Origin of the sequence: Vibrio sp. ABG19 (genome assembly GCF_029962385.1) — a bacterium.
Lineage (GTDB): Bacteria > Pseudomonadota > Gammaproteobacteria > Enterobacterales > Vibrionaceae > Vibrio > Vibrio ostreae.
Genome location: NZ_CP071708.1, coordinates 2,705,827 through 2,821,169, shown reverse-complemented (window position 1 = coordinate 2,821,169; position 115,343 = coordinate 2,705,827). Strand labels below are relative to the sequence as shown.

Sequence of the window (115,343 nt, the reverse complement as noted above, 5' to 3'; positions counted from 1 at the left end):
GCAATATCAACTGGCTCCCATTGCCAGGCGCCTGCCGGACTCTTAGTTAACTGCCACTCATGTTCAAGCAGCATTTTGAAGTAACCGTTGTCCCATTGCGTAGGATGTGTAGTCCATGCCCCTTCCAGGCCGCTGGTCACCGCGTTGCGGCCAATACCGCGTGATTTATGGTTAATCCAGCCAAGGCCCTGTTCTTCGACATCTGCACCTTCCGGATCCGGTCCCAGTTCAGCAGGATTACCATTACCGTGCGTTTTACCCACGGTATGTCCACCAGCGGTCAGTGCAACCGTCTCTTCATCATTCATCGCCATGCGGGCAAACGTGACGCGCATATCCTGGGCCGTTTTGAGCGGATCCGGGTTACCGTCCACCCCTTCCGGATTGACATAAATCAGCCCCATCATTACTGCTGCCAGCGGGTTTTCCAGATCACGTTCACCTGAGTATCGCGAACCTTCGCTACCACTCGGTGCCAGCCACTCTTTCTCCGATCCCCAGTAAGTATCTTTTTCCGGGTGCCAGATATCTTCGCGGCCAAAGCCAAAACCAAAGGTTTTAAAGCCCATTGACTCATAAGCCATGTTACCGGCCAGCAGAATCAAGTCGGCCCAGCTGATTTTGTTACCGTATTTTTTCTTCAGTGGCCACAGCAGGCGACGAGCTTTATCAAGGTTACCATTATCCGGCCATGAGTTAAGCGGAGCAAAACGCTGGTTACCAGTCGCGCCGCCGCCGCGGCCATCAGCAGTACGATAGCTGCCCGCTGCGTGCCAGGCCATCCGAATCATCAAACCGCCATAGTGTCCCCAGTCGGCCGGCCACCATTCCTGACTGTCGGTCATTAATGCTTTTAGGTCTTTCTTCAGCCCTTCAACGTCGAGTTTTTTTAGCTCATCACGGTAGTTGAAGTCGGCTCCAAGCGGATTGGTTTTGGTATCGTGCTGATGCAGAATATCCAGGTTGAGTGCGTTCGGCCACCAATCCATATTGGATTTCCCCGCAGAAGTCATCGCACCGTGCATTACCGGGCATTGACCTGCGGAGTGACTGTCATGATTTGCCATACATTGTCCCTTTGTCGTTCTAGTGATTTAACTTACTTCCGTCAGTTCTACGCGATGGTGCTTTGTAAGGTAACTGCCAGAAATATCGAAATATTTAAAGACTACGACAATCAGTCTAGACGCTAACCAGCCAATATTCATATTATTTCTGGCAATCAATTTGATAGATGAAAACTATTGATATTAATGAAACTATCCGGAAATTGCGTGGCAAACAAAAGGAACAGCAGCACTGATGCTGGCAACTTCGGCCTATGCTGGACTACCGGAAACCGCAATCACGCGTCACGTCGCCAGCATGTATGCCCGTCTATACAATGAGATCGTCAAGGGTAGCCAAACCGGTCATGCTACCTAGCACACGCGTGCTTTTGCATTTATGACTGGTTAAGTTTGCAGCCCTGACAGGTTAATGTTTGCAGCCTAGTTAAACCACTGCCTCTTCCTCTACATACTCGTCTTCAACCTGGGCTCCGATTTTCGGGATCCGAATACTGACCGTGAATTTAAGTGATTCCGGCAAAGAAAAGTCCAGCCCATACCCGTGCTGCTGACAAATATTATTAATGATGGAGAGCCCTAAGCCAAAACGTTCATTATTAGTGCGCGAGTCGTCAATCTGAAACAGTGGTTGCACCATTTTATCCAACTGCTCCTGAGAAATCGTATGATTGAGATGATTGGAGATACTGAGTTCGTAGTCACCATCCTGTTCATGCCAACATGCTTCTACTTTGGTTTGCGCGGGGCTGTAATAAAGGGCGTTATCAAGCAGATTGATTAAGATGGTTTCCAGGCTGAAACGATCCGTCAAAAACCATTCATCGGTCTCGCACTTCTGCTCCAACCGCTGCGCCACATCCGGGTACTTAAATTCAATATCATGCTTTACCTGAGCCAACACTGAGCGAATCGACAGTGCCTCTTTACGCAGATTCAGCGACGGTGACGCGGTGCGTTGCAGTAACAACAGTTTCTCGACAATCGATTTCATCCGCTTGGCGATGGCCAGAATATCATCCGGATAGGTTTTGCTGATCCGCTCATCATCCGGATAGCGAAGATACACTTCACTCAGTGTAATCATCTCTGCCAGCGGGGTTTTCAGTTCGTGGGCAATATCGCCGGTGATACGCTGCTCATTTTTAATCAGCTGCTGGTTACTGCGGATAAATCGGTTCAGCTCTTTACGAATCGGCTCAATTTCTTCCACTCGCTTGTCGGGCAGATCAAGTTCAGACACGGAATGCTGGTCAGTCAGACTGAGCGCTTTTAAGTCCTCATTGAGTTTATCCAGCGGCGCCAGGCCACGGCGGATAATGGTTTGGGTGACAAACCTCATCACCACAATCGCTATCAGGAAACTGCTGATGAGTAGTCCGTCCACCAGCCACAGCAGACTATCCAGGCCGCCGGCTGACTCATAAATCGTCATTGATACCGGTTCAATACTGCCGTCATCACTTTGCGGAACAAAATTCGACAACGTCGCTTTACCCAGTTCTCCGTTTGGCATCACCACATCAATAATGCGCTGTTCACCAATGGCAATATCCGGCGCAATCAGATCCACATTCGGATACGATGACAAGTTCGGCGAGCGGCCAATCGTTTTTCCATCATGCCAGATTTGGAAATAATGCGGATCTTGTTCGGAACTGTATTCAGGTAAAAAACGCAGGTCAGCGGTAAACTCCACTTTATCGTGATTAAAGCTGATTTCCGATTTAAGGTAATTGGCCTTATTCAACATCGCCTGATTAAACTGATCTTCGACCCAGTCATCAAGACCGATATCAACCGACAAAAATACGGCGAACAGAAAGAAACCAAACACCAGAGAGACAGAATTGATCAGTTTACGTTCTATCGAGGTCAAGCGCGCACTCTGACCCGAGGCCAACTGCTGATACACTGATTTTACTGACATCTTCAACCTCAACTAACTTTTTCCATCACATAACCAAAGCCGCGTTTGTTTTTAAGCGGCAGTGAACCCTGTGCACCACGCACTTTTTTACGAATCGATGAAATGTGCGCTTCAATGGTGTTCTTCGATAAATAATCGAAATTACCCACCACCGCTTCACTGATCTGCTCAACGCTGACGACCCGGTTGGGCGCACTGAACAGACAATGCAGAATTTTGTACTCGTTCGGAGTCAGTTCAATACACTGCTCCGCGTAATAGAAAGTTTTATCTTGCTGGTTGAGACGAAAATCATCCACCACCAAATTATGATCGACTTGATCCAACGAACCACGCCGCATCAGAGTCAGGATACGGGCATGTAACTCTTCAAACGAGAACGGTTTGGTCAGGTAATCATCCGCACCGAGCATCAGGCCCTCAACCCGCTCTTCTGTTTTGGTCTTAGCCGACAGAATCAGTACCCGGGTTTGCTTTTTTTGTTTCCGCAGGGCGCGCAAAATATCCAGGCCACTAACGTTTGGCAACATCAGGTCAAGAATTATCAGGTCATAATCGTGATGAGTCGCCAGGCTAAGTGCTTCCTGACCGTCTCCGGTTTCATCAATGGTAAAGCCAAGATGATTGAGACCCACGACCAGACTGCGGCGCAGCGTTTCTGAATCTTCGATGATAAGTAATTTCACGCAAGTATCCGTGGTTGTTGTTTATTTGGTTAACTTAAGACGTGTTCGGTTAACTGATGACGTATTAGCTTACTCGAAATCCGTCCCAATGTGGATCGCGTTGCCAGGCAAGAACGCCAGGGATATGTGAATCGGCCCAAAACAAAAAGCTCCCACCGGAGTGAGAGCTTAACGTATCATTCAGATTAACGGCTGATTAGCCGATCATGCGTTCGCAGTTGGCCACTTGCTCGTTAAACACCACGGTTTGCGCGCGTTTAAAAAAGTTAAAGTCGGTTGCGGTTGCACTGGTGTAGGCACCCATCATACGACCGATGATCAAATCACCGTTGTCCAGTTTAGGCAGCATGATGTTTTCTGCAATCACATCAATACTGTCGCAAGTCGGGCCGGCGAGCACACTTGGTGCACACTCGTCACCTTGTTTCAGAGTCACCAGCGGGTACTGGGCATCATCAAAGATCAGTCCGCTGAACGAACCATAAACACCGTCATCCAGGTAGTACCAGGTCTGACCATCGCGCTCTGCCTGACCCATCACTGAAGCCACGCTCATCATCGACTGCGCGACAATAAAACGACCCGGTTCTGCGATCACTTGTACGGTTTCTGGCAGCAGGCTCAGCGCTTCGTTGATCGGCACACAGAACTGATCAATCGGCATGACTTGTTTGGTGTAGTTCACCGGAAAACCACCGCCGATATCCAGCGTACTCAGTGCTGGCAGGCCACGTTCAACTGCCTGTTCCATCACCACTCGGCAAGTATTGATCGCTTCCACATATTTTTGCGGGTTCATGGTTTGAGAACCTACATGGAATGACAAACCTTTAATGTGGATATTCCACTCTTTCGCCGTTTCGATGATGGTCAGCGCCTGCTCAGGAGTACAACCGAATTTCTTCGACAGGTCAGCAAAGGCTTCAGAGTTACGGAAACTCAGACGCACCAGCAGTTCAACCTGATCATTGTAAGCTTTGAATTTTGCCAGCTCATTGAGGTTATCCACTACGAACACGTTACAGCCGTACGCCAGTGCGTCACGGATGTCGGCATCGCGTTTGATCGGGTGCGTGTGAATCGTGCGTTCTGCCGGTACGCCTTCCTGCGCCACCAACTCAACTTCGCCACTGGTTGCCAGGTCAAAACTCGCGCCTTCTTGCAGCAGTGTTCTGACCACCGCTGGGTGCGGCAGTGGTTTCAGTGCAAAGTGAAGAGTCACGTTTGGCAGCGCATTACTCAGGGCACGGTATTGCTGACGGATAATATCGCAATCCAGCATCAGTAATGGCGCACCAAACTGCTCAACAGACGTTTCGATCAGTTGAACGTCATCAGCAGACAGAGCCTGAGAAGTGAAAGATTGAAAATTAAGAACAGAACGAGAACTAGCCATGGCAAACCTCCAATGTGGTTATGACACTTTTCACCTGGTGTTAGCGTGATGATGAAAAGTGGAGCGTCAATAAAAGCGCGTAAATGCGCTGTCAAAGTCACTCTTGGATAGTTGCTCTATCGCCTTGCCACAAAACAGACTGTGATGTACTCGGATTGGCTATCATCAAGAAGCGAGGCGATAATAGGGTCATAAGAAACTCAGCGCAATAAAAAATGCGCCTTTGAAAGCAAAAGGTTTTTGTGGTTAAGATTCGATTTATTAATCGTTATTTGCCGCCTCAATTTCAGGGTTTTATGCACAAGAATTGAGGTTAAATTCGCGCCGCTGAGAACTCATCATATACATCGCACCAATAACCTGTTAAAACGCTGTTAGAGCTATCAATGATTTAACGTTTAACCGCCACAGCAGGCAGGCCGGTGTGGTGAGTAAGATAAAAATTCAGCGCCTTTTTAACCAGCAGTGAACTTAAATCCTCATGTCCGAGATCGTAACTACTTCGAATCCATCCCAGTCCGTTCCGGTAAATATCGGCTTTATTCTGCAGCCCCACTTTTCTCTGATGGCGTTTACCGCTGCGATGGATGCCTTGATTACGGCGAACCTGGTGCACGAACGTCCGCTGTACCAGATTCATACCTTTGGTATAGATTCGCGCAAGGTGCTGAGTGACATCGGCATCGACATCGCAACCGATGCAACGGTGGAATCACTGAACCTGCACAATCGCGGATCGATGGACTGGCTGTTCGTTTGCGGCGGCTATCGCTGTGATACGGCCTCAGCCGATGAACTGACTTACTGCCTCAAAGCGGCGTACAACCAGCAGATCAATCTCGGCAGTATCTGGAACGGCACCATTGCCCTCGCCCATGCGCAGGCCATCGATGAAGATGTGGTTTCAGCGGTGCATCCCAACAGTCACCACTACATTCGTACCACCTTTCCAAACCTGAAATTGGCCACTCACACCTACGAGGTAAGCGAGCACAGCGCGAGCTGCTCCGGTCCTAACAGCGCGATGGAAATGATGCTGAATATGATTGAAGGTCAATTTGACCGTCAGTTAGTGCGGGCAATTCGCGAAATCCTCAGCTGCGATCAGGCTTCGGAAGGTCGTCAGGCGATCCTGCATGGCTCCGCACCTGAGCCGGCCGCACCAGTACAATCTCGTCCAGCGGCTTTACAGGAAGCCATCTCACTGATGGAATCAAATATTGAAGAGCCGCTGACCCCGGAAGAACTGGCACGCTGTCTGGCGATGTCGCGCCGTCAGCTGGAACGTTTGTTCCAGACCCACCTCGATACTTCGCCATCGCGTTACTACCTCAAATTGCGCCTTGCGTTTGCCCATAAGCAGCTGGAAGAGAGCCGCGAATCGATTATTCAGGTGGGTCTCGGCTGCGGTTTCGTCAGCAGCAGCCACTTCAGTAACTGCTTTAAAGATCACTTTGGTTATTCACCCACTCAGCTCAGACAAGGCCTCAGCCGCAAGCACTAATACTTAGGTTACACTGCCACCAATACAAAAGCCCCCGCATCACTGCGGGGGCTTGCGTTAGCCGCTCCGGTCACATCAACTCTAGCCAAATCAACACTGGTCATTCACGCTAAGCGAATCGCGGCGGATTACTCCGTAGTCGCACTCTGATCCCGGCTGCTGGAGTAAATAAAATAGAGCGCGATGCCAAGGCACACCACCGCCGCCAGGCGATAAGGTGAAAACGCCATTTCACTATTGTTCATCCAGCCAAAATTATCAATCAGCAGGCTCATCAGCAGCTGACCAAAAATCACCGCAACCGTGGCAACCGCCACGCCGATGCGCTGCACCGCCAGCACCATAATCACAATATACGGCACGCCGCACATCGCTCCGAGCAGTTGCCATTTCGGTACATCCAGCAAGGTCACACTGTGTTTCGGCTCAAAGTAGAAGATCAGCAGCGCTGTGACTAAAGCACCGATAGAAAAAGTGAGAAACGCGCAGCGAAACACACCGACTTTGTTACCAAGCTGGCCATTAATCGCAGCCTGAATACTCAGTAACGCGCCGCCCAGCACCGCCATCACAATCATTAACAGGGTCATAGTGTCTCCTTAGCTTTTGGCAATCAGCAGCAGTGCCGCCACGATAAACAGAAGAGCAATCAAACGCTTGCGGTCAATTTTACGATGCGGCGTCCCCAGCAGACCGAAATGGTCAATGATCAGGCTTTTTGATACCTGACCGGCTAAGATGCCAATCATGGTCATCGCGATCCCAATCACCGGCGTGGTCATAGTCAGGATCACCACATAACCGGTCCCCAGAATACCACCCAGCAACTGCCACGAAGGCTGCTCAAAGAACGACGGACTGTTGCGCGGGCTAAAAAACAGCATCAACAAAAACGTCAGCGCCGCACCGACGCCAAAAATACTGAAAGTGGCCCACAGATGGCCGACCTGCTCCCCGAGCGGGCCGAGAATACCCGCCTCCACGGATAAACCCATCCCGCCGACAATCACGAGTAGGATTAACAATAACTGCATATAACAAGGCTCCTAATAAGTCAGGCGCGCATGATATAGTGGTGAATTAAAAAGAAAAACGACATAATATGGTAATCACCTTTGCAGAAGTTGCACAAATGAACCGAACCAATAACATTGATATCCGCGCATTACGGTTTTTTGTCAGCGTGTTTGATGCCCAGAACTTCTCTGTGGTCGCGCGGCGCGAAGATGTTTCTGCGTCCATGATCTCGCGCACGATTCATAATCTGGAAGATGCTCTCGGCCAGCAGTTGTTCTACCGCAATACCCGAGCGGTGGTACCAACCGAAGCCGGTAAACTGTTTTTTAGTTATGCCAAAACCGTGATTGAACAGCTTGATGAAGCGCAGGAACAGCTGCAGGATCGCGCAGCAGAGCCGTCCGGCTTAGTCCGGCTCAATGCGCCGGTATTTTTTGGTGAGCGTCATATCGCGCCCTGGTTGCAGCAGTTATCTGAACGCTACCCCAATTTGGCGATAGACTTGACCCTGACCGATGAATATATCGATCCGCTTAAAGACGGTACCGACATCATTTTTCGTATCGGTACGCTGACCGACTCGTCGTTTCACGCCCGCATTCTCGGCAATCAGCGCTACCATCTGGCGGCGTCTCCCGCCTATATCGCTAAATACGGCATGCCGGATAGCGGTCACGCTCTGCAGCAGCATCGCTGCCTGGTATACAAAGGTTTTGAAGGGGCCAACCGCTGGTACCTGCGCCAAACAGATGCTGACTGGGTGCACTACCCAATTACACCATCTCTGAGTTCCAACAATGCCCAAAGCCTGCTGACTGCCGCACTGGATGGCATGGGAATCGTCTTGTTCCCAGACTGGCTGATTGGACAGGAATTGCAGCAAGGCAAACTGATCAAAATCATGCCCGACTATGACGCTGCTATTAATACTCAGCCCCAGCATATAGCGGCTATCTATCCGCATGTCCGTCATCCACCGCTTAATATTCGCGCGGTAATTGATTATTTTACCCAGATATACGGCAATCCCTTATACTGGCAGCCATAATTAACAACTGGGTAGCGCACTATTTGCATGTCTTTTGTTACCCTGAACTAAAGCGAGGCTCGTTATGTTAATCACTTTCCGATGTAAAGCGTACGCCAACGTCACCATGTTTGGCTCCGTAGGGCTGCAAATGATCAAAATGATGGGTCATAGTGGCACGGTGCCGGGTGCCATTGGAGCTGACGATATCCCCCATGCCCTTGATTTGCTCAAATTGGCCATTACGGCAGAGAAAAAACGGGAAGATCAGAATGATTCAGAGCAGGATGATGACGATAAACGTGACGATCCGCCGGTCAGTATCTCCCATCGCGCCCTGCCGCTGGTCGATATGCTCAATGCTGCCATCAGTGCAGAATGTGGCATCATGTGGGATAGCGAGTAATCAAGGTTTGACCAATAAGTGACAACGTCACTAAAATTACGCCTATTGGGCGTTTATAATGCGACTTAGCGTTGAAAAATCAACATGCTGCCTTTACCCACTGCCTTTATTTGCGCGGCGTGAGCCAGTAGAATACTAAAGATATACAGCAAACCGAGAACAACATGGCAAAACTGACACTCCAAGAGCAAATGCTGAAAGCAGGCTTGGTTAATGAAAAGAAGCTGAAAAAAGCAAAGAAAGGCTCAAAAAAATCACGTGTTCAGGCACGTGAAGTAAAAGAAGCGGTTGAAGAGAACAAGCGCCAGCAGCTTGAGCGCGATAAAGCACTCAGCGCACAGCAAAATGAACAGCGCCAGAACAAAGAGATTCAGGCGCAGATCAAACAGCTGATCGCGATGAACAAGCTTGATCTGGGTAATGGTGACATCAAGTATAACTTCACCGACGGCACGTTGGTGAAATCACTCTACGTTGAGTCACTGGTGCGTGAACAGCTAAGCAAAGGCATCCTGGCGATTGCCCGCTTTGAAGAAGGTTACGCCGTGATCCCAAGCGTGGTAGCCAACAAAATCGCCCAGCGCGATGAGCAAGCTATCATCGATCAGAAAGAGCCGGAATCGGACGCGATCGACGAAGACGATCCGTACGCCGACTTCGTGGTGCCGGATGACCTGATGTGGTAATCCGTCCGCGGCTTGCCTGAACTGACGATGGTTCATCTCCGCAAGTCGCCCCGCTCCCATGCCCCGGCGTGGGAGCGACTATCTTCCCCCTATCCATCATCAACGAGCAATCACCAGTGGCAAAACGTACTCCAGTAATTGAAATAACGTCCTTCGGGATTTACTCCCATTGGGACGCGAAAGCCAAAGAGCTGCCGAGAATCAAAGAGTTCACTCAGGTCGTCACTGCCGAGGAAGATGTCGAATTTGGTTTTATCGTCAATATCAAAAAGGCCAAAGGCGAGCTGCTGCAGTTTTGCATCCATCATCCCGGCATCATCAATAAAAAAGGCCAGGTATTGGCCCCGTTTGACGGTGAAGTGTACGTTCGCAGCAATGACTGGGATTTCTACCTGGGCGATACCATCCAATTGCTGTGCCCGGTGAACGGCCTGGAAAGCAATCTCGGTGAATGGCGCATGACGCTGGAAATGCAAGGCAGAACCATCGCCGAGAAGACGTTCAAAGTAGTAGGACGTGATGAGGGGCAGTTCTGGAAGTCGAGAGGGTTTTAGTACCCTTCATCCGGGCGAACTTATAAATGTTCCAATCAAAGTGTGTAGTCAGTAAGTGCCAAACGGATATGCGCCGATCTCCACGGCTCTTTGGCCTGAATATCGGAACCAGAGACTATGAGTCATATCAGCCGATTCGATTTCAGCAGGCAGATTGAGCCTCAATTGTTCCTCCTGAGATAACGACCTTGGCCATAATGAATCATCATTCCCACAAAACTTAAACACAACAACCGAATCGATTACTGCTCAATGAGGATGGCAACGCCACTCGTTAGTCTTTAACCCTGACACGTTTGTTATACCGTGCTCCGATGCTCCTTGCAGGAAGTTCTTTATCAATTGCGATAGTCCCGTATAATCGCGGCCAAATTACACCACACCAATCATCAGTGAGTTGCACATGTCCAAACTATTTTTCAAAGGTCGAATCGATGCTAGGCAGAACCACGTCATTTCAGGCTACAACGTAAAACGTGATGTAAAAGCAGGCACTGAAGAAGCTCCAATCAATATTGTCGTCCCAACTGAAGCTCGTAAGGCAGAGATCGAAGCATTAGTTTCTGAGCACGCTATTGTGGCCCATATTGCCGTAGACTCAGAGCAACCAGAGAACACCGTTGAGCTTGATACACTATTAAGCAAGCCTCAAACGATTACCTATGAAAAAACACCGAACCGTAATGAAGCGTGCATTTGCGGAAGCGGGAAAAAGTACAAAAAGTGCTGTGCCTAAGCGCTCGCTAGTGACACCAAAAACCGTCTTCTGACGGTTTTTTTGTGCCTAGGCTAAACTGATAGAACAAATGGCAAGGATTCCCTTCTACTACCGAGGAACTGTTACTCGCTCTAACTTACTGACCCAAAAGGCACCGCAGTCGTACGAAGTCATCAGGATCACGGTGTTGCGAATTAGATTTAAAGCGCTTGTTATGCGTGCGCAACCTACCGGGCACACACTATTCACTTCCACTGGGCATCGTATCAAATTGCGGCAGGCCATCGTTTATGAAACCCACGTCCCAGCTTGCACGAGAACTGACATAGACATGAGCAGAAACCTTTGTATCTACAGGCTCTGACAGCAACCCCGCAGGAACCCAATACGACTTACCATCTGAACTGATATTGGGTACTGGACTACCGCATCGACAACAAAACTCAGATTTAAAACCAGAACTCGTAGAGAATGACCTAATTTGATGTTTGCCGGAGATCCATTTAAAACTAGATGAGTTAACTATCAACGCTGAATTTGATGAAGAGCCTGATACTTTGCGACACCTCATCACAAATTTTGACTGAGTTGTCCCGCCACGTTCAGCAACTGCGTCTTGGTGTGCTCAATATCCTCAATGTGATGATGTACCGTAATGGAGTTGAGTGTCATGTACGGCACCGTGATCACCGCCATCACCTCCCCTAGCACGCCGAAAATCGGTACGCTAATGTTGGTTACCCCGGAGATCTGCGGACTTTCGCCGATGTAAAAACCTTGTTCGACGGTCTTGTCGATGTGGCTCAGCGCGTGTGCCACTTCATCGGCTGTGGCGCGGGCTTTTTTGAGGATCTCTTTTCGCTGCTTTTCTTCACTGAAACTGAGTAGCACAATCCCCGATCCCGACGAGCAAACATCAATTTTCGAGCCCAAACGCAGGCTGAACCCCATTTTGTACGGGCTCTCTTCGCGGGCAATCACCAGCAGCTCACCATTTTTGTAGCTACACAAATGGCACGATTGATTGACCTTGTGACACAAGGCTTCCATCAGCGGGTTGGCGCGTTTGAGCATCTGCGCAAGCGGCGGGTGTTGGTTGGAGAGCGCGAACATCTTCAGTGTCAGCGAATAGCACGAAGTTTCGCTATCGTACTCAATGTATTGCCGCTCCATCAGAACCGACAACATACGAAAGATTTCATTAATACTGCGGTTCAGCTTTTCTGCGATCTGCTTTTTCGACAGTGGTTCCGACTGCTCAGCCAGCAGTTCGAGGATCTCAAGCCCCTTCTCTAACGCTGGCGCACGATATTCTGTTTTCTTATTGCTTTCCATAGGGATTCTTACTCAACACGACCACCTAAGAGTACTACATGCCGCCCGCGGCCGCTATTCGTGCGCCGCGCTTATCCGAAAGCAAGCACCCACAAAATGAGTGCTTGCTCCCGCGTTTATTTAATCAACCCCATCATTTCTGGTAGCGTCATGGAAATGGCCGGAATGTACGTAACCAAACCCAATACAAACACAATCACCAGGAAGAACGGCAGCAACGTTTTGATGACGTGGTCGATGCTGATCCCGCTGACTTTACAGCCGGTAAACAAAATCGGCCCAACCGGCGGGGTGATAGTGCCCAGCGACAGGTTAAACACCACCAAAATACCAAACTGCACAGGATCCATCCCCAAGCTGACACAAATCGGCAGGAAGATTGGCGTGAAAATCAGCACCGCTGGCGTTGGGTCCATAAACGTGCCGACAAACAGCAGCACCAGGTTGATGATCAGCAAAATGATGATCGGGTTGTCGGTCAGTGACATCAGCACATCGGCAATCATGCCCGGAATCTGCGTAAACGCCATTACCCACGACATAATCGAAGACGTTGCCAGCATGAAGATAACAATCGCCGACATCTTCGCAGTATTGAGGAAGATTTCTGGCAGCTTGCGTAACTCCAGCGCGCGATAGCAAAGGCTGAGAAACAGTGAGTAGACCACCGCAATCGCCGAGGCTTCCGTCGCGGTAAAGATACCGCCGAGAATCCCGCCAATCACCACGATGATGAGCGACAGACTCGGAATCGCATCCAAGGTCACTTTCATGCAGTCTTTCATCGTCATGGTGTTTTGGGCGATGTAACCGCGGCGTTTGGCCATAATGCCCGCCACAATCATCACGCCCAAGCCCCACAAAATGCCCGGTACATAACCGCCCATAAACAACGCCGAAACCGACACACTTCCCGCCACGGTCGCGTACACAATCAAAGTGTTGCTGGGTGGAATCAACATGCCCGTCGGAGCTGAGGCAATGTTCACCGCAGTGCTGAATGCCGTGTCGTAACCTTCTTTTTTTTGAATCGGAGACATGATGCCGCCGACCGCTGCGGCCGACGCCACGCCCGAGCCACTGATCGAGCCAAATAGCATGTTCGATACCACGTTGGTTTGTGCCAATGATCCTGGAAAGAAGCCGCTGATAATTTTGGAGAAGTTAATCAACCGTATAGCGATACCGCCGTTGTTCATAATGTTACCAGCGAGAATAAAGAACGGAATCGCCAGCAGGGCAAACGAATCCAAGCCGACAAACATCCGCTGCGCCGATGCCACCATCGCGCCCTGTCCCGGTAAAATCACCAGCATGGCCGCGAACGAGGAAATTCCGACGCTGATCGCAATTGGCGCGCCAATCACCAAAAAGAATATCACGCCACAAAACATAATCAGCGACGCTGTGAGAGCTAAATCCATCCTAGGCTCCTACGAGTTGGTCTGAATGAGTTGTTTGAGTCGAATCGACAGGTGCATTTCGTTGTAGAGGAAATAAAACACCATCAACGCGCCACTGATGGGAATCGCCGTATAAATCACGCCCATGGGAATTTGCAGCGCCGAGTCCATTTGCCACATTTGACGCACTGAACTGTTGTAACCGCCGATGATCATGATTGAAATCGCAAACACCACCGTAACCATCTCGATCAACATCTCCAGTACGATCTGGGTTTTCTCGGCAAATTTTTGTTTCACAAAACTGATGGCCATGTGCTCTTTGAGGCCAAACACATACGCTGATCCAAACAGAACCAACCAGATAAACAGGTAGCGCGACAGCACTTCACTCATCGCGCTCGGACTGTTAAACAGGTAGCGAACCACCACCTGATACGTCACCAAGAGCGTCATTGAGACCACGATAGTGATGCAGATCCACGACAGCAGTTTATCTACCCATTGTTTTAAGGTGTCGACTTTCTCAATCAAGTCGTGCTTTTGCTGTTCTGACATATTTTTTTACCCTGACAGGGCCGAAGCACACTCCGGCCCTCAAACGTTCAAACGGCTTATTGCATCGCGGCAATCTTCTCTAGCAGCGTTTTTTGTGCGGCAGTTTCCGCCAGATCGCTTTGCAGTTGCTGACAGCTTTGCTGGAATGGCGTAATGTCGACTTCCGTGAAGGTCGCCCCTTTAGAAGACGCTAATGCTTTCGCTTGTTCGATTTGCGCATTCCACAGTTTGAATTCGTTTGGTGTGCTCTCTTTGGCAAGTCGGCGCAGCGTCGCTTGGTCTTCTTTCGGCATGCTATTGATGAAGTGGCTGCTGATCACTACCAAATCCGGCACCATCAGGTGCCGCGTCGCGGTAAAGTAAGGCGCAACTTCGTACTGTTTCAGGTCGGCATAGGTGATTTCGTTGTTTTCCGCGCCATCCAACACTCCCTGCTGCACCGCGGTATACACTTCGCCTTGGCTCATCGGTACCCCCGTTCCACCCATGCAAGACAGCATTTTGATCATAGTATCGGACTGCATCACGCGGATTTTCTTACCTTTCATTTCGGCGATGGTTTCAGTCGGTGCGCCTTTGGTGTACATACTGCGCGCTCCTGCTGTGTACGCAGTCAGCACTTCAAAGCCATAACGCAGCGTCGAAGCAAACAGGTCGTCCAGTACGCCAGAGGTAAATACTTTTTCCTGATGCTCCGGGCCAGTGTAGACATACGGCATGCCGATCATGCGGAACGTTTTGTCGTAGTTTTCCACCAGCGGGTTCGCGACAACGGCCATTTGAATCGCACCGTTTTGCACCAGTTCTAGCGCCGCACGTTGATCGCCCAGCAGTTCGTTCGGATAAATCGTCAACTTGTAGCGGCCATCGGTTTCTTGGGTCAGTTTCTGACCGAACTCTTGCAGCGCCTGATATTGAGGGTGTTTGTCAGATTGGTTAAACGCCGCTTTGATTTCCGTTGCCGCAGACGCGAAACTAGAAAACCCTAAAGCAGATCCTACCACGGCAGCGAGTGTGGCAATTTTCAGTGATTTGTTCATCAGCATGTTGATTACTCCATGTAAGGTACAGTTATTGTTCTATATCTTGGTGTTGTTATGGGTGGTTAGCGGATGGTGTTCATATCCACAAAATCCATATCATCGAACGTCTGGTTTTCGCCCAGCATGCCCCACACAAAGCTGTAGTTTTGCGTGCCGCAACCGGAGTGAATCGACCAACTGGGTGACAGTACCAACTGCTTGTCGCGAACAACGATATGACGGGTTTCCTGTGGCTCTCCCATGAAATGGAAAACCACTTGCTGCGGTGCAACATTGAAATAGAGATAAGCTTCCATTCGGCGCTCATGTGTGTGCGCGGGCATGGTGTTCCACACGCTGCCCGGTTTGAGATGCGTTACGCCCAAGCACAACTGGCAGGTTGGCAGTACGTCGGGATGCAAGTATTGCGTGATGGTACGCGCGTTGGCGTTTTCGCTGTTACCCAGCTCCACATGGCGGGCTTGCCCACGCAAAATGGTGCGCGACGGGTACGTGTGATGCGCTGGCGCGCTCAGGCAATAAAGCGCTGCGGGCTCTGCGGGCTCAAGCGACATAAATTCCACATCTTGCTCGCCCATCCCCAAATAGAGAGCATCGAGGTGATTGAGCGTGTATTCCTGCGTCGCCGTTTTCACCGTCGCCGCACCACCAAAATTCACCACGCCCAACTCGCGGCGCTGCAAGAAGAACTCTACGCCAAAGGCTTTTGTATCGACAAAATCATTCAGTTTTAACGTGCGCTCAATCGGGCTGACGCCCATCGCCACCACGCGGTCAATGTGGCTATAAACCAATGTAATTTCGTCGTTTTTAAATAAATCTTCCGTCAGAAACTCCGCACGCAAGCGGTCGGTATCGTACGTTTTCGCATCCAAAGGATTGCTGTTGTAATTGGTGTGCATGGAAACCTCCTGGTGTTGGAATTAGCCTAACACTCATTCATATTTGATCAATACCGTTTAAATATGACAAGATATCATTTGTGATCGAATCGAACATAATTATTGAAACGGCGTTTATTTTTTTGAGGTGTAACAAAAAATGACCACTTGGTTAAGAAAACACCAACAGTTAAACCGGAACGACAGACACAAAAAAGGCCATCAATGGATGGCCTTTGGGGGGATGGTTTCAGGGCTAGGCACAATGCCTAAATTGCGGATATTGGGAATTATCCTTGGATGCTTGTTATACGAATTCTACCGCCAGTTCCTTTAAATCTATGTATTCAAGCAGCTCTGGTAATTCTTGGAACTGTTTCCAAAGCAAAAATGACTTGAATACTACACTACCCCCCCCAACCCGCTGCGGGCGAAGCAGGAAAACCCAAAAAAGTGTAAGCGCGTCATAAACCCCGCATTCTAATCGCCAAGCACGAATATTAAGATTCAATCTCCAATCATGAGGAGATTTGAAATGGCTAAACGACGCACTAACCAAGAGTGGCGAACCCTATTCGAACAATATGAATCCAGCCAACTATCACAATGATTATTCTGTGAACGTAACGACCTGAGCCTTTCCACTTTTTATGCTAAGCGCCAACAATTAAAGCACATTGAAAAACCGTGCGCTGTCATGAAACGTATGCTCAGCGCCCCAGAGATTTATTTATATCGTGAAAGTGTCGATTTTAGAAAATCCATCAACGGCCTTGCCGCGATTATCGAAAGTGTTGTATTGGGATAAAACAGGCTTTGCTCTTTGGTACAAGCGCCTTGAAAAAGCCAAGTATAAGTGGCCTACAAAAGAGAAAAGTGAAGTGTTTACTCTGACTCAATTTGAGCTTGACAGGCTGCTTTCTGGCTTTACGATTATCGGCCATAAACCCGTTAGAATAAACGATTTTACAATGACTTAATCGATAATAAAGCCTTATCCACCAAGCGTTCATTGCAGCATTTTAGTATAATGAACGCCATGAAAAAGACGCCAAATATTAACCCCGAAAGCCAAGATGTTGCCGAGCTACAAGCGATGGTGAAAGCCCTAATGACCTAGCAAGAGCAAAAGGAATCACAATGGCAACAAGAGCGTCAATCGCTGCTTGAACAACTCAAGCTTGCCTTCGACCGTCAGTTTGCTAAACGCTCGGAGGCGTTAAAGCCTTACGATGAATCCCAAGGTGACCTCTTCAACGAAGTGGAATGCGAAGCCGCGAAAGAAGAGGTGGAAATTACAACCAATAAAAAACGTGGTAAGCGTCAGCCCACTGCCAAAAAACTTGCCTCGTGAGACTATCAAACTCGATTTAGACAACGATGAAAAGCCGTGTTCTTGCTGCAAACACAGCCTGCATAAAATCGGTGAAGACCGCAGCGAAATTAGAGTTCACACCTTACTTAGCAGGAACTTACGCAAATCTCTCTCAACACGCATGACAAACAGAATAAATACTTTATCACCGTCTTGTTTATAGAAAACACGACATGGATTAACGACAACTTCTCGATAACTTAAATGTTCTAGTTCGGGCGGAATCCGACCCGATTCAGGGAAAGTTTCTAAACGTTCAACTTTAGCGAAGATCGTTTGAACCAATTGCTTTGCAGCTACAAATTTTTCAAGTGCGATGTATTCAGCGATATCATCTAGGTCAGATAACGCTGGCTCAGTCCAGATTATTTTAGCCATTTTGACATTTTGTCTTTGGCTTCTTCATGACTCACCATTTTACCATCAGTTAGTGCACGTTCGCCTCGCGCAATCCCCTCAAGAATTGATAAACGGTTTTGCATAAACTCGTAATCATCAACATCTACCAAATATGCAGACGGTTTACCATGCTCGGTAATTAATACTGGTTCTTTGGTATCGTGAAGATCGGCAAGGATCTTAGTGGCTTGGCGCTTAAGTGATGTTACTAATTCTACTTTCATGAGAGCTGCTCCAAATAATACTAGAGTGATACTATTCTATCACTTTTAGTATAGCAAGCTCCATGACGGCTAACGAATGGCATGGATTCCCCTCCCGAGGATCTGCCACACTTACGTGGTACTTATTAGCACTGAAGGCACCATGTCTGATTATTCTTATTTTGGCGGTATCGATTTAGCTAAAAACCACTTCAGTATTCATGTCGTTGACTCGAAAGGGAAAGATGGAGATAGGTTAAGACCACTAGCGGAGAGCCTGTTAATGCGGCGGACACATATGATGTCATCTAACGAATAAGGCACCGCAGTCGCGCAAAGTCATCAGGGTCACGATGTTGCGAACCATCGATTATAAAGACCGAATGTAGAGCGGCAGTCCAAAACCCCTCACTTGAAGTTTAGCGGATGTTTGACAACCGGGGGAATCCATGTAGCCGCATTAAGGTGTGAGCGGCGCTTGGCTATACTTGGAGGGCGTTCAGAATTCTGTGTCAGCTAATTTTGGCTAAATATCTAAGACGTCATCCAAGCGACCTTCAAAATGAATCGCCAGTTGAGACAATGTCATATTCCAATTCTGTATTGGCATTGTCCATTTCTTAGAAGCATTCAATATCCCAGCATACAGTAGCTTGAGCAAGCTATTTTCATTTGGGAACCCTCCCTTAGTTTTGGTCAGTTTGCGGAATTGGCGATGTACGGCTTCAATAGCATTTGTCGTGTAAATAGCCTTTCGGACGTATTCTGGATATTTGAAGTAAACCGATAAATTTGCCCATTTGTTCCGCCAGGAACGAATCACTATTGGGTATTGCTGTCCCCATTTGGCTTCCAAACTATCCAACTCCATCTCGGCCGCTTCTTTACTCACAGCCCGATAGACTGGCTTCAAGTCGGCCATAAACGCCTTCTGATGCTTAGAGGCAACATATTTCATAGAGTTACGGATTTGGTGAATGATGCATTGCTGAACTTCTGTATCAGGATAGATGGTTGCTATCGCTTCTGGGAAGCCTGTTAGCCCATCTACGCAGGCGATCAAGATATCTTCAACGCCACGGTTATACAAATCTGTCAGCACTGATAGCCAATAGTTTGCCCCTTCTGACTCTGATAGGTACAGCCCAAGAAGTTCCTTTTTACCTTCAATGTTTAACCCTAGGATTGTGTATATCGCTTTACTGACATAGCGTCCGTCTTCTTTAATTTTGTAGTGGATTGCATCGAGCCAGACAAACGGATAGAGCGCATCGAGCGGACGTTGCTGCCACTCCTTCAGTTCAGGTATCAAACGGTCGGTAACACCTGTGATGGTGGCCTCAGAGACCTCAATGCCATACATATCTTCGACGTGACCACGGATATCACGGTAGCTCATACCGAGCGAGAACATGGATAGGATCTTACGGTCGATCTCATCGGTCAATTTAGTCTGGTTCTTCTTAACTAACTGGGGTTCAAATGTTCCAGAGCGGTCGCGTGGGGTATCCAGTTCAAACGTGCCGACAGAAGACTTAATCGTTTTCTTGCTTGAGCCGTTCTTACGGTTAGGTTGCTCATCACCTTCAAGGTGCTGTTCGAGTTCTGCTTTCAAAGCAGCTTCTGTGATTTGTTTAATGAGCGGAGTTAAGAAGCCATCTTTACCTGTCAGGTCTTGGCCTGACTGAAGGGCTTTAATAGCTTGTTCTAGATCGAAGTCTTTGTTCATGTGTCATTCCTGTTTTGTATATCATACTGAAATGACACAGATTTCTAAACACTACCTATACTGAGCGAAGCGAAACTGCCAAGCGTTGCGAATCACTCTTAAATGCTTGTATGCCTGTGGTTATTGGGACGCTTTTGTTCGATTAATCTACGTCCAAGCCAGACCTTTTAGCAATTTCAGTTTCAAAACCATCGATACTCTTTTGGTTCTTTTTGAGCCAGTATTTTTCTATACCCTCTGCACCTTGCTTTTCTGACCAATTAGCTAAGTCTTCACGGTCTCCTTCATAGGTAAAGTAAGGAACTGACATTCCACAGGAAGACTGCACCAAATCGACATCTAGGACAAAGATTTGTCTCGCAGCAACACTTTCCGGAAACAGCGGTGCATACTTGTCCCAACTATCGTCTTGAGAGTGCAAAACCGTAGCTTTACCATAAGCTCTCAGGATTAGAGGAGAGCCTTCAAAAGCACAAAACATAACAGTCATTCTTGGGTTTTGAATAACATGTGATGCAGACTCATTGCCACTTCCTGTAAGGTTCAACCAAGCTATTTGCTTTGGGTTGATAACTCGCAAAGAATCTCCACCTTTAGGGGACAAATTCACGCTACCACTTTCTGCGGCAGTAGCTACAAAATAAATTTTTTGCTGTCCAATAAAATCAATATGTTTATCGGCCAACTCTGAAAATTGCTTACCCATAACGATTAACCTCCATGTTAAATTTCGATAAAAAGCATAACGCCGCAAACAGTGGCGCTTTCACCAATGCCACAACATATTTAAAACCTAAAACAATAAGTAACCAAGCGTTAAGCGTCCATTGATTTGCTTTGTATGGGAAATTATTCCCATTAATCGACCTGTTTCGGGTAATGTGAGACCCAGGCTTTAGCTGCAACTAAAGCTTTCTATGTTGTAGTTCGATTGAGCGCTGGCTCCTCTATCGAGAGACCGATAACAAACATGAACGCGACATAGAACTCCAAGCACCAAACTCGAATACTCGACTGGGTCTCGAACCCGCATTACGCAAGCAAGAGTTAGCTTATTATGAATACAAACACACTTCAAAATATTAATGTCGGTGTTGATACCGGCAAAGCAAATCTAGATATCTATATCCGCCCACTTGATATCTTTTTTACGGTTTCTAATGATGATAAAGGAATAAAAGAAGCGGTAAAAATCATCAAGAAACATCAGCCTGAACGCATCGTTATCGAAGCAACCGGCCGCCTTGAAATGCCTTTTATTATCGCCTGTTCCAAAGCCAATTTACCTTTTGTGATTGCCAATCCTATCCACATTAAACGCTTCGCCAGCGCTATTGGCCGCAGAGCTAAAACGGATAAACTGGATGCTCAATTAATCGCTCATTATAGCGAAGCCATCCAACCTCAACTGACCCAGTTAAAACCAGAAATCATGTGTTTAATGAGTGACTTAGTCGCTCGTCGACATCAAATTTTAACGATGCAAACCATGGAAAAGAATCGCTTACAACAACTCCCTAAAACGCTTCATTCCACCATCAATCCAATCATTACTTCTTTCAAAAATCAGATAGAGAAGATCGAAACACTCATCATTGCTCTCATTGAAAAAACGCCTTCTTATCAGAGCAAAAATATCATTTTACAAAGTGTCCCAGGCATCGGAAAAGTGAGTGCGGCCGCCATCATTAGCAACGTTCCTGAACTGGGTTACATCAACAATAAACAAGCGGCTTCTCTAATAGGTGTTGCTCCCATGAATAGAGAAAGTGGCCGCTATAAAGGCAAACGAATTATCCAAGGTAGGCGTGCTCAGGTGCGTACAGTCCTATATGGCGATGATGTCTGCAATGCAATCTAACCCTGTTTTTAAGACCACATATCAGCGATTACTGGAAGCAGGAAAACCCCAAAAAGTCGCCATCATTGCCTGTGTTAGAAAGATGGTTGTGATCCTAAATTCAATGCTAAGAGACGGAACTATGTGGAATGAAAATATGGCGAAAAATTAACTATTGACGCCATACTCGTTTGTTATGAGACTTTTACGCCCCAATTAGGTTAACATTTCGTTAAAAATGGCACCAAGTAAAGCGGAAATCACAGCGACACCCCATTTATTTGAAAAATCCAATGCACTATTTAATAATTGCCCGCGATTTTTTATATCCACAACTAAAAGATATTTTATAAATAGATATTCATATAGCGTTGTGGTGTAAGACCCGTAAACACTTGATGCTCTTGTATAAATGATGAAACGACGCATACACTTTTTAATAAAACCATCTGTAATATCGTCAGGAGATATACCGTGTGCAATTATTATACTTGTTTCCACTCTACGAACCCATTCCGACTTGTAGGGGCGAATAGTAACTACCACGTCCCCTTTAGGGGACAATGAAAAACATAGCCCTGCTCCTTTTTCAAAATCTAGTTTGGAGCCACCATTCGCTAACTTTTGAGTTATACCCGTATAATTGGATTCAGCAGTGATCTGAATCGAATCCAAATTTTCAAATTCATTATTATCTTGGCAAAATAATATAAACGGATACCCAGTATTTTTTTCAGAAAGTATAAGCTCATTAAAATGAAACTTAATTTTATTCTTAACTTCAAGCTTCCAATTAAGTCGCTTTCTCTCTAGCTCAAAATGACTTTTTGCCAATTTCTTCGATTCTATTTTTAAGTTCATAAAGTCCATACTTTCTGACCGGTCTCATAACGTGTAGTTCAATTGCCGACTGCTGGCGCTAATTTTGGCAACCAAAATTCGTGACAGTGGTAGGTCAATTGGAACGTTTTGTTAGGCATTACTGACTTGAGGTAGTTATGACTTGAACTTCCCAACCTAAGCTTTTACATGACTCGACAACTTGAGTTGGTTGAACCTCATCCTCATATTGTAGGGCTTTCGAAAGCTGTCCATCGATTTCTCTATCTGCTAGAAGTACCAGTTTCGAGCAAAACATATCGTATCTTTTCCTGACTAAGTATCGCCCCAAACTGCACTTACTATAAATTTTCTCTGTTGTTTCGACACCAAATGAACTTCTAGTAGCAAGTGCCATTAATTTATATACCCCGAAGAGAAATACGGAAACCACCCCAAGCACTCCAAAGTAAACGAAAAGATTTTCGCTAGAAATCGTAAATATTGAGATAAAGAAAACGATCATTAGTAAAAATTTGTATAGTGGCAAGATTGTAGTAGCTAAAGCGTGCACCCAAGTATAGTCCTTGGCTTTTACTTCCGTCGAAAACCTCATTAACTGAGCATGTTCATTTCCTGTCAGATCATTTGGTCGATTAAGAAGAATAACTTTGGATTTATCTTTCAGAAAATCGTTTAAGGTGATTTCTCTTACATCGTGATACTCTTCATTGCTGTTACTTTTTACCGCTTCAAGAATTTTATTGTTACAGGTGGCAATAGCGACATGACTCCATTCGCCACGAGTCCAAAACCTAATAAACTTACTTACGAATCCACTAGATTGAGTTGCTAATATATCTCCAGCTTTCATGACTTCTCACTTTCAGTTATTCCGATGTGGTTGCTTGTAATGCCTAACAGTTCTTAGACAGACAATGTCTGTATTTTCTTGTCTATCTATATTTGATGTACTTTTCTCGCCACTTTCCTTTCACCATTAGGGCGCCAGTATGAGAGAAGTAGGATTTTACGCTTTTGGGATCACAAAATACCGACATTGTCTGTTTAATCTATCCACAGGCATCACTTACAATAACTGTACATTTAAACAGCATTGGTATTTGTATGAAATCGCCCTTTTTGACGAGTCTACAAGAGTTCATGTTGGCGCGACATTACGCCCGTAAAACCATTCAAACGTATCGGTACTGGATAGTTCAGTACATCCGTTTTCATCGGAATCAGCACCCGAGTAAACTAACCAATGCCGATGTTGAGACATTTTTGACATTTCTCGTCTCCCAGCTACATGCTTCGGCTTCGACGCAAAATATTGCGTTAAACGCATTGGTTTTTCTTTATAAAGAGTATCTCCAACAACCCCTTGATATGGATTTGCGTTTCAGAAAGTCAAACAAACACAAGAAGTTACCCGTTGTTCTTACCCCACGAGAAGTGAAGCTATTATTCGATGCTATACCGTCTCAATCTTTGCTGCCTTATCAGTTGATGTATGGCTCTGGCTTACGTTTGATGGAAACCGTTCGCTTGCGCGTTAAAGATATCGATTTTGATTATGGCGCGCTGCGAATTTGGCAAAGCAAAGGTGGAAAAAACCGCGTGGTTACTTTGGCAAAAGAGCTATATCCTGCTTTACATCAACAAATTCAAATTGTCCGTCAACTCCACCAGCTCGATCTACAAAATCCGCTTTATGAAGGTGTTAACTTACCCACTCGTTTGAAAGAGAAATGTCCCAACGCTGATAAATCATTGGGTTGGCAGTTTCTTTTCCCTGCTCGGTATCTTACTCAATATGGACTCAATGAAGGTTGGTATCGCCATCATATTCACGAGACCTCTCTTCAAAAAATGATCACGAGGTCTCAGTATAAACTTAAGTTAAACAAGTCAATTTCTTGTCATACTCTGCGCCATTCATTCGCAACTCATCTATTAGAAAGTGGAGCCGATATCCGCACAGTGCAGGAACAATTGGGCCACAGCGATGTGAGAACGACACAAATTTATACCCATGTCATTGATCGCGGAGCCGCAGGCGTGAAAAGCCCTTTATCTGCGTTGTTCTCTGAACCCTGAATTTCAGAGACGCTACCGCCATACCTTGTCGATAGCAAAGCCGATGAATGACAACAGAATGCATAAGTTTATATCAAATTACCGACCTCATTCCTACGGCAATATCAAAGAAAAGGCAGTCGGCGTGATAAGTTACGTTGGAGAATACTGCTAACAGAGGCGATCGCCAAAGGAGAAGGCTTAGATGAACCTGGCACTTTGCGTTTATGTATTATCGTTACCAACATCCGCTTGAGGTGGTTCCGACTCGAGTATGTCTGGATTGAAAAACCTCATTAATTCAGTCCCTTAAGCGTTTCTTAAGTTTCGTTGCGTAGCTTTGCTTAAAAGTTTTAATTAGATATTCAATGAGTTTGTTATGGAATCCTTAAACCACTGGCTATTTCTGCTGATTAACCCCTCTCATCAACCCAGTCCTGCGCTGTTGGAAATCGCAAAACTGTGTGCAGAACTGCCGGTTTTTCTCATCCCATTGTGCCTGGCGCTGCTCTGGATGCGCGATAAACACGCTAAAACGGTGGCATTTAACGCCGGGTTAACGACCGTATTGGCGCTGGCGATAAACTATGCCATTTCACTTGTCTGGTATCACAACCGCCCGTTTGTCGATCATTTAGGCATCAAGCTGATCAGTCATGCCAGTGATTCTTCGTTTCCCAGTGATCACATCACTTTGTTCGCCAGTGTTGCTTTCTATCTGTCCTTCGAAAAATCCTTGCGCAAGTTAGGGCTGGTGCTTTTAGCCTTGTCGTTAAGCACCGGATGGGCGCGGATTTTCGTCGGCGTGCACTATCCTTTCGATATCTTGGGTGGATACCTGATTAGCGCGCTGACTGCATTGCTATTCAAGCACTATTTAGCCACTCGGTTTGCAGGGTTGGTGAACTTGATGATTGAGTTAAGTGAGCACATCGCTGGCTGGTTGGTCAGAATGAAGAAGTCTGCTTTGTAAGCTTACCGCGCAAATACTAGCGGCTATTTTAAATTTATCGACACATCCCCCCACAGGCTTTTGCTGCTCCTGACGGCAAAAGCCTGCTCTTTCACCTGGTTTCAGAGTCTCTGCCCTTGATATCCAACCAGTTTAAGTTGCCAGACCCCGCGCAATATTGTTATGTTGTAACACCAAATCAGAATAACAACTTCGCATCGCTGCAACTCAAGCCCTGGACGTGAGCAAAAATCACTATGAATGAACAAGCAAACACTATCCCGACCAATATCATCACCGGATTTCTTGGGGTCGGAAAAACCACCACCATCAACGCCCTGCTGGCGAAAAAGCCGCAAGGTGAATCTTGGGCTGTGCTGGTCAATGAATTTGGTCAGGTAGGGATTGACCAGGAGATGATGCCGACCGAAGAGGGTTTGCATATTAAAGAGTTAGCCGGTGGCTGCATTTGTTGTTCACTTGGCGCGTCGCTGGGTCAGACTGTGCGAGCTTTAATCGAACACGCCAATCCTGATCGTCTGATCATTGAACCGACCGGTATCGGCCACCCGGAAGGTATCATCGACACACTGATGGGACCGGGGTTTAAAAACGTGCTGGATCTGCGCGCTACGGTTTGCCTGCTCGACCCGCGCTGTCTGGCGCAGGAGGAAGTCCTCAGCAATCCGATTTTCCACGATCAGCTTAACCTGGCCGATGTGGTTCTGATCAACAAGTGCGATTTGGCAGAAGAGCAGCAGATTGAATTGGCAGAAAGTAGCTTAGGGAATATGTTTCCGCCGAAACAGCATCTGGGCCGGACGATTCGCGGCAGGATTGAACCTGCTCTGCTCGATCTGGTGCGCAATGGTCAGCTCAAAGCGCAGTTCCCGGATGCTCATGCTCACAGTCATGATCATGAACACGAACATCATGACCATCACCACGAGCACGCCCACGAACATCATCATAAGACTGTTCCTGAACCGGGTAAACCGGTGCGTAAAACCGGTCACGGCAGCGGTTTATACAGCTGCGGCTGGCTGTTCCACCGCGACGATTGCTTTGACTACTGGGCGCTGGAAGAGATATTAACCGGACTGACCGATGTGCAACGTATCAAAGGGGTGATCCGCATCGGTAACGCCTGGGTCTTCTTTAACCGGGTTAATGACGAGCACGACTTCGATAAAGTCGCCTATCGCCGCGACAGCCGTATCGAAATCATCACTACCCGGGAATTAGACTGGCAGCAGATCGAGCGCGCTATGTTGGCGTGCCAGATTAAAGGTTAACCCCTCTTCCCATTGAGTATTACGCTCTGGTCTTATCAACCGAATGAGACCAGAGCGGACCGTTCGGACTCAGACATGTATTTCCATCTTGATCAGACCGTCCGACTCGCCCACCACTTGCAGGCCAGATTGAGGGCCGTATTTTCACTGAACACCATCAGTCTCAAACGACTTAAACCCTCAGATGTCGCTTTGCGACGTGCATAGTGGAGGCATTGACTTCCTATTCCCCGCTGTTGATACAGCACTTCAATCTGCAAATCACGGATATCAAGCGCACAGTTCGTAAAATTTCACACCCGCTCTTATTGCATTTTTTAATTAAAAAATGCAAATATACATGAGGTGCATTTTCCAGCTAAAAAATGCAGAAAATAAAAGTCAGCCCCGTTCTGGTCTCAAGAAGCAAGGAAGCTTTCTATGCCCTCTCCCCAATCTATTGTTTTAATTTATAAAAACAGCTCAAGCATCCCTGAACTGGTCATCGAACAGATCAAAAGTAGCGTCCCTACAGGCTTTGCTCTCCACCTTTGTGACCAGACTACCAGTGACGAAGAGCGTCGTTCGAAACTGGCCAACACACAGTTCGTGATGATTTACAGCGTGCCGTTTAACGATTTCGACGTTTTGCACAATGTAAAACTGGTGCAACTACTCAGTGCCGGCTCCGATCTACTCGATCTGGACCGCTTCACACAACTGGACATTCCGGTCGCTAACAACGGCAGCGTTAATTCTTGGACCGTTGCCGAGCATGCCGTTCTATTGATGCTGAGCCTGTTACGAAAACTGCCTGCACACCACAACGCCATGCAAAACGGAGACTGGCTGGGCCATCAACATGCACTGAGCCTGGGTGAGCTTAGAGATAAACAAGTCGGCATTATCGGGTTTGGCCACATCGGCCAGGCTGTGGCGCATATTGTTGCGGGATTTAAAGGCAAGGTGAACTATTACTCGCGTTCCAGAATCGCCACAGAGACGGAACAAAGCCTAAACGCTACCTGGATGCCACTGGATCAGCTGCTTACAGCCTCTGACATCATTACCCTGCATACACCTTTGGTAGCAGAGACCCGCAAGATGCTTAGTTTTGAGCAGTTTAGCCTGATGAAACGCAATGCCCTGCTCATCAATACGGCGCGCGGGGCCATTATTCATGAGCCGGCCTTAATCGAAGCGCTGGACCAGGGACTTATCGCCGGCGCGGCACTCGATACTTTTGCAGTTGAACCGCTCCCCGCTGCTAACCCATTCACCAACCGGGACAACGTTATCCTGACTCCGCATATGGCGGGAACATCGATTGATAACTGGCAGCGCAGAATCGATTACTGTTTTGCCAATATCCTGCGTTCTGTTCACGGTGAGGCGCTGCACAGCGTCATCAATGGTTAATATCGGTTAAAAGAGAGTACATCCAATGACAAAAGCGTCTGTTATTAATGACTTCCCGTGGGAGAACAAAAGCTACAAATACGTGGATTTGCCGTCCTTGTGCGGCCAGCAGCTCAGCGCTTTCCCTTATGTGCTGCGTTTGCTGCTGGAAAATGCCGTGCGCAATCACTCAGGCGATGAGCGTTCTGCACTGATTGACACCATATTTGACTGGCTGCCGGCCACCAGCAGCGATAAGGAAATCCCCTACTATCCGCGGCGGGTATTAATGCACGACACCACCAGCACTCCAGCTTTGGTTGATATGGCGGCCCTGCGTGACTGTCTGGCAGAACAAGGGATTGACCCGAAGAAGCTTAATCCCTCACTGCAAGTTGATATTTCTGTCGATCACTCTCTGGCCGTTGAATATTACGCCGATCCCAACGCGGCACCTAAGAATCTCGCTTTAGAGATGCAACGTAATGAAGAGCGCTACCGTTTTTTACGCTGGGCAAGCAAAGCGTTTCACAATGTGCGCATTAATCCACCGGGCACCGGCATTATGCACACCATCAATCTGGAACAACTGGCGAGCGTGGTGACTACCTATCAATCGGGTCCGGAGCATTGGCTGGCGCCGGATATGATGCTGGGTACAGACAGTCACACGCCTATGGTCAATGGCATTGGAGTGCTTGGCTGGGGCGTCGGCGGACTGGAAGCTCAAAGCGCAATGTTTGGCATTCCGACCATGCTGCGCATTCCGGATATTGTCGGAGTAAAACTGGTGGGTGAACTCACCGGCACAGCGCAGGCGACTGATCTCGCCTTAGTGGTGACACAGCGTTTACGTAGTCTTGGCGTGACCGGAGATTGTGTCGAATTCTTCGGGCCCGGCGTTTCATCGCTCAGTGCCGACGACCGCTGCGTGATTGCCAACATGGCGCCTGAGTATGGCGCAACCACTGGCTACTTTGCTGTCGATAGCCAGACTCTGGACTATCTGCGCCGAACAGGCCGCACGGCGCAACATATCAGCCTGGTCGAGCACTATTGCAAACACAACGGTCTGTGGTTTGAGCCCGACCAGACACCTGAGTATTCGCGCGCTATTGTTATCGATCTGGGCCAGATTTCAACGCAGGTCGCCGGGCCAAAACGGCCACAAGATTTGCTCGACTATCAACACATTCCGGCTTCGCTGAATCTGCAGTGCATCAAACGCACCGCCAGCGGTGAGTTGCCGAGTTATCCTGTCGCGATAGCGGCGATCACCAGTTGTACCAACACCACACATCCTGCCCTGCTGATTGCAGCCGGATTGTTAGCCCGTAAAGCTAATCGCTATGGCATGACCATTCCCGACTGGGTAAAAACCTCACTAGCACCCGGCTCACCAGCCGCAGCCAAATATCTGCAGCGGGCCGGCCTGCTGGATGAACTGTCGCTGCTCGGCTTTGATATCGTTGGCTACGGTTGCAGCACCTGCATAGGCAACTCCGGCCAACTGCCGGAAAAAATTCAACAAGCTCAGGCCAGAGGGGAAATCACTCCGGTGGCTGCGATTTCAGGTAACCGTAATTTCCCGGGCCGGATTCATCCGGATCTGGAACTGGGCTATCTGATGTCGCCGGCTCTGGTTGTCGCGTTTGCCATCGCGGGCGATGCACACATCAATCTCGAGTCACAGCCTCTGCACATTACAGCGCAAGGTGAGGCGATATTTCTGCGTGATATCTGGCCAAGCAGGCAAGAAATCTCAGACAGCGTTAATTTTGCGATGGATGCGAACGATTTTAAGTCTGAATTTAAAAAAGCCAGTCATCAACCTGGCTGGGATAAGCTCAGTGTGACTGACTCGCCGCTGTTTGCCTGGGACAGTTATTCAACCACGATTCGTCGTCCGCCATTTGTTGATAAGGATGCACCAAGCAGCCTTGGCTCCTACAGTGCTTATCCGCTGATGATACTGGGTGATGATGTGACGACCGACCATATTTCTCCGGCCAGCGCGATTCCGCAGCAGAGCTATATTGCCGATTTTCTGGTGCTACGTGGTGAAGACCGCTCTGATCTGAATGTGTTTTCCTCACGCCGCGGAAACTGGGAAGTAATGATGCGTGCCGCTTTCTATAACAAAAGCCTGCTCAACCAGCTCACTGATGATCTCCCGGTCGGCCATACCCTACACATCCCAAGCGGTGAGGTGGCGCCAATCTGGCAAGTAGCGAATAAATATCGCGCAAACAGCCAGCCTACCGTGATTATTGCCGGAGAACGGTATGGTATGGGCTCGTCCCGCGACTGGGCGGCAAAAGGACAAAAACTGCTCAATGTCCATGCGGTGCTGGCACTGAGCTTCGAGCGTATCCACCGTTCCAATTTAATTGGTATGGGGATCCTGCCTTTAGTGCTATCACCTGCGCAATTAGCCGATTTAAACCTGCAACATGGCGATCAAATTGAAATCTGTGCCGAGCCGCAACACATCCAGCCTCAGGCACAGGTAACGGTTGCGGTGCGCAGAGCTAAACCAGATGAAGAGCGAGTGACATTTAGCGTTAGCGCAGCAATCGAAACCCGGCTGGAAGCAGATCTGCTGCGTCAGGGCGGAGTTTTTCGCCATATTCTCAGCCAATACGCGTGTGATAAACACGCAGATTCAATGATAAGTTGATTCATATAATCAATAAGTTGCAACAGATACCCCGCTCGTTAACTCAATTGAGATTTACCATCGACTGGGGTATCTTTGATAGCTGATCAACCACTCCCTTTAACAGTATCCATATGTCAGACGAATATACAGTTCCCGCACAAATTATTGAGTATATCTGCGACCAGCAGTTGTCTGCGGGTGCCCACCTTTCGGCCCAAGTTATCGGCGACCATCTCTCTTTGTCCCGAACCCCAGTGACTAAAGCCCTGGCGATGCTTGAGAAAAAAGGCATTGTGGTACGTCAGCCCAATAAAGGCTACTTCGTTAATCAAACGATAGAACAACCGGTTGAAGCGTTTTTATCCAGGCATAACCTGCAACAACAAGATTTGTTGGATAAGGTCTATTTCCAGATAACAGAAGACCGCCTGTCCGGTCTGCTAAATGATGAGTTTTCCGAGCAGCAGATTAAAAAACGCTACGCTTTGACTGCCGCGCAGCTACAAAACGTTCTGAGCAGAATTGCAGAGGAAGGCTGGGCCAGCAAAAAGCCAGGGTATGGCTGGGTGTTTTCCACCATGCTGACGACACCTGACAGCCTGATTCAGACCTATCGCCTGCGCTTGGCACTTGAGCCGGCAGCCTTGCTTGAACCCGGGTACCACCTTGATCCTGCTATTCTCAATCGTTGCCGGGAGATTGAACTTGCTATCCTGGAACATGGCACTGACCATTTCAATGTCGAACAACTTCATCAGCGTGGTGTCCAGTTTCACCAGGCTTTAGTTGAAGCATCGGGTAACCCGTTTTTTATTGATGCTCTGAACCGGATTCACCGTATTCGCCGTCTGCTATCCTATCGTTCGATGCAGGACAGACAACGCTATCGCGATCATGCTATTCAACACCTGCACATCCTGGATTTACTTGAGCAAAATAAACAGGTTGAGGCCTCTCAAGCATTACGTGAGCATTTGCAGCATACGATTAGCAGTGTCGCTCAAATCAGTCATCTGCTGCGCTAAAGCAACATAGAGGAGCAGAAAGGCAGCGCAGTTTAAGTTAACATTATCACTCCTTCGATATTGGCGATAATCCTCCAATACTCTGGACTGCGCCCTAATTTCTGTATGACCTTTCGCCTGCAAATACTCAGCGATCAGCTGCTGTTAGTCACCAAATACCCAAGAGACCGCCGCCTGTTCGACTGGCTTACTATTCGCGATCGCTTCATCTATCCAATGTTGCGCCATCCCGCTCTGTCGTCCAGATAGTGTCAAAAGTAATAATAAGATAACGACTGTTTACCTATCATTGACACAAATCCGCCACCAAGCGGCTAGGCTTCGCGACAGATATTTCTGAGTGAAACCTGTACCTGCCCATGCCTAGAAGACGTTCATCTCTACCGATCAAATCCCCTTGGTTACGCCGCATCACGCAACTTGTTTGCGCGCTGACGGTTGTGTTGGTTTTGGCCGCGATTTATACCGGAATTCAATTTAACAACCTGGTTAAAGATAAGTTTGAAGGTCAGATGTGGCAGTTGCCAAATGTAGTCTATGCCCGTCCGCTGATCCTGAGTCCCGATAGTCCGGTCAGCCAGCAAATCGTACTCAAAGAATTGGCCGAATTACACTATCGTCAAGTGGCCAATCCGGTCAGCAGCGGTGAATACAGCGTCTCTGGGCGAACTGTCCGTCTGATTCGCCGCCCGTTTGTCTTTCCAGATGGTGAACAACCTGCGGTGCAGGTCAAGATTCGCTTTGCCGGACAAGGGGTAGCTTCCATGAGCGATGAAGCCAGCGGTCATCCAATCGGCCTGCTGTCGCTTGAGCCGAGAATCCTTGGCATGCTGGACGACGATAACACGGAAAAACGTCTCTATATGGCAAAAGACGATATGCCCGAGACACTGGTCGCCGCACTGCTGGCCACCGAAGATCGTGATTTCTATCAGCATGATGGCATCTCACCTCTGGCTATCGCTCGCGCATTTATGGCGAATATCAGCGCCGGGCATAATGTGCAGGGCGGCAGTACCCTCACCCAGCAACTGGCCAAAAATCTGTTTCTGTCGCGTGAGCGCAGCCTGACCCGAAAAGTCAAAGAAGCTTATCTCGCGCTTATTATGGATTATCGTTACAGCAAAGATCAGTTGCTGGATGCGTATCTTAACCAGGTCTATCTGGGCCAGAACGGCAATGATTCCATTCATGGTTTTGCCCTCGCTGCACGCCATTATTTTGCCCTGCCCCTTTCTGAACTGCGCCTGGATCAGCAAGCTTTATTAGTAGGGATGGTCAAAGGACCTTCATATTATAACCCGTGGCGCTATCCGGAGCGCGCCAAAGCGCGCCGCAACCTGGTACTGAAAATGATGGTCGAAACTGGTTCACTCGAAACCGATGATTACCAGCGTGCCATCGACAAGCCACTCTCTCTGCGAGCACAGGGCAACGAAAATGCACTGCAACCGGCCTATTTTGATTATGTGAAACAATCACTGCAGGAACACGGCATCGACTATAACAGCGGGCGCGGTCTGCGTCTGTTTACAACCTTTGATCCTGATATCCAGCAGCATGCTGAGCAGTCGGTGTATAAGATCATGCCTCAACTGGAGAAAAAAACCGGCCAGTCGCTGGAAACCGCAATGATTATTGCCGACAAACACAGCGGTGCAGTCAATGCGATGATAGGCAGCCGTAACCCGACCTACCACGGGTTTAACCGCGCCTTACACGCCGAACGTCAGATTGGATCGTTGATTAAACCGGCGGTGTATTTGACTGCGCTATCGCAGCCACAAGTTTACACTCTGGCTACTCCGTTATCAGACCGTCCGATCAGTATTCGTAGCGAAAATGATGAGCTATGGTCACCACGCAATTATGACCGTCAATATCGTGGTCAGGTTGCCCTTTATCAGGCACTGGCCCACTCTTACAACGTTCCGACTGTGAACCTCGGCATGGCTCTCGGCCTGGGGCGGGTCACTCAGACCCTGAGCGCCCTGGGGATCGATTCGCAGCAGGTGCCACAACTGCCTTCGATGCTGCTTGGTGCCGTGACGCTGACACCGCTTGAAGTCACTCAGATGTATCAGACCCTGGGGAATCAGGGGAAACGACAGACGCTATATGCCTTAAGCGCGGTGCTGGATGAGCATGGCAGTGTTCTGTATCGTTATCAGCCTGATGGTGAGCAAACGGTGGATGAGCGTGCCGCCTGGCTGACCGAATACGCCATGACACAGGTCGTCGAGCAAGGTACGGCGCGCTATCTGAAGACTATTGTCCCTTCGCGCACACAGCTGGCAGGAAAAACCGGCACCTCAGATCAGGGGCGTGACAGTTGGTATGCCGGCATTGATGACAGCCAGGTGGTCACCGTCTGGATCGGGCGCGATGACAACCAAGCCGTGAATCTGACTGGTTCGAGTGGTCCGCTGCGAATTTACGCCGATTTCTTAAAACGCAACGGTTACCGTTCTTTGGACACGCCGCAACCCGATCAAATTGAATTTGCCGACTACCGCTCAGATGCAAATGGCTTCCTGCAGCGCAGCTGTCTTGGCCAGATAAACCTGCCAGTGTGGAACATCTCCGGCGAGTCGCAAGATGATTGCTTAACACCGCTGGAAGATGGCCTGAACGATCTAGGTAACGAAATCAACGAAGCCGGTCGCCAGATTGGCGGATTCCTGAGAAGTTTATTTAATTAATTTCTTAAGTCTTATAGAGCAGCGGGCGATCTAAGAAACTTAGCCGCCCGCTTTTTAAGGGTTAAAATAGAACGTTCAAACTGATAGACCCTGCTTAAACATGATTACCACCAGGCTTCAATTTGTACACCATAGTTAATCGTGTCATCACTTTTACCACTATTGAATGTGTTGCCGTTTTCGTTGTCTTTAAAATAGCTTGCGTAGAAGCGAATCTCTGGTCGAGCGAAGAAGTCCTCACCGGTAGACAGCGCGTGGGCGATGGTAAATTTAGTCCCGCCAGATTTTTCACTCACGCCTGAATCCCAGGTTTTCTCTTGATCAAAGTAGCCAACTTCTAACATTGTTTTGTTATAAGATGACCAGCTATAAGTCGGTCGGGCGACAAAAGAGAACATTTCTTCTTTATCCAGCCAATCACCATGGTCCTGAGCTTTACCATAAGTCAGAACATGATTGATAACGATACTGTCACTGAGCTTCAAATCACCAGTACTGATAAAACGAAAAGCTTTTGCATCGCTGACATCACCGCTCCAGTAATCATACCAACCACCACCTTGCGAAATGGCATTCTGTGCTAAACCACTCGTCATATATTGCATAACAAACTTGTTATACCCTAATGAAAAACTCTGACTTAACTCGGCGGTCACCATTAGACCATCGTCAAAATCTTCTGTCGCGGCTTCCTGTTCGTCAGTTGGATTGACGATTGCATAGTCAACACCGACTTCTGTCCATGCACCTTCCCAAGGACTAAATCCAGCGTAGCGTAAATCCATGTAGTAGGTATTAAGCTCGCCTGTTGTGTCATCAACATCACTATCCGCTCGTACCACAGCTGCTGATATCGCTCCCGAGGTTAACTTAATATTTTCAATACCGACACCGTAACCAGAAATGTTCCAGTATTTAGTATCGATAATATGCAGATCGTGACGTTGATAAAAGCGCTTACCAGCCCAAATAACGGCCTCAGGGGATGCCGGTATATAACCTTTCGCTTGAATATTGAGCTGCTTAATGGCAAAGTTAGCGCTATCGTCTTTTGTCGACTCAGATTCAAGATTACCATCTGATGACATTTCAAACATACTTTCAAAATACATTGAATGTCCATCCTGATTGAATAACTCCTGACCCAAACCTATCTCAGAATAGGTATCGTATTCGTTACCCAGGCGACCCAGTTTAGTTTTGTTGAATTCATCGCCTCCTTCCGTGCCACCGCCATCAGCACTTGCTCCGAGCCCGGCGCGAACGTAACCATAAAAATCTACCGCCGAAACTTGTGTTGCCATCAATGATGCGAGTATTGCGACGGTCAGCGTTGTCTTCTTCATTGTGAATTCCTTTTGTTTTAATAAATGGTTATTGGTGGAAAATATTGCCCGCGCAGATATTCGGGCAATACTCATCCCAGAGAAAATAATTTCTCTTATTCTTTTTATTAGGTTTACCAGCCTTAAATTTAGGGCTGGTATTATTACAGGTTTAACTTATTTACTATTGTCACAACTTGATATGGGTTTATTTTTATCTCCCCACATAAATTATTATTGTCTTGGTCAATCCATTCACCATCAGGACAATTAAACCAACGGACTTCATTACAAAAGTTCATGATAAACAAGTAACGATTGGCATCGTCTTGCCTTAAACTGATGGAAAGGCCATACGGAACGTTATCAACCAGCGGTTTAATATCAGACAACCTAACGAGTTGTTGATAAAACTGGCTATTGAAGCCATGTTCGGTTCTAGCGGCGATATAATAGCTGCACCCTTTGCCATAGGTGTTTCGTGTAACCACCGGTTTACCTTCAAACATATCTGATCTGTAGCATGCCAGAGCTTGCGCGGTTTCCAGGTGAATGTGTTCCATCAAGTGCTTTGCTTCAAACTCACCCTCTAAAGGAAATTCAGCTGTTGATGTCATAGCAAATTCTACCCGCTCATGATCATACATAGAGTCAATCTCTTCAGCCCAGATCCCAAGCACCTCTCGTAACGGACTATTCTCACCACCAGGAAAACCACCCAGGAAACAAAGATCGTTTTCATCAACAATGCCGCTCCAATAGGTAGCAACGAGAATGCCGCCATTTTCAACAAATGCTTTTAAACGTTCCGCTACCCCGGGTTTAACCAGATATAGCATTGGCGCGACCACAATTTTATAAGGGGTAAAGTCACTCAGTTGCTCAATGATGTCGCAATTAATTCCCTGTTCCCAGAATCCACGATAGTGATCACAAACGGTTTGTTCATAATGCATACCTTGGTTACGTGGCCCAGAAGCATCATCCAATGCCCAGCGATTTTCCCAGTCAAAAATAATGGCAACATCCGAAGTGATTTGAGATCCCGCCACTGAATGTATCTGCTTGAGATACTCTCCTAGCGCTGTAACTTCTCGGCCTGTGCGCGTATCAGCGTGACCGACATGGTCGATGACCGCACCATGAAATTTTTCCACTGAACCACGGCTTTTTCGCCATTGAAAATATTGAACCGAGTCTGAACCATGAGCGATTGCCTGTAATGAAGACAGCAAATGCACACCATCTCGTTTTAACTTAGTAATCGGTTGCCAGTTAGTTTGACTTGGTGTCGATTCCATCAGCAGGAACGGCTGCTGTTTCAACGTGCGCATAAGATCGTGATACATCGCCGTATAACAGGCCAATGCCACTTCATCATGGTCCCGATGCCACAACGGATAACTATCCCAGGAGATAACGTCGATAGCTTTAGCTAATTGCCAATAGTTATAGTCGTAGAAATATTCCATAAAGTTTGCAGTCGTCGGCAACTCAGGATTGATGGCCTTCAACGGGGTAATCTCGTGCTGACAGAAATTAACCACTCGATCAGTACAGAAACGCTTCCAATCCAGCTTTAATCCATGAACTGAATTCTCACCGATTGGCGACGGGGACTCAATTTGCTCCCAGTCACTATAGGTATGGCTCCAAAATGAGCTCCACCAACGCTTATTAAGGTTTTCTAAAGTATGATATTTATCCTGTAACCAAAGCCGAAATTCTTGCTGGCAATAGTGGCAGTGACAATCACCACCATACTCATTTGATACATGCCATCCGATAACTGCTGGGTGATGACTATATCGTTCAGCCAATTTCGTATTAATGGCTGTGACTTTAGCGCGATAGTTCGGTGAACTGTAACAATGGTTATGTCGCTCTCCATGTAACTGTTTCACTCGTTGACTATTGACGCGTAGAACGTCCGGATAACGTTGTGATAACCAAGCCGGACGTGCACCACTCGGCGTTGCCAGGAAAACAGAAATATCGTGCTGCGCTAAGCTATCCAGTACCTGATCGAGCCATTCAAAGTGAAACTCACCTTCTGATGGCTCAAGTGCAGACCAACTGAATATGCCTACTGACATGACATTACATTTCGTTTGCTTCATTAACTCGATATCCTTTTCGAGGATATCTGGTCGGTCTAACCACTGTTCCGGGTTGTAATCTGCTCCATGGAGCAGCCCTTTCATCTTGGGAATAACCAATTTCTTGCTTTTCATTACTTACCTTTAAATACGTTTAATGATGGCAAAGCATTACCTTCAAAGTTAAACAACGCTTGGTTCTCCCATGAATTACCAATATCCCAAGAGTCACCGCTATAATCCATTCCAGCCTTCGTTGACCAAGTTGCCCCATTGATAGGTAACCAGGCAGGTTCCCAGTAATAGATACCCAACCCTTTGTTCTCAGGTAAAGAATTAACTAGTTTCATCATGTCGGATAAATATTGAGCCTGACCTTCAACACTGACGTCATATCCGTCGATTGGCCCTGACTCAGAGTAACTGTTAGATAATCCGTCACCATTTTCGCTGGTAAACGGAAATGCAGTTTCAACGATAATCACGGGTTTATGATAGCGATTGATAACATCCGTCATATTGGCTTTAACTTTAGAAATAGGCCCGTGCCACCACGGATAATAAGACATGCCTATGACGTCAAACTCAACATTGCGCTTGGTAATTTCATCAAACCACCAACGAAATAAACCGTTATCTCCCGCTTCCGCCAGGTGTAGCATGACCTTAATCTCTTGGCCGGCGCTATTCTCACGTACGGCTCTAATTCCCGATGTTAGCAGCACTGAAAGTCGGTCGAATTCATTCCCATCCTGTCCCCAACTTTTTCCATCCGGCCAAAGCATTCCACCATTAAGTTCATTACCAACCTGAACCATATCCGGAATTACACCGGCGCTGATATGGGCCTGCATAACTTCCGACGTGTACTGATAAACTTTGCTACTCAGTTGTTCAAAATTAAGACTATCCCAGGATTTAGGCTTTTTTTGTTTTTTAGGATCAGACCAAAAATCGCTGTAATGAATATCCAGCAGGAAGCTCATTCCTAAAGCTTTGGCTCTCTGGCCCAGTTCAATCGAACGCTGCAAAGTGTTATTACCACCTCCGTATTGGATGCCCTTTTCAGATTCAGGATTCACCCATACTCTGGCCCGAATTGAGTTGACTCCATGTTCCTTCAAGATTTTAAGTAAATCCTCCTGATGGCCGTTTTCGAAGTACTTTCCCCCCAGTGACTCAATTTCTGGTAACATCGAGATATCCATACCCTTAATAAAATCATCTCTCAGTTTAGGAGCGCTGATAGAAATATCTTCATTGATCAATCCTACCTTTGCAGTGTTTGACTTAATTTGGCTGGAAGACTGACAGCCAGCAATAGCCAGTACTGCACCAATTAATGCAATTCTAAATTTAGTATCCATATCGTTCTCTCTGAAATTAGCCTTTCGTACTACCAGCGGTTAAACCTGATACGAAATATTTTTGTAGTGATAAATAAAGCAATGCAACGGGAATAGAAATAATTACAGCACCTGCAGCATAAGTGGTATAACTAGCTCCCATTTTTTCAACCACAAGGTTATATAATCCAATAGGAAGGGTGTAATTTTCTGGAGTTCTTAATATTGTCGTTGCAAGAATAAAATCCCCCAAAGGTCCCGTAAAAGAGAATAATGCTACTACTGCTATAATTGGCTTGGAAATTGGTAATATTATTTCAATAAAGATCGTTATATTACTTGCCCCATCCATCTTTGCTGATTCATCCAGATCAATAGGGATAGCATCCAGGTAGCCTTTCATTAAGTACGTATTCATAGGTATCATTCCGCCAACGTAAACTAAGACTAAAGCCAGATGGCTATTGATTAGCCCCAACATCTGAGCAAGTACAAAAATAGCAATCAAAGCGGAAAACTGTGGAATCATCTGAAGTAAAAGAAACAACATCAGACCATTTTTTCTACCTCTGAAGCGAAATCGAGAAAACGCATAGGAAGTGCAAGACACACTAAACAATGTTAACACCATGGTTAAGAAACTGATTTTCATGCTATTCCAAAACCAAGTTAAATAAGCAACTTTGTCATTAGCAAAAAGAGTTGCATAATGACTCCAGGTCGGTTTATCAGGAAAAATTGATTCACCCATAATACTGTTACCCGGATAAAAAGAAGCCCCAACCGTCCAGATAAGTGGATAAATTATAATAATAGAAACAATTAGAATCAGAGAATAACTTAGTGCCAATCGAATTCGATTACGACGTTTAATACTCATAAACTATCTTGCCTCTTCTTTGAATGAGTTCGTCATACGGAACTGCCACAGAGCTATCCCTACTACAAATATTGATAATAATAAAGTGATGGCAGAGGCAATACTGTATTGAGATGATGACATCGTGAGTTTATAAATCCACGACACCAAGATATCCGTTCCTCCTGCATTACCCCCGATTACCGCAGGACCACCATTATTAAAAAGATAAATAATATTAAAATTGTTAAAATTGAATGTGTACTGAGTAATAAGAATAGGTGCAATTGAGTAGAAAACTAATGGTAATGTTATTGTCCTTAATTGCTGAATCTTACTTGCACCATCCATAGTGGCGGCTTCATATAAATCATCCGGTATCGCTTGTAGTACACCAGTCGTCATTGCAAATACAAATGGAAAACCTAACCACGTTTGAATCAAAATTAACGCAACTTTAGTCCAGAAAGGATCTGTTAACCAAGCTTTTGGCTCGATACCAAAAAAATCCAGAATGACATTATTAATGACGCCAAAGCTATCGTTGAACATACCGGTAAATATAAGAATGGTAACAAAGCCAGGCACTGCCCATGGTAAAATAAATATTGTTCTAACTAACGGTTTAAACTTAAGATCTTTCTGATTGACCAAAACCGCCAAAAGTACTCCCACGGCACACTGTAAGGTCGAGGCCAACAGCGTCCAGACTATCGTCCATTGCAAGACATCGAAAAATGTATTTCTCCAGAGATTTATCTGAAAAATATTAAAAAAATTCTTGAGACCGACCCAATCTACCAACTTTGCTGGCGGCGAGTTATATAAATTATAATTTGTAAATCCAATAGCAAAACCAAAAATGATCGGGAATACAACAACAAAAACAAGCAGTATAAATCCGGGACTTATCATCAAATACGGAAATCCTGCATTTATAACATTCCGGTATTGAATACGAATTGAATTAAGCGGTCGGCCTTCATCAATTCTTAAGCCATTTTTATACGCATCAAAGAAACTCAATCCGTAAAGTGTCAACCCAAATAACAACACTAATAGTGCGATAACACCTTTTGCTAATAGAAAGACAGAATTGTCCTCAGGTAAGTTTTCCCCTAATGTGGTAATCCCCCACATTCCATGCAAAATAAATTCTCGGCTAACACCATAAAAGCTCATCAAAAGCACAAAGAACAGTAATCCCTTGGCAAACTGGCGGTTATAAAACTGCCCCATACCAGGTATCAAAGCGCAAAGCATGGCCATAAACCTCTGGGAACGGTAGAAGCCTACTCCAGGTTCTATGTGTCCACTCATATCAGACATCACTTACAACTCCTTACAAGAGACCATCATGTTAATGTCCCCCGCGAAAATACAAACGGGGGAGACGACCAATACATAGTAATCTCAATCGATTATTGGCCCATCATTGCGTGGTTTGCCTCGATTTGCATATTGATACTAGCAACCGCCGCATCTAATGCACTTTTCGGATCTTGTTTATTAGTTGCAATGAGTTGTAATGCGCTATTAGCCGGCCCCCAAACCTCATTCATTTCAGGAATAGATGGCATAGAGGTTGAATAGATAGATTGCATAGCCACAGCTCGTGCACCAGGATCATTTTTAATCACAGGATCATCGATGAGAGCCTTTACAGCAGGAACCTCACCGGTCAATTCAAAACGGCGTTTAGCATTATCATAATTGTTGATGAATTCGATAAATTCTTGAGCCAGAGGTTTATTCTGAGAGAAAGTAGAAATGCTGTAGCTTTTCACTCCCATGAATGCGCCCATATGTTTACCTGAAGGCAGTTTGGGTAGTGGGGCTACACCATAATTAATGCCCGCTTCTTTATATGGCTGAAGTGACCATGGACCTGTCTGTACAATTGCAGCTTTACTTGAAGTAAACAACGAATCGATGGCATTTAGGCCATTATTTCCAACAATACCTGCCGGAAATACTTTTGACTGATAAAACTTCTGGATATATTTAGCACCTTCGATTGCCCCTGACTCGTTGAGCAATACTTTATTTGAGTTATAAGACCCATCTTCTTTCTTGGCGAAGACATCACCACCCATACCACTGAGGATCCCATAGGTATAATAAAGCTCATCCCATTTCGCCAATAGGCCATATTTACCTTCTGCCCGGAAACTCTTGGAAAGTTCGTATATTTCATCCAGTGTTTCAGGCAATTTATCAATCATATCTTTGTTGTAAACCATAAACAGTGTTTCCACTGATTTTGGTAAACCATACAGTACACCATTATAAGTTAACGCCTCTATCGAAGACTCACTGAATGTATCCACTACGTTTTCACTTTCAGTAATTGGCGCGAGCAAACCCTGTATCACGGCACCGCCAATCTGGTCATGTGGAATAAGTATTACGTCCGGACCAGTGCCAGCCGGCCCATCCATTCGGAGAGATTCGACTTGTCCACCGTAAGGCATTTCAACGACATTAATTTTGACATCATGTTCTTTTTCAAACGCTGCAACGGCTTCTTCATTACCAAAGGATTTTTGAATATCTTCCCAAACCAATAGCGATTGCTGTGCGAAGGTTAATGGTGAACAAAACAGGGCAACAGTGGCAGAAATAAGATTTATTTTTTTACTAAATTTTTTACTATCCATGAAAAATCACACCTTATTTTTTATTAGCAGAAATAAAATTTATGGTGCAAATATGCTGTATTGTGTTATTTTTTCCTACAAAGGTTATCTACAGATGTGATTTAAATCACTGTATGTAGTAAAGATTGTGATAACCAAAACATGTGTAAATAAAATTTACTAAATAACAAAGAATCTGATCACAGCGATTACTAAAATTTTATCTGATAATAAGGAAAACAAAATGTCTTCTATTCTGCTATCTAACGTAGTTAAGCGCTTCGGTGACAATCAAACTATCCATGATGTCAATTTGTCTATTGAAGAAGGTGAATTTGTTGTGTTTGTCGGCCCATCAGGCTGTGGTAAGTCAACATTATTAAGAATGATCGCGGGCCTGGAAGATATCAGTGATGGTACCATTTCTATTGCGGGAAATATTGTCAATGACACGCCACCTTCTGAACGTGGTGTGGCGATGGTCTTCCAATCTTATGCTCTATATCCCCATATGACCGTAGCCGAAAATATGGGTTACTCGTTAAAAGTGAATAAGGTGCCAAAACCTGAGCGTCAGTCAAAGGTCAAGTTAGTCAGTAAAGCATTGCAACTGGAACATCTACTCGATAGAAAACCCGCCCAACTATCGGGAGGCCAACGTCAGCGCGTTGCCATTGGCCGCGCGATTGTCCGAGATCCTAAGGTGTTTCTGTTTGATGAACCTCTTTCTAACCTTGATGCTGAATTACGTGTCGACATGCGTCTGCATATAGCAAAATTGCATCAGGACTTACGCTCAACCATGGTTTACGTTACCCATGACCAAGTAGAGGCAATGACTCTCGCCGATAAAATCGTGGTATTGAGAGACGGAAAAGTAGAACAAGTTGGCTCACCAATGAACCTTTACCAACACCCAAAAAACAAATTCGTTGCTGGTTTTATTGGCTCTCCAAAAATGAACTTCATTGATTGCAAGGTCGAACATTGGGATGAATTAAGCTTAACCGTGAAACCTCATGTGGGGGATTCATTAACACTACCGATAAAAACTGAATCTTTGCAAATCGGTACAAGCTTAACCATCGGGATTCGCCCGGAACACCTTTCCACAGAGCTGAATATTGTTAAATTAAACTTCCAATGCGAAGTCATTGAACGACTTGGTGGCATGACTTATGTCTTCGGTCAATGTGGTGGTATAGACGATTTCAAATACCTTCAGCATGGTGATACTCTAGTTAGACCGGGTGATATTATGCCTTTGTTTGCATCTCCATCAGCATTGCATCTGTTTGAAGCCAGCGGAGAAGCTATCAATTTTACTCAGGTTGATTCCTTACACTAGTTGGATATTCAAACCATTAAGTTTCGGCCAAAGAATGTTGCGAATCCTTTGGCCTAGTCAGTTTAGATACGATAAGAAGGCTATTATTTTGACAACTTTAAAGGACATAGCTGTAAGAGCGAATATTTCGACTTCGACGATATCACGCTTTTTAAATAATGACCCTACTCTCTCCGTTAGCGATAAGAAGAAGCAAGCGATTCTTGAAGCGGTTGATGCTCTTGGCTACAAGTCCCCACAACGAAGTAAGAAGAACTTTAATCAAACCAGTTCTGATGATACTCAAGATTGTGAGATTAATTGCGAATTGGTTTTAGTGAATTTTCTGACTCCCACTCAAGAGATAGATGACCCTTACTTCACTTCAATACGAGCCGGAATTCAAAACCGTTGCCTTGAAAAAGGCATCACCCTACGTAGTTTGCATATCCATCAGATAGAAGCCAATAAGGTATTACTACGAAATGCAGCAGCAGTTGTTGCTGTCGGACACTTCTCCAATGAAGAAGTTTCGTTATTATATCATACCAACAAAAATTTAATCTTCGTCGATTCAAATCCGCTCGGATTAAAAACAGATTCAGTGTTAATCGACCGTACGGCACTTGCACATGATGTCATGAGCTTTATTATCACCAGTCAATGTAAAAAGCCCGCATTTATTGGAAATAATGAAGAAAGACTCCATGCTTTTCGAGAAGTTACTCAAAGTTATGGCTTGTATATTGAAAGTCTGTGTAAAGTCAGTAAAGAGTATTGTATTGAATCTGGTTACCAGGCAATGAAAGAGATGCTACAACACAAGACATTACCAGATGTAGTGTATGCGGCCACCGACATGGTCGCAGTAGGAGTATATCGTGCCATTTATGAACATGGCCTTTCCATCCCTGAAGATATCCAGGTGATTGGTACCAATGATATCTCATCTGCCAGGCATATGAGCCCCAGCTTAACAACGATGCGGCTTTTTCCCTTTGAAATGGGCGAAGCCGCGATTGATATGTTTATAGAAACACTAGCAGGGCGCAGGCACAAAAAAACCGTTCTGTTTAGTCATGAATTTATTTGGCGTGATAGTTTTACAAAAAAATAGATATTATCTTCGCCTTGGTTAATAGGACTAAAATCAAGGCATCCCATCCTTAACTTTATGATGCCGTGATAACATTTAATTAGGTAAATTTTAATAAAACCTGGATCAACTATCACAAACTAAACATTAATTCATTATTCATATCTTAATAATAATCCTAGTCAGGTTTATTTTCTTACATTAGTTGCTAGGTTTTAAATGATATTAACCCAATATCAATTTTATAAATCACAAGGCAAAAATATGTTAAGAAAAGTAAAACACTCGGTATTGCTCTGCTTGTTAGCGTCTACCTCTTATGCAAACGCATTTACGAAAGGTGCGGATATCAGTTGGATAACCCAAATGGAAGACAGTGGTTACGAGTTTTACAACGACTGGGGCTATCGGCAAGATGTACTGTCGATACTACGAGATCATGGTATGAACGCCATACGTCTTCGCGTTTGGGTCAATCCAAGTGACGGATATTATCATTCGTTACAGGACGTGCTGGTAAAGGCTCAATGGGCCAAAGCTGCCGGTATGGATGTGATGATTGATTTCCACTACAGCGACACATGGGCAGATCCTGCAAACCAATGGAAACCCTCTGCGTGGAATAGTCTCAGCTTTGAAGAACTAATGGATAAAGTCTGGACTTACACCAGAGATTCCCTGATTACCCTCAAAGAGGCAGGAATCACTCCTAAATGGATTCAAATTGGTAACGAGACCAACAACGGAATGCTTTGGAATGATGGGTTAGCCTCCAGTAATATGCGTAACTTCACTTGGCTATTTAATAGTGGCAGAAATGCCGCCAAGGAAATATTCCCTAATGCAAAAGTCGTCGTACACTTAGCCAACTGTCACGACAATGGTAATTTCCGCTGGATTCTGGACGGACTACAGTCAAATGGTGCATGGTGGGATGTGATTGGTGCATCTTCATACCCCAAGAATGCCGCGGGGATTACCTGGCAACAAGCCAACAACCAATGTCTTAACAACTTAAATGACCTCGTTAGTCGATATGGAACAGAAGTCATGATCAGTGAAATTGGCGTGCCATGGGACGATCCAGAATCTAAAACAATAGTCGCTGACCTCATTCACAAGATCCGAAGTGTCAACCAAGGCAAAGGAATCGGTATCTTTTATTGGGAGCCGCAAGCCTATAGCTGGCAAGGTTACACTTTAGGAGCCTGGAACCCTCAAACGAAACAACCAACCGAAGCCCTTGATGCTTTTCTGGAGTGAATTCTGCTCTTTGTGCACAGTAAGGGGACCAGTTCCCCCTTACTGTCAGTGTCCGACCAGCCTATAACTTCTTTACAAGCAGTCTTAGATTCGACTCATGCAATACTAATGTCACATCCGATAGATAACTTATGCGGCCATTACTAATTTATCCTTTCACATCGTAAAGTTAGGTGTGAAATAAGTGAGCATGCATGACGAAAGAATCACATCCTTTGGACAAGCGAATCATCAAGTTGATGCAGGAAAAGCGCGGCCTGCTTAAGAAAGAAGCCAAAGCGGTACTGAAACAAGAGGTGTACCGGCTTAACCCGGATGAAATCCAGAAAGTGAAACTGTACTCAGAACATTTTGGTTTGAACTCCCAGCAGCAACTGTTGAGTGAAATTCTCGATCTGCGTCGTGAAGCCTTAATATCACAACTGTCGATTTGAGATACCGCCCCACCAAGTACGTGCCGGTGCCAATTCAACATTTATGCTGATTCAACTCTTTTGATGAATAATTGTCTCGTCCTAAACCACGACTACCACCGGTAATAATTACCGCCCGGCGATAAAGGTCAGCAGATTTTCAAACGCCGTACGAAAATAGAGCTCGTAGCTGTTGCGTTCCACGTAGCCTAAGTGGGGCGTGGCAACGACATTAGGCAGTGATAATAAAGGCTCGTTTTGCGTTGAAGCAGGTTCGTGTGCAAACACATCCACCGCGGCCCGCTTCCCCGGACAGGCATTCAATTCCTGATACAGTGCGTTACTCTCCACCAGCTCGGCACGACTGGTGTTGACAAACAGCGAGTCCGGTTTCATCTGCCGCAGATCGTCTGCAGTCACGCAGCCTTTGGTGACCTCATTCAAACGGAGATGAAGTGAGAGAATATCGGCTTGCGAGAAAAATGCCGCTTTGGACTCTGCGGCCACAAAGCCATCTTCTGTGGCGCGCTGCCGCGACACTTCGCTGCCCCACACCAACACTTGCATTTCAAACGCGTTTGCATAGCGGGCAATTCGCTGACCAATCTTGCCATAGCCCCAGATGCCGAGCGTAAGGCCATGCAGATTACGGCCAAGACCGAGTTGGTTGCTGTCCTGCCAGCGATCTTGCCACAGGTTGCTGCTGTAAGCGGGAATATGGCGTGATGCCGCCATGATCAACGCCCAGCACAACTCTGCCGGAGCGACAGGTGAACCGATTCCTTCCAAAACCTGAACCCCAAAGCGGGCGCATAGTTCGGGATCAATATGATTGCTGACCTTGCCGGTCTGACTAATCACCTGCAACTTAGGCAATGCGTTTAATAAGGAGGCGGTAATTTGTGTTCGTTCGCGAATCAGCACCAGAGCATCCATATCCGCCAGTTTGTGAACTAAGACACTCTCGGGTAGTGTTCGCGTGATTACGGTCACATTGTGTCCGGCCAGTAAGCCGAAACAGTCAAGTGATTGCACGACGTCCTGATAATCATCCAAAATCGCTATATTCAACAGCTTCATCCTTATACTGAAAACATCATTGCCGATGAATAAGCACGGTGCTTATTCAATAGCTACGCCAATAACATAGCATCTGGATTCGGATAAAAATCTGGTTGTGGAGCAATTATGATGACTGGGTTTGAAAAAACTCGTCGCGCTCGTCACGGCATTCGTACGATCCCATTTCAAACTCACGACAAATCCAGGGGCGGTTCTCATAGATGGTGCACATGAAGGTTTCTCGGTCGATGGCCGCGCACCAACCATCATCCAGGCGTTTCATCGTTTCACCACCCCACTTATCACGGCTGATGAATTCATCAGGCACACCGGTATCGGTAAGGATCATGACTTCCAGACGGCAGCAGCAGGCCTTACAGTTAGAGCACAAAACAGGCGGGTTGGTATCGGTTTTAACGGGAATATTCATAGCACAGGCCTTGGTTCAATTGGCCATCATACCTGTTATCACCTGTGCTGTAACCCGAGATCGCGGGTTATTTTTAACGATCACGACCGTCATTCGATGTCAGCGACCATACAAGAGATTGTCAGATGCGTGCAGGTTGAGAACTGGCGATGCAACGTTTTGAATAATTTTAAATTTACACTAACATAACGACTTGTTCTCACTCACTCGCCACCATAATCAAATAAATAGGATCGTTATGCGCTTAACAAGGATTTTAATCGCCTCAGCTCTGCTGTCTTTCAACACGTTTGCCGCACCGGCACCGGATCAACTTTTTTCAACCATCAATCAACGTCTGAGCTACATGGAAGACGTTGCATTATACAAAGCGAATCACCACAGGCCGATTGAAGATATTGAGCGCGAAGCGGTCGTGATCGACAAAGCGAGTGATTCCGCCCAGCAGCAAGGGCTTAACAAGCAAAGCATTGTGGGATTTTTTCAAGCTCAGATTTCAGCAGCAAAGGCGATTCAATATCGCTACCGCGCTGATTTGCTCAGCCAGAACACCACGGCTCAACCACGTGATTTAAATCAGGTCATCCGTCCGGAACTTCTCAAACTGGGTAAACAGATTAACAGCGAAATCGCGCATTTTCTGCTGCAAGGCGGGACATTCAGCGCCGATGAACTTCCCCGCTTCAAACAGGCACTCACCGCCCGCTATCTGAGTGACAGTGATAAAGAAATGCTGTTTGCCGCTTTGGCTGAGATCAAACTGCAATAGAACTGCGCCGCGCAAAATGAATATTGAAAAATGGGCACCGTCAGTGCCCGTTTATCTGTTGATGAATCAACATCCCCGTTAAATTACCACAGACGCACACCAAAATATTTCGCCACCAGCCAGAACATAGGCCACCTTTGATTGATAGCAACACGACTGCAGCAGCAACTGCCATGAATAACGCTGTCCATGAACTCACTTCTCTGCGTGTTTGTTCAATAGTTAATGATAAAAACCATATATCTGTCAGCAGGTTAAACAAAAATCATAAATACGCGCAAACCACCGACAAGCCATGATTCACCCGCTGCTCCTTTTCCCCTACAGGAGCCGTATAGTGTAGTGCCACACGTGCCTGCTCAGTACCTGCCAGTTTTGCTATCACCCAGGCAGCCAGATACTCAGAGGCCAGACATCCACCGGCCGTCGCGATATTGCCACGGGCATAAAATGCTTGTTCCAGCACAGTCACACCCGATTCCATCACCCAGGGTTTGGTGGTCAGATCGGTACAGGCCGGAATATCATTGAGAAGACCCAGTACCGACATCAACAAAGTGCCGGAACACTGGCCGCCGATCAGTTGAGTCTCCGGACTAAGCTTAAGACGCGACAATACCTGTTCATCATGCGCAATATCCCGGGTGTAGATGCCACTGCCAAACAACACCACGTCCGCCTGATTGGCAAACTCCAGCGGCTGCTGCGCTTCAATCGTCACTCCGTTCATTGATGTCACTCGTTCACTTGGACTGCAGATCTGCACATTCCAGCCGTGGGGCGTCATCCGGTTAAGAATGCCGGCGGCAATAAAGGAGTCCAGTTCATTAAAACCATCAAACGTGAGTACTGCGATATTCATATTGGCTTCCTTTATATTCTCTGCAGGTAACAATCCGGCTTCTGACGAGCTTTAACACGGCTCCTCGGCTGAAGTGACTTTTTGATGTATCCAAAATAAGCAACTTATCTCGTATTAACAAGCATTAATCCTCGATACACCCGGCACGTTTGTCATTCGCTTTGGGTTGCTTATCTCCCGTTTCATCGCAGGTTAAAAAGACCACTGAGTATATTTAAATCTGGGGCCGAGTTGTTGCTGAAGGTTACCTGCTCAACGCCGGCTGGATACTCCTGTGCGGCTTGTTCACGATACAAGCGAGCTTCGCGGCGGAAAAGAAAAACGGCGCCCCGAGGGACGCCGTTTCATCTTGGCCGGCAGTAACAGACGAGATCACAGAGAATTTTCGATAGCACTGCAGCTGGTCACACTGACTGCCGCCCAGAGATGAACAGGGCACACTTGAATGTCGCGATTAACATTCGATCACGTTAACCGCCAGGCCGCCACGTGATGTCTCTTTATATTTGTCCTGCATGTCCATACCGGTATCACGCATGGTTTTGATCACCTTATCCAGAGAAACAAAGTGCTCGCCATCACCACGTAATGCCATTTGGGCTGCGTTGATTGCTTTCATTGCTGCAATCGCATTACGCTCGATACACGGTACCTGAACCAGGCCACCAACCGGGTCGCACGTCAGACCCAGGTTGTGCTCCAGACCAATTTCCGCCGCATTCTCGATTTGGCCCGGCGTTCCGCCCAGTACCGCACACAAACCTGCCGCGGCCATCGCACACGCAGACCCCACCTCACCCTGACAGCCCACTTCCGCACCAGAAATCGACGCGTTTTTCTTACACAAGATGCCAATCGCTGCCGAGGCGAGCAGGAAGTCAACGATGTTGTCATCCGTAATCTCAGGCGTGAACTCGGTATAGTACATCAGCACCGCCGGAATGATCCCCGCCGCGCCGTTGGTCGGCGCAGTCACCATACGCCCGCCCGCGGCATTCTCTTCGTTCACCGCCAATGCATACAAGTTGACCCAGTCCATCGCGTTCAGCGTAGAACTGATCACATTCGGCTTGGTGCAGTACACCAGAGACTCATGCAGTTTTTTGGCGCGGCGTTTAACGTTCAAACCGCCCGGCAGAATACCTTCGGCCTTAAGGCCATTGGCAATACAGGTTTCCATTGCACGCCAGATGCCAATCAGTTTTTCACGGATTTCGCTTTCCGGGCGCCAGCTTTTTTCATTTTCCATCATCAGCTGCGCAATGTTCATATTATGACGTTTGCACAGTTGCAGCAGCTCTTCACCGTTACCGAAATCGTACGGTGCCGATACTTCTGCCGGATGTTCGTTAGTGGCCTGAGCTTCTTTCTCATCCAGAATGAAGCCACCACCAACCGAAAAGTAGGTATTACGGTAAAGTGTCTTACCATCATCCGCCAACGCGATAATTTCCATCGCATTAGGATGATAAGCATGGGTATCATTCAAGAACTGCATATCGTCTTTCCAGTTAAATGGAATCGACTTCTGGCGTTTTACCCACAGGTTGCCGCCTTCTTTGAGCTCTTTGGTGACCAGAGGGATAATTGAGGTGTCGACCGTATCCGGCAGTTCACCCATCAACCCGACCAAAATAGCGGAATCTGTACCGTGTCCAACCCCGGTCGCACTGAGCGAACCTAAAAGTTTTACTACGATACGACCGGTCTGTTCCAAGTAGCCGCTCTCGTCGAGTTCGTCGACAAAACGCTTGGCCGCAACCATTGGACCAACCGTGTGGGAGCTCGAAGGCCCCACACCAATTTTAAACAGATCAAATACACTGATTGACATTGCCCCAACTCCTGTCAGTGGCTAAGAATAATTGTGCGATCACCAGACAAGAACACACGACGTTCAACATGATGCTTAAGCGCGTTAAACAGCGTGATACGTTCGACGTCCTGACCTTTTGCGATCAAATCTTCCGGATAATGAGCATGCCCCACTTCCTGAATGCCCTGTGCGATAATCGGACCTTCGTCCAGGTCATTGTTGACATAATGAGCGGTCGCACCGACCATCTTCACGCCTTTTTCCCAGGCTTGATGGTAAGGTCGTGCCCCTTTAAAACCAGGCAGCAATGAGTGGTGGATGTTGATCGCTTTGCCGTCCAACTGCTCACACAACCAAGGTGACAGCACCTGCATGTAGCGCGCCAGGACCACCAGTTCGATATCATATTCGTCAAGCAGGCGAACAATTTCAGCCTCTTGCTGTGGTTTGGTTTCTGCGCTAACCGGAAGATGGTAGTAAGGGATGTTGTGCCATTTCGCTAACTCTTCCAAATCTGGGTGGTTAGAAATGATCAGTGGCACTTCCACTTTGAGCTGGCCGGTACGGTAGCGATACAATAGATCGTTCAGGCAGTGATCGTATTTCGACACCATGATAGCCATACGGGTACGATGACCCGGAGCCGTCAAATTCCATTCCATAGAGAAGTCTGCCGCACGAGCGCCAAACGCTTCATCAAATGCCTCGGGTGCAAACGCATCCTGTTCGGCCGGCAAAAATTCGATACGGATAAAGAACTGGCCAGAAGCTCGGTCATCAAATGACTGAATTTCTTCAATATAATGCCCTGCTTCAGCAAGGTAACGTGTTACTACGTCGACCGTTCCGACAACACTTGGACAGCGGGCAGTAAAAATCCACGGTTGAGTCATATTCGTCATAGATCCCTCTACTCAAATAAGACCGGCACATAAAGTGCCGGTGAGGTTAGATGTTGTGGTAAGTATTATTTTTCAATCGCTAAGCCGTATTCCAGGCTCGCATCCTGAAGCCACAACCACAGGTAATCAGCGAAGCTGCGGCGAATCACTAACTCGAAACGCTCATCTTCGATGCGGCGGATGATTGCGCCGCTTTTTGCGAACACACTCGATACCACTTTACCTGCCGGGAACTCGCTTGGGTGGAAATCGATTGGACACGATTTCTTCAGCACGTCGACCGCAAATGGGCCAGACAGTTCCAGAATGGTTGAGCCGCCACTGCCGTTGACCAGCGAGTAGTGTCCTGGCAAACGCTCACGGAAAGCCGCTTCGACATCAAATGCTGCCAGACCAGGAACGGTGATCAGCCACTCATCAGGAGATAACCAGCGCGCTGCGTAGTCACCTTTTGAGGTTGAAGTCAGCGGTTTCAGTGGCAGCGGGAAGCCCAGAATGGACTCCACTGCACTGGTTTGCTCTTCATTAGATGCATCACAGCGCAGTGTCAGGTGACCCATCAGTTTCAGCTCTTTCAGGACCACGCCTTTGCCTTTCGCCGGCATGCTGGCCAGTTTATCCAGCTCAGCGTGGTGCAGTGGCGATTCACCCAGGATTTCGCCACCAGGGATCTGGTTCATCAGGTCAACGCCACCTTGAACGTTTGCTTTATCAATCACAACAGAATCAGACATGTTGGCGCTCTCCTTTTGGATCCAAGAAAATAGGGCTACAGATTTCAGCTTCGATAACAGAGCCATCAACCTGCGGGTAGAATACTTTCTCACCCATGCGGTTCAGGCCACCTTTCACAAAGCCCATCGCAATACTGCGGTTCAGGTTCGCACTCCAGTAACTTGAAGTGATATGACCTACCATTGGCATCGGAATTGGTGCATTCGGGTCAAAGACGCCTTGTGAACCTTCCGGCAGTACCACGTTTGGATCAATCGTTTTCAGACCAACCAGTTGTTTACGGTTATCACGTACACAGTCTTCACGCGCCATACCACGCTTACCGATGTAGCTGAATGGTTTGCTGTTCGCCACACACCAGCTCATGCCAAGGTCGTGTGGATGAACACTGCCGTCTGTATCCTGACCTGCGATAATGAAGCCTTTTTCTGCACGCAGAATGTGCATGGTTTCAGTACCGTACGGCGTGATGTTGTACTTCTTACCGTGTTCAATCAGTTTCTTCCAAACGTGCATGCCGTAGTTAGCCTGAACGTTGATCTCGAATGACAGTTCGCCGGTGAACGAGATACGGAAGATACGAGCCGGAATACCCGCGACTGTTGCTTGCTGCCAGTCCATGAACGCAAAGTTATCTTTACTCAGGTCTGCGTCAGTCAGCTCTTCCAGCAGTTTACGGCTGTTCGGGCCGGAAATCGTTGCTGTCGCCCAGTGGTCAGTCACAGAAGTGAAGTACACTTCCATATCCGGCCATTCTGTTTGATGGTAAAGCTCAAGCCATTCCAGAACGCGCGCTGCGCCGCCAGTAGTGGTCGTCATCAGGAAGTGGTTTTCGCCCAGGCAGGACGTTACACCATCGTCGAATACCATACCGTCTTCACCACACATCAGGCCGTAACGACACTTACCGACGGGCAGTTTCGCCCAAGCGTTGGTGTACACGCGCCCCAGGAACTCGCGGGCATCTTTACCCTGGATATCAATTTTACCCAGCGTTGATGCATCCAGAATGCCTACTGACTCACGGACTGCCAGACATTCGCGGTCCAGAGACTGTTGCATGGTTTCATTACCTTTCGGGTAGTACCATGGTCGTTTCCAAAGACCGACATCTTCAAATTTCGCGCCGTTCTCCAGGTGCCACTGATGCATTGCAGTGTAGCGTTTAGGATCAAACAGCTCTTTACAGTTACGGCCGGCAATCGCACCAAACGTCACAGGTGTGTAGTTTGGACGGAATACGGTAGTCCCTGTTTCAGGGATGGTCTTGTTCAGTGCTTTCGCAGTGATTGCCATACCGTTGATGTTACCCAGTTTGCCCTGGTCTGTACCAAAGCCCATAGCGGTGTAACGTTTTACGTGTTCGATTGACTCGAAACCTTCACGACACGCCAGCTCGATACCGGCGGCAGTGACATCGTTCTGGAAGTCTACAAACTGTTTGGGTGCTTTAGACGTTTTCTTATCGTGCGGGATATGGAAAAGCGCCATCGGTTTTGCTGGAGTTTCAGTGTTCAGTGCTGGCATAGCAACGTCAACCGCGCTTAAACCAACTTCCTGAATCGCTTTGATACCAGCTTCGATACCTTGCTGCATTGCCGCTTCAGTGGTGAACTTACCAGTAATAGCACCGGCAATCAGTTGCTTCTGCTTAGTTGCACCCGGTACAAAACCAATCACTTCATCATCCCAAACCGGGCGGCTGCCAGTATGGCAAGACAGGTGCACAACCGGGCTGAAACCGCCAGAGGTTGCAATGGTGTCGGCAGACAGGATTTCGCCTTTACCACGCAAAGCATTACCGTTGGCGTCGATTGGAGCCACGCGAACACCGGTCACACGTTTGCTACCTTGTGCTTCAACCACTGCAGACCCTTTGATGACACGAATGCCAGCCTGAGTTGCTTTGTGAATCAGAACGCTGTCAGCCTGAGCACGGGTATCAACCACAGCCACAACCTGACGGCCGGCTTCATGCCAGTCCAGTGCAGTCTGGTAACCGCTGTCGTTAGTGGTCATGACGACCAGTTTTTCGCCTGGTACAACCGAGTAACGGTTGATGTAGGTTGAAATCGCACCACACAGCATGCTGCCTGGCAGGTCATTGTTACCGAACACCAGTGGTCGCTCGTGCGCACCCGTTGCCAGTACAACCCATTTCGCACGGACACGGTGCATGCGCTGACGGACAGTATTCACCGGAGCCAGATCAGCCAGGTGATCAGTACAACGTTCATGAATGGTCAGGAAGTTATGATCATGGTAGCCGTTCACTGTGGAACGAGGCAGTAGCATCACTTCCGGACAAGATTTCAGCTCAGAGACCACGTCGTTTACCCACTCTGTCGCAGGACGATCGTTGATTTTCTCTTTTGAGCTCAGCAGTGAACCACCCATTTCAGATTGTTCATCAGCCAGAATGACACGTGCGCCGCTGCGTGCTGCAGCCAGAGCTGCCATCAGGCCTGCAGGGCCGGCACCGACAACCAGAACATCACAGTGCTGGTTCACGTTTTCGTAGCGATCCGGATCGTTTTCCAGTGGAGAACGGCCAAGACCTGCAGCGCGACGAATGAATTTTTCGTAGGTTTCCCACATAGACTTCGGATACATGAACGTCTTGTAGTAGAAACCAGGAGGCATCATGCTGCCACCGACTTTACCAATGATACCCATCACGTCGGTTTCAACATTTGGCCAGCCGTTAGTCGACTGACCGACGAGTCCGTTAAACAGCTCTTGCTGTGTACCACGAACGTTTGGAACCTGAGTCGCTTCAGTGGCGCCAATTTGGAAAATTGCATTTGGCTCTTCTGCGCCCGCCGCGACAATCCCGCGTGGACGGCTGTATTTAAAACTGCGGCCAACAACATCAACACCATTCGCCAGTAGTGCCGATGCCAGCGTATCGCCTTTAAAACCACGATAAGACTTTCCGTTGAACTGGAAAGTAACAGGTTGTGAGCGATCAATACGGCTTTCCGCTGCAATACGATTTACCTGTGTCATCCTAACACTCCTTTACTCCGCAACCACTGATGGTTGCTCTCCAATTTTGTAGACTTCTTTGATTTCGTAAGTCTGTGTATCGCGGGTTACGTTGAAGAACTTGCGACAGCCTGCTGAATGCACCCACATTTCGTGGTGCAGACCACGCGGGTTTTTACGGAAGAACAGGTACTGACCCCACTCTTCGTCTGTGCATGAATCCGGGTCCAGAGGACGCTGAATGTGCGCCTGGCCCTTAGCATGGAACTCTTCTTCTTCACGATACTCACCGCAGTGAGGACAATAGATCAGCAACATAATACGTCTCCTGTTAGTGCGCTACGCCTGCGGCACCGTGTTCATCGATCAGTGCGCCATTGTTGAAACGGAACATTGAAAATGGCGCCGCCAATTCATGCATTTCACCTTTCGCCAGGCTCGCAGCAAATACGTTGCCCGATCCCGGGGTCGCTTTAAAGCCACCAGTACCCCAACCACAGTTGAAGAACAGGTTCTCGACCGGAGTCTTAGTCATGATTGGACATGCATCCGCTGTTGTATCAACGATACCGCCCCACTGACGGTTCATGCGAACTCGTGAGAAAATTGGGAACATTTCAACAATTGCCTGCACGGTGTGCTCAATGGTTGAATAAGAACCACGCTGACCGTAACCGTTGTAGCCATCGATACCTGCACCGATAACCAGGTCGCCTTTGTCCGACTGGCTCACGTAGCCGTGAACGTGGTTAGACATGACAACAGTGTCGATGATTGGTTTGATTGGCTCAGAAACCAGTGCCTGTAGCGGGTGAGATTCCAGCGGCATATCGAAACCGGCCATTTTCGCCAGTACGCCAGAGTTACCTGCCACCACACAACCTACGCGGTCGGCCATGATGTTGCCGTAACGGTTGGTTTTCACACCAACAATCGCACCATCTTCGATGATCATGTCAACCACTTCGGTTTGCTGAATCAGGTCAACACCCATGCTGTCTGCGCCGCGGGCAAAGCCCCATGCAACCGCATCGTGACGTGCCACACCGGCGTTAGGCTGCCATGAAGCGCCCATCACCGGGTAACGTGCGTTTTCAGAACAATCCATGTGAGGAACAATTTCTTTCACCTGTTTTGCGTCCAGCACTTCACCTTTAATACCGTTCAGACGGTTAGCAGCAACACGACGTTCGATATCACGCATATCTTGCAGTGTGTGGCCCACGTTCAGACAGCCACGCTTAGAGAACATCACGTTGTAGTTCAGATCCTGTGACAGGCCGTCCCACAGTTTCAGTGAGTGTTCAAACAGGAATGCGGCTTCGTCCCACAGGTAGTTTGAACGCACGATAGTTGTGTTACGTGCTGTGTTACCCCCACCCAGGTAACCTTTTTCAATCACGGCTACGTTAGTAATGCCGTGCTCTTTGGCCAGGTAGTAGGCTGTTGCCAGACCGTGACCGCCGCCACCAACGATGATGACGTCATATTTCTTTTTCGGAGTCGGATTACGCCACACGCTCTGCCAGTTTTCGTGGTGAGATAGCGAGTGCTTAAAGAGACCAAAGCCGGAATAATGCTGCATTGTTTTGTTCCTTCATTTCAGCCAAAATCCAAATGTCATCACTGACATTTACTGGTATGCCGGGAAATCACGACATAGCGCTTGGACGTTGTTGCGTACTTGTTCAATCACAAGTGCCAGCGCTTGCGGTTCGTTGAGCACATCCAGGATGTCTGCAATCCAACCAGCCAGAGCTTCACACTCAGTGACACCGAATTTACGAGTCGTCACCACTGGCGTACCGATACGCAGACCAGAGGTGACGAATGGAGACTGAGGGTCACCAGGAACCGCGTTTTTGTTCACAGTGATCCCCGCCTGGCCCAGTGCTGCATCAGCAGCTTTACCTGTCAGACCCTGACGAATCAGGCTCAGCAGGAACAGGTGGTTGTCTGTGCCGCCAGAAACAACATCGAAACCGCGCTCGATGAAGACTTTCGCCATCGCCTGAGCGTTTAGAACTACTTGTTTCTGGTACTCAGCAAATTCAGGCTCTAATGCTTCTTTAAACGCAACAGCTTTTGCTGCGATAACGTGCATCAGCGGGCCGCCCTGACCACCTGGGAATACAGCTGCGTTAAGTTTCTTTTCCAGCTCGGCGTCACGAGAGATGATCAGACCACCACGTGGACCACGCAGAGTTTTGTGTGTTGTGGTCGTGACCACATCAGCGAAAGGAACCGGGTTCGGATAAACACCAGCAGCAACCAGACCAGCAACGTGTGCCATGTCCACAAACAGGTAAGCACCAACTTTGTCTGCGATGTCACGGAAACGAGCCCAGTCAACAACGCGTGAGTAAGCTGAGAAGCCTGCTACGATCATTTTTGGTTTGTGTTCCAGTGCCAGCGCTTCAACTTCGGCGTAGTCAATTTCGCCTGTTTCTTCGTTCAGACCGTACTGCACGGCATTGTAGATTTTACCGGAGAAGTTCACGTGAGAACCGTGAGTCAGGTGACCACCATGAGCCAGGCTCATACCCAGAACTGTATCGCCTGGTTCACACAACGCCATGTAGACCGCTGCGTTTGCCTGAGAACCTGAGTGTGGTTGTACGTTGGCGTACTCAGCGCCGAACAGTGCTTTAGCACGATCGATCGCCAGTTGTTCAACATCATCGACATATTCACAACCGCCGTAGTAGCGTTTTGCCGGGTAACCTTCAGCATATTTGTTGGTCAGCATGGTACCCTGAGCTTGCATAACGCGCGGGCTGGTGTAGTTTTCCGAAGCAATCAGCTCGATGTGGTTTTCTTGTCGCTTTTCTTCTTTAGTGATCGCCGCCCACAGCTCGCTGTCGTACGATTCGATTGTCTGGTCTTTGCTGAACATGTCGTCTCCTTGGTATGATCTTTTTTCCTTTATTCGATTGATGCCGGATTCTGGTGTTATCTGGTACACAGTTGAGCCTTGTGTCATCCAAAAACAGAAACCGTAATCACAACGCAATAGTAACGAATCGGTAACATGCTACTTGCGTAATCGCGCCGTTAGATTGCGAATTTGCGACAAGGTCAAAAAACGCACATAACCTTTTGTTAAATATAAAAAAACCGGAGTTTATAACTCCGGTTTTGCTAAAAACGCCGTTTTACGACAGATAAAATCGCTACAATTTAAAGCGGCCGACAATAGAACCAAGCTGAGAATTGACGCTGGCAATCTCTTCCGCGTCACGCAGTGCCTGCTGTCCGTTCTTGTCGAGATTACTCACGATGTCGCTGATCGCATTCATGTTACGACTGACTTCCTGAGTGACGCTACTCTGTTCTTCAGCGGCAGTCGCGATCTGGGCACTGAGATCATTGATCTCATCGACAAAGCGGGTCAGGGTTTCCAAGCTCGCTTCCACATCCACTGAACCGTCTGCAGTTTCCTGACAGCGCTCTTTGGTGTAGCGCATCGAATCGACAACCGTCTGACAACCGCTCAGCAGGTCGCTCAGCGCTTCTTCTATTTCACCGGTACTCTCTTTGGTGCGACTGGCCAGTTTACGTACTTCATCCGCCACCACAGCAAAGCCACGCCCCTGATCGCCGGCACGCGCCGCCTCGATGGCCGCATTGAGTGCCAACAAGTTAGTTTGCTCGGCAATATCACCAATCACGGTCAGAATCGTGCTGATATTTTGCGTCTGATCATTCATCTTTTGCACGTCCAGTGACGCTTTCTCTACATCCGCAATCAAGGCCGATACGGTCTGTTTCGATTTGTCGACAATACGCCGTGATTCATCACTGGTTCTGTTAGCTTGCTGAGTCAGACTGGCTGTATTGGCAGCATCGGTCGCCATAGAATTCGCCGTTGCGTCCATCTCCTCTACTGCAGTAACAATTTGCTCAGTTTCGGTGACATGGCTTTGCAGAATATCCCTGTTGCTGCTCGACTGCTGACGCAGACGCTGCACGTTGTCCTGCAATGAGCCACTGGCCTGTTTGACTTCCAGCATCATGTTCTGCAGATCTTCGATAAAGCGGTTTACCCCCTGCGAAATCTGGCCGATGTCATCGTTCGAGGTTACGGTAAGGCGCTGGGTTAAATCGCCGTTACCACTGGACAGATTTGCAATAGTATCTCGCAATGAAATAATTGGCCGGTAGAGGAAATTAATTAGAACGAACGCAATCAAGACACACAGTGTTGTCGCCACCACAGTGACCAGAATAGCATTGGTTCTGGCATCTTCTAATTGAGCGAAGGCAACCGACTTATCCAGACCAATGGCGTAATACCATTTTTTGTCGCCGGCATGAATGATGTGAGAGAACAGAATTTTGTCCTGCCCGTTAAGATTGTACTCAAACACGGCTTTGTCTTTCCCGACCGCATTTAAAGCCGCCTCTTTAAACCACGGATAATCCGTACCTTTGTCGCCACCTTTGATTACAGTTGAAGACGATGCCAGTAACGTGGTGTTCTCATTCATGATCACAGCGACCGCACCCGGGATAGCCGTTTTGACCATATCGTTCAAAAACGATAAGGTCATGTCCGCGGATACGGTACCACCCTGCATTTTTTCGATGATGGTGACCCAGTTAGCTCCGTCAGTGCCCTTATACGGATCGGTGACTGTCACGCCGGAAGCGCGCTGCGCCGCCTGATACCAGGGCCGCTGGGTAACATCACCATTGAATTTGTGGTTTGGCCAGTTGGCGGTCGCGATGTTCCAGTAGGCATCACCGTTATCAAATGCCAGCACCGCGCTTTCCAGATTGAGTGCGTTAGCCAGAAACTTGGTCTGGTTAATCAGTTGATCGGCAGAGCCGCTCATCTGCTGATTTTTGTACTGTTGAGCAATTTTGCTCACGCCGCCTACTTTTTCATTGATGTAGGAGCTGATCATGGCCGCTTGCTCTAGGACAAAACTGTTACTTTGAGCCATAATACTTTTAGTTAAAGAAGTTTTTTGCTCGTAGTACGAGGCGAAATTAGCCAGTGCTACGGAGATTGCAACCAGTAAGATAACGGACAATAATAAAGTCCTTTTTAATCCCATGTTTTTCATTTATTTTTCCATCTCGAATGGTGATTTATGGCAGTATTAACTGGATACTTTAATATTAAGAGAGTTTCATACCTAATGAAAATGACCTAAATCATTTTCTTGGAAAAAGAGTAGCACTCATATCATCTGAGTGCTTAGCTTCTCACGACATCTAGTGAATTTTTATAACCAATAATGGAGAGAAAATGAGTAGCGATAACGGTGGTGTTCCCCACCCTAGTGGCAAAGCAAACCCGATTGATACGGATTACACCGTTGGTCAGGACAATGTTGTTCTGTCCGTCGGTCCGTTTGGTCTGGACATTCATAACCGTGTTTTCGCGGTATCAGGTTTGGCGATTGTCATCTTTGTATTTGCAACCCTAATCTTTCGCGAACAAGTCGAACCGCTGTTCCTTGACCTGCGGGCATGGCTGACATCCAGTCTGGACTGGTTCTTCCTTCTTTCTGGTAACATATTTGTTGTCGTCTGTCTCGGACTGGCCATATCTCCTCTCGGCCGGGTACGGATCGGCGGTACGGATGCAACACCGGATTACAGCTATTCAGGCTGGCTGGCCATGTTATTTGCGGCCGGCATGGGGATTGGCCTGGTCTTCTTTGGCGTTTCTGAACCCATGACCCATTTTACAACCGCGCTGGGCGGCCCCACTCTAGAAAATGGTGTGCGTACCGACTGGGCACCGCTGGGTGGTGCGATGGGCGATAGCGAAGCCGCACGTTCGCTCGGTATGGCAGCGACGATTTACCATTGGGCACTGCACCCTTGGGCAATATACGCATTGCTGGCTCTGGGACTGGCTATTTTCTCGTTCAACAAAGGGTTACCACTGACTATGCGTTCAGTGTTCTATCCGCTGTTTGGTGAACGCGTTTGGGGCTGGACCGGTCACATCATTGATATTTTGGCTATCGTGGCAACAGTGTTCGGACTGGCGACATCTCTGGGCTACGGCGCGTCTCAGGCTGCGACCGGGTTAAACTTCTTGTTTGATATCCCACTGACCGACACCACGCAAATTATCCTGATCATTGTGATCACAGCATTTGCACTGCTGTCTGTATTGGCCGGCCTGGATGGCGGCGTAAAACGTCTGTCAGAAATGAACATGCTGCTGGCCGCGCTGCTGCTGTTTTTCGTGGTAGTCATTGGTCCGACTGCCGCCATCCTGCTCGGTTTTTTCGACAATATCGGTGCTTATCTGACCAACTTCCCTGCACTGTCTATGCCATTTGGCCGTGAAGATGTGAACTATTCTCAAGGCTGGACATCGTTCTACTGGGCATGGTGGATTTCATGGTCACCATTCGTCGGTATGTTCATTGCACGTGTATCACGCGGTCGGACCGTACGCGAATTTATCGTCTGCGTGCTGATTGTTCCGTCAACCGTGTGTGTGTTCTGGATGACGGCATTCGGTGGTACCGCGATCAGTCAGTACGTCAACGACGGTTATAAAGCCGTGATGGAAGCAGACCTGCCATTGAAACTGTTCGAAATGCTGGAAGTCATGCCTCTGCATGAAATTACATCATTCATCGGTATCGTCCTGGTCGTTGTGTTCTTTATCACATCATCGGATTCAGGTTCACTGGTTATCGACACCATTGCTGCCGGCGGTAAAGTTGATGCGCCAACACCACAGCGCGTATTCTGGTGTACCTTCGAAGGCTTGGTCGCGATAGCATTGCTGCTAGGTGGTGGTTTGGCCGCGGCGCAGGCCATGGCGGTGACAACCGGCTTCCCGTTCACTATCGTCTTGTTGATCGCGACAATATCGCTGATTAAAGGCCTGATGAGTGAACCACGGGTTAAGAAAGCCAAATAGCGGTTGACTTTAAACGACAATGGGCAGGCTCCGTGACCGAGTTTGTGTAACGGAGCCACTCATTGATAAAGAGACACAGATACGAAAAAAGCCTCGCAGTCTTCACTGCGAGGCTTTTTATATGAGCACTAAACGCTAACGGCAGAGCATCAGGCCTTGTTCTGGCCCAGCAATTCCTGCGCTTGCGGCTGTGTCATCGTAATATGCAGATCGCGCTGCGGAAAAGGAATGGTCATGCCTGCTTCCTCAATCTTACCTTTCACCTGGCGCTGAATGCTCCAGTAAGTTTCCCAATATTTATCTGTGGTACACCAGGCACGTAATTGCAGATTCACTGAGCTGTCCGCCAGCATCTGAACCATCACCTGAGGTTTCGGATCCAGCATGACCGCTTCATGGCTGAGCGCTAAATCCTGAAGCACTTTCAGACCGGTTTCAATGGAATCCTCGTAAGAGATACCCACCACAATTTCCATACGACGACGGCCATTTCGGCTGAAGTTACGAATAGTGGCGTTCCAGACAGTGCGGTTCGGGCTGGAAATATACAGGCCATCACCGGTTTCAAATACTGAGGTAAACAAGCCGATATCTTTTACCGTACCGCTGTAACCGGCAAACTCAACGAATTCACCTTTTTTAATCGGTTTCAGGAACAGAATCATAATCCCCGCAGCAATATTGCTCAGGGTATCTTTTAATGCCAGACCAATTGCTAAACCGGCAGCACCGACTAAGGCAACCAAACTGGTGGTATTGACACCAAACAGATCGAGAATAATGACCAGAGCGAGAATGTAGACAATATAACCACCGACTTTAGACATCAGAGAAGCGACAATCTCATCACCATTGCTCACTTTCATGATGGCTTTCTGAATACCGGCACGCAGCAGTTTTGATGCGATAGAAGCAATCACTAAAATAAGCAGGGTTAAAATTGAGTTCTGGATGATATCCAGAATCAACGCCTGATGTGTCTCGTAAAAGCTGACGAGTAACTCCATTTTTATCTCCGTAACGGGTTATGGATGTTGTAAAACAGTGCCCGGTGATATCCGTCGGGCACCAGCATTTGACAGCGCTAACCCACGCTGCCCTGAATCAGGTAAATGTTATAACTTAAATAACACAGAACGAACACTCCCCCTTCCAGGCGGGAAATGGTTTTCGCTTTGCCAAGTTTGACTGCGGTCAGCAACAACAAAGCTGTAAAGAACAAGACCGATGACCAGTCGCGCCAGAAAATTTCCGCGCCAACATCAGAAATGGGTTCAATGACACCGGCAATACCGACGACCGCCAACGAATTAAACATGTTCGAACCGACAACGTTACCTACGGCCAGATCATGCTCACCTTTGCGGGCGGCGGCTAATGAAGCGGCCAGTTCAGGTAAGGAAGTACCCAGCGCGACAATGGTCAAACCTATTGTCAGCTCACTGACACCCAGTTCCTGTGCAATATTGACCGCACCCCATACTAAGATACGTGAACTGGCGACCAACAGTACCAAACCGGTAACGAGCCAAAAAATAGCGCGGGACAAGGTCATAGATTGCGGCATCACCTGTTGTTCCACTTCAGCCGGTAGCTGGCTTTTTCGCGAGCGCAAAGCACTCAATAGTGACCAGCCGACAATGCTGACGAACGCCGCTAAGAGCAACCAGGCCTCAATAGAACTGATATCGTGATCCCACAGCATCACCCCCAATACCAGAGTGATCAGCAGCAGAATTGGTAACTCTTTCCGAATAATGGTCGAGTGCACAGCTAACGGCGCTATCATCGCCGTCAAACCAAGGATAAGACTGATGTTGATGATATTGGAGCCGAGTGCATTACCCAAAGCCAACGAGGGATTGCCATCCAGTGCGGCCATCGCGGATACCACCATCTCAGGTGCTGAGGTACCAAAACCTATCACCAGCATACCAACCACCAATGGCGGTGTACCGGCATAACGCGCACTGACTGCAGCACCTTCGATAAATCGGTCTGCACTCCACATCAGGAGAATGAATCCGGCAACAATTGCCAGTATCGAAAACAACATAGTTTCAGTCCTACTATCTATACATGCTTAAAAACGGGGAAATAAGAAGGATGTATGAGTCAGTATCAAACTATGGCGTTGTTCTAATAAGTATACCAAATTATCACTTTCAATTGTGACAACAATTTGGGCTCACCATGCTTATTTTTGCAGTCGGTATAAAATTTGTGGTCGGCATAAAATTCAGCCCAGCCGAACATTCGGATGAGCTGACTGATAAATCAGATTAGATAGACGCTAGAGCTTCTGATTGAACTGGCTGACCGCATCCACAACTCGCTGTGAACCACGCTGAATATCTTCCATCACCTGTCCGGCCTCTGTCGACAGCTCCAGCGTTTCGGCGGCCTGGGACTGACAGGCAGCAATCAGTTCCACCGCATTACGGGTTCGTTTCAGGTTTTCGGTGACGACAGTACTGATTTCTTCCGTGGTACTGTTGGTACGTGATGCCAACTGTCTGACCTCATCAGCAACCACCGCAAAACCACGGCCCTGTTCACCGGCACGCGCTGCTTCAATAGCTGCATTGAGCGCCAGTAGATTTGTCTGGTCAGCGATACCACTGATACTGGCAACCAGATCATCAATACGTTTAGACTGCTCATTAAGTGCTTCAATGCCCGCACTGGCCTGTTTCATCTGTGCGACCAGCGCGTCCATTTTTGCAATAGTCGTACTGACAACCTGTTGCCCTTGCGCAGTCTGTTGGCCGGTAATTTCCGACACATCAAAAGCGATTTTTGCCGCTTGCGACACCGCAATTTCCTGATTAACCAGCTCGGTGATCACGGTCGCGAATTTCACCACTTTATACAGCTCACCTTCCGAGTTATGAATCGGGTTATACGAAGCCTCAAGCCAAACGTCCTGGCCGTGACTGTCTATACGTTTAAAACGGTCAGAGACAAATTGACCCGTTGCCAGTTTACGCCAGAACTCTTTGTATGCGGGTGAATTTACCTCAGCTGAATCACAGAAAATACGGTGATGTTTACCAGCGATCTGCTCATTATTGCGATAGCCCATGGTACGCAAAAAGTTCTCATTGGCGCGCAAAATAGTCCCGTCAAGCGAAAACTCAATCACCGCGGTGGAACGGTTGAGCGCCTTAAGCATATCCTCATGCTCTCGGGACGTTTTGATGGTCCGTGTCAGCTCAGAACCATAGAGAATAAAGCTTTCCAACTTACCTTTACTATTCAGGATCGGCTGCAGAATGACGCGTATCCAGGCGTCATCACCGTTATTTTTTTCGATCTGCAGAGCGCCATTCCAGTGCTCTTTAGTCTCAATAGCCGCTTTCATACGATTAAAATGCTGGGTGGTTCGGGCTTTCTTGGGTACAAGCTCTACCAGAGGCTTGCCCACCAGCTTTTCAGCCGCCAGACCCAATTCCGTTTGCAGACGGTGATTGACGGAAGTCACGACTCCATTAGCATCCAGACTGATTCGCATCATATCTTCGTCAAGACTGTCACGTACCTGCTCTAAAGAATAAAGTGCTTCACGAAGCCGCTGATTTTCCAGCTGTAATGACTTATTGAAAAACATAGTGACCCTTTTAAAACGCCGAAAGTATAAAAACAATTCTAGACCATTACCGTTCACAGAGCGGATTCTGACCTGAATGATGAAAAATGCTTCTGATTGAACAGTGTAATAGGTAAGCCTCAAAACATGCCAGATTTTTGTTTCTGTTGATAATTTTATGGCAGACGAACGGCAATTTGACGCTTGATACACGTCCATCATGTACCCAGATAAACCAGAGTGTATCGCCGTTGATACATTCACAAAACTGAATACCGCACAACAAGAATGAAATGGTCACCGACCATCCAACAACCAATAATAACAATTCAACAACAAGATGAAATAATGATTCATTGACAAAACCCGTTCGCAATCAGTGAACACGGCACCGCCACTGATCGTAAGTGACGAACGATGTCAGTGCATAGTTATTTATCAAACCGATAACTATCTCTTACCTCGCAACTATAAGGAAATTGCTATGCTTAATGGTCTGCCAGCCGTGATGCTTTGCGTTGTTTCAGTCTCTGCATTTGCTCAAACGGATGTGATTCTACTTGGAACCGGTACGCCGGTTCCTGATCCGGAGCGTAGTGGATCTTCAACTGCCATTGTCGTTGATAATGAAGCGTACATATTTGATGCCGGCGGCGGCATGGTGCAACGTGCCCTACAAGCTGCGCAGCGATACCAACTGGAGGCGCTTTATCCGACCAATATTCGTCATCTGTTTTTAACCCACTTGCACAGTGACCATATCCTTGATGTCCCTGAATTAGCTGCGACCTACTGGTGGCGGCGCGAGCATCAACTGGAAATTTACGGTCCGGTGGGCACCCAAAAGTTCATGAATGGTTACTATGATATGTTATCGGTGGATACTGATTTACGTAATTCGGGTAAACAGCCCGTGAAAAACCCAACCTACTATCAGGCCAAAGTCACCGAGTACAGTCAGAGCCAGGTAGTGTTTGACGATGGTAAAGTCACGGTCGAAGCCTTCAACGTTCCGCACGGCGCGATCACCCCTGCCTTTGGTTATAAAGTCACCACACCAGACAAAGTGGTGGTGATCAGCGGCGACACCGCCTATACCGACATCATGGCCGAAAAAGCTAGCGGAGCTGATATACTGGTGCATGAAGTCATCAGTGAGCAGGGGCTTTCCCAACTGACTCCGTTCTGGCAAAGCTATCATTCTAGTAGCCACACCACCACATCCAAACTGGCACAAATTGCCCGTAAGGCCAAGCCCGGCAGCCTGGTTTTAACCCATATCTTGCACTACACTGCACCGATTGAAAGCGTGAAGACCGAAATAGAGAGCCAGTATGGCGGTACTGTGGTACTGGGGAATGACCTCGACCGTTTCTGATCAGGCCTTTCCATCCTCGGCAACTCACCGCAAGTAACAAAAAGCCACCGTGATATAAGGTGGCTTGTTAGACTATGGGCTGATTTAACCTAGTTGTCCGGACAACGCCGATACGTAATGAATGGCATCGACCAGCTCTTGTACACTGATGGTGCGCGGCATATTGCCCATATCTGAGGTATTGACCGACGCAGTGGCAATATCAAACAGTTCCGTCTCTGTCAGTTCGGCAATGTCAGCCAGGGTGACCGGAATACCACAGCGTTTTGCTAAATCAATTTCTGCCAGGATTTCAGCGTCTGTTCGACCTTCCAGCACTTGCAGTACCAGGTTGCCAAAACCGACCAGCAAACCGTGACCAAAATCGCGGGTTTTCGGATTGGTGGTAAAACCGTCAAACAGTGCATGCGATGCCGCAACGTGATCACCTACGCCCATAATTGAGGTAAACCCGGCAAACAGCACGATAGCATCGGCAGCACCTTCGAGTGCGTCGCTAGATCGTTGCTTCGCATTATCCTGCATCGCCTGCTCACCGTAATCACGGATCAGGTCGTAACACAAACGGCCATTCGAATATGCGGAATAGTTAAAGCTGCATTTAGGCAGGTTATCGGCAATCGCACGGAACTCGTACAGTTTTGCCAGCGTGTCACCCAGACCCGCCGACAGCCAGCGCGGTGGTGCATGAGCAAGGATATCGGCATCAATAACCAGAGCCAGCGGTGCTTTAGCCAGCTGCTTCATGCCCATATAGTGGCCTGACTCATCGTACATCACCGTCACGGTTGAAGATGCAGCACACGTGGCAGCAATGGTGGGAATGGTTACAACCGGCAGTTGCAGGTCATCGGCAACCCATTTGCCCATATCAATCGCTTTACCGCCGCCGATAGCAAAGATCACATCCGCACCGGCACGCTTTGCCTGCTCGCTGAGACGCTTCATATTCACTTCCGTCACTTCGCCGCCGTACCAGCTGTCGGTTAGTTCACGGCTGCCCTTTACGCGTTGCAGTGTTGGCAATGTCACTGACAGCGCGGTCTTGCCTGCTACAATAAACACACGTTGCAGCGAATCACTCAACGATGAAAAGACGTTATCCAGACAATGACTGCCTTTCAGAATTTGGTGCGGAAGTGAAACGGTTTGAGTTTGCACGGTAATAATCCCTGTATCCTTTATATCTGGCGCCAATCTACAGAGTAGGCCCGGTGATGAGTATCGAATTCTTTGCAACTGAGCCATGAATTAAATTCATCGCTCAGGCTTGTCATCATTATGGACCAACCGGACCAGTTCTTCATTATTCAACCGAATGGGTAATGAATATCGAATCAGTTAAGCCAGATATTTATCCATTTCGTCCGCAGGCACCATTCCGCCGCCGGTTGCCCAGATAACATGCGTGCAATCTGCCAGGCGGTCCATATCAACATCGAGCGATCGCAAATAGTCCTTGTGCTGGCTGACCACGACCGGGCCATACACCGCCGCCGCCGCAGAAGGTTCAACCCGTATATGCTCACTGCTGTCCAAGGCTTTCAGCCACCGCAGCATGTGTTCATCACTGATGGTGTAGTAGCCGTCAATCAAACGCTGCATGGCTCGGCCGACAAAACCGGACGGACGCCCGACCGCCAGACCATCGGCGGCGGTTTTATTATCAACCCCAATATCTTGCACACAGATCTCGTCATGCAGGCCGGTGTGTACGCCGAGCAGCATCGCAGGCGAATGGGTCGGCTCGACGAAAATGCAGTGCACATGATCGCCAAACGCCAGCTTGAGGCCAAACCCCACCCCACCCGGCCCGCCACCGACACCACATGGCAGGTAGACAAACAGTGGATGCTCAGCATCGACCACGATGCCTTGCTCATCAAACTGAGCTTTTAGACGTTCTCCCGCAACCGCATAACCGAGAAACAGTGTTTTGGAGTTTTCGTCATCAATAAAGAAGCAATCTGGATCACTTTCTGCTGCTGCACGTCCCTGCGCCACCGCCACTCCGTAATCCTGCTCATACTCAACGACTGTCACACCATGTGCCCGCAGCTTACGCTTTTTCCACTCGCGTGCATCTGCCGACATATGAACGGTGACATCAAATCCGAGTTTTGCACTCATGATCCCAATCGACAGACCAAGGTTGCCGGTTGAACCGACTGCGATGCGGTGGCGGGCAAACAGCGCCCGGCACTCCTCACTGAGTAACTTGCTGTAATCGTCACTGAGCTTGAGTAACCCGGCTTGCAGAGCCAATTTTTCCGCATGGGTCAGCACTTCATAAATGCCACCGCGCGCTTTAATCGAGCCCGAGATCGGCAGATGGCTGTCCTGTTTGAGATACACCGTGCCGATGGCTGCCAGACCGGACTCCGCAATCAACCGTTGTTGCAGTTGGCTGACCGGCGTCAGAGGCGATTCAATAATACCCTGGCTGGCGCGGGTGTCGGGAAACGCCTGCATCAGATAAGGGGCGAAGCGACTCAGACGGTCACTGGCGGCTTTCACATCATTGGCATCCAGACCCACATCAGGCAGGGCCGTTTTTAGGTCAGTCACCGCGGGGTTGAACCAGCAGGTTTCCTGTAACTGAATCAACTGCTGTACCAAGGGATAACGACTGACTAACGGTTCAATCTCGGACTGATTCATTTGCTTTCCTTGTGATCTCAGACGCTCAGGTCACGGCCAACGTGCACCTGAGCGCGATATAGTAAAACTAAAGCCACCTGGTCAGAGTGACCATAACGTCAGAGTAAGCGCTACAATGTCAGACAGCAACGGGCGACCACAGTTGCGCGCTCAGCGAAGGTATCGATAAAGCACGTTTCGCGCTCAGTATGCGCATAAGCGCCAACCGGACCGGTGGCACAAAGCGTCGGAATACCCATTGCCGATGTCCAGCCGGCATCTGAGCAGCCGCCGGTGAACTCTCCGTCCACCGAGAGGCCAATCTTCGCCGCTTGCTGCTTATACAGAGCCAGCAGCGATTCGCTGGCATGCTCTTCAAACGGCAGAAAGCCAGCGATTTTACTTAAGACCGCACGGGCGCCCTGTAAGCCATGTCCGGCGACGCACTGCTCCAGCAGCGCTTCAATTTCAGCCACCTGATCTAAACGCATAAAACGCACGTCCACTTTGGCCGAGGCAAACGGCGCCACCGTATTAGGCGTGGTCCCGCCTTCAATCACGCCCACGTTAGTGGTGATACCCTGCTCATAATCGGTCAGTTGATGAACAGCACTGATGATACGAGCTAAGGCTTCAATTGCGCTCACCCCGTCCTGATGGCACACGCCAGAGTGAGACGCCACGCCTGTCACTGCTATCTGATACGTGCCGCCGCCTTTGCGTGATTTCACCACATTACCGGACACCCGTCCCGGCTCAGCATTAAAGACTGCCGTGGCTGGCTTGAGGTATTTTTCAATCAAAGTTCGGCCCTTGGGTGAGCCTATCTCTTCATCTGCGGTAAAAAACAGATTGACCCGAAACGGCAGCGGCGTGACAGCATTCAGTTCATGGAACGCCTTTAAAACAAACATGTTCATCACCAAGCCGGATTTCATATCGGCCACACCCGGCCCGAACGCCTGATCGCCTTCAATCCGAAACGGACGCTCTTTAACAGTACCGCCTTTAAATACGGTATCCATATGACCGGTCAGAAAAATGTTCTGCTCACTACCGCTGCCGACCGAGGCAAACAGAGCATGGCTATCGTTTTCATCCAGCGCAGTCACCGCAATTCCGCTTTGTTCCAGTACCTGCTGCAATATGGCGCGTACTGCCTGCACGCCTTTCGGCTCATGGCTGAATGAGTCGATATTAACAATCTGGCCCAGTACCTCAACCATGCGGGGCTGATTTTCCTGCAACCAGGCCGCAACAAAATCCATTGGTTCCTCAAGCTGCATCGCGCTTCTCCTTAATGGTGCTGCCGATTTCTGCCAGTTCCCAGAACACCCCTGCCATCATTTGTAACGCTTCTTTGGCAACCGAGCCCAGCATATGTTCATTCGGGCCGTGCTGTAAACACGCCGGATAAGAATGTGGAATCCAAACCGTTGGTAAACCTAACGTTTTAGCAAAACAGTCGTTCGGTAGAGAACCGCCCAGGTTAGGCAGCAATGTTGGCTGTTTGCCGGTCGTGCGTGCCACCGAGTCGAGAATCCAGTCAACCCATGGGTCATCGGGATTAAGACGGGTCGCTTCCATTTGCACCACACCGGCGGCTTTGACTTCGACATCATCAAAGCCCTTTTCCAGCAGATGCGCTTTGATGTGCTCGAGGAAACGATTGCTGTCACTGCCGACCACGTAGCGGATTTGAGCATGCAGAGTCGCCGAACCAGGAATGGCATTGGCCGGTGATGCCGGGTTACCGGCTTTCATCGATAAGATCTCGAGCGTGTTCCAGCCAAATACACGTTCTGCAGGTGATAATCCGGGTTCACCCCAGTCAAGACAAATTTGCGGGTCGTTCGGCCCTGTGCCGACCGGAATATCCTCCACCGCTTTTTTCACCGCCTCGGGCAGCGATTGCGGCAACAGTCCCGGCACCAGAATGCGGCCTTTTGCATCCACCAGTGAGCCCCAGGCATGAGTCAGGCGCGTCGCGGCATTAGACAGCAGTCCGCCCCAGTTACCGGAGTGATGACTGCCATCGCGCAGTTTGACATTCAGGTCAAAATTGAGCGAACCGCGCGAGCCTAAAAACACGGTCGGCAGCTCGGCACCGGCACGCGGCCCGTCCGAGGCAATAAACAGATCGGCGGCCAGACGCTGCTTATTGAGCGCACAAAACTCGGCCAGACCGGGCGAGCCGGCTTCCTCGCCCATTTCCAGCAGCAGTTTGACGTTAAAGCCAAGTTTACCGCGCGTTTCCAGTACGGTTTTCAATGCCGCCAGGTTGACCGAGTGCTGGCCCTTGTTATCGGCCGTACCACGACCGAACCAGAAATCCCCTTCGACCGTCACCTGCCACGGCTGTAAACCATCACGCCACTCATCGTCATAGCCACGTACCACATCACCATGTCCATAGGTCAGCAGGGTAATGTCATCCGGGTTTTCAATCCGTTCGGCCAGCAGAAACGGCCAGGCAGCCGGGTCATCCGATGCCGGATTTGGCAGCACTTCGCAAGTAAAGCCCATCTCGGTTAAACACGGTATCATTTCATCGCGCAGATAATCGGTTAACGCAGGAAAACCATCCGGCGTCTGACTTTCACTGCGGATCGCCACCCGGGCGCTCAGCTCTTGTAGAAATTTACCTGAATCAAAGTATTTGGTGATCTGTTCAATCGCATTTTCACGACTCATAATGACTCCTTGAAGGCGTAGTACGTCCCACCCACCTTGGCGGACGCAGAGAGAAATTAAATACTAATGGAGAAAGGACTCAGGTCAGTTTGAGCACGCTGACCTGAGGAACTACTCAATCAATCGTGGCCGAAGCAATACTGGCTTAACTGGCCTCCTGCCAGTTTTCGATGTCCGGCAGACCCTGGCTTGGATCCGGAGTCAGTATCGAGGCCAACAGAGCACGGGTATAAGGATGCTGTGCATGATGGAAAATCTGCTCACAATCGCCCTGCTCAACCAGTTCGCCGCGATACATCACCATGACCCGGTCAGCCAGATGTTCCACTACCGCCAGGTTATGGCTGATAAACAGGTAGGTCAGCCCTAGTTCGCGTTTCAGTTCCAGCAGCAGGTTAAGGATCTGCGCCTGAACCGACACATCCAGTGCCGAGGTCGGCTCATCACAGACCAGAATTTTCGGTTTGAGAATCAAAGCACGCGCGATAGCCACACGCTGACGCTGACCACCCGACAACTGGCCCGGGTACTGCTCGAGTAAGCGCTCTGGTAAACCGACACGCTGGGCAATGTCGCGCACCTGCTGGTCCTGCTCGCTGCGGCTGCCGATGTTGTGTAGTTGCAGCGGCAGACGGATAATGTCGTCTATCTTTTTACGCGGATTGAGCGAAGAGTACGGGTCCTGAAACACCGGCTGAATCACTTTCGCCAACGCCAGTCGATCGCTCAGATCAATTTGCTTATCTTCGATCAGTACATCACCGTCACTGGGTGGCAGCAGGCCAAGAATCATCTTCGCCAGGGTACTTTTACCGCATCCCGACTCACCCACCAGACCCACCACTTCACCGGGTTTGATACGCAGTGAGACCTCATTGACCGCGGTAAAGCGGGTTTTCTCTTTCCACATCCCTTTCTTGATGTCGAAATGACGGGTCAGATTGCACAGTTCCAGAGCATAATCCATTATGACGCCTCCTGAATCGGATAAAGCTGATTGATACAACGTACCCAGTGTTCGCCGCCGGCCGACGCCAGTTCGACATCCTGCTGCGAACACTGCGCGCATGCACTCGGACACCGGTTAGCAAAAGCGCAACCGGTCTGATTACCGATAAGGCTCGGCACCACGCCGGCAATGGTCGCTAATGTCTCGCCCGGTTTGGTTTTGCCCGGAATCGGAATACAGTTGATCAGCCCTTGGGTATAAGGGTGCTGCGGTGAGGTAAAAATCTGCTCTGTCGAAGCGGTTTCCACCACTTGTCCGGCGTACATCACCGCGACCCGGTCCGCAATCCGCGCGACCACGCCCAGATCATGGGTAATGAAAATCACCGCCGTACCAAACTCCTGTTGCAGTTCGCGGATCAGCTTGAGAATCTGAGCCTGAATAGTCACATCCAGCGCCGTGGTCGGCTCATCGGCGATGATCAGATCCGGCTCACACATCAGCGCCATGGCAATCATCACCCGCTGACGCAAACCGCCGGACAGTTGATGCGGATACTGGTTCAGCCGCTCTTCCGGCATCGGCACCCCGGCACGTTCCAGCAGATAAATCGCCCGCTCACGCGCCTGCTGTCTGGTGACGTTTTTATGAGCCAGAATTCCTTCACACAGCTGATCGCCAAGCTTGTAAGACGGATTGAGCGAGGTCATCGGCTCCTGAAAAATCATCGACATACGCAGGCCACGCAGTGCATTACGTTCCTTTTTACCTATCGTCAGCAAGTCGTGACCAGCAAAATTCAACCTCTCGGCGCTGCACCGGGCGCGCTTAGGCAGCAGATCCATCAATGCCATTGACGTCATCGATTTACCACAGCCTGACTCACCGACGATACACAGCATTTCGCCCTTATTAACCGTCAGGTCAATGCCTCGTACTGCCTTGAGTGAGCCATTGGCTGTGGGCAGTGAAACGGTCAGTCCTTTAACATTCAATATCGGTTCCATCGTGTTTCTCCCTTTCATCCTTGAGCAGTTAACTGCGGTTTTGCGGCGCATTGAGGTCACGCAGACCATCACCAACCAGATTAATTGCCAGCACCAGAATCATCAGAGCTATACCGGGGATCGCGATAACCCAGGGCTGAAAGAACATATAAGATTTGCCTTCGGCCACCATCAGGCCCCACGATGGTAATGGGGGCTGTACACCCAATCCGAGGAAAGATAAGGTCGCTTCCAGCAAGATGGCATGCGCCATTTCCAGCGTCGCCACTACAATCAGCGGGCTGAGAATATTCGGCAGCAATTCGCGGGTCAGAATATAGGGCGTTGATGCGCCGAGCACCTTGGCTGAGGCGATAAACTCTGCTTCACGTAACTGCTGGGTCGTCGCTCTGGCCACCACCGCAAACCGGTCCCACAGCAACAGACCAAGCAGCACAATCACAATCTCGAGAGATCCCCCCACCAGGGAAGCCATCGCCAGTGCGACCAGAATCACCGGCATCGCCAGACGCGTGGTGATAAAGTAACTGATCACTGCATCAGTGCGGCCACCAAAATAACCGGCCAGCACGCCCATCACGGTGCCGATCAAGCCCGAAATCGCCGCGGCCGCCAGACCGATCAAGAGTGAGATCTGCGCGCCGTACAGCAGGCGACTGAAGTAATCACGCCCCAGTTTATCGGTACCGAGAATATGCTCCCAACTGCCCTTTTGATTCCATACGGGCGGAATCATGCGCTGGGTAACATCCTGTGCATATGGGTCGTGCGGGGCAATCAGCGGCGCGAGCAACGCACTTAACGCTACGATAAGCAGTATACCCGCACCCAGTGCCAGGCTGTGATGACCAAGAATGTTATTGAGACCTTTGCGCCAAGCCGGCACTTCCGGCAGCGCTGAATTCGCGGATGATGACAATGTGATCGTACTCATCTTAACCTCCTTGTTAAGCGAAGCGTAATTTAGGGTCGAGCATGGCGTTAAGCAGGTCAGCCAGGAACGTCAGCACGATATAAAATACCGCAATCAGCAACACAATAGCCTGCACCACCGGATAGTCATTACGGGCAATGGAATCCCAGGCCAGCTGACCAAGGCCATGTAATGAAAACACGGACTCAATCACTATCGAACCACCGAGCATAAAACCCAGTTCCACCGCCATCAGCGCCACGACGGGAATGACCGCATTGCGCAGCGCATGTTTGACCACCACCCGGGTTTCACTGATGCCTTTGGCTCTTGCGGTACGAATATAATCCGAACCGAGCACTTCGAGCATCCCGGTCCGGGTCAGGCGCATGATCGACGGTGTGGCGTAATAACCGAGAGCAATAGCCGGCAGAATATAATGCTGCCAAGTACCCGAGCCACCGGCCGGTAACCAGTGCAGATTGACGGCAAAGATGATGATGAGGACCAGGCCAAAGAAGAAGCTCGGCATCGCCTGACCGAACACCGCAATCATCAGCGCCACACGGTCAATCCAGGTATCCTGTTTGATCGCAGCAATCACGCCGAGCGGAATGGCGACCAGAGTCGCCACAGCCAGGGCAATTGCACCCAGTGACAACGTCACTGGCAAGCGCTCACTGATCAGCTCAATAACCGAGTTGGTAAAATAGTAGGACTCACCAAAATCGAGCTGCAGCGCGCCCCATAACCAGTTGAAGTATTGCAGTGTCATCGGCTGATCCAGCCCGAACTGGATCCGGATCTGCTCGATTTGTTCGGAAGTGGCTTCCGGGCCGGCGATGGCGGTTGCCAAGTCTCCCGAAAGATGAAGTAACATAAAACAGACCACGGAAACGGTCAGTGCGACGCTGAGCGCCATAAGAAAGCGGCGTATACAGTATCCCAACATGATGAACCTCCCTGTTCCATCACTCACATGATGAATTAAATGAAGCGTGTGATATCAGGGCTGCGTATTCACAAAATAGCGCAGCCCATAGTAAGGTTACTTCCAGCTTGCTTCCCAGAAGCGCGGCAGTTCATCCGGATACGCGGTAAAGTTCAGGTCTGAGGTAAACGCGTAGTTACTGGTGAAAGAGAACATCGGCGCCCAGTAGGCATTTTCCGTAATACGCGAAATCGCTTTCTGATAGTACTCAATGCGCTCTTCCGGTTTGATGGACGTGTCGGCAATCTCCAGCCACTCTTTAACCTGGGCATCTTTGTCACCATCATCGGCACTGCCTTTGAAGTAGACACTGACCATAGCGGAAGCATCATTGATCGAATATGAACCCCAGGTCTGGAACGACATCGGCACTTTACCGGCACGCAGTGAATCGCGCAGCGCAGCATAGTTCATGTATTTGAGTTTGGCTTTGATGCCGACTTTGCGCAGGTCGCCAATGATGGCTTCGGCATATTCGCGGTCGCGATATGCGTAAATATCGGTCTCAAAGCCATCCGGATAACCGGCTTCTGCCAGCAACTTCTTCGCGGTTTCCGGACTGTACTCATAGTGCTTGGCCGCCGATTCTTCACAACCAAACTGCTCAGGGAAACACGGCGTATACAGCGGGCGACTGCCTCCACGCACTAATTCATGCGCCAGACCATCGCGGTTGATGGCGTAGTTGACCGCTTCACGGACTTTGAGCTTCTTGAACGGCGAATCTTGTGAGTCTGTGCCCAGACTGTTCAGCGTCAGATAGCCTACCCGCATGGTCTCACTGCTCAGCACTGACAAATTCGGCATCATTTTCAATTGCTCTGCCTGATCCGACGGCACACGCCAAATCCAGTCGATCTGCCCTGTCATTAACTGGGCAATCTGGGTGTCCGGATCCGGGATGAGAACAAACTTAAGATGACCAATACTCGGTTGCTTGATTGGGCTGTCGGCGAAGTAATTCGGATTGAGCTTCATCTCCAGCGATTCACCATTGGTCACCTTAGTGATCTGGTAAGGTCCGGTGCCAATCGGCGCGTTGTTGAAGCCGGCTAGCCCGACTTGTTTAAAGTATTTTTCCGGATAAATCGGCAGAGGGCCAGAGAGGTATTCTAAAGCAGCGGGGAAAGGTTGTTTGAGTTCAAATTCGACTGTGTAAGCGTCGATTTTGTTGACTTGTTTAATCCAGTTGATGTTTTGCAGTGTGACGACTTTGGAGTCGGGAGAAAGGCCGTAATTGAAGGTGAATGCGACGTCATCAGCAGTAAAGTCATCCCCATTCTGGAATTTAACCCCCTGACGCAGCTTGAACACCAGATGGGTGGAATCTTTCCATTCCCATTCGGTCGCCAGCATAGGGAGGTAATTGCCCGTGGCCGGATCCCGATATATCAGGGTATCCCAGGCCAGATGCCCTAATACCGTCCCTTCGCGCAAATTGTTGTGGTACGGGCTGATATTTTCCGGCCAGCTGTTGGAGGCAAACACCAGGGTATCATCAGATTTGTTGGCCAGAGCACTGTGCGAACTCAGTGCCAGCGCACCGGTTACAGCCAGAGAGATTAGCTTTCTTGGAAACCACATAAGCACATCCTTATACTTAATTTAAAATCATCGACAAGTTGTTCACTGATATTTTCGATAAAACGATCCATAACATTTAAATTTATCTTGCTATTGAAAATACCAGCAATATTTATTCCACTTCCAGATTTTGAACCTCATCATCATTCACGACTTAGCCTTTAACTGCGTTAATATTCTTCGTCCATGAATGTGTAAATTTCATTAACTCCTTTTTGATGACCTTTAAATTGATGCTAGTTAAAACTCTCAATTGCCACAATTAGAGAATTAGCAATATTCCATTGCCGTTCTGGCAAACATATTGCTTTATCAAGACTTAACCGTGCCATCACCTGAACTACACAGAGGAGAACTTCATGGCAGCCGTTCACCAGCTTACTTCGCCGTCGCTACGCTACTTTCTTGAAGTCGCCCGTTGCGGCTCGATCAGCGAAGCCTCGTTGCACCTTAATGTGGCAACCAGCGCCATAAGCAGGCAAATTACCGGTCTGGAAGATTTACTCGGTACACCCCTGTTCGAGCGCCGCCCGCGCGGTATGGTATTGAGTGCTGCCGGTGAGCTGCTGACAGTCTACGCACGTAAAGTGATACTGGAGACAGACCGGGTTTTGGGGGAAATCGAAGCGTTAGAAGGATTGCAAAAAGGTCAGGTCACCATCGCCACAACCGAAGGGTTTGCAATGGAATTTTTGCCCAACGTGATCAGTAGCTATCAGAAGTTATTTCCGATAATTCATTTTAAATTAGAAGTTTACCCGCCGATTAAAGTCTCAGAAGCGATTCGTAATGGTGATGCTGACATTGGCATTGCGTTTAGCCTTAACCCGATAGCGGATATCCGGGTGGTGCACACCCAGCCAGCGCCGATTCATGCAATTGTCCATCCGGATCACCCTTTAGCCAGTAAAAATCGCATCAGTATTGCCCAGTTACTCGCCTACCCGATTGCGATTCCTTATCCGAATACGACCCTGCGCCAACTGTTTGATATTTGCGTCAGTCAACAGCAACTGACCTATGAGCCTGCGCTGGTCAGTTCTTATATGTCAGCGCTGAATCAGTTTGTGATCAACGGGGCGGGGGTCTCCCTGTCCGGAGAAATATCCGTCCGGCAGTTGATCAAAAATGGCCGGATGAAAGCCATCCCGATTACCGACAAAGCGATGGGATTGAGAAATATTGAATTACAAGTTTTAGCGGGCAGAACACTCCCAAAAGCGGTGCAATCTGTGCTCGAATTTTTAATTAACCAGCTAGAACCAAACCGGTGAAAAATTATTTTAATATGATGGTAACTTAAAAATAAATTCATACAACCACAAGAAAAATTTATTTACACCGTCATAAACCAGTAATGATAAACATTACTATTTATATTGAATCGACCATTAACACCACTGTGTTTAATAAAATTATATCAACGCAAAAAGCCTCGCTCAGCGAGGCCTTAAATAATTATGCCAACTTTAGCTACGGTGTCACGTTAATATTAACCGTTACGGTAGATGTAGCTGTAAGCGTTGATAGCCGGTACGCCGCCCAGGTGGGCATACAGAACTTTAGATCCTTTCGGGAAAAAGCCTTTACGGGTCAGATCAATCAGGCCCTGCATCGATTTACCCTCATAAACCGGATCCGTCATCATCCCTTCCGTGCGGGCTGCGATACGGATGGCTTCATTGGTCTCTTCCGATGGCACACCGTACTCCGGATAAGCGTAATCATCAATGATGACAATGTCTTCTTCGGTGATTGGTGTCGACAGTTCAACTAAATCAGCCGTATTCTGAGCGATACGCAGGACCTGAGCATGGTTTTGTTGCGGCGTTGCCGACGCATCAATACCAATCACATTACGCGCACGGCCGTCAGCAGCAAAGCCCACCACCATACCTGCCATCGTTGAACCAGTAACAGTACACACGACGATGTAATCGAACTTGATGCCCATCTCTTGTTCCTGCTGACGAACTTCTTCAGCAAACTGAACATAACCCAGGCCCCCGTATTTATGTTCCGAGGCACCAGCAGGAATCGGATAAGGTTTGCCCCCTTTCGCCTCCACATCCGCCAGCGCATTTTTCCAGCTTTCGCGAATGCCGATATCAAAGCCATCATTGACCAGTTCAACCTCGGCACCCATCACCCGGCTCATGAGAATATTTCCGACCCGATCGTACACTGCATCCTGAAACGGTACCCAGCTTTCCTGTACCAGACGGCACTTCATGCCAATTTTCGCGGCGGTTGCTGCCACTAAGCGGGTATGGTTAGACTGCACACCACCAATGGTAACCAGGGTATCAGCACCTGACGCAATCGCATCTGGCACAATGTACTCCAGTTTACGAATTTTGTTACCACCAAACGCCAGGCCACAGTTACAGTCTTCGCGCTTGGCATAAATGTCGACATCGCCACCGAGAAACTCAGACAAACGGCTCAGCTTTTCAATTGGGGTTGGGCCAAAAGTGAGCGGGTAACGTTCAAATTTTTCCAGATTCATGGGCAATCTCCTTATTGTCGCCTGATTCCGATTTCATCAGCAGAAATTGTCTGCCGTCTATGGATACAGACTACCCAAACCCACGAGAAATGTGCTTTCTAATTTCGAATTATTTTTAATCAATTATTTCCATAAATACCCATTAGTGTTTAAATAAAAATCATATGTATCGATATTATGGAAGGTTCTTTCATGAACATTTCGTTAGATAAGACCGATCGCAAACTACTGCAACTGTTACAGCAGGACGGACGCAAGAGCAATGCTGAACTGGCTGAGATGGCCAACATCAGTCCCGCGACCTGTCACCGCCGGGTCGATCGGCTATTTAAACAAGGCGTGGTAAAATCAGTGCGCGCGGAATTAAATCCGGCCGATATAGACCTGGGGGCACTGGTTATCGTCGGCGTGGTGCTGGACCGCTCTACCCCGGAAAGCTTTGCTGAATTTGAAGCCGCGATTGTGAAACTCAAAATGATCATTGACTGCCAGTTGGTCGCCGGTGAGTTTGATTATTTTCTCAAAATCCGCGTAAAGGACATGGCCAGCTTCAATCAACTGCACGCCAATCATTTATTGGCTCTGCCCGGCGTACGTCAAATCCGCACCTTTTTTGTGATGAAGGAAGTCAAAGAGAATGCACCACTGGCGTTTTGAGCCAGACGAGATAGAGGCTGGATTCAGGAACGTGGTGAGTTACCCACCGCAGTATCCGGCTCTATAGAACCCAAACGCGCCAAACGTGATGATTTGTGCCGCTCCTGATGCAGGATGCGCTGCGCACAACGCTCAATGCGCAATAGTTCATAATCCAGTCCGTTATAGTGCTGGGTTTCAAAATGGACGATGACCCGGCGCATACTGCGGATCAACTTGGTATCGTCACTGTCGATGGTTTGATAAGGGTCGAGGCTGAGACGTACCCGGACCCGCAGCTGATTCAATTCTCGCACATCCTGGGCAAAGACTTTCTCAGCCAGCAAGCGGTCTAAATCTTTAACGCTGTAGTAATGCTTCATCGCTAATGCACTGAAAGCAGAGACATCTTGCTTGAGTTGCGCCTGCCACGCCATTCGGTGCCGTGCATAACTGTGCGCCAGGCGATCTCGCCGCCCATGCTGACCGACTTGATAAACCACCCAAACTGTCAGCAACAGTACCAGCAGCCCTGCCACAAGCAAGAATCCATGTGATGCAAGAGTTTGCGCGTCCAATGCCGCCTCCATCCCCGGTCCAGATCCGGATAACCTCTTTGTGAATCTATGCTCAAAAGTGTAGTCGATAGCGCTTGAGATGCTGCGACCAAAAAATACTCCGATAGTCAGACAGTTTTGCGACGCGCATAAAAAACCACCGCATAACGCGGTGGTTCAGGTAATTCTTTGGCTTGAACGGATTAAACCGTCGTTAACCCATCAGGCCTTGTTTCGCCAGATACTCATCGTAAGTACCGTGGAAATCGTTCACACCTTCTTTGGTGATCTCGATGATGCGCGTTGCAATCGATGATACGAACTGACGGTCATGGGAAACAAACAGCAGTGTGCCTTTGTAGTTTTCCAGAGCCAGGTTCAATGCTTCAATCGATTCCATATCCATGTGGTTGGTTGGTTCGTCCATCAGCAGGATGTTTGGCTTTTGCATAATCAGCTTACCAAACAGCATGCGACCCTGTTCACCACCAGAAATCACTTTTACCGATTTCTTGATATCATTTTGTGAGAACAGCATACGACCCAGAATACCGCGCACGGTCTGCTCATCATCGCCCTCTTTCTTCCACTGACCCATCCAGTCCAGCAGTGACATATCTTCACTAAAGTCGTGAGCGTGGTCCTGCGCGTAGAAGCCGATGTTGTTGTTTTCAGACCACTTGATCATACCCGCCATCGGTTCCATCGCACCAGCCAGGGTGTTCAGCAGGGTTGATTTACCGATACCGTTTTCACCGATGATGGCGATACGCTCACCCACTTCAACCATCAGATTCACACCGTTAAACAGAATGTTCTCTTCGTAACCCTGTTTCAGACCTTCGACTTCCAGTGCGTTACGGAACAGCTCTTTTTCCTGCTCAAAACGAATGAACGGCGACTGACGGCTGGACGGCTTTACTTCATCAAGCTGAATTTTATCTAGTTGCTTCTGACGTGATGTCGCCTGCTTCGCTTTTGATGCATTAGCCGAGAAGCGGCTTACGAAGGTTTGCAGCTCAGCAATCTGTGCTTTCTTCTTCGCGTTATCAGCATGCAGACGCTCACGGGCTTGTTCTGCCGCAATCATGTACTGATCGTAGTTACCGTGGAACAGACGCAGTTCACCATAATCCAGATCCGCCATATGCGTACATACGGTGTTGAGGAAGTGACGGTCGTGCGAGATGATGATCATGGTACAGTTACGCGCCAGCAGAGTTTGTTCCAGCCAGGCGATGGTGTGCATGTCCAGGTTGTTGGTTGGTTCGTCAAGCAGCAGGATCTCTGGCTGCGCAAACAAAACCTGTGCCAACAGCACTCGCAGTTTCAGACCAGGAGCCACTTCACTCATCAGACCGAAGTGTTGCTCTTCCGGGATACCCAGGCCAAGCAGCAATTCACCGGCACGCGCTTCAGCCGAGTAACCGTCCATTTCAGCGAATTCAGTTTCAAGATCGCCCACACGCATTCCGTCTTCATCGGTCATTTCCGGCAAAGCGTAAATACGATCGCGCTCTTCTTTTACCTTCCACAGCTCTTTGTGACCCATGATCACTGTATCGATGACAGTGAATGCTTCGAAGGCAAACTGATCCTGACCAAGTTTGGCCATACGTTCATTCGGATCCTTTGCAACCGAACCAGAAGACGGCTCCAGTTCACCGCCAAGGATTTTCATAAACGTGGATTTACCACAACCGTTCGCACCGATCAGGCCGTAACGGTTACCATTACCAAATTTAATCGAGATATTTTCAAATAATGGCTTATCGCCAAATTGCATGGTGATGTTTGCAGTCGTTAGCACAGGGAATCCCAAGTTGTTGGATTGTAAATAAGCGAAAAGTTGGCACTGGCCAACTTTTCAAAGTAATCGGATTCTATCAGTTTTTGTGATTAACATCACCCCTAAAAAGCACATTGATAATCAAAGCATCGCTGCAGCGTGAGGCGGCTAAATCAAGATTATCACTAAATCACTTTTCATATATTGCACAACCGATTCATTCATTGCTATGCTGCGCTCGTTAGTCGGGGGGCCATTTGGCTGAGATCGCAAAGCGAGACCCGTTGAACCTGATTCAGTTAATACTGGCGTAGGGAACTAATCCAATCGCATGGCTCCATCGATTGATTATCTTGTGCTGTGATACGGTATCCGTATTTCTGCACCAGACTGTTCCTGCGCACGACACCCAGCAAGGAACAGTGATGAACCCAATCCAGTCAGTCTCTGCACGACTCAATGTCATTCCAGTCAGTCACCCGAACAGTGCGTTGAGCTTTGCTCACGTCGAACTGTGTTTCCCTGTGATTGAACAAGGGAATCAGCGTGCATAACTCATCCCCTGTCCTTGCCATCGAGGATTTAACGGTGCGCTACGCGCAGCAACCGCAGCCTACTCTGCACCGGCTCAGTCTGGAGCTGGGTGTCGGCCAATGGAATTGCATCCTCGGTCAGAGCGGTTGCGGTAAAACCACTCTGCTCAAATATCTCGCCGGGCTGCTGCCAGCCGAATGTGAAATCAGTGGCGGACTGCAAGCGCAGGCGGGTTCAGGCCTCTCAGGCAATATCGCTTATATGGCGCAACAGGATCTGTTGCTGCCGTGGCTGAGTGTACTGGATAATGTCTGCCTTGCAGCGCGTCTGAAAAATCAAGCCTGCCGGCAGGTCATCACCAAAGCCAAGCATCTGCTTGAGCTAGTGGGCCTAACTTCAGCTATCCATCACAAGCCCGGGCAGCTTTCCGGCGGGATGCGTCAGCGGGTCGCTCTGGCCAGAACCTTATTGCAGGATAAGCCGGTCGTGCTGATGGATGAGCCTTTTTCAGCGCTGGATGCCGTGACGCGTCATCAGCTGCAGCAGCTCTCTCACCAGTTGCTGGCTGGAAAAACCGTGGTGCTGATTACCCACGATCCGGCCGAGGCCTGCCGGTTGGCTGAGCGCCTGTTTATTCTGGAAAAGAGCCTGGACAAAAACGCCGCCCGTCTTGAGTCACTCGACTTACCGGTCACGCCAGCCCCCAGAGACTATGACCAGGCAACCACAGAATTACACAATCAGATTTTTGCCCGCTTGGGAGCCCGTCATGCTTAATCATCCATTCATGCACAGCTCAGCGGCAGCCCAACCACGCCGACTTGCGCGTCTTATCCAACTGACGTCAACCGTGATATTTATTCTGGCGTTATGGCAGGGTGCTATCGCTGTTTTTGAATTGCCGAGCTTTATTTTGCCCAGCCCCCAGCAAGTCTTCCTTAAAGCGCTGGCACGCTACGATATCCTGCTGGCCCATGGTTGGGTGACGTTACAGGAAATCCTGTTTGGTCTGCTGCTCGGTTTGAGCTGCGGCTTATTTTTCGCCTTGCAGATGCTGCTGTTTCAACCCGTGAAACGCTGGTTATTACCGGTTCTTATCATCAGCCAGGCGATACCGGTATTCGCTCTGGCCCCGATTTTTATGCTGTGGCTCGGTTACGGCATTGCTTCGAAAGTGGTGATAGCGGCAATCATTATCTTCTTCCCGATGACCACCTGCGCCTATGACGGTTTAACTTCCACCCCGCAGGGTTACCTGGATCTGGCCAAAACCATGAACGCGACCCGCTGGCAAACCCTGATTCAACTGCAAATTCCGCATGCGCTGCCGTCGATAGCGTCTGGCATTCGGGTGGCCTGTGTTGTCGCCCCCATCGGCGCGATCACCGGCGAATGGGTCGGGTCCAGCTCAGGATTAGGCTATTTGATGCTGCAGGCCAATGCCCGCATGATGATCAGTGAAATGTTTGCGGCTCTGCTGGTGTTATCACTGATTTCACTCTCACTCTATTTTTCCGTCGACCTACTACTCAAGCGATGGATCTCCTGGAAACCTTAAACGTATAGGAATACCCCGTGTTTAAAAATCTTATTACCTCACTAAGCTTGCTCAGCCTGACTGCGTTTGCCGCCCCGGCCAGTGCAGAAAAGTTGTCCCTGATGCTCGATTGGTTCGTCAACCCGAACCATGGCCCGATCGTGATCGCCAAGCAGAAAGGCTACTTTGAGCAGCATGGCATTGACGTCGACATCCAGGAGCCAGCAGACCCGAGTACTCCCCCTAAACTGGTCGCAGCCAATAAAGTCGCTTTGGCGATCACCTACCAGCCCAACCTGACCATGGACGTGGCAGAAGGGCTGCCGCTGGTGCGCACTGCCACCATAATCGCCACACCGCTCAACGCCCTGATGATGCTGGATAACGGACAGCAGCCAGAGTTAAAAGATCTGAAAGGGAAGAAAATCGGTATCGCTCTGGCCGGCAATGAAGAAGCTAACGTAGGAACCATGCTGCACTCTGCAGGGGTTAGCTATTCCGATGTAAACATCATTAACGTCGGCTGGGCACTTTCTGCATCCCTTGCCTCAGGCAAAGTGGATGCGATTTGGGGCGGACTACGTAATTTCGAGACTAACCAACTGGCGCTGGAAGGCTATAAGGCCGTCTCATTTTACCCGGAAGAACATGGTGTACCCAGTTACGACGAGCTGGTGATTGTTGCCAACCACGATCACTATAACCAGAAAGCGATTGTCGCATTTAATCAGGCACTGCAGCAGGCAGTCACTTACATCGTCAATCACCCTGAACAGGCCTGGCGTGATTTCGTCGCTTACTCACCCGATACACTGGATAATGAGCTCAATCATAAAGCCTGGCAAGATACCCTGACCCGCTTTGCCCTGCGTCCGGCTGCTGTTGATCTGCAACGCTACGATCAATACGCGGAGTTTTTGTATCAGCACAAGCTGATCTCGACATTACCATCCACTGCCGATTACGTTGTCAATCTGAACTGATCAGCAAGCGTATCTGGTACCCGATGAGCTATATCAGCACTCGTATAGTATAGCGCCACAGGCAAGATGACAAACCGCAGCCGCATGGCTGCGCAACATTAATGATGACGGGGCACCCCTCGCCCCGCCTTCTGATGTGTTTTTGTCGTCACTTTCTATCACGCTTCCGTTTTGAGTAACCATGTCTTCTTTGCCATCACGATCACGTGCTGTGAGCGTGAAGAGAGATCATCTGACGCCTGAGTCACATCAACGGACAGGTCTGAAGTAAAAGAAAACGGCCTTAAGTCGGTATCACAGACGAATAAGTGGATACCTGGTACTGCACGTGCTTTGGCAACCAGTTCACCCATACCTATGCGTATGATCACGTTTTTAAAATGACCTGAAGAGCAGGGAGACTGATCACCGAACGTACTCAGTAACTGATACAACGACGCCCTGGGCAAGCGTTGAAACGCACGCAGCACCAGACGTATCCAACAAAGAGAAAACAGCCAATGCCTTTTGCGCTGATTCAGGCATTGCAAAATATCAGACCCGGGAATCCCCTCATTGTGCAACGTGCGCAAAATATAATTCGGCAGCATAGCTCGTTCATTCGCGTTTAAGCCGAGCAGCTCAACAACCATGCCTTTGTCATTGACCAAGGATTGCGCAGTTTTCGCTGCTTTAGGCTCGATTCGGCGAGCCAGCAAACGACAAAACCAACGCACATCCGGGCTGAATAGGTACGATGGCCAAGCAATAATCACCACGGCAGCAAGCAAGACAAACAGCGTAACCACACCAAAAAACACGCCAAGATAGCCTATCTCCAATGCACGCAAGCCCGACGCAGACAGTTGTAGCACGGGAAAGCAGCCAATAATAATCACCAGTGCACGCACATGTTTTGCCACAAACCATCGCCAGGATGCGCCCAACCACTTCAGCGTGAGATCTGCCATTAATATGAAATTAACCAAAATCGCTAACGAAACCCCCACTGCAACACCAGCAAGCCCCCACCAAGAGCCAGCAAATGCACCTGCAGCCACTGCAACCACATAAATCGCAAGACGCATCGCCCTTTGATAAACCAACCCCGTGGCTTTGGTCAGCGGATCATTTAATTTGTAACCCATACGAAAAATCATGGTGCTGGCCAGAATCTGCAGAGGTAGCACGGTCTCATGCCAATCTGGCCCAAGGATAATCCGGACAATCTCAGGCCCCAGAACGACAAATAACACCAAGAGTGGCGCCATAACCATTGAACTTAATGACACCGCGTAACCAAAGTAGAGTTTGGCTTTCTCCTGCTCATTTTGCAGCCGGGAGTATACCGGGAACATCACACGTTCGAGCACTTGCCCAAACAGCATCGTCGGCATCCCCACTAATTGATATGCGCGTCCGTAGACACCAACCGCGGCAGAGCTCATGATTGAGGCCACAACTAAATAATCAATTTGTGTGGCAATATAGCCCAGTACTTTAGCAGCACTAAAACCGCCGGACATCCACAAAATATGACGAAATGCCGCATAGTTGAAGCGGATTAATAGTGTTTTAGGTTCGAGCCAGACAACGACAAGACATTTGATACAAACTTGAGCCAGATACGCCCAAATAAGTGCCCTCACTCCCAACCCGGCCAGAGCCAGCGTAACCCCGACTAAGGTATAGCCGAATAAAAAAGACAAAACCTCCGCAAAAGCAATACGCGAAAACTTTAACTCCCGGTATAACAGGCCTTCTGCCACCAGTGACGGCGCCTGAATAACAAACACCAAAGATAACGTCTTTATTACCGGTACTATCGCCGGCTCAGAAAACAGCTGACCGATCGCCGGGGCGCAGGCCATTAGCAGCACTAATGCAAAAAAAGCGAACAGCCATGAAATAAATGCGGCTGTACCGATATCCTCACCAGTGAGAGTTTGACGCTGAATGATCACCGGCCGCAGTAATGCCTCGGTAAATTGCCGGCCTAAACCAATTAATACTAATGTCGCGGTGACCAGGCCAAACTCGGCTTGGCTCACATATCGCGCTAGTACCGCCAACAGCACAATTTGACCAATCCCCTGGGTCAGCGCGGCAACCGTTGTTACTACTGCGCCATCCAACACATGTGAAGCGCGTGATTTATCCGCGTCCATACAGTACCTTTTCAAGCACTTGAATGGCTTTTTCGCGGGTTATATCGAGTCCTGCATCGGTATCAATGTGAAACACCCTCTCGTTACCCATACGATTCCAGTCCTGAGCATCTCGACGCCGATTTCTCATGTACTCATCGCCCTCTTTGTCGGCTTTGATCCGCTCACGATTACGCAGGATCGCCGTTTCAAAGGAGACGCTGAGCTGCAGCACAACATCCGGCGGCGGAATTTGCCGATAGATGTTATGTTCTAACTTGGCCAGTCGATTATAAATAGAAATTAACCACCCTTTCGCCTCAGTGTTGACCGTTAACCGCGCGCTATCTAACAGACCAGGTCGATTCGACGCATAGCGATCACAAATGATAAACGTATTGTTCAGCGCCGCCTTGTGGCTCTGTTTGAGCAGTTGACGCCGCTCCCAGGCGACACACAGGCTCCACCATGCATTGATCAATGTTGACCACCGAATTTTCTCCATCTGTGGTGCCATCTCCGAACACAGGGTGGCGGCCGGTGGCGCTGAAGGCGCATATCCCTTCATGCGTGACGTTCGGCAACCGGGCAATAAGACCTTCAGTAAAGGCAATATCAGGTGCATCGGATAAGTTAACCAGGTTGCAGGCGGTTTGCCGACATGAACAATACGCACGTTAACCAGCGGCGCCAGCCAATTTTGCAGTTCATAAGCTAAGGTCGATTTTCCGGTTGCCTCCGGGCCGACCAGGGCGATCACCGCCGCACGGCGCAGGATTGTGTTTTGCTGTGCCATACTGTTAGCCATTGACCAAATGTTTAATCACAGAATAAATCTCCGCACCATCCGCAGATAGCGATAAATCGGTACGAATGGTTCCGTCATGACTGCTGACAACCACCAGTTTGCATCTGAGGTCAGGACATTGACGAATACATTCCGAAACCGCCAGAGCATGGGTAATGAAATTCTCAACAGCCTGCGGCGATCCTGAGGTCACCCGCCCGTGTCCGCGGGCTAAAGTGCGTGTAATCAGCTGCTCTCGTGCAGCCTGCAGAAATACCCCCCCATCCGGTATAGGAACTAAAGAGATAAACCGTTCTATTTGCACAAGATCGGGGCTTAACGTCTCGTAAACAAACAAATAGTGAGCTATGTGTAACGTGCCTTCATCAACGATCACGATATAGTCAGGACCATCAAAGTATTTAATACAGCGATGCAGTCCAATATTACGCGCCACTATGCGGGCGATCTTCATTCTCTCTTTGAGCCCAATCTCGTCGGGTAGGTGGCGAATGAAACCATAACAAAAAAGCAGCAGTGTGCGATGGTGACGCAAACCTGCCAAACACCAGATCAACCCTACCAGCGTCATCACGATGCGTTGCCCAGCTTCGTGCGCGCACCAGGACAGATGCAGTTTATGCATGATCAGAGTTTGGGCAGAGATCACCTCCAGACTCTGCCCCTGATGACGAGCGATTATCTTGTGCAGCAAGGTTGACTTTCCTGACCCGGTACAACCTGTGAGTTCAATAATCATGACGCCTCCCCAGATGGAACGGCTTTTGACACACTAAGCTTCACGCGCGCGGCTGCCGCTCGCGTATCTGACTAAAGCCGAAATGAATTATCGTAGTAGTCGCGGAAATCCCTGTCTTTCGATGCAAATGGTACATCTAATCCGTTAATCACTATGTTGATCGGTTGCTCTTTGACCCGTTCAAGTTTTTCGATGCCACTTTTCACCTGATTGATCGGCGTCGAATCTGAACGTACAACGTAAATAATCATATCGGTATAGGTCGAAATAATTTCCGGGTCACTGACAATAAGAACCGGAGGGCAATCGAGAATAATCCGGTCAAATTGTGTTGCCAGCGAGGCAAGCAGTTGATCAAACCTAGGCGAGCCAATGATGGATTTGGAATCGTTGACCGACTGCCCTGCCGTGATCACTTGATAACTTTGATGAGTCGTCAGGCACTCCTCAATACTGTTCGTCCCTTGCACCAATTCAACTAAACCAGGCTTGAGAGGATCGATATCCAGTTCTTGTGCCATGACCGGTCGGCACAAATCACACTCAATCAGGACAACACGTTCAAACAAACCGCACACTTTAGCCATATTGATAGCGAGATTTGATTTACCCTCATGACTCAGACTGGACGTCACCATTACCGTTTTGTTCAGTTTCCCCTTGAGAAAGATTCCGGCTCGCAGCGAATGTATCGCTTCCAGAAAACGGCGTTCACGCAAGTCTCCGTTACGTTGACTGATCAATTTTGGCCGCGGTTCGTGGTGAGGGTTTTTGACCATAGGAACCACACCAAGCAGCGGATAGCCCAGTTTGCATTCAACGTCCACTGCATTGGTCAGCCGGTTACTCATGGCATCACGCACAAAGGCGAGAAATACACCAGTGAACAGGCTGGTTGCAAAAGCCAGACCGATCATTAATGCCTTTTGGGGTTTAAAAGGAACATAAGGGATAATCGCAGGCGCAATGACTCTGGCATTCACGACCTGACCGCCGCTCATCTCTGTCACTTGCTTAACCCGAGTCGCAAACAGCATGTAAAGATTACGGTTTGCGTCCACTTCCTGCTTCAACGCGTCCAGAACCGATGCTTTTTTCCCAAGTTCATGATAGCGGTTTTTGGTTGCCTCTATCGATGCCTGAATCGACGCTTCGTTTGCCCGTGCCACTTCGTATTGTTTTTTAATCCCTTCAATCACACTGCTGATCTGGCCCAGTAAGTTGGCTTCAATCGTTCTCAGGTTCTGTTGCGCTGCGACCATCACCGGATGCCGGGGCCGATAACGCACCGCTAACTCGTTCACTTTTTGTTTTGCTGCGCCCAACTGATTTTTAAGTTGTTGAACCAAAGGATCAGCTAGAACATCAGCCACTGCGGGAATAGCCGTTACACGAGCAGCCGAATTCTGTCCCCAATTTTCCACCTGTGAATAGGTATTCTTTATCGACGCCAGTGCCTGCTGGGCGTTAATCAACTTCATCGTCAATTCATCCAGCTTCAACGCGGGTAAGTGTTGGATACCATCAGCATCGATCAACATTTCTGACTCGCGGTATGCTTGCAGATTTTGCTCTGAGTCGGCCAGCGACTTTTTAAGCGCTGATAAGCGGCCTGCCATCCAGTTCTCAGCTGATTTGGTCAACAGGAGCTTAGCTTCCAGATTAGACTCTAAATAAAGATTGGCGTGAGCATTGGCAATGGTTGCCGCCAGCTCCGGATTTGAAGCGCTGAACCTGATTTTAACCAATTGAGTACTGACAACCGGCACTATCTCGAGCTTTTCCAAATAACTATCAACAGCCAGGTTCATCGGATTAATCGGTTGATCTGTTTCAGATGTTGCGCCACCCAAAGCGGCAATGAGGCGGTGCCAACCTGCTGACAGATAGTCCAGCGCAGATTGTAAGTGCAACTTTTCCAGCCACACACTCTTGTCGCGATTAGCTAACTTATCAACCAAATCCAGAGATAGAATGACTCTCTCAGCAATCGGACGAGATTTTAGGATCTCGTATTGCGTCTTGTAATACTCTTCACTGTTCTTGTTATTCATCAGATACACGTCATCGACAGGTAAAATCGTGGTCGTCTGAGACTCAAATATTATCGTGGCCGTCGCTTTATAGACTGCCGGCATCAATGACACGATGAGCGCCACTGACAGAGTAACCACACCCACAAGTATCAGAATTTTCCACCATACGCGCTGAATCACACCAAAATAATCACGCAGAGAAACTTCATTCTCTTTACTCCAAGGCGAGTCAGAATCAAATTTAGGAAAGTGATTAATAGACATAGTAAACAACCCCCCCACGCTACAGTAATCAGCGCGCTTGGTTTACAGATTATTCAGCTAATTGCTGCCTAGCCGATTAACTCCGTAAATCCGGCCATTTAAAATTGGCACCAATAACATTAAGACACTAGTTTCTTATCTACTTTTTTTATGCAACGACGACTGATATCGCCACTATTAATATTAGTATAATTAACAGAAATCGACGCATGAACAGACAGGTATGCAACGAAAAAAGATAAGAAAAATACTGTTTGCGGCCCCATAGAGTCACTCATCATATTCGACAATAGATAAGCAAAAATTGAAAACTTGCATACTCGGGCCCGACGGATGCTCAATCTGTCAGCCGAAGGTTGAATACGAAAAAAAACCAAAGAATAAATAAAGATCAGCATGCCAACCATTCCTAGCGGACCAAAAATACGCAAATAATCGAGTATTAAATTATGACTATGGGGAACGGAACCAGGTAAAGTACTCGTCACTCCTTCGCCGATATAAGGATAGGTCATACCAATATCCCAGGAATAACGCCAAAGATCCATTCTCGAATCTATGGTACGATATTCGAGCACGCTATCAAAAGATAAAGATGATAAAATATCAAAAAGTCTCGGATTAACAGAGACTAATATTTGGCTCTCTTTTACAATCACCACGGACAAGATGCCTACAAATACAGCAAAAAGCAATTTCGATAAAATGTTCGCTTCAATGTAAAATCCGATAAATACGACTAAGATGCACCCGGAAACGATAACGTTCGTTTTGGAACCAGATAGTACCAGTAACACGATGCACGTCAGTAACATAACTGTTGGCCAAAGCTTACCACGATAGCTTTTCTTATCACGATAACTAGTTCCTGAGCATAATTTATCGACATAGTAAACAAATGTTGTCGATGAGAAAATGGCAAGCTGATTCGGATTAGAGAAAAGTCCGGTAAACCGGTCATAACCATCGTAGTAAGAGGTACCCAGATTCATTCCCTGTTTCTGCATTATCGCAGCAATAAGGTTGATAATAATTCCTAAACTAATAATAATATAAGCCCGATCAAAAAAGCTGCTATCATTGTAGAAAACAAATGAGAAATACCAAAAGCATGTGAGAAATATAATTAATGACATTAAAGTCCGTGAAATAAACTCATCAGGATCAACAATAAACCGTAACAGATGAAGCATAAATAAAAACGTTAATGCCATCATCAGCAACTTGTTTCTTGATGCTTGAAAATTATAGAAAGATAACACTGTTTTGTCTTTTAGGATGATCATAATCATTAACAAAAAACAGAGTAATATATAACCATAAGAGAGACTCACACTGGAACTGCCCAACCTCATCAAGCTGGGCATAAACGAAACACCAAGCCCGATTGCCATGAGCAATTTGAATGGTTCAGTTAGATAGTGTTTTTTCATTCATCTCAATATTGAATGAGTACGCCAACTCAATCAATATTCTCCTCGATAAAGGCTCAACCATTGTGTCTTAACTACATTGATATCGAAATCACTCTTAGCCAAATTGAGGGAAGAATTTTTCATATTCGCTAACAGCTCAGGATCATGTTGCAATTTATCTATCGCAACCACGTAGTCAGAAATATTCTCACAGGAGAAGCCATTGCTGTATTCACCTTCTGCTTGCGGCAGCAAACAGTCGAGATTCTGCTTGCAGGTTGAAGTCACAATCGGCAATCCTAATGAAAGCGATTCAATCAGTACACGTGACAATCCTTCCCAACGGGATGGATGCAAAACCACCGAAGAATGAGTCATCCTGGAGAAAAGTTCACCCTGCTCGCTGTAAGCAATAATTTTGATATTGTCAGGCAAACTCGGGTGTTGCTTCATCACCGCATCCATATATTGAGGGTCTGGCGACCCTACCCAAACGAACTCTTTATCCTTCAACGCCTTGGCAATCTGAATAAAAATATCAAACCCTTTTTGATAACAGATTCTGCCAACAGATATCACTCGAAATTGATCATCAGATCGTTGAGCAGGCTGTTCCTTAATCATCACCGAATTATTGATATTACAGATATGTCTCGAGAAGCGTTTACCAATGTTAAATTCACTCTTTCCGCAGGTGACGGTCCGGCCTAAAAATGACAGCAGTATCTCCGCCATCAGAAAGATAAATCGGCTGAAGATGTTGAGGTCCTGGCGCAGGAACGCATAACCTCTTGGTGAGTATAAAACCAGAGGAACATGCTTACCAATTGCAGCTATACGCACATACAACCCAGCAAAACTGCTGTGCCCGTGCAATGCAAACGTCGATGATTTAATCAGGCGACGCACCATAAGAATATTTTTGAGGTGACGAAAGCGGCCATCTGAATACATTTCAATCCACTTAATATCGCTGTCGGCATGCTTGATTTCGTTATCACTATCATCACGCCGACAGTAGCAAACAGTTATCTCGTACTCGTCTTTGAGTAATTCACACAGTTGTTTGAGCGATTTTGCTGTGCCATAAGCAAAACACTCTGTCACCTGAATGATTTTCTTTTTTGCCATGGTCCACCTCCACACTGTTAAACTTATGCTGAACTCGCCAGGTCAATAAGCATCATGCGAAAAAATCTTGAATGGTGTTAACAGCAAAATTTTCAGATCGAGTAACAAGCTCCAGTGATTAATATATTCAATATCATAGGTTGCCCTTTTCTCCATGATATCAAGGGTTCCGACCGTGCAGTCATCCCCGCCACGATAACCACAGATTTGGGCCAGGCCGGTAATACCGGGTTTGATACGATGCCTCAGCATGAAATCTGGAATATGCTGGCTGTAGAACTGGTTAACCTCGACGGCATGCGGCCTTGGACCAACCAATGACATGTTCCCCTGTAATACATTGAAAATCTGAGGTAACTCATCGATGCTTGTTTTGCGGATAAAACGACCTACAGTGGTCACTCTGGGATCATGACGTTTAGCCAGTTCAAATGAGGTCTCAGCTTTAGGGGTATACATAGAACGGAATTTCCAGATTTCAATTTCCCGACCATCCCAGCCGTGACGTTTTTGTTTAAAGAATACCGAACCTGGTGAAGTCAGTTTGATAGCAATTGCCGTCGCAATGAACACCGGGGATAAGGCAACCAACAGCAGTACTGCCAGTACTCTGTCCATCAATGATTTAATCAATACGGCTTTAATACTGGTCATCGGACTGCCGGACAAGACAAGTAGTGGCAAGCCGGACAACTCACGAATGCTTCGGTCTATGGTATGAATCGATAGAATGTCTGGCACCCAAATAATGTCCACGCACTGATTATCAAGTAAACAAACGATATCCTCAACTTTGTTTAGATCCTTGAGGAGTAAGGTGATATAAACACGCCTAATACCATAACGAATAATCACATCACGAATATCACTGAAATTACCGACGATAGGTGCACTATTATCCCATTCCAACGTGGAGTCAGGATCACTGCCTAATACCCCGACAACCTGTTCAGCCAACCAGATATTGCTATTTAATTTGGAAATCAGATTCTTACTCAGATCATTTGTCCCGATAACTAAACAAGGTAAAGGAGTAGTAAATATTTGATGAAATCTTTTGGAAGCAAAATAAACCATGGCGTAAAACAGGATCTGAACAATAAGTCCAATTAATGACCAGAAAATAAATACCATTCTGTTCAGTTCACCAGTCTCTAACACAAGGTAGATGAAGAACGCCATGGCTAATATTACCACTGACCAAGCTTTCGTCAGCACCCAAAGCCCGAACAAAAATGTCCTTCGTCTTCCGAATAACATGCCATTGGCCTGGTGAAAGACGCCAAGCATCTGATAAATAATAAATATAGTTAAACAATTAATAACAGCCATGACTTTATACAGCTCGATATAAGTTTCTTCGAACCAATATGCCGCTGTGACCAAAATGATACAAGACGATGCCATACTAAATAGCAATTGCCCGTGTACTAACAGTGTTTGATGATAGCGGTACAATCTTTTGTGTGCATACTGCTCGGAAAAATAATGGTTCTCATTGGATTTTGATTTCATATCACGCATTTATTTTTGTCCGAACATCAGTTAATGATATTTTTAATTATAGGTGCGCGTTTATATCAGACATTAAATTGACGTATTATTTTTGAGACAACCACTCTAATTTAAATTACCGCTTAATAATCAGTCAATTGCAACGCTAATTCTAATCATAATTTAGTACTGAACTGATTTAGGACCGGAACATAATCCGGGAAAAGACCGCGAATTTAGATCAATAAGGTAGTCATGGATATCCAAGATAAAAAAGCGGTGACAAGGTCACTCATAGCTTAATGCGACATTACCTCTATGAGCTAAAAATGAAAGGCAGAGAAAACCGCCTTCTCTGCCTGATAGTGAATCCTGTCTGTATACTATCTGGTTATCCATCGCGTACCGACATGACGTGATAACCTCAAGGTTACCAATTATGGACGCGAAGAACAGATTCTGTCAGTTCATTGAAACCGGTAATGGTCGGCAACAACAAACTTATCACCCGGTTCCAGCGGGCAATCGGAGCCGCTGTGACATAAACAATGTCGTAGGGCTGCAGGTTAAACTCCGTACCAATCACTAACGCGGAAGCATCCTGAATATTGAGTTGGTAAACATCTGCCAGGCGATCAGATTTGTCATTTGACGTACGAATAACAAAAACTCCGGTCGCATCCGCAGAAAGCTGGTTAATACCGCCAACATTGCTTAACGCCTCAGTTAAGCTCATTCCGGCACGGTCAATTTTGAGTAACTTAGGATGATTGACCTCGCCCATCACGAACACTTTCTGGCTATCGTTGCGGGGCACATGAATAATATCTCCGGCTTGCAGTAGCTGATTTTGCGTCAAATCACCTCTTTGCATCAAAGCATAAAGCGATAGACTGGTTTCCTCACCATTTCGGGTTAGAGTCACATTACGCCAATCTGCGTCTGTGCCCAGTCCGCCGGCATTATTGATGGCATCTAACACCGTTAGAGGTATGTTGGTGATGGGCTGTTGTCCTGGTGAAGTCACTTCTCCGGTGATGTACGCCTTCTGGGAACGAAACGCAGCGACATTAACATCGACTTGTGGCTTCTCGATGTAATCGGCCAGTCTGAGTGCGATGTCCTTTCGTATCTCACGCACTGTCTTACCAGTCACGCTGACAATACCAATATATGGATAAAATATGGTTCCGTCGGCGTGCACCCAGTTCCCGGCCTCTGATGCACTGCGATAGGAGCCAGCAGGTATGGTCAGTTCAGGGTGGTCCCAAACGGTCACATTCAGAATGTCACCGGACCCCACCCTGTATTCATACGCCGAAACAAGCTTATCCAACAACAGATTAGGCTGAGAACGATAACTCAAGGGGGATTGATAACGACTCACTGAATAGGCATCAAGCGGATAAAGATTAATCTGGTCTGAAATATCTTCTGTATTCGTCTCCCGAATGACAACATTTTTGCCCGTTGGTGAGAGGTGTGAACCCGGAACAACAGTACATCCGACCAGAAAAAGTGGTAACACCATCGTAATGAGTAACATTTTTTTAGAATTCATAATTTCACATTCCCGTAAACGCCATTTTATTTTTCCAGCCAGAGAAAACGTTAAGAGACAGGGATTGCTCTGCCCGGTAAAATAAGTAAAAGCTCTACTCTTAATCAACTAACAATAGACTATAAATTCTCGATACCTTGCGATAATTTGCGCTGTTAATGGTTTAAATCAATGTAACACCTCTATGACATAGTTATATTTTTCAGAAACATAGCTATACATACGATTTAACACTCTGATTTAATCCATTGAATAAAAAAGTATTCATCTTAATAAAATGAAATCACTTGCATAGTCATAGGCAATCTATTTCATTTTATCAAATCCATATCTCCAGCAGGAGAACATCTTATTAATCATCTAGATAATATTTAGCCATAAATCATCACACCCAGCGTCTTATAAATGAGAAACATATTCACGTGATTAAATAATTTAAGTTATTTTCTGAATTATAATTGTTGGGTAATCGAGATATACCACTACTCGCCTACAGGGATTTAACAGAGATAGTCGTTACTAAAGGCATAAAGTCATGTTTATCAATAGTCTAGAAGAAGTCTGCGCCGGAAGACATTATCTGGCTTTAAGAAGCACCTGCCTTATCACCGCAGTCGGTATAGCATTGATGTCTTGTATCTCCGATGTAAACGCATATGAGGCTCATGCTGATCTTATCCAAGCGTTTGATACTTCTAATTATCCCAGTCCGGATCCCGCAGGTATTGTTTACTTACCTTCTGACGACAGCCTCATCATCACTGACAGTGAAATTAATGAAATGGCTATATTCCCCCCCGATCAAACCAACGTTTTCAAAATAGATCGCAGCAGTGGTGTGTTGCTAAAAACCTATTCTACTATTTCTTTTTCTGATGAACCCACGGGAATAACAATCAACACTGACAACAACCATTGTTTTATTTCTGATGATACCGGCCCGAAGTCCGTGTATGAAATCGCCCCTGGCAACGATGGTATTTGCCTGACTGAAGATGATAGTGTGAGCGCTTTCTCAACTGAAGCTTTTGGTAGTTCCGATCCCGAGGATATTACTTACGGTCAAGGTTCTTTATACGTCATGGATGGTATCTCTCACATCGTATATCGAATAACACCCGGACCAAACGGTGTATTCGATGGGGTTACTGTCGACGATGTGGTCAACAGTTTTGACGCCCGAGAACTGGGGTTGACTGACCCGGAAAGCATCTACTTCGATGCCATGACGAGTACTTTGTATATCATTAGTAGTACCGGTCAGTTCATTGTGCAGTCCACCACCGAAGGGCACTTGCTGCGAACTATTGATATCTCGCAGATCAACCCGAAAAAGCCGTCCGGGATCACTATCGCCCCCAGCAGTCTGGACCCGAGTCTTAACAGTATCTTTATGTCTGCCCGAGGCTGGGACAATGACAGTGACCCAACCGAAAATGACGGCATGATATATGAAATCACATTACCTCCTTACACTCAGGGTAATGCTGCGCCGGAGGTTTTTGCCGGTGATGACCTGGCGGTGGTAATGCCCGCACTTGTCAATCTGACCGGATCGGTGACAGACGATGGTTTGCCGGCCAATTCACTGACGACCTCCTGGAGTAAAATCAGTGGACAGGGAGATGTTGTTTTCTCCGATCCCGGCAGTACTGAAACGACGGCCTCATTTTCAGCGGCCGGCGATTATATCCTGCGTCTGACCGCATTCGATGGGGAATTACAAAGTGAAGACGAGGTAACCGTCAATGTTTCCGCTCAGGAAGGCGTTTTCACACTGACACGTCGCATCAATGCTAGCAATGATGATGCGGAAGAGCTCGCCACCGGCAGAATGCGTACCGTCAGCAGCGACTTGGAACTCGTTTATGATGGCTCCAATCAAGTCGTTGGTTTGCGCTTCAATACCATCAACATCCCGCAAGGAGCGACCATCAACAGCGCCTACATCCAGTTTCAGGCTGATGAAGTAAAATCGGTAGATACCACGCTGACGATTCGCGGCGAACTTTCTGCCAGTGCAACCGCCTTTCAGAAGGAAACCGCTAATATTTCAGCACGCATAGCCACCACCTCCGCCATATACTGGTCCCCCGCTCCCTGGTTGATCGTGGGCGAAGCGGATCTGGATCAGCGTACCCCCGACCTTGGGCCGATCATCGCCGAAATTACCTCTCAAAGCGGTTGGGCGGAAGGTAACTCTTTGGCAATACTGATTTCCGGTGACGGTGAACGCGTCGCTGAGTCCTTTGACGGCGACCAGGCTGGCGCGCCACTGCTGTACATCGAATATAGCTATGTTCCAGGAAATCAACCGCCATTAGTCGAAGCCGGTCAAGCTCAGACGATCACGTTATCACAAAGCGCCGTGCTTACCGGTGCGGTATCTGACGATGGTATTCCTGGCGATACACTCACTCAGAGCTGGAACAAAATCAGTGGTCAAGGCAGTGTGAACTTCACTAACGCAAGTAGCGCACAGACAAGCGCGACATTCTCGCTGGCCGGCATTTATGTCCTGCGCCTCACCGCAAGCGATGGCGATCTGACCAACTTCGATGATGTCGAGATCACCGTCACTCAGGATGGTCTGCAAACCCTCAGCCGGCGTATTGCGGCCAGTTCGGATGATGCCGAAGAGAAAGCGGATGGCAGTGTTAAGACTAACAGCAGTGATTTAGAGCTGGTTTACGATGGTTCAAATCAAGTCGTCGGCATGCGCTTTACTCAGATTGATGTTCCACAGGGTGCCAACATTGTCGGTGCTTATATCCAATTTCAGGCTGATGAAACGAAAGCGGTGGAAACCACACTGTTGATTCAGGGTGAACTCGCGGCCAATCCGGTCACCTTCGTCAGGGAAAGCCACAATGTGTCCTCTCGGGTAAGGACGGCAGCCTCTGTCACCTGGACGCCTCCCGAATGGAGATTAGTGGGTGAATCAGACAGTAAACAGAAAACCCCGGACATCAGTGCGATCATATCTGAAGTTACATCGCAGGCTGGCTGGGTGCCAGGAAATGCACTGGTCGTCATCGTCACCGGTATAGGTGAACGGGTCGCAGAGGCTTACGATGGTGAACCTGACGGCGCCCCGATTATTCATATTGAGTACACGCTCAATGATTAAATAAGGTTTATCTCAAGCCAGAGCTATTACCCTTGTGTCATAACTATAGGAACCAAATCAGTGGGTATCGTAACGCTAGACGCAAACACGCAGGCCAGGTTGAAAGTTGTTACTCATTTCTTTCGCAAGATGGAACAGGCCAATATCGCCTATTGCCACTGGAAAAGTAACGAACATTTGCAAGAAGGCCTGCTGGGCATTACCGATCTGGACGTGCTGGTAGAAAGAGGTAAAACCCGGCAGCTGAATCGCGCCTTATTTGATTCCGGCTTTAAATTGTTTAATGCGATGGCCACTCATGGTTACCCGGCAGTAGAAGATTACCTCGCTGTAGATGCCTCAAGCGGCAGCATGGTGCATCTCCACCTCCATTATCAACTGATTTGTGGCGAACCACACCTCAAAGGGTATCGTTTACCCTGGGAACACCTGATACTGTCAGAGCGTCAGTATCAGGAAACTGAACACGTTTTTATCGTAGAGCCTAATATGGAAATGCTACTGCTTATCGTACGTTCGGTACTCAAACTTCGCAGTAGGGACAGAGTACTAAATGCGTTAGGCCAGCCTTATTTTCGTTCAGAAAGACAACGCGAGTTTGCCTGGCTGCAACAGCAGCTCGACGTTGCTCGCTTAACAGATTTAACGGAGCATCTGTTAGGGCACGAAGCAGCTCTACACATAGCCAGCATAGTGCGTTCGGCGGCACCATCGCTCAAACAGATATTGGATTTCAAACGCTGCGTGCAGGCCAAACTGAACCCATTCCGTACCTATATGCCTTTACATGCTCGCTGGCGAAGAACCGTGCGCGAATTTTTCTGGATCTGCGGGGGAATAAACAAACACTATATTCATGCCCCTGTTCCATTGCGCCGCATCAGTGCCAGTGGCGGATTACTGATTGTATTGAGCGGTTGTGATGGTTGCGGTAAATCGACCCAGGTAAAATCGGTTCAAAAATGGCTGGCATGGAAAATAGATGTGATCAGCCTCTATTTTGGAAGTGGCCAGGGATCAAGCTCTGTGTTGCGCTGGCCGTTGAAAATGGCCGCCAAACTGCTGCGCGCAGCAAGCCCCGAAAGACAACTCCAATCAGACCCACTAGCTGAAACTAACGCATCATTGAGCCATCAAAATCCATCACTAACGGATATGGAGAGCAACACACAACCATATTTTACTCAGACGGTACCTTCATCCTCACGCCTGAAGCAGATTGCGAAAGCGATTTGGGCGCTAACGCTGAGCCTGGAAAAGCGTCAAAAATTACGCCAGGCGAGTCGCGCGCGCAATCGCGGTATCGTGGTCCTATGCGACCGCTATCCTCAGAACCAGATCATGGGTTTTAACGATGGTCCATTACTAAGCCATTGGTTATCTCACTCAAGCGGTATGCTTCGCGCCCTTGCGCGTTGGGAAGCACAGCCCTATCGCACCGCTGAATTTTATCCGCCGGATCTGGTCATCAAATTAAATATCTCCGCACCGGTCGCGATGGAAAGGAAATCCGACATGAGTTTTGAGCAGTTCAAACAAAGAGCGGCGGCCAACCTGGCACTGAATTACCCTTCCCCGACCCGCGTCATCAACATTGATGCTGAACAACCGATCGAACAGGTTTTACTCGAGATTAAAAACGCAATATGGCGTGAGTTTTGAGAGTTTGGAGTAAACCACGCCCCATCATGCCTATCGTGACTAATTTTTTATTATGTGTTTACGCTGACAGGCGCCCCCGATAAACCGGAACGCCTGCACGTTTGACTCCTCACCGCGTATGAACATTAACGGAGCCGTATCTTAAAACTTCGGGAATCACGGTGTTACTACAACAAACGGAAACACTTCATAGTCTGCCGGCGATGCCAGGTAAGGGAAAGCACCGATATCGCCACCGGACAAAGACCCAACCAGAACACCGTCCGGGCACAAAGTCTCGCCATTCTCATCCGTTCCAACCACAGACCGACAGGTGATGGTGACGGATTTTCCGACCGCCGGACTGTCACTGGTCAAGATAAAACTATCAACACCAAATACTTCGGATTCCGGTTTCAATGACCAATATGGCTGGCCCTTATCAACGACTTTTAAATTAAAATTGCTGAATTTTGGACTGGTACCCCGTTTGGGGATATCACCGATACTGTTTTGCTCCGCTTGATGTTTCAATTGCAGCTCAGCGACCGTATCCTTCCCATTGAGTAAGGGCGCTTCATCGTTTCGGTTTACCTTCCAATATAGATTTCCGTCGACAATCTGATCTTTACCTAAATCATAGGACTTGATAATTTCACCGTTGATCATCACCACAATATTATTCGCAAAGGTGGTGCCATCGGGATATTTCGGGATAGGAACAATACCGTCGTCAGAATTTAGCATCACTAACGTATTGTTATAATAATGGGCATTCCGTGCGACGTAATCGCTGCCTGCCTGCTTGAACATCTTACCGTAACCGAATTGGCCACCACCATTCCATGTATTAATCTCAGGTTTACGGTTGACCGGATGATCGCGCAGTAGCAGTACAACGTTATGGTAGAAAAGCAGCGGTCCGCTCATTTTCTCTGTATCCTGCCCAAGCGAAACGGCAACCAAACAGTTAATAATCAGATTATCATGGATAATCACCTGACCAATATTACCGCTGCCACCATTTTTTGCCGCTCCTTCAATCTCAAATGCATCATCGCCGCAATTTTGAATCCGGTTATGATGAACAAATATCCTGTCCTCACCATTGCTGACCGCAATCAGATCCTGACCCGACCCACGAATTAAATTTCGGCTGATTTGCCAGTTTTGAGTTCCGCCTTTCAAATTAATCGAGGTGCCTCTTGCCCGGGTCGCAGGAACCGGATCATCTTTCATATCACTCCAGAAAATCCAATAGGGATCATCACCTAAAATCTCAGAGTTGGTGATGGTGATATGATTTACATCACCATCATTGGTCGAAATGGTGGTATTCCCCATCCAGGCTTTTATGCTATCAAAAACAATATGATGAGCACCGTCGTCAAGTTCAATCGTATCTTTGGCCTGGTTAAAGGTCAGATTCTTAAACGTCAGATAGCTGCCTTTCACTTCCAGGGTATTTGAGCTCTGAGAAAGGATAATTTGAAAGTTTCTGGGGTCGCTATTTTCGTCTTCAAAAACCACGCCGTAGCGGGCTTCTGCATTTCTCATCGCGTCTGTTTTAGAAAGGCGGATATGACATTTATCGTCTATCTCCATCGTACCGGGTCCAACATAGAATGCGCTTTTCTCTCCTTTATACTCATCCGTTGTGGCATGAAAAAACTTCTCTTCTTTATACGGAATTAACTTCATTTGCTCATTAGCATATCCGGGAATCCCGGCAACATAACCGTAAATATCTTTATCTTTGCAGCTGACAAGCGAACGATATTCGCCAAGTTTTTCGTTCACCAATTCCCAATCACTGTTACCTGCATTACGAAACTCAGTAAAGCCTGAATCAATGATCGCGGTTTCTCCCTCTAGAGCGGCAATAGTAATCGGAGCATCTTCACGACCACTGACTTTGACCTCGACCGCTTCAAAGTAAGTACCTGATTTTAGATAGAGAGTATCACCCGGTCTCAGTTTCTTGACGGCATAATTAATACTCTGAAAAGGACTGCTTTCCCGCCCAGCATTCTCGTCATCGCCCTCAGGCGATACGTAATAGTTTTTTGCCCAAACGGAGGGTATCCCCGACAACAGCAGGCAATTGAATAACAGACACGCATGCATCCATTTGTTAATAGCCATAATTTATTCCCTTATCTATTCGCAACAGGAACCTGCTTTCATCAGGAACTAACCCGATGAAAGCGACGTTTAATTCATGACCAATAAATTGCTAATAAGAGTAGTTGAAGTTATGTAGAGCATCCACGCTAACTTTGCTGGATCTGAGCGCAACAGAAGTCGCCTGCGCTGGGGGCCGCGCTGGCATCACCAAGACGATCAATATTTTATATACACTCTTTCCGGTCGCCCTACTTTACCGTACTCATTCTGACTGACGATCAAACCATGAGTTGAGCAGTACTCGAGATAACGGCGCGCGGTGGTTTTACTGACACCGGTACTCTGACTGACATGTTCAACGGTAAACTTTTGCCCGCTATGGCGGGAAAAGTGGCTGATAAAACGGTCTAAAGTGACCTGCTCAATCCCTTTGGGCAACAAATTAACCTGCTGTTTTCGGTGCTGCAGGTTAAACAGATCATCAATATGCTTCTGATTGAGATTGTCGTACGCTTTCATCGCATTGTTGAGGTTGAGATAACGCTGCAAGGTTTCTTGAAAACGGTCGAATGAGATCGGTTTGAGTAAATAGTCAAAACATCCCAGTTGCATGGCTTCACGCACCGAATCAACATCGTCGGTGGCGGTAATCAGTACCACATCCATTTTTCTTTTCTTTTTCTGGCTGATCAGATCACGATATAAATCGATACCGAGACCATCTGGCAGATAGTTATCGAGCAGAATCAGTTGCGGCTGATAAGCCTGAATGATGGTTTGGGCGGTTTTTAGGGTTTCGGCTATTCCGACAATCTGAAATCGAGTCGTGGTCTTAATGATCTCCTGATAGATTTGGGTAATGTTAGGATCATCCTCGATGATAACAACGTCTATTTTGTCCATTTCACTTCCTCGTTCCAAAACGGCTTTAAGGCCAAGCCCCTGCCCCCAAAGGCATCAGCGTAACACGTGAGCCTTTTATCCCCGGACTGCGGTACACCCGCCGCCGGGAAGGCCCGCGTCTGGTTCGGAATTAAAGCCGATAATTGTGCTGACCCGACTGCAATGGCATCTCATCCAATACCGGGCGTTTTATGTTTATATTTATGGTTATGGTTTTAGCGACAGTTATGAGTTTATGGTTCAAGCGGGCTATTCGGGATAAAGACCGAAAAGATACATCCCTGCGGAATGGCATCATCAATGTTGATAAAGCCACCGGCCTGTTCCACATGCCGTTCAACCAGATACAAACCGATGCCATGATTGGCAGCATCGGCTTTACGGGTCGAACCTCTGGCAAAAATAGCCGTCTTCTCTTGCGCGCTTAATCCTGTGCCATTATCTGATATTTCGATGAGCAGATCCTGGCCGGCATCCGTGATCAGAGCCCCCACTTCAGGGGCTGCGACACCGCTCAGACGACAGGAATCAAACGCGTTATCGATCAAATTGCCTAAAATAGTACACAGCTGATTTTCATCCAGTTTTCCTTTCAGCGCTAAAAGCTGGCAAGTCGGATCCAAATTCAGTGTGATCCCCAGCTCTTTTGCTCTCAGGGCTTTGCCCAGCAAAAATGCCGCGACCTGATTGAGTAAAATAGTCTGCTTAATAAAATCCAGGGTAGCCTGCTTGTCATCGCTTTCACTGTTGATGAGCTGCAGCGCTTCATCCGCCTTCCCCATTTTTAATAATCCGGCCAGAGTGGTCAGTTTGTTAGAAAACTCATGCCGTAATACGCGCAAATTATCACTGTACTGTTTAATCTGGGTCAGGCTGGCACTCACCGCATGAATATCGTTCTGTTCGCGCAAACTGATGACCCAACCGACCAGTTCATCGCGATGCATGACCGGCTCGCGATTCGCGACAATTTGAAATCCATTGAGCTGATAGAATTCATCTTTTGGCTGACGACGCAACGGATTCAACTCGGTTTGCTCCAGCCAGGCGCAGTCATCGAGATAATCAGCGATGTTCGCCTGATACCGGTTCGCCGCTGCTACCGGTAAATATTGCTGCGCTGAGGGGTTAACGATCATCATTTGACCTTGGCGGTCCACCGCTATGATACCTTCATAAACCGCATTGAGAATTGAGCGCTGGATTTCCCAGGAGAGAGCTATCTGCTCCGGCTCCATATTGTTCATTTGTTTCTGAATGTGGCGGGTAAACAGCCACGCCGATACAAACACCAAAATCAGTAAAACCAGCATGTCCACTATGAGAGGCTGCAAATACTCTTTCAGCCAGTGATCAAAGCGAGTGAGCAGATATCCCACTGAAACGACACCAATGATCTGCCCACTGGCATTCTTGATCGGTGCTTTTCCGCGTACACCATAGCCAAGGAACCCCTCTCTTAATGAGGTGTAAGACTCGCCGCGCAGTAAGGCGCCATCATTATCGCCCCCTTGCATCGCACGCCCAATCCGGTCATCCACCGGATGAAACAGACGAATACCATTTTGGTCACCAATGACAATAAAACTGGCATCTGAATCCCGCATCAACCGTTCTGCAATCACCCTGATGGTGTGCTTATCCCGGCGCCCGACGCTGGCAATCAACTCGGGATCGCTGGCAATTTCCCTAGCCTGAATCAGGGCGCGGGTTCTGACCTGGTGATCCACCGAAGAGGATAAAGTCTGATAGAACCCCCAGGCCATCACCAATGCCTGGATCAGCAATAAGGTCAGTAACAACAGAAAAATTTTATTTCTGAAACGCCAGCGCACCGGCACAGAGCCTAAAACAGGACGGCTCGATAACAAGCTGTGGTTTTTTTTAACAGGGGCTTGGCTTGGGATCGTCATAGGTGAGACAACATCAGATATACAACAACAAAGGCCCGCAAGAATAACACGGAGGTAACAGGATGGCATTTGGTTGAAACATATTTACTACCAAACTTTGATATGTGAAACATCTTCCTGCTATGCGAGGTCAATACCGATTCGTTAGACACTGACACCGAGTGAAATAACGACAAAAGCCAAAATCAGATGATGACTTTGGCTTTTGGAGAATCACTCAATCACATCAGCTCAAGGAGCATGATGTTCCGGGGGTTGTTATGCCGTTTTCAACTCGGATTGACGACGTAGTTTACTCAGCAGTGGCCACAACACTGAGATCACAGTGACCGCCAACAGCACCTGAGCAATACCGGACTGAACGAAAATACCCATTTCCTGGTTGGAGATTCTAAACGCCTGACGGAACGACTGCTCCATCTGGCTGCCCACAATCACCGCCAGAATCATAGGCGCAGTCGGGATATTCACTTTATGCATCACCATTCCCATCACACCCAGCACAATCAGAATGTAGAAATCGACGACCGCACTACTGATTGCATAGCAACCAACGAAAGCCAGACCCAGCACTATCGGGTAAAGAACGTTGGCAGGAATCGCCAGCATACGTACCAGGATCCCAGCGAGAGGAATGTTGACAAATGCCAGAATAATGTTGGCAATAAACAGGCTGGCAATCAGGCCCCAGGCGGTATCCGGATGTTGGGTAAACAGTAAAGGTCCAGGCTGGATACCCAGCATCAGGAGTGCACCCATCATCACAGCCGTTGTACCTGAACCGGGAATGCCCAAAGACAACATAGGGATCATCGCGCCGATAGAGGCTGAGTTATTCGCCGACTCCGGCGCTGCGAGCCCTTCTATCGCACCATGGCCAAACTCTTCCTTGTGCGGAGAAAGCTGCTTTTCATTGTTGTAGCACATCAAAGAAGCCATGGTGCCGCCCGCGCCTGGCAACGCGCCGATGATAAAACCAACCGGTGCACTACGCAGAATCGGCCATTTCGAGCGACGCCAGTCATCTTTGCTGATCCAGATACGTTTAAACTTAGTCTGCGCTTTTTTACTGCCATCACTCAGCGCTTCCATACTTTTCATTACTTCGCCCAAGGCGTAGATACCGATAATCACCACCAGAAAATCAACCCCGGTCTGCAGTTCAAGCACACCAAAGGTGAAACGGCTTAATCCTGACTGAGCGTCAATGCCCACGGTCGCAATGGCCAGGCCAATGGCCATAGAGAGGAAACCTTTTAGCATGTTGCCTTTCGACATGGACACGGTCATCGACAGTGCCGCCAGCATCAGCATAAAGTACTCGGCAGGTCCGAATCGAATCGCAAAATTTGCGACTGGCTCAGCCAGGAAGGTCATTAATACCGCGGCTATCGTGCCACCAATCAAAGACGCAATCGCCGAGATCGCCAGCGCCGATTCCGCCCGGCCTTTCATCGCCATCGGATAACCGTCAAACGTCGCCGCCAGTGCCGCGCCGTCTCCCGGAGTATTGATAAGAATCGAGCTACGGGAACCACCAAACATCGCGCCCATGTAGATACCCGTCATGGTGATCAGTGATGCCGTCGGTCCCATGGCATAAGTCATCGGTAGCAGTACTGCCACACCGGTTGCAGGTCCAAGGCCAGGTAACATACCAATAATGGTGCCCATCACCCCACCCAGAGTGATCAACATTAAATAATATGGCTGTAGAGCAATTCCGAATCCATTCAGAAGGCTAGCAAAAATATCTGTCATACCCTGGCTCCTTAGCTAAACATCAGAGAGGTCGGCAGATTAATTGCCAACAGCTCACTAAAAATAAAATAGATACCGGTCGAGAACAGTACCGCGATCAATAACGAACGTTTCCATACCCCGACACCGCTGGTAATAAGCAGCATCGCGAACATAAATATCGCCGTGCTTAGCATGTAGCCGGCATGCTCAAAAATTAGCGCGTAGACAAAAGCCGCTACACAGCTCAAAACAATCCGATAACGGTGTGTCTTACGCTGCGCGTGCTGCGCAATAAACTCTTGCACTGCTGCCACTGACGGTGCAACACGCCCGTTGATAATCAGCAGAATGCCAATCACAATCGTCAGCGCGGCAATCGCCAATGGCATAAAAATGGGTTCCCACGGGTTACCAAACATGGGCCGTGGTAACAAATAGGCATAGCCGCCATAGCCCAGACCAAACAAAATACTGACCACGCCGGTCAGTCCGTCCCAGTTTGCAGGCTGTGTTTGTTTGTTCATGTTAATGAAGTCCTTATTCCAGCTGAAACATAAAGGGCAATTCCCTTTATCAATCTGTTGGCTCCTTACCTGGAGCCAACAGCTATTGTTGTAATAATTTTTATCGGAACACTTCTTGGATCAGTGTTTTGTATTGTTCATTGGTCGCAGAGAGAAATTGCTCAAATTCAGCCTGATCCTGATACGCAGCTTCCCAGCCATTACGTTTCATCGCGGCTTTCCACTCGGCAGTTTCAGTCATTTTCTGCAGTGCATCACGCCAGTAATCCACCGCCTCTTTTGGCATATCTTTTGGCCCGAACAAACCACGCCAGTTTTCAAACGTGACATCGATGCCCTGCTCTTTCACGGTCGGGATCTTAGCCATCGCTCCCTCGCCAATGCGTTTGTCAGCTGTTTGTGCCAGTGCGCGCAGCTTACCGCTTTCCAACAGACCCGCGACATCGCCAAGCCCGGTCGAAATCAGATCAATGTGACCACCCAGTACCTGAGCAACGACGCCACCATCCTGGAAAGAAACGTAATCGATATCTCTCAGGTCTTTAACGCCCGCGGCTTTAGCCACCAGCAGGAACTGAATGTGGTCCATAGAACCCGCGGTGGAGATGCCACCAATTTTGATCGACTTAGGATCCTTCTTGAGAGCGTCCATCACCTGATTAATTGAGGTGTAAGGCGAATCTTGCGGCACAACAAATGCGGCATAATCAGAAATCAAACGCGCCAAAGGCGTGGTGTCTTTGTAACTATATGGCGTCATCCCCGTCAGATTGGTCAGCAGAATTGGCGGAGAATAGACCGAGATCAAGTCGCCTTTGCCTTTTTGAGTTTGCATGAACGTCAGGTTAACGGCACCACCACCGCCAGGACGGTTAATAACCGGCAGATTTGAGCTGACAAGGTTCTCGTCTTTCAGTGTTTTGGCCACGGTACGAATGGTTAAATCCCATCCGCCACCTGCGCCGGCAGGTGCGACCATATTAACGGTTCTTGGCGGGTAATCATTGGCAGATGCCGAAGACATTGCACCCAGTGTAGTGGCAGCAATCAGCAGGTGTGCAAAAGCAAATGTTAGCTTTCTCATAGCGCTATCCTTTAATTATTTTGTATTTGGGAATCCATTCATGAGCAACACGCAGGTAACAGTACCTCACCCGCGCGCTTCATTTATTGAGCAGATAGGTTGGACAGTGTGGCAAGCAGCGACTAAGTCCACAGCGAGAACCTGAACTGCTGCAAGCCTGACGATACTAATTAACAATTCGGTAATTTGTTGCGATAAAGGGCAACATTCGCGTGGCAAATAATGACGCTTATGGTTTTTATGGTGTTAATTATTTGCGCCAGATTTTGCGGGCGATATGGCCGAGGTGCTGGCAGCGGAATAAAGATTCGGCGGGCCTATACTTCGAGCGTACAAATCGGCTAAGGCTTGTAATGGAAAGCGTAAACGATATCGGGAAGATGCAGACGTGAATGCCGCTGCGGTCAGAAATTGAAGTGCATTCGAGCAAATGAAATGTATTAGTGCAGATGAATCGACAGCAACGATAACCAACCGCCACAGAGAAAAACTCACACTTCAGAAACGACAAAACCCGCTAAAAAGCGGGTTTTGTAAGAAATTTTGGTGCGTCCGAGTGGACTCGAACCACCGACCCCCGCCATGTCAAGGCGATACTCTAACCAGCTGAGCTACGGACGCACACTGCATGTTTATACACTTGCTGAGTGTTTTCTCTTGGTGCGTCCGAGTGGACTCGAACCACCGACCCCCGCCATGTCAAGGCGATACTCTAACCAGCTGAGCTACGGACGCTTTCCCTGAGAACGAGATGGATATTAACGACAGATTTTCATGCGTGCAAGTCAAATTTCTTTATTTTTGAATCGATTGGCTTTTCTGTAGACACTTTGTTGATTTTTTACCCCAACAGCGTGTCATTAATTGAGTTTTATCATATTAAAACAGTGGGCGCTGTGCTGAAGCAGTTCTCCTTTTGTGACTTTAATTCAACAAAACTCTTGATTGCTACCTACTTAGAGGTAGTATAAATTTTTATTGGTCGCTAAACGCACAATTGAGACAAAAGAACATGGATTCACGGTTGTTTGATCACTCGCACACACTACGAAGCTCTGTTCTGGCTGGTTTGAGTCTATTCTTGTTCGCAGTCGCACTGGCTTTCTCCTGGTTATACTTCAACAAACAGGAGTTTGTGCTCGCTTCAATTTACCTGTTTTTCACTCTTTACTCGCTGTACGTGTCCCGCCTTGCTGCCCAGCGTAAGCACAAACATCGTCACATCCAATGTTACGTTTACTTAATGATGTTTATCATCTGCATCAGCACCTACCTGCAACCTTTAGCAGATGGCCTCTATTTGTGGACGATCTTCTGCCCGATAGTGCTCTATGCCCTGCTCGGCCTCAACCAGGGCCGCCTTATGTCGGGCATTGTCCTGCTTGCTCAGGTTATGAGTGTCTACGATGACGTGATTCAGGTTTCGGCTTTAAATGCATTGACCACCATGGTCAACTTAATCTTGTGTTACTGCGGGGTCTGGATTGTTTCACATCGCTACGAATTCAACCGCGAGAATATCGAGAACTCCCTGACTTACCTCGCATCACGCGACGCTCTGACCGGGGCCCATAATCGCCTGTCACTGCGAGCGGCCTTTAACCACTTTGAGAAGCATCGCAGCAGCGTAGATTCACTCAGCCTTCTGCTGATTGATTTGGACTACTTTAAACAGATTAACGATCAGTACGGACATGATTCCGGTGACAAGGTGTTAATAGAAACAGCCCAAATACTGGCCAATGTGGTGGGCGAAGATAATTTGTATCGTATCGGCGGCGAAGAATTCTGTGTCACTCTGTTTGATACGGATCTCGAACAGGCGGAGAAGATGGGTGAGCGCCTGCGCAGCGCAGTTGGAACCCATTTATTCTACTATCGCGAGCAGACAATTCACTTGACCTTAAGTGTGGGCATTTGTGAGTATCAGGCCGGAGATAAACTGACCGATTTGATCAAGTTGGCGGATAAAGAGCTCTACCGGGCAAAACATAACGGACGCAATCAGGTTCGTATTTGCCAGACGGTCGAATGTGCCGAGTGCCAACCGCAAGCTGAATCAGGTTAGTGATTCTGCGTCTTCCCCATCATCATCCAGTTCAAATACCACATTGTAATTTTCTGTATAAGTACAGTGTGGCTGACGGCTGCAGGTAAAAAATCGACGACCTTTGAACTCGCCCTGACTGGCCACTTTGATGTTCATCGGGCTGCCACAACGTTTACAAAAACGAACTTCTTTGTCGGTTTCGATCAAGTCAATATGCGCGGCGAGTAACCGGCGCAGTTTGCCCACTTGATAGCTGTAACGGATATTGGCACCGATTAAAGGGATATTTGCCGTCTTACATACCTGCATCAGCAACTTTTCTCGTTCAACCTTAAGCTTGGTCAGCTCCTTGCCATCATCGAGTTCCACAACCACGCGCGGCTCCAATGTTCTGGCATCACACACCAGGAAATTAAACTGGCTGCGGGCCACCCGGTTGTTGGCAATAAACCACTGCTTCTTATTCAGACCTTTTGAAGGGGTAACCACCTGGGTCATACTGACTTTGGTCAACACAATTCCGTGCTCTCCTACTGCAGCGGTTAATGCGTGATAAAACGTGCTTTCTGCACTAGTCAAAACTGGCCCTTTACGACGGTAAGCGTAACTTTTGCTGTCATCATGGCGAATCACGTACTTTTGAATCACCACAAAAAAGACCACCAGCAGTGCCACAATGATGAAGATATTAGTCATGACGTTCCTTTAACCGCTATAAAATTCAAGCACTGCTCCCAAAGCCTGAACGATGAAATATCATCCCCGAATTCACCACCATCACTATTAGATTCGGAAGCTAACTCTTTCATAGATAACTGATGTTTTCCCGAAAGGCCAGCAGATTTCTCCGATTTTGCAGAA

95 protein-coding genes, 2 tRNA genes, 3 pseudogenes and 1 riboswitch (1 of these 101 running past the window's edge) are annotated in these 115,343 nt (G+C 48.0%); of the genes and pseudogenes, 33 read left to right on the top strand and 67 right to left on the bottom strand.

Annotated features, from left to right (window positions below):
* The 4 genes from katG to J0X00_RS19065 form a co-directional block, all read right to left on the bottom strand.
* On the bottom strand, positions 1 to 1,067 hold the start of the coding sequence (katG, locus tag J0X00_RS19080; RefSeq protein WP_282477498.1) for a catalase/peroxidase HPI. It extends 1,108 nt beyond the left edge of the window; the window shows 1,067 of its 2,175 coding nt (coding positions 1-1,067); the start codon lies at positions 1,065 to 1,067; its stop codon lies beyond the left edge, outside the window.
* 427 nt (positions 1,068 to 1,494) lie between these two features.
* A complete protein-coding gene (locus tag J0X00_RS19075; protein WP_282477497.1) occupies positions 1,495 to 2,997 on the bottom strand; it encodes a HAMP domain-containing sensor histidine kinase in 1,503 nt (500 codons plus the stop codon).
* A gap of 8 nt (positions 2,998 to 3,005) precedes the next feature.
* Positions 3,006 to 3,683, bottom strand: a complete 678-nt coding sequence (locus J0X00_RS19070) for a response regulator transcription factor (protein ID WP_282477496.1) — start codon at positions 3,681 to 3,683, stop codon at positions 3,006 to 3,008.
* A 196-nt stretch (positions 3,684 to 3,879) separates the two neighbouring features.
* Positions 3,880 to 5,079 carry a type III PLP-dependent enzyme gene (locus tag J0X00_RS19065; protein WP_282477495.1) on the bottom strand — a complete coding sequence of 400 codons (1,200 nt, stop codon included), beginning with the start codon at positions 5,077 to 5,079 and terminating at the stop codon, positions 3,880 to 3,882.
* Between the two features lie 481 nt (positions 5,080 to 5,560).
* Between J0X00_RS19065 and J0X00_RS19060 the strand changes: the two genes are divergently transcribed.
* A complete protein-coding gene (locus tag J0X00_RS19060) occupies positions 5,561 to 6,583 on the top strand; it encodes a helix-turn-helix domain-containing protein (RefSeq protein WP_136486623.1) in 1,023 nt (340 codons plus the stop codon).
* Between the two features lie 128 nt (positions 6,584 to 6,711).
* Here the strand turns inward: J0X00_RS19060 and J0X00_RS19055 are convergent, their stop codons facing one another.
* Complete coding sequence (locus J0X00_RS19055) at positions 6,712 to 7,173, bottom strand: DMT family transporter (RefSeq protein ID WP_136486625.1); 462 nt, start codon at positions 7,171 to 7,173, stop codon at positions 6,712 to 6,714.
* Between the two features lie 9 nt (positions 7,174 to 7,182).
* A complete protein-coding gene (locus J0X00_RS19050) occupies positions 7,183 to 7,617 on the bottom strand; it encodes a DMT family transporter (RefSeq protein WP_136486627.1) in 435 nt (144 codons plus the stop codon).
* Between the two features lie 98 nt (positions 7,618 to 7,715).
* Here J0X00_RS19050 and J0X00_RS19045 point away from each other — a divergent pair, with 98 nt between their 5' ends.
* The 5 genes from J0X00_RS19045 (at position 7,716) to J0X00_RS19025 (ending at position 11,009) form a co-directional block, all read left to right on the top strand.
* Entirely contained in the window at positions 7,716 to 8,648 is a 933-nt protein-coding gene (locus tag J0X00_RS19045; RefSeq protein WP_282477494.1) for a LysR family transcriptional regulator, read from the top strand.
* Between the two features lie 64 nt (positions 8,649 to 8,712).
* On the top strand, positions 8,713 to 9,033 hold the full coding sequence (locus J0X00_RS19040; protein WP_282477493.1) for a DUF1840 domain-containing protein: 321 nt from the start codon (positions 8,713 to 8,715) through the stop codon (positions 9,031 to 9,033).
* Positions 9,034 to 9,197: 164 nt separating this feature from the next.
* Positions 9,198 to 9,719: a DUF2058 domain-containing protein gene (locus tag J0X00_RS19035; RefSeq protein ID WP_282477492.1), complete on the top strand. Its 522-nt coding sequence runs from the start codon at positions 9,198 to 9,200 to the stop codon at positions 9,717 to 9,719.
* Between the two features lie 116 nt (positions 9,720 to 9,835).
* Complete coding sequence (locus J0X00_RS19030) at positions 9,836 to 10,273, top strand: DUF3859 domain-containing protein (protein WP_282477491.1); 438 nt, start codon at positions 9,836 to 9,838, stop codon at positions 10,271 to 10,273.
* 403 nt (positions 10,274 to 10,676) lie between these two features.
* On the top strand, positions 10,677 to 11,009 hold the full coding sequence (locus tag J0X00_RS19025) for a PBPRA1643 family SWIM/SEC-C metal-binding motif protein (RefSeq protein ID WP_136486638.1): 333 nt from the start codon (positions 10,677 to 10,679) through the stop codon (positions 11,007 to 11,009).
* A 223-nt stretch (positions 11,010 to 11,232) separates the two neighbouring features.
* On the opposite strand, the gene J0X00_RS19020 is transcribed toward J0X00_RS19025, so the two are convergent.
* The 6 genes from J0X00_RS19020 to kduI form a co-directional block, all read right to left on the bottom strand.
* The gene (locus tag J0X00_RS19020; RefSeq protein ID WP_282478323.1) at positions 11,233 to 11,562 is read right to left on the bottom strand and encodes a GFA family protein; all 330 of its coding nucleotides are present in this window, start codon (positions 11,560 to 11,562) and stop codon (positions 11,233 to 11,235) included.
* Complete coding sequence (locus tag J0X00_RS19015) at positions 11,562 to 12,326, bottom strand: IclR family transcriptional regulator (RefSeq protein ID WP_282477490.1); 765 nt, start codon at positions 12,324 to 12,326, stop codon at positions 11,562 to 11,564. The genes J0X00_RS19020 and J0X00_RS19015 overlap by 1 nt, the downstream gene beginning before the upstream one ends.
* 116 nt (positions 12,327 to 12,442) lie before the next feature.
* The gene (locus J0X00_RS19010; RefSeq protein ID WP_282477489.1) at positions 12,443 to 13,750 is read right to left on the bottom strand and encodes a TRAP transporter large permease; all 1,308 of its coding nucleotides are present in this window, start codon (positions 13,748 to 13,750) and stop codon (positions 12,443 to 12,445) included.
* Positions 13,751 to 13,759: 9 nt separating this feature from the next.
* On the bottom strand, positions 13,760 to 14,287 hold the full coding sequence (locus tag J0X00_RS19005; protein WP_282477488.1) for a TRAP transporter small permease: 528 nt from the start codon (positions 14,285 to 14,287) through the stop codon (positions 13,760 to 13,762).
* Between the two features lie 56 nt (positions 14,288 to 14,343).
* A complete protein-coding gene (locus tag J0X00_RS19000; RefSeq protein ID WP_282477487.1) occupies positions 14,344 to 15,333 on the bottom strand; it encodes a TRAP transporter substrate-binding protein in 990 nt (329 codons plus the stop codon).
* Between the two features lie 59 nt (positions 15,334 to 15,392).
* Entirely contained in the window at positions 15,393 to 16,232 is an 840-nt protein-coding gene (gene kduI / locus J0X00_RS18995) for a 5-dehydro-4-deoxy-D-glucuronate isomerase (RefSeq protein WP_282477486.1), read from the bottom strand.
* A gap of 514 nt (positions 16,233 to 16,746) precedes the next feature.
* Here kduI and J0X00_RS18990 point away from each other — a divergent pair.
* From J0X00_RS18990 to J0X00_RS18980, 3 genes and pseudogenes are all read left to right on the top strand, one after another.
* Positions 16,747 to 16,899, top strand: a pseudogene (locus J0X00_RS18990) (IS66 family insertion sequence element accessory protein TnpB); the annotation flags it as partial.
* Positions 16,900 to 16,948: 49 nt separating this feature from the next.
* Positions 16,949 to 17,191 (top strand): IS66 family insertion sequence element accessory protein TnpB, encoded by a 243-nt coding sequence (gene tnpB, locus J0X00_RS18985; protein WP_282477485.1) that lies wholly within the window; start codon positions 16,949 to 16,951, stop codon positions 17,189 to 17,191.
* Positions 17,192 to 17,250: 59 nt separating this feature from the next.
* A pseudogene (locus J0X00_RS18980) lies at positions 17,251 to 17,669 on the top strand (IS66 family transposase); the annotation flags it as partial.
* Here J0X00_RS18980 and J0X00_RS18975 read toward each other — a convergent pair.
* From J0X00_RS18975 to J0X00_RS18960, 4 genes are all read right to left on the bottom strand, one after another.
* Positions 17,662 to 17,964: a type II toxin-antitoxin system RelE/ParE family toxin gene (locus tag J0X00_RS18975; protein WP_282477484.1), complete on the bottom strand. Its 303-nt coding sequence runs from the start codon at positions 17,962 to 17,964 to the stop codon at positions 17,662 to 17,664. The pseudogene J0X00_RS18980 and the gene J0X00_RS18975 overlap by 8 nt on opposite strands.
* Complete coding sequence (locus J0X00_RS18970; RefSeq protein WP_136486645.1) at positions 17,952 to 18,209, bottom strand: type II toxin-antitoxin system Phd/YefM family antitoxin; 258 nt, start codon at positions 18,207 to 18,209, stop codon at positions 17,952 to 17,954. The genes J0X00_RS18975 and J0X00_RS18970 overlap by 13 nt, the downstream gene beginning before the upstream one ends.
* 505 nt (positions 18,210 to 18,714) lie before the next feature.
* Positions 18,715 to 19,917, bottom strand: coding sequence for an IS256 family transposase (locus J0X00_RS18965; RefSeq protein WP_282476458.1), 1,203 nt, complete (start codon positions 19,915 to 19,917; stop codon positions 18,715 to 18,717).
* A gap of 142 nt (positions 19,918 to 20,059) precedes the next feature.
* On the bottom strand, positions 20,060 to 20,623 hold the full coding sequence (locus J0X00_RS18960) for a pyridoxamine 5'-phosphate oxidase family protein (protein WP_282477483.1): 564 nt from the start codon (positions 20,621 to 20,623) through the stop codon (positions 20,060 to 20,062).
* Between the two features lie 351 nt (positions 20,624 to 20,974).
* On the opposite strand from J0X00_RS18960, the pseudogene J0X00_RS18955 reads away from it, so the two are divergent.
* Positions 20,975 to 21,929: pseudogene (locus J0X00_RS18955) on the top strand (IS110 family transposase).
* 44 nt (positions 21,930 to 21,973) lie between these two features.
* Here J0X00_RS18955 and J0X00_RS18950 read toward each other — a convergent pair.
* Entirely contained in the window at positions 21,974 to 22,618 is a 645-nt protein-coding gene (locus J0X00_RS18950; protein WP_282477482.1) for a hypothetical protein, read from the bottom strand.
* A gap of 118 nt (positions 22,619 to 22,736) precedes the next feature.
* On the bottom strand, positions 22,737 to 23,450 hold the full coding sequence (locus tag J0X00_RS18945) for a hypothetical protein (protein WP_282477481.1): 714 nt from the start codon (positions 23,448 to 23,450) through the stop codon (positions 22,737 to 22,739).
* A gap of 254 nt (positions 23,451 to 23,704) precedes the next feature.
* Here J0X00_RS18945 and J0X00_RS18940 point away from each other — a divergent pair, with 254 nt between their 5' ends.
* From J0X00_RS18940 to mrcB, 7 genes are all read left to right on the top strand, one after another.
* A complete protein-coding gene (locus tag J0X00_RS18940) occupies positions 23,705 to 24,679 on the top strand; it encodes an integron integrase (RefSeq protein ID WP_282477480.1) in 975 nt (324 codons plus the stop codon).
* Positions 24,680 to 25,037: 358 nt separating this feature from the next.
* Positions 25,038 to 25,631: an undecaprenyl-diphosphatase gene (locus J0X00_RS18935; protein WP_282477479.1), complete on the top strand. Its 594-nt coding sequence runs from the start codon at positions 25,038 to 25,040 to the stop codon at positions 25,629 to 25,631.
* Between the two features lie 236 nt (positions 25,632 to 25,867).
* Positions 25,868 to 26,905, top strand: a complete 1,038-nt coding sequence (locus tag J0X00_RS18930; RefSeq protein WP_282477478.1) for a GTP-binding protein — start codon at positions 25,868 to 25,870, stop codon at positions 26,903 to 26,905.
* 420 nt (positions 26,906 to 27,325) lie between these two features.
* Positions 27,326 to 28,303 carry an NAD(P)-dependent oxidoreductase gene (locus J0X00_RS18925; RefSeq protein WP_282477477.1) on the top strand — a complete coding sequence of 326 codons (978 nt, stop codon included), beginning with the start codon at positions 27,326 to 27,328 and terminating at the stop codon, positions 28,301 to 28,303.
* A 25-nt stretch (positions 28,304 to 28,328) separates the two neighbouring features.
* On the top strand, positions 28,329 to 30,962 hold the full coding sequence (gene acnA / locus J0X00_RS18920) for an aconitate hydratase AcnA (protein WP_282477476.1): 2,634 nt from the start codon (positions 28,329 to 28,331) through the stop codon (positions 30,960 to 30,962).
* 113 nt (positions 30,963 to 31,075) lie between these two features.
* Positions 31,076 to 31,969, top strand: a complete 894-nt coding sequence (locus J0X00_RS18915) for a GntR family transcriptional regulator (protein WP_282477475.1) — start codon at positions 31,076 to 31,078, stop codon at positions 31,967 to 31,969.
* Between the two features lie 359 nt (positions 31,970 to 32,328).
* On the top strand, positions 32,329 to 34,671 hold the full coding sequence (gene mrcB / locus J0X00_RS18910; RefSeq protein ID WP_282477474.1) for a penicillin-binding protein 1B: 2,343 nt from the start codon (positions 32,329 to 32,331) through the stop codon (positions 34,669 to 34,671).
* Between the two features lie 104 nt (positions 34,672 to 34,775).
* Here mrcB and lamB read toward each other — a convergent pair whose 3' ends face one another.
* From lamB to J0X00_RS18880, 6 genes are all read right to left on the bottom strand, one after another.
* Positions 34,776 to 36,017, bottom strand: coding sequence for a maltoporin LamB (gene lamB, locus J0X00_RS18905; RefSeq protein ID WP_218563153.1), 1,242 nt, complete (start codon positions 36,015 to 36,017; stop codon positions 34,776 to 34,778).
* Positions 36,018 to 36,160: 143 nt separating this feature from the next.
* Positions 36,161 to 38,230: a beta-galactosidase gene (locus tag J0X00_RS18900; RefSeq protein ID WP_282477473.1), complete on the bottom strand. Its 2,070-nt coding sequence runs from the start codon at positions 38,228 to 38,230 to the stop codon at positions 36,161 to 36,163.
* Positions 38,230 to 39,462, bottom strand: a complete 1,233-nt coding sequence (locus tag J0X00_RS18895; RefSeq protein ID WP_282477472.1) for a glycosyl hydrolase 53 family protein — start codon at positions 39,460 to 39,462, stop codon at positions 38,230 to 38,232. Before J0X00_RS18895 ends, J0X00_RS18900 begins: the two co-directional genes overlap by 1 nt.
* Before the next feature lie 16 nt (positions 39,463 to 39,478).
* Entirely contained in the window at positions 39,479 to 40,321 is an 843-nt protein-coding gene (locus tag J0X00_RS18890; RefSeq protein WP_282477471.1) for a sugar ABC transporter permease, read from the bottom strand.
* 3 nt (positions 40,322 to 40,324) lie between these two features.
* Positions 40,325 to 41,629, bottom strand: coding sequence for a sugar ABC transporter permease (locus J0X00_RS18885; RefSeq protein ID WP_136487550.1), 1,305 nt, complete (start codon positions 41,627 to 41,629; stop codon positions 40,325 to 40,327).
* Positions 41,630 to 41,721: 92 nt separating this feature from the next.
* Positions 41,722 to 42,960 carry an extracellular solute-binding protein gene (locus tag J0X00_RS18880; protein ID WP_282477470.1) on the bottom strand — a complete coding sequence of 413 codons (1,239 nt, stop codon included), beginning with the start codon at positions 42,958 to 42,960 and terminating at the stop codon, positions 41,722 to 41,724.
* A 223-nt stretch (positions 42,961 to 43,183) separates the two neighbouring features.
* Here J0X00_RS18880 and ugpC point away from each other — a divergent pair, with 223 nt between their 5' ends.
* From ugpC to J0X00_RS18860, 4 genes are all read left to right on the top strand, one after another.
* Positions 43,184 to 44,287, top strand: a complete 1,104-nt coding sequence (gene ugpC / locus J0X00_RS18875) for a sn-glycerol-3-phosphate ABC transporter ATP-binding protein UgpC (RefSeq protein WP_136487479.1) — start codon at positions 43,184 to 43,186, stop codon at positions 44,285 to 44,287.
* An 88-nt stretch (positions 44,288 to 44,375) separates the two neighbouring features.
* Positions 44,376 to 45,383, top strand: coding sequence for a LacI family DNA-binding transcriptional regulator (locus tag J0X00_RS18870; RefSeq protein WP_282477469.1), 1,008 nt, complete (start codon positions 44,376 to 44,378; stop codon positions 45,381 to 45,383).
* A 198-nt stretch (positions 45,384 to 45,581) separates the two neighbouring features.
* Positions 45,582 to 46,625, top strand: a complete 1,044-nt coding sequence (locus J0X00_RS18865; protein WP_282477468.1) for a glycosyl hydrolase 53 family protein — start codon at positions 45,582 to 45,584, stop codon at positions 46,623 to 46,625.
* Positions 46,626 to 46,819: 194 nt separating this feature from the next.
* Entirely contained in the window at positions 46,820 to 47,059 is a 240-nt protein-coding gene (locus tag J0X00_RS18860; RefSeq protein ID WP_136487481.1) for a hypothetical protein, read from the top strand.
* A gap of 108 nt (positions 47,060 to 47,167) precedes the next feature.
* Here the strand turns inward: J0X00_RS18860 and J0X00_RS18855 are convergent, their stop codons facing one another.
* Both J0X00_RS18855 and J0X00_RS18850 read right to left on the bottom strand, forming a co-directional pair.
* Complete coding sequence (locus tag J0X00_RS18855; protein ID WP_282477467.1) at positions 47,168 to 48,109, bottom strand: D-2-hydroxyacid dehydrogenase family protein; 942 nt, start codon at positions 48,107 to 48,109, stop codon at positions 47,168 to 47,170.
* Positions 48,110 to 48,224: 115 nt separating this feature from the next.
* Positions 48,225 to 48,530 carry a YkgJ family cysteine cluster protein gene (locus tag J0X00_RS18850; RefSeq protein ID WP_136487483.1) on the bottom strand — a complete coding sequence of 102 codons (306 nt, stop codon included), beginning with the start codon at positions 48,528 to 48,530 and terminating at the stop codon, positions 48,225 to 48,227.
* 238 nt (positions 48,531 to 48,768) lie between these two features.
* On the opposite strand from J0X00_RS18850, the gene J0X00_RS18845 reads away from it, so the two are divergent.
* The gene (locus J0X00_RS18845) at positions 48,769 to 49,299 is read left to right on the top strand and encodes a chorismate mutase (RefSeq protein ID WP_136487484.1); all 531 of its coding nucleotides are present in this window, start codon (positions 48,769 to 48,771) and stop codon (positions 49,297 to 49,299) included.
* Positions 49,300 to 49,564: 265 nt separating this feature from the next.
* Here J0X00_RS18845 and J0X00_RS18840 read toward each other — a convergent pair whose 3' ends face one another.
* The 9 genes from J0X00_RS18840 to J0X00_RS18800 all read right to left on the bottom strand — a co-directional run bounded on the left by J0X00_RS18840 (position 49,565) and on the right by J0X00_RS18800 (position 61,551).
* Positions 49,565 to 50,161, bottom strand: a complete 597-nt coding sequence (locus J0X00_RS18840; protein WP_282477466.1) for a DJ-1/PfpI family protein — start codon at positions 50,159 to 50,161, stop codon at positions 49,565 to 49,567.
* Between the two features lie 454 nt (positions 50,162 to 50,615).
* Positions 50,616 to 51,995, bottom strand: coding sequence for an L-serine ammonia-lyase (locus tag J0X00_RS18835; RefSeq protein ID WP_282477465.1), 1,380 nt, complete (start codon positions 51,993 to 51,995; stop codon positions 50,616 to 50,618).
* A gap of 14 nt (positions 51,996 to 52,009) precedes the next feature.
* Positions 52,010 to 52,879 carry a formyltetrahydrofolate deformylase gene (gene purU, locus J0X00_RS18830; protein WP_218563161.1) on the bottom strand — a complete coding sequence of 290 codons (870 nt, stop codon included), beginning with the start codon at positions 52,877 to 52,879 and terminating at the stop codon, positions 52,010 to 52,012.
* 65 nt (positions 52,880 to 52,944) lie between these two features.
* On the bottom strand, positions 52,945 to 53,613 hold the full coding sequence (locus J0X00_RS18825; RefSeq protein WP_218563162.1) for a sarcosine oxidase subunit gamma family protein: 669 nt from the start codon (positions 53,611 to 53,613) through the stop codon (positions 52,945 to 52,947).
* On the bottom strand, positions 53,606 to 56,623 hold the full coding sequence (locus tag J0X00_RS18820) for a sarcosine oxidase subunit alpha (protein WP_218563163.1): 3,018 nt from the start codon (positions 56,621 to 56,623) through the stop codon (positions 53,606 to 53,608). The genes J0X00_RS18825 and J0X00_RS18820 overlap by 8 nt, the downstream gene beginning before the upstream one ends.
* Before the next feature lie 12 nt (positions 56,624 to 56,635).
* Positions 56,636 to 56,920 (bottom strand): sarcosine oxidase subunit delta, encoded by a 285-nt coding sequence (locus tag J0X00_RS18815; protein WP_136487490.1) that lies wholly within the window; start codon positions 56,918 to 56,920, stop codon positions 56,636 to 56,638.
* Positions 56,921 to 56,933: 13 nt separating this feature from the next.
* The gene (locus tag J0X00_RS18810; protein WP_136487491.1) at positions 56,934 to 58,187 is read right to left on the bottom strand and encodes a sarcosine oxidase subunit beta family protein; all 1,254 of its coding nucleotides are present in this window, start codon (positions 58,185 to 58,187) and stop codon (positions 56,934 to 56,936) included.
* A gap of 48 nt (positions 58,188 to 58,235) precedes the next feature.
* Entirely contained in the window at positions 58,236 to 59,498 is a 1,263-nt protein-coding gene (glyA, locus tag J0X00_RS18805) for a serine hydroxymethyltransferase (RefSeq protein ID WP_136487492.1), read from the bottom strand.
* A 277-nt stretch (positions 59,499 to 59,775) separates the two neighbouring features.
* Positions 59,776 to 61,551: a methyl-accepting chemotaxis protein gene (locus J0X00_RS18800; protein ID WP_348984822.1), complete on the bottom strand. Its 1,776-nt coding sequence runs from the start codon at positions 61,549 to 61,551 to the stop codon at positions 59,776 to 59,778.
* Between the two features lie 308 nt (positions 61,552 to 61,859).
* Here J0X00_RS18800 and J0X00_RS18795 point away from each other — a divergent pair, with 308 nt between their 5' ends.
* Positions 61,860 to 63,503, top strand: coding sequence for a BCCT family transporter (locus J0X00_RS18795; protein ID WP_282477463.1), 1,644 nt, complete (start codon positions 61,860 to 61,862; stop codon positions 63,501 to 63,503).
* 149 nt (positions 63,504 to 63,652) lie between these two features.
* On the opposite strand, the gene J0X00_RS18790 is transcribed toward J0X00_RS18795, so the two are convergent.
* From J0X00_RS18790 to J0X00_RS18780, 3 genes are all read right to left on the bottom strand, one after another.
* Positions 63,653 to 64,510 carry a mechanosensitive ion channel family protein gene (locus J0X00_RS18790; RefSeq protein ID WP_136487495.1) on the bottom strand — a complete coding sequence of 286 codons (858 nt, stop codon included), beginning with the start codon at positions 64,508 to 64,510 and terminating at the stop codon, positions 63,653 to 63,655.
* A 77-nt stretch (positions 64,511 to 64,587) separates the two neighbouring features.
* Positions 64,588 to 65,559: a calcium/sodium antiporter gene (locus tag J0X00_RS18785; RefSeq protein ID WP_136487496.1), complete on the bottom strand. Its 972-nt coding sequence runs from the start codon at positions 65,557 to 65,559 to the stop codon at positions 64,588 to 64,590.
* A gap of 237 nt (positions 65,560 to 65,796) precedes the next feature.
* Positions 65,797 to 67,113 carry a PAS domain-containing methyl-accepting chemotaxis protein gene (locus tag J0X00_RS18780; protein WP_282477462.1) on the bottom strand — a complete coding sequence of 439 codons (1,317 nt, stop codon included), beginning with the start codon at positions 67,111 to 67,113 and terminating at the stop codon, positions 65,797 to 65,799.
* Positions 67,114 to 67,576: 463 nt separating this feature from the next.
* On the opposite strand from J0X00_RS18780, the gene J0X00_RS18775 reads away from it, so the two are divergent.
* Positions 67,577 to 68,470 (top strand): MBL fold metallo-hydrolase, encoded by an 894-nt coding sequence (locus tag J0X00_RS18775; RefSeq protein ID WP_282477461.1) that lies wholly within the window; start codon positions 67,577 to 67,579, stop codon positions 68,468 to 68,470.
* An 84-nt stretch (positions 68,471 to 68,554) separates the two neighbouring features.
* Here J0X00_RS18775 and J0X00_RS18770 read toward each other — a convergent pair whose 3' ends face one another.
* The 9 genes from J0X00_RS18770 to J0X00_RS18730 all read right to left on the bottom strand — a co-directional run bounded on the left by J0X00_RS18770 (position 68,555) and on the right by J0X00_RS18730 (position 79,248).
* A complete protein-coding gene (locus J0X00_RS18770; RefSeq protein ID WP_282477460.1) occupies positions 68,555 to 69,631 on the bottom strand; it encodes an iron-containing alcohol dehydrogenase family protein in 1,077 nt (358 codons plus the stop codon).
* Positions 69,632 to 69,811: 180 nt separating this feature from the next.
* Complete coding sequence (locus J0X00_RS18765; RefSeq protein WP_282477459.1) at positions 69,812 to 71,131, bottom strand: D-serine ammonia-lyase; 1,320 nt, start codon at positions 71,129 to 71,131, stop codon at positions 69,812 to 69,814.
* 110 nt (positions 71,132 to 71,241) lie between these two features.
* Positions 71,242 to 72,396, bottom strand: coding sequence for a M20 family metallopeptidase (locus tag J0X00_RS18760; protein WP_282477458.1), 1,155 nt, complete (start codon positions 72,394 to 72,396; stop codon positions 71,242 to 71,244).
* Positions 72,386 to 73,804, bottom strand: coding sequence for a M20 family metallopeptidase (locus J0X00_RS18755; protein WP_282477457.1), 1,419 nt, complete (start codon positions 73,802 to 73,804; stop codon positions 72,386 to 72,388). The genes J0X00_RS18760 and J0X00_RS18755 overlap by 11 nt, the downstream gene beginning before the upstream one ends.
* Before the next feature lie 145 nt (positions 73,805 to 73,949).
* Complete coding sequence (locus J0X00_RS18750) at positions 73,950 to 74,771, bottom strand: ATP-binding cassette domain-containing protein (RefSeq protein ID WP_136487501.1); 822 nt, start codon at positions 74,769 to 74,771, stop codon at positions 73,950 to 73,952.
* Positions 74,771 to 75,760, bottom strand: a complete 990-nt coding sequence (locus tag J0X00_RS18745) for an ABC transporter ATP-binding protein (protein WP_282477456.1) — start codon at positions 75,758 to 75,760, stop codon at positions 74,771 to 74,773. The genes J0X00_RS18750 and J0X00_RS18745 overlap by 1 nt, the downstream gene beginning before the upstream one ends.
* Positions 75,761 to 75,788: 28 nt before the next feature.
* A complete protein-coding gene (locus tag J0X00_RS18740) occupies positions 75,789 to 76,694 on the bottom strand; it encodes an ABC transporter permease (RefSeq protein ID WP_282477455.1) in 906 nt (301 codons plus the stop codon).
* Positions 76,695 to 76,707: 13 nt separating this feature from the next.
* Positions 76,708 to 77,625, bottom strand: coding sequence for an ABC transporter permease (locus J0X00_RS18735; RefSeq protein WP_282477454.1), 918 nt, complete (start codon positions 77,623 to 77,625; stop codon positions 76,708 to 76,710).
* A 96-nt stretch (positions 77,626 to 77,721) separates the two neighbouring features.
* Positions 77,722 to 79,248, bottom strand: a complete 1,527-nt coding sequence (locus J0X00_RS18730; protein ID WP_282477453.1) for an ABC transporter substrate-binding protein — start codon at positions 79,246 to 79,248, stop codon at positions 77,722 to 77,724.
* Between the two features lie 359 nt (positions 79,249 to 79,607).
* Between J0X00_RS18730 and J0X00_RS18725 the strand changes: the two genes are divergently transcribed.
* A complete protein-coding gene (locus J0X00_RS18725; RefSeq protein ID WP_282477452.1) occupies positions 79,608 to 80,522 on the top strand; it encodes a LysR family transcriptional regulator in 915 nt (304 codons plus the stop codon).
* Positions 80,523 to 80,740: 218 nt separating this feature from the next.
* On the opposite strand, the gene J0X00_RS18720 is transcribed toward J0X00_RS18725, so the two are convergent.
* Positions 80,741 to 81,757 (bottom strand): 1-aminocyclopropane-1-carboxylate deaminase, encoded by a 1,017-nt coding sequence (locus J0X00_RS18720; RefSeq protein ID WP_136487507.1) that lies wholly within the window; start codon positions 81,755 to 81,757, stop codon positions 80,741 to 80,743.
* A 192-nt stretch (positions 81,758 to 81,949) separates the two neighbouring features.
* Here J0X00_RS18720 and J0X00_RS18715 point away from each other — a divergent pair, with 192 nt between their 5' ends.
* Positions 81,950 to 82,414 (top strand): Lrp/AsnC ligand binding domain-containing protein, encoded by a 465-nt coding sequence (locus J0X00_RS18715; protein ID WP_256612926.1) that lies wholly within the window; start codon positions 81,950 to 81,952, stop codon positions 82,412 to 82,414.
* A 23-nt stretch (positions 82,415 to 82,437) separates the two neighbouring features.
* Here J0X00_RS18715 and J0X00_RS18710 read toward each other — a convergent pair whose 3' ends face one another.
* Positions 82,438 to 82,971 carry a hypothetical protein gene (locus tag J0X00_RS18710; RefSeq protein ID WP_218563175.1) on the bottom strand — a complete coding sequence of 178 codons (534 nt, stop codon included), beginning with the start codon at positions 82,969 to 82,971 and terminating at the stop codon, positions 82,438 to 82,440.
* A 193-nt stretch (positions 82,972 to 83,164) separates the two neighbouring features.
* Positions 83,165 to 84,760, bottom strand: a complete 1,596-nt coding sequence (locus tag J0X00_RS18705; protein ID WP_136487510.1) for an ABC-F family ATPase — start codon at positions 84,758 to 84,760, stop codon at positions 83,165 to 83,167.
* Positions 84,761 to 84,975: 215 nt separating this feature from the next.
* Positions 84,976 to 85,073, top strand: a riboswitch (TPP riboswitch).
* 91 nt (positions 85,074 to 85,164) lie between these two features.
* On the opposite strand from J0X00_RS18705, the gene J0X00_RS18700 reads away from it, so the two are divergent.
* From J0X00_RS18700 to J0X00_RS18685, 4 genes are read left to right on the top strand one after another with little or no spacing between them, the layout of a single operon-like run.
* Complete coding sequence (locus J0X00_RS18700) at positions 85,165 to 85,293, top strand: hypothetical protein (RefSeq protein ID WP_276605447.1); 129 nt, start codon at positions 85,165 to 85,167, stop codon at positions 85,291 to 85,293.
* A 34-nt stretch (positions 85,294 to 85,327) separates the two neighbouring features.
* Positions 85,328 to 86,050, top strand: a complete 723-nt coding sequence (locus J0X00_RS18695; RefSeq protein WP_282478322.1) for an ABC transporter ATP-binding protein — start codon at positions 85,328 to 85,330, stop codon at positions 86,048 to 86,050.
* The gene (locus J0X00_RS18690) at positions 86,043 to 86,831 is read left to right on the top strand and encodes an ABC transporter permease (RefSeq protein ID WP_282477451.1); all 789 of its coding nucleotides are present in this window, start codon (positions 86,043 to 86,045) and stop codon (positions 86,829 to 86,831) included. The genes J0X00_RS18695 and J0X00_RS18690 overlap by 8 nt, the downstream gene beginning before the upstream one ends.
* A gap of 17 nt (positions 86,832 to 86,848) precedes the next feature.
* Entirely contained in the window at positions 86,849 to 87,793 is a 945-nt protein-coding gene (locus tag J0X00_RS18685) for an ABC transporter substrate-binding protein (RefSeq protein WP_282477450.1), read from the top strand.
* A 158-nt stretch (positions 87,794 to 87,951) separates the two neighbouring features.
* On the opposite strand, the gene J0X00_RS18680 is transcribed toward J0X00_RS18685, so the two are convergent.
* The 8 genes from J0X00_RS18680 to J0X00_RS18645 all read right to left on the bottom strand — a co-directional run bounded on the left by J0X00_RS18680 (position 87,952) and on the right by J0X00_RS18645 (position 99,367).
* Positions 87,952 to 89,940 (bottom strand): lipopolysaccharide biosynthesis protein, encoded by a 1,989-nt coding sequence (locus tag J0X00_RS18680; RefSeq protein WP_282477449.1) that lies wholly within the window; start codon positions 89,938 to 89,940, stop codon positions 87,952 to 87,954.
* On the bottom strand, positions 89,927 to 90,715 hold the full coding sequence (locus J0X00_RS18675) for a hypothetical protein (protein WP_282477448.1): 789 nt from the start codon (positions 90,713 to 90,715) through the stop codon (positions 89,927 to 89,929). Before J0X00_RS18675 ends, J0X00_RS18680 begins: the two co-directional genes overlap by 14 nt.
* A gap of 4 nt (positions 90,716 to 90,719) precedes the next feature.
* Positions 90,720 to 91,466 (bottom strand): hypothetical protein, encoded by a 747-nt coding sequence (locus J0X00_RS18670; RefSeq protein WP_282477447.1) that lies wholly within the window; start codon positions 91,464 to 91,466, stop codon positions 90,720 to 90,722.
* 71 nt (positions 91,467 to 91,537) lie between these two features.
* Positions 91,538 to 93,766, bottom strand: coding sequence for a polysaccharide biosynthesis tyrosine autokinase (locus J0X00_RS18665; RefSeq protein WP_282477446.1), 2,229 nt, complete (start codon positions 93,764 to 93,766; stop codon positions 91,538 to 91,540).
* Positions 93,767 to 93,885: 119 nt separating this feature from the next.
* Complete coding sequence (locus J0X00_RS18660) at positions 93,886 to 95,199, bottom strand: O-antigen ligase family protein (RefSeq protein ID WP_282477445.1); 1,314 nt, start codon at positions 95,197 to 95,199, stop codon at positions 93,886 to 93,888.
* A 33-nt stretch (positions 95,200 to 95,232) separates the two neighbouring features.
* Positions 95,233 to 96,312 (bottom strand): glycosyltransferase, encoded by a 1,080-nt coding sequence (locus J0X00_RS18655; protein ID WP_282477444.1) that lies wholly within the window; start codon positions 96,310 to 96,312, stop codon positions 95,233 to 95,235.
* Positions 96,313 to 96,354: 42 nt separating this feature from the next.
* Positions 96,355 to 97,836: an undecaprenyl-phosphate glucose phosphotransferase gene (locus tag J0X00_RS18650; protein ID WP_282477443.1), complete on the bottom strand. Its 1,482-nt coding sequence runs from the start codon at positions 97,834 to 97,836 to the stop codon at positions 96,355 to 96,357.
* 400 nt (positions 97,837 to 98,236) lie between these two features.
* Positions 98,237 to 99,367, bottom strand: a complete 1,131-nt coding sequence (locus tag J0X00_RS18645; RefSeq protein WP_282477442.1) for a polysaccharide export protein — start codon at positions 99,365 to 99,367, stop codon at positions 98,237 to 98,239.
* Positions 99,368 to 99,902: 535 nt separating this feature from the next.
* Here J0X00_RS18645 and J0X00_RS18640 point away from each other — a divergent pair.
* Both J0X00_RS18640 and J0X00_RS18635 read left to right on the top strand, forming a co-directional pair.
* Complete coding sequence (locus J0X00_RS18640; protein WP_282477441.1) at positions 99,903 to 102,497, top strand: hypothetical protein; 2,595 nt, start codon at positions 99,903 to 99,905, stop codon at positions 102,495 to 102,497.
* Positions 102,498 to 102,557: 60 nt separating this feature from the next.
* Positions 102,558 to 104,159 carry a hypothetical protein gene (locus tag J0X00_RS18635; RefSeq protein WP_282477440.1) on the top strand — a complete coding sequence of 534 codons (1,602 nt, stop codon included), beginning with the start codon at positions 102,558 to 102,560 and terminating at the stop codon, positions 104,157 to 104,159.
* Between the two features lie 156 nt (positions 104,160 to 104,315).
* On the opposite strand, the gene J0X00_RS18630 is transcribed toward J0X00_RS18635, so the two are convergent.
* The 8 genes from J0X00_RS18630 to J0X00_RS18595 all read right to left on the bottom strand — a co-directional run bounded on the left by J0X00_RS18630 (position 104,316) and on the right by J0X00_RS18595 (position 113,167).
* Entirely contained in the window at positions 104,316 to 106,283 is a 1,968-nt protein-coding gene (locus J0X00_RS18630) for a right-handed parallel beta-helix repeat-containing protein (RefSeq protein WP_282477439.1), read from the bottom strand.
* Between the two features lie 198 nt (positions 106,284 to 106,481).
* Positions 106,482 to 107,168 (bottom strand): response regulator, encoded by a 687-nt coding sequence (locus tag J0X00_RS18625; protein WP_136487513.1) that lies wholly within the window; start codon positions 107,166 to 107,168, stop codon positions 106,482 to 106,484.
* A gap of 233 nt (positions 107,169 to 107,401) precedes the next feature.
* On the bottom strand, positions 107,402 to 108,970 hold the full coding sequence (locus J0X00_RS18620; RefSeq protein ID WP_282477438.1) for a sensor histidine kinase: 1,569 nt from the start codon (positions 108,968 to 108,970) through the stop codon (positions 107,402 to 107,404).
* 369 nt (positions 108,971 to 109,339) lie between these two features.
* Positions 109,340 to 110,842, bottom strand: a complete 1,503-nt coding sequence (locus J0X00_RS18615) for a tripartite tricarboxylate transporter permease (RefSeq protein ID WP_136487515.1) — start codon at positions 110,840 to 110,842, stop codon at positions 109,340 to 109,342.
* Positions 110,843 to 110,853: 11 nt separating this feature from the next.
* Positions 110,854 to 111,348, bottom strand: a complete 495-nt coding sequence (locus J0X00_RS18610) for a tripartite tricarboxylate transporter TctB family protein (protein ID WP_282477437.1) — start codon at positions 111,346 to 111,348, stop codon at positions 110,854 to 110,856.
* A 100-nt stretch (positions 111,349 to 111,448) separates the two neighbouring features.
* On the bottom strand, positions 111,449 to 112,432 hold the full coding sequence (locus J0X00_RS18605) for a tripartite tricarboxylate transporter substrate binding protein (RefSeq protein WP_136487517.1): 984 nt from the start codon (positions 112,430 to 112,432) through the stop codon (positions 111,449 to 111,451).
* A 544-nt stretch (positions 112,433 to 112,976) separates the two neighbouring features.
* Positions 112,977 to 113,053: transfer RNA gene (locus J0X00_RS18600), tRNA-Val, on the bottom strand.
* Positions 113,054 to 113,090: 37 nt separating this feature from the next.
* A tRNA-Val gene (locus J0X00_RS18595) sits at positions 113,091 to 113,167 on the bottom strand.
* Positions 113,168 to 113,444: 277 nt separating this feature from the next.
* On the opposite strand from J0X00_RS18595, the gene J0X00_RS18590 reads away from it, so the two are divergent.
* The gene (locus J0X00_RS18590; protein WP_168797058.1) at positions 113,445 to 114,500 is read left to right on the top strand and encodes a GGDEF domain-containing protein; all 1,056 of its coding nucleotides are present in this window, start codon (positions 113,445 to 113,447) and stop codon (positions 114,498 to 114,500) included.
* On the opposite strand, the gene J0X00_RS18585 is transcribed toward J0X00_RS18590, so the two are convergent.
* Positions 114,492 to 115,178 carry a DUF2726 domain-containing protein gene (locus tag J0X00_RS18585; protein WP_282477436.1) on the bottom strand — a complete coding sequence of 229 codons (687 nt, stop codon included), beginning with the start codon at positions 115,176 to 115,178 and terminating at the stop codon, positions 114,492 to 114,494. The genes J0X00_RS18590 and J0X00_RS18585 overlap by 9 nt on opposite strands.
* Positions 115,179 to 115,343: the final 165 nt, after the last annotated feature.

Coding starts and splice junctions, on each gene's coding strand:
- J0X00_RS19075 (WP_282477497.1), bottom strand. CDS start 2,997: ATGTCAGTAAAATCAGTGTATCAGCAGTTGGCCTCGGGTCAGAGTGCG.
- J0X00_RS19065 (WP_282477495.1), bottom strand. CDS start 5,079: ATGGCTAGTTCTCGTTCTGTTCTTAATTTTCAATCTTTCACTTCTCAG.
- J0X00_RS19060 (WP_136486623.1), top strand. CDS start 5,561: ATGTCCGAGATCGTAACTACTTCGAATCCATCCCAGTCCGTTCCGGTA.
- J0X00_RS19055 (WP_136486625.1), bottom strand. CDS start 7,173: ATGACCCTGTTAATGATTGTGATGGCGGTGCTGGGCGGCGCGTTACTG.
- J0X00_RS19050 (WP_136486627.1), bottom strand. CDS start 7,617: ATGCAGTTATTGTTAATCCTACTCGTGATTGTCGGCGGGATGGGTTTA.
- J0X00_RS19045 (WP_282477494.1), top strand. CDS start 7,716: ATGAACCGAACCAATAACATTGATATCCGCGCATTACGGTTTTTTGTC.
- J0X00_RS19040 (WP_282477493.1), top strand. CDS start 8,713: ATGTTAATCACTTTCCGATGTAAAGCGTACGCCAACGTCACCATGTTT.
- J0X00_RS19035 (WP_282477492.1), top strand. CDS start 9,198: ATGGCAAAACTGACACTCCAAGAGCAAATGCTGAAAGCAGGCTTGGTT.
- J0X00_RS19025 (WP_136486638.1), top strand. CDS start 10,677: ATGTCCAAACTATTTTTCAAAGGTCGAATCGATGCTAGGCAGAACCAC.
- J0X00_RS19020 (WP_282478323.1), bottom strand. CDS start 11,562: ATGAGGTGTCGCAAAGTATCAGGCTCTTCATCAAATTCAGCGTTGATA.
- J0X00_RS19015 (WP_282477490.1), bottom strand. CDS start 12,326: ATGGAAAGCAATAAGAAAACAGAATATCGTGCGCCAGCGTTAGAGAAG.
- J0X00_RS19010 (WP_282477489.1), bottom strand. CDS start 13,750: ATGGATTTAGCTCTCACAGCGTCGCTGATTATGTTTTGTGGCGTGATA.
- J0X00_RS19005 (WP_282477488.1), bottom strand. CDS start 14,287: ATGTCAGAACAGCAAAAGCACGACTTGATTGAGAAAGTCGACACCTTA.
- J0X00_RS19000 (WP_282477487.1), bottom strand. CDS start 15,333: ATGCTGATGAACAAATCACTGAAAATTGCCACACTCGCTGCCGTGGTA.
- kduI (WP_282477486.1), bottom strand. CDS start 16,232: ATGCACACCAATTACAACAGCAATCCTTTGGATGCGAAAACGTACGAT.
- J0X00_RS18975 (WP_282477484.1), bottom strand. CDS start 17,964: ATGGCTAAAATAATCTGGACTGAGCCAGCGTTATCTGACCTAGATGAT.
- J0X00_RS18970 (WP_136486645.1), bottom strand. CDS start 18,209: ATGAAAGTAGAATTAGTAACATCACTTAAGCGCCAAGCCACTAAGATC.
- J0X00_RS18965 (WP_282476458.1), bottom strand. CDS start 19,917: ATGAACAAAGACTTCGATCTAGAACAAGCTATTAAAGCCCTTCAGTCA.
- J0X00_RS18960 (WP_282477483.1), bottom strand. CDS start 20,623: ATGGGTAAGCAATTTTCAGAGTTGGCCGATAAACATATTGATTTTATT.
- J0X00_RS18950 (WP_282477482.1), bottom strand. CDS start 22,618: ATGAACTTAAAAATAGAATCGAAGAAATTGGCAAAAAGTCATTTTGAG.
- J0X00_RS18945 (WP_282477481.1), bottom strand. CDS start 23,450: ATGAAAGCTGGAGATATATTAGCAACTCAATCTAGTGGATTCGTAAGT.
- J0X00_RS18940 (WP_282477480.1), top strand. CDS start 23,705: ATGAAATCGCCCTTTTTGACGAGTCTACAAGAGTTCATGTTGGCGCGA.
- J0X00_RS18935 (WP_282477479.1), top strand. CDS start 25,038: ATGGAATCCTTAAACCACTGGCTATTTCTGCTGATTAACCCCTCTCAT.
- J0X00_RS18930 (WP_282477478.1), top strand. CDS start 25,868: ATGAATGAACAAGCAAACACTATCCCGACCAATATCATCACCGGATTT.
- J0X00_RS18925 (WP_282477477.1), top strand. CDS start 27,326: ATGCCCTCTCCCCAATCTATTGTTTTAATTTATAAAAACAGCTCAAGC.
- acnA (WP_282477476.1), top strand. CDS start 28,329: ATGACAAAAGCGTCTGTTATTAATGACTTCCCGTGGGAGAACAAAAGC.
- J0X00_RS18915 (WP_282477475.1), top strand. CDS start 31,076: ATGTCAGACGAATATACAGTTCCCGCACAAATTATTGAGTATATCTGC.
- mrcB (WP_282477474.1), top strand. CDS start 32,329: ATGCCTAGAAGACGTTCATCTCTACCGATCAAATCCCCTTGGTTACGC.
- lamB (WP_218563153.1), bottom strand. CDS start 36,017: ATGAAGAAGACAACGCTGACCGTCGCAATACTCGCATCATTGATGGCA.
- J0X00_RS18900 (WP_282477473.1), bottom strand. CDS start 38,230: ATGAAAAGCAAGAAATTGGTTATTCCCAAGATGAAAGGGCTGCTCCAT.
- J0X00_RS18895 (WP_282477472.1), bottom strand. CDS start 39,462: ATGGATACTAAATTTAGAATTGCATTAATTGGTGCAGTACTGGCTATT.
- J0X00_RS18890 (WP_282477471.1), bottom strand. CDS start 40,321: ATGAGTATTAAACGTCGTAATCGAATTCGATTGGCACTAAGTTATTCT.
- J0X00_RS18885 (WP_136487550.1), bottom strand. CDS start 41,629: ATGTCTGATATGAGTGGACACATAGAACCTGGAGTAGGCTTCTACCGT.
- J0X00_RS18880 (WP_282477470.1), bottom strand. CDS start 42,960: ATGGATAGTAAAAAATTTAGTAAAAAAATAAATCTTATTTCTGCCACT.
- ugpC (WP_136487479.1), top strand. CDS start 43,184: ATGTCTTCTATTCTGCTATCTAACGTAGTTAAGCGCTTCGGTGACAAT.
- J0X00_RS18865 (WP_282477468.1), top strand. CDS start 45,582: ATGATATTAACCCAATATCAATTTTATAAATCACAAGGCAAAAATATG.
- J0X00_RS18860 (WP_136487481.1), top strand. CDS start 46,820: ATGACGAAAGAATCACATCCTTTGGACAAGCGAATCATCAAGTTGATG.
- J0X00_RS18850 (WP_136487483.1), bottom strand. CDS start 48,530: ATGAATATTCCCGTTAAAACCGATACCAACCCGCCTGTTTTGTGCTCT.
- J0X00_RS18845 (WP_136487484.1), top strand. CDS start 48,769: ATGCGCTTAACAAGGATTTTAATCGCCTCAGCTCTGCTGTCTTTCAAC.
- J0X00_RS18840 (WP_282477466.1), bottom strand. CDS start 50,161: ATGAATATCGCAGTACTCACGTTTGATGGTTTTAATGAACTGGACTCC.
- J0X00_RS18835 (WP_282477465.1), bottom strand. CDS start 51,995: ATGTCAATCAGTGTATTTGATCTGTTTAAAATTGGTGTGGGGCCTTCG.
- purU (WP_218563161.1), bottom strand. CDS start 52,879: ATGACGAATATGACTCAACCGTGGATTTTTACTGCCCGCTGTCCAAGT.
- J0X00_RS18825 (WP_218563162.1), bottom strand. CDS start 53,613: ATGTCTGATTCTGTTGTGATTGATAAAGCAAACGTTCAAGGTGGCGTT.
- J0X00_RS18820 (WP_218563163.1), bottom strand. CDS start 56,623: ATGACACAGGTAAATCGTATTGCAGCGGAAAGCCGTATTGATCGCTCA.
- J0X00_RS18815 (WP_136487490.1), bottom strand. CDS start 56,920: ATGTTGCTGATCTATTGTCCTCACTGCGGTGAGTATCGTGAAGAAGAA.
- J0X00_RS18810 (WP_136487491.1), bottom strand. CDS start 58,187: ATGCAGCATTATTCCGGCTTTGGTCTCTTTAAGCACTCGCTATCTCAC.
- glyA (WP_136487492.1), bottom strand. CDS start 59,498: ATGTTCAGCAAAGACCAGACAATCGAATCGTACGACAGCGAGCTGTGG.
- J0X00_RS18800 (WP_348984822.1), bottom strand. CDS start 61,551: ATGGCTCAAAGTAACAGTTTTGTCCTAGAGCAAGCGGCCATGATCAGC.
- J0X00_RS18795 (WP_282477463.1), top strand. CDS start 61,860: ATGAGTAGCGATAACGGTGGTGTTCCCCACCCTAGTGGCAAAGCAAAC.
- J0X00_RS18790 (WP_136487495.1), bottom strand. CDS start 64,510: ATGGAGTTACTCGTCAGCTTTTACGAGACACATCAGGCGTTGATTCTG.
- J0X00_RS18785 (WP_136487496.1), bottom strand. CDS start 65,559: ATGTTGTTTTCGATACTGGCAATTGTTGCCGGATTCATTCTCCTGATG.
- J0X00_RS18780 (WP_282477462.1), bottom strand. CDS start 67,113: ATGTTTTTCAATAAGTCATTACAGCTGGAAAATCAGCGGCTTCGTGAA.
- J0X00_RS18775 (WP_282477461.1), top strand. CDS start 67,577: ATGCTTAATGGTCTGCCAGCCGTGATGCTTTGCGTTGTTTCAGTCTCT.
- J0X00_RS18765 (WP_282477459.1), bottom strand. CDS start 71,131: ATGAATCAGTCCGAGATTGAACCGTTAGTCAGTCGTTATCCCTTGGTA.
- J0X00_RS18760 (WP_282477458.1), bottom strand. CDS start 72,396: ATGCAGCTTGAGGAACCAATGGATTTTGTTGCGGCCTGGTTGCAGGAA.
- J0X00_RS18755 (WP_282477457.1), bottom strand. CDS start 73,804: ATGAGTCGTGAAAATGCGATTGAACAGATCACCAAATACTTTGATTCA.
- J0X00_RS18750 (WP_136487501.1), bottom strand. CDS start 74,771: ATGGATTATGCTCTGGAACTGTGCAATCTGACCCGTCATTTCGACATC.
- J0X00_RS18745 (WP_282477456.1), bottom strand. CDS start 75,760: ATGGAACCGATATTGAATGTTAAAGGACTGACCGTTTCACTGCCCACA.
- J0X00_RS18740 (WP_282477455.1), bottom strand. CDS start 76,694: ATGAGTACGATCACATTGTCATCATCCGCGAATTCAGCGCTGCCGGAA.
- J0X00_RS18735 (WP_282477454.1), bottom strand. CDS start 77,625: ATGTTGGGATACTGTATACGCCGCTTTCTTATGGCGCTCAGCGTCGCA.
- J0X00_RS18730 (WP_282477453.1), bottom strand. CDS start 79,248: ATGTGGTTTCCAAGAAAGCTAATCTCTCTGGCTGTAACCGGTGCGCTG.
- J0X00_RS18725 (WP_282477452.1), top strand. CDS start 79,608: ATGGCAGCCGTTCACCAGCTTACTTCGCCGTCGCTACGCTACTTTCTT.
- J0X00_RS18720 (WP_136487507.1), bottom strand. CDS start 81,757: ATGAATCTGGAAAAATTTGAACGTTACCCGCTCACTTTTGGCCCAACC.
- J0X00_RS18715 (WP_256612926.1), top strand. CDS start 81,950: ATGAACATTTCGTTAGATAAGACCGATCGCAAACTACTGCAACTGTTA.
- J0X00_RS18700 (WP_276605447.1), top strand. CDS start 85,165: ATGAACCCAATCCAGTCAGTCTCTGCACGACTCAATGTCATTCCAGTC.
- J0X00_RS18690 (WP_282477451.1), top strand. CDS start 86,043: ATGCTTAATCATCCATTCATGCACAGCTCAGCGGCAGCCCAACCACGC.
- J0X00_RS18680 (WP_282477449.1), bottom strand. CDS start 89,940: ATGGACGCGGATAAATCACGCGCTTCACATGTGTTGGATGGCGCAGTA.
- J0X00_RS18675 (WP_282477448.1), bottom strand. CDS start 90,715: ATGGCACAGCAAAACACAATCCTGCGCCGTGCGGCGGTGATCGCCCTG.
- J0X00_RS18670 (WP_282477447.1), bottom strand. CDS start 91,466: ATGATTATTGAACTCACAGGTTGTACCGGGTCAGGAAAGTCAACCTTG.
- J0X00_RS18665 (WP_282477446.1), bottom strand. CDS start 93,766: ATGTCTATTAATCACTTTCCTAAATTTGATTCTGACTCGCCTTGGAGT.
- J0X00_RS18660 (WP_282477445.1), bottom strand. CDS start 95,199: ATGAAAAAACACTATCTAACTGAACCATTCAAATTGCTCATGGCAATC.
- J0X00_RS18655 (WP_282477444.1), bottom strand. CDS start 96,312: ATGGCAAAAAAGAAAATCATTCAGGTGACAGAGTGTTTTGCTTATGGC.
- J0X00_RS18650 (WP_282477443.1), bottom strand. CDS start 97,836: ATGCGTGATATGAAATCAAAATCCAATGAGAACCATTATTTTTCCGAG.
- J0X00_RS18645 (WP_282477442.1), bottom strand. CDS start 99,367: ATGAATTCTAAAAAAATGTTACTCATTACGATGGTGTTACCACTTTTT.
- J0X00_RS18640 (WP_282477441.1), top strand. CDS start 99,903: ATGTTTATCAATAGTCTAGAAGAAGTCTGCGCCGGAAGACATTATCTG.
- J0X00_RS18630 (WP_282477439.1), bottom strand. CDS start 106,283: ATGGCTATTAACAAATGGATGCATGCGTGTCTGTTATTCAATTGCCTG.
- J0X00_RS18625 (WP_136487513.1), bottom strand. CDS start 107,168: ATGGACAAAATAGACGTTGTTATCATCGAGGATGATCCTAACATTACC.
- J0X00_RS18615 (WP_136487515.1), bottom strand. CDS start 110,842: ATGACAGATATTTTTGCTAGCCTTCTGAATGGATTCGGAATTGCTCTA.
- J0X00_RS18610 (WP_282477437.1), bottom strand. CDS start 111,348: ATGAACAAACAAACACAGCCTGCAAACTGGGACGGACTGACCGGCGTG.
- J0X00_RS18605 (WP_136487517.1), bottom strand. CDS start 112,432: ATGAGAAAGCTAACATTTGCTTTTGCACACCTGCTGATTGCTGCCACT.
- J0X00_RS18590 (WP_168797058.1), top strand. CDS start 113,445: ATGGATTCACGGTTGTTTGATCACTCGCACACACTACGAAGCTCTGTT.
- J0X00_RS18585 (WP_282477436.1), bottom strand. CDS start 115,178: ATGACTAATATCTTCATCATTGTGGCACTGCTGGTGGTCTTTTTTGTG.